Annotated in this window: 118 protein-coding genes, 1 tRNA gene and 1 pseudogene (1 of these 120 cut by a window edge); 51 read left to right on the top strand and 69 right to left on the bottom strand. The window is 62.3% G+C overall.

Annotated elements, in window-relative coordinates; translation table 11 throughout:
• Window positions 1-87, bottom strand: the beginning of a protein-coding gene (locus AC3WQS_RS00600; RefSeq protein ID WP_003939707.1) for an SDR family NAD(P)-dependent oxidoreductase. It extends 675 nt beyond the left edge of the window; only the first 87 of its 762 coding nucleotides appear in the window; it begins with the start codon at window positions 85-87; its stop codon lies beyond the left edge, outside the window.
• 78 nt (window positions 88-165) lie between these two features.
• Window positions 166-1,311, bottom strand: a complete 1,146-nt coding sequence (locus AC3WQS_RS00595) for an acyl-CoA dehydrogenase family protein (protein ID WP_007730036.1) — start codon at window positions 1,309-1,311, stop codon at window positions 166-168.
• A gap of 140 nt (window positions 1,312-1,451) precedes the next feature.
• Here AC3WQS_RS00595 and AC3WQS_RS00590 point away from each other — a divergent pair, with 140 nt between their 5' ends.
• Window positions 1,452-2,051: a TetR/AcrR family transcriptional regulator gene (locus tag AC3WQS_RS00590; protein ID WP_492712806.1), complete on the top strand. Its 600-nt coding sequence runs from the start codon at window positions 1,452-1,454 to the stop codon at window positions 2,049-2,051.
• Between the two features lie 35 nt (window positions 2,052-2,086).
• Window positions 2,087-2,665: a DUF7822 domain-containing protein gene (locus AC3WQS_RS00585; protein WP_080909892.1), complete on the top strand. Its 579-nt coding sequence runs from the start codon at window positions 2,087-2,089 to the stop codon at window positions 2,663-2,665.
• 7 nt (window positions 2,666-2,672) lie between these two features.
• Here the strand turns inward: AC3WQS_RS00585 and AC3WQS_RS00580 are convergent, their stop codons facing one another.
• Together AC3WQS_RS00580 and AC3WQS_RS00575 are read right to left on the bottom strand one after the other, a co-directional pair.
• Entirely contained in the window at window positions 2,673-3,914 is a 1,242-nt protein-coding gene (locus AC3WQS_RS00580) for an RNA polymerase sigma factor (protein ID WP_492712807.1), read from the bottom strand.
• Between the two features lie 6 nt (window positions 3,915-3,920).
• Entirely contained in the window at window positions 3,921-4,265 is a 345-nt protein-coding gene (locus AC3WQS_RS00575; protein ID WP_007730031.1) for a YciI family protein, read from the bottom strand.
• Between the two features lie 140 nt (window positions 4,266-4,405).
• Between AC3WQS_RS00575 and AC3WQS_RS00570 the strand changes: the two genes are divergently transcribed.
• Together AC3WQS_RS00570 and AC3WQS_RS00565 are read left to right on the top strand one after the other, a co-directional pair.
• Window positions 4,406-4,882 (top strand): DUF309 domain-containing protein, encoded by a 477-nt coding sequence (locus tag AC3WQS_RS00570; protein ID WP_042953026.1) that lies wholly within the window; start codon window positions 4,406-4,408, stop codon window positions 4,880-4,882.
• Window positions 4,882-5,520: an LON peptidase substrate-binding domain-containing protein gene (locus tag AC3WQS_RS00565; protein WP_492712808.1), complete on the top strand. Its 639-nt coding sequence runs from the start codon at window positions 4,882-4,884 to the stop codon at window positions 5,518-5,520. The genes AC3WQS_RS00570 and AC3WQS_RS00565 overlap by 1 nt, the downstream gene beginning before the upstream one ends.
• 6 nt (window positions 5,521-5,526) lie before the next feature.
• Here the strand turns inward: AC3WQS_RS00565 and AC3WQS_RS00560 are convergent, their stop codons facing one another.
• From AC3WQS_RS00560 to AC3WQS_RS00545, 4 genes are read right to left on the bottom strand one after another with little or no spacing between them, the layout of a single operon-like run.
• A complete protein-coding gene (locus AC3WQS_RS00560) occupies window positions 5,527-6,342 on the bottom strand; it encodes a mycofactocin-coupled SDR family oxidoreductase (RefSeq protein ID WP_492712809.1) in 816 nt (271 codons plus the stop codon).
• 58 nt (window positions 6,343-6,400) lie between these two features.
• Entirely contained in the window at window positions 6,401-7,027 is a 627-nt protein-coding gene (locus AC3WQS_RS00555) for a LutC/YkgG family protein (protein ID WP_438472480.1), read from the bottom strand.
• Window positions 7,024-8,544 carry a LutB/LldF family L-lactate oxidation iron-sulfur protein gene (locus tag AC3WQS_RS00550; protein WP_492712810.1) on the bottom strand — a complete coding sequence of 507 codons (1,521 nt, stop codon included), beginning with the start codon at window positions 8,542-8,544 and terminating at the stop codon, window positions 7,024-7,026. Before AC3WQS_RS00550 ends, AC3WQS_RS00555 begins: the two co-directional genes overlap by 4 nt.
• A complete protein-coding gene (locus AC3WQS_RS00545) occupies window positions 8,541-9,290 on the bottom strand; it encodes a (Fe-S)-binding protein (protein ID WP_019745490.1) in 750 nt (249 codons plus the stop codon). The genes AC3WQS_RS00550 and AC3WQS_RS00545 overlap by 4 nt, the downstream gene beginning before the upstream one ends.
• Before the next feature lie 99 nt (window positions 9,291-9,389).
• On the opposite strand from AC3WQS_RS00545, the gene AC3WQS_RS00540 reads away from it, so the two are divergent.
• Both AC3WQS_RS00540 and AC3WQS_RS00535 read left to right on the top strand, forming a co-directional pair.
• Window positions 9,390-10,100 (top strand): FadR/GntR family transcriptional regulator, encoded by a 711-nt coding sequence (locus tag AC3WQS_RS00540; protein WP_019745491.1) that lies wholly within the window; start codon window positions 9,390-9,392, stop codon window positions 10,098-10,100.
• Window positions 10,101-10,153: 53 nt separating this feature from the next.
• Window positions 10,154-10,227: transfer RNA gene (locus tag AC3WQS_RS00535), tRNA-Met, on the top strand.
• Window positions 10,228-10,324: 97 nt separating this feature from the next.
• On the opposite strand, the gene AC3WQS_RS00530 is transcribed toward AC3WQS_RS00535, so the two are convergent.
• The 8 genes from AC3WQS_RS00530 to AC3WQS_RS00495 are packed head-to-tail and all read right to left on the bottom strand — an operon-like array spanning window position 10,325 to window position 17,300.
• A complete protein-coding gene (locus AC3WQS_RS00530) occupies window positions 10,325-10,951 on the bottom strand; it encodes a TenA family protein (RefSeq protein ID WP_029256359.1) in 627 nt (208 codons plus the stop codon).
• On the bottom strand, window positions 10,948-11,700 hold the full coding sequence (locus AC3WQS_RS00525) for a glutamine amidotransferase (RefSeq protein WP_003939869.1): 753 nt from the start codon (window positions 11,698-11,700) through the stop codon (window positions 10,948-10,950). The genes AC3WQS_RS00530 and AC3WQS_RS00525 overlap by 4 nt, the downstream gene beginning before the upstream one ends.
• Entirely contained in the window at window positions 11,693-12,742 is a 1,050-nt protein-coding gene (locus tag AC3WQS_RS00520) for a phosphotriesterase family protein (protein ID WP_021345661.1), read from the bottom strand. Before AC3WQS_RS00520 ends, AC3WQS_RS00525 begins: the two co-directional genes overlap by 8 nt.
• Entirely contained in the window at window positions 12,739-13,782 is a 1,044-nt protein-coding gene (locus tag AC3WQS_RS00515) for an ABC transporter permease (protein WP_003939698.1), read from the bottom strand. The genes AC3WQS_RS00520 and AC3WQS_RS00515 overlap by 4 nt, the downstream gene beginning before the upstream one ends.
• A complete protein-coding gene (locus AC3WQS_RS00510) occupies window positions 13,779-14,549 on the bottom strand; it encodes an ATP-binding cassette domain-containing protein (RefSeq protein ID WP_003939830.1) in 771 nt (256 codons plus the stop codon). Before AC3WQS_RS00510 ends, AC3WQS_RS00515 begins: the two co-directional genes overlap by 4 nt.
• A gap of 2 nt (window positions 14,550-14,551) precedes the next feature.
• Entirely contained in the window at window positions 14,552-15,559 is a 1,008-nt protein-coding gene (locus tag AC3WQS_RS00505) for a substrate-binding domain-containing protein (RefSeq protein ID WP_019745494.1), read from the bottom strand.
• On the bottom strand, window positions 15,556-16,455 hold the full coding sequence (locus AC3WQS_RS00500) for a carbohydrate kinase family protein (RefSeq protein WP_029537090.1): 900 nt from the start codon (window positions 16,453-16,455) through the stop codon (window positions 15,556-15,558). The genes AC3WQS_RS00505 and AC3WQS_RS00500 overlap by 4 nt, the downstream gene beginning before the upstream one ends.
• Window positions 16,456-16,457: 2 nt before the next feature.
• Window positions 16,458-17,300 carry a BtpA/SgcQ family protein gene (locus tag AC3WQS_RS00495; protein WP_003940276.1) on the bottom strand — a complete coding sequence of 281 codons (843 nt, stop codon included), beginning with the start codon at window positions 17,298-17,300 and terminating at the stop codon, window positions 16,458-16,460.
• Between the two features lie 234 nt (window positions 17,301-17,534).
• Between AC3WQS_RS00495 and AC3WQS_RS00490 the strand changes: the two genes are divergently transcribed.
• The gene (locus AC3WQS_RS00490) at window positions 17,535-18,560 is read left to right on the top strand and encodes a LacI family DNA-binding transcriptional regulator (RefSeq protein WP_019745496.1); all 1,026 of its coding nucleotides are present in this window, start codon (window positions 17,535-17,537) and stop codon (window positions 18,558-18,560) included.
• On the opposite strand, the gene AC3WQS_RS00485 is transcribed toward AC3WQS_RS00490, so the two are convergent.
• From AC3WQS_RS00485 to AC3WQS_RS00470, 4 genes are all read right to left on the bottom strand, one after another.
• Window positions 18,521-19,603, bottom strand: a complete 1,083-nt coding sequence (locus tag AC3WQS_RS00485; RefSeq protein WP_492712811.1) for a M20/M25/M40 family metallo-hydrolase — start codon at window positions 19,601-19,603, stop codon at window positions 18,521-18,523. The genes AC3WQS_RS00490 and AC3WQS_RS00485 overlap by 40 nt on opposite strands.
• A gap of 26 nt (window positions 19,604-19,629) precedes the next feature.
• Entirely contained in the window at window positions 19,630-20,247 is a 618-nt protein-coding gene (locus AC3WQS_RS00480) for a sortase domain-containing protein (RefSeq protein ID WP_264613402.1), read from the bottom strand.
• The gene (locus AC3WQS_RS00475) at window positions 20,219-21,916 is read right to left on the bottom strand and encodes a hypothetical protein (protein ID WP_133727170.1); all 1,698 of its coding nucleotides are present in this window, start codon (window positions 21,914-21,916) and stop codon (window positions 20,219-20,221) included. The genes AC3WQS_RS00480 and AC3WQS_RS00475 overlap by 29 nt, the downstream gene beginning before the upstream one ends.
• A gap of 133 nt (window positions 21,917-22,049) precedes the next feature.
• Window positions 22,050-22,622, bottom strand: coding sequence for a peroxidase-related enzyme (locus AC3WQS_RS00470; RefSeq protein ID WP_428689483.1), 573 nt, complete (start codon window positions 22,620-22,622; stop codon window positions 22,050-22,052).
• Between the two features lie 154 nt (window positions 22,623-22,776).
• On the opposite strand from AC3WQS_RS00470, the gene AC3WQS_RS00465 reads away from it, so the two are divergent.
• The gene (locus AC3WQS_RS00465) at window positions 22,777-23,655 is read left to right on the top strand and encodes an AraC family transcriptional regulator (protein ID WP_492712813.1); all 879 of its coding nucleotides are present in this window, start codon (window positions 22,777-22,779) and stop codon (window positions 23,653-23,655) included.
• A gap of 63 nt (window positions 23,656-23,718) precedes the next feature.
• Here AC3WQS_RS00465 and AC3WQS_RS00460 read toward each other — a convergent pair whose 3' ends face one another.
• Window positions 23,719-24,366, bottom strand: a complete 648-nt coding sequence (locus tag AC3WQS_RS00460) for a CoA transferase subunit B (RefSeq protein ID WP_019745502.1) — start codon at window positions 24,364-24,366, stop codon at window positions 23,719-23,721.
• On the bottom strand, window positions 24,363-25,109 hold the full coding sequence (locus tag AC3WQS_RS00455) for a CoA transferase subunit A (RefSeq protein WP_007730016.1): 747 nt from the start codon (window positions 25,107-25,109) through the stop codon (window positions 24,363-24,365). The genes AC3WQS_RS00460 and AC3WQS_RS00455 overlap by 4 nt, the downstream gene beginning before the upstream one ends.
• A 171-nt stretch (window positions 25,110-25,280) precedes the next feature.
• Between AC3WQS_RS00455 and pcaH the strand changes: the two genes are divergently transcribed.
• The 6 genes and pseudogenes from pcaH (at window position 25,281) to AC3WQS_RS00425 (ending at window position 31,208) form a co-directional block, all read left to right on the top strand.
• On the top strand, window positions 25,281-26,000 hold the full coding sequence (pcaH, locus tag AC3WQS_RS00450) for a protocatechuate 3,4-dioxygenase subunit beta (RefSeq protein WP_046379373.1): 720 nt from the start codon (window positions 25,281-25,283) through the stop codon (window positions 25,998-26,000).
• On the top strand, window positions 25,993-26,634 hold the full coding sequence (gene pcaG / locus AC3WQS_RS00445; RefSeq protein ID WP_042953044.1) for a protocatechuate 3,4-dioxygenase subunit alpha: 642 nt from the start codon (window positions 25,993-25,995) through the stop codon (window positions 26,632-26,634). Before pcaH ends, pcaG begins: the two co-directional genes overlap by 8 nt.
• Before the next feature lie 11 nt (window positions 26,635-26,645).
• A complete protein-coding gene (pcaB, locus tag AC3WQS_RS00440; RefSeq protein WP_445386857.1) occupies window positions 26,646-27,974 on the top strand; it encodes a 3-carboxy-cis,cis-muconate cycloisomerase in 1,329 nt (442 codons plus the stop codon).
• Complete coding sequence (gene pcaDC / locus AC3WQS_RS00435; protein ID WP_134998892.1) at window positions 27,971-29,152, top strand: bifunctional 3-oxoadipate enol-lactonase/4-carboxymuconolactone decarboxylase PcaDC; 1,182 nt, start codon at window positions 27,971-27,973, stop codon at window positions 29,150-29,152. The genes pcaB and pcaDC overlap by 4 nt, the downstream gene beginning before the upstream one ends.
• Window positions 29,149-29,973: an IclR family transcriptional regulator domain-containing protein gene (locus AC3WQS_RS00430; RefSeq protein WP_007730008.1), complete on the top strand. Its 825-nt coding sequence runs from the start codon at window positions 29,149-29,151 to the stop codon at window positions 29,971-29,973. Before pcaDC ends, AC3WQS_RS00430 begins: the two co-directional genes overlap by 4 nt.
• Window positions 29,974-29,997: 24 nt before the next feature.
• A pseudogene (locus tag AC3WQS_RS00425) lies at window positions 29,998-31,208 on the top strand (acetyl-CoA C-acetyltransferase).
• Here the strand turns inward: AC3WQS_RS00425 and AC3WQS_RS00420 are convergent.
• Window positions 31,209-31,748: a MarR family winged helix-turn-helix transcriptional regulator gene (locus AC3WQS_RS00420; protein WP_257209801.1), complete on the bottom strand. Its 540-nt coding sequence runs from the start codon at window positions 31,746-31,748 to the stop codon at window positions 31,209-31,211.
• A gap of 72 nt (window positions 31,749-31,820) precedes the next feature.
• Between AC3WQS_RS00420 and AC3WQS_RS00415 the strand changes: the two genes are divergently transcribed.
• Window positions 31,821-32,546 carry an SDR family NAD(P)-dependent oxidoreductase gene (locus AC3WQS_RS00415; RefSeq protein ID WP_020909286.1) on the top strand — a complete coding sequence of 242 codons (726 nt, stop codon included), beginning with the start codon at window positions 31,821-31,823 and terminating at the stop codon, window positions 32,544-32,546.
• On the opposite strand, the gene AC3WQS_RS00410 is transcribed toward AC3WQS_RS00415, so the two are convergent.
• Both AC3WQS_RS00410 and AC3WQS_RS00405 read right to left on the bottom strand, forming a co-directional pair.
• Entirely contained in the window at window positions 32,547-33,266 is a 720-nt protein-coding gene (locus AC3WQS_RS00410) for a dienelactone hydrolase family protein (RefSeq protein ID WP_070385191.1), read from the bottom strand.
• A gap of 46 nt (window positions 33,267-33,312) precedes the next feature.
• On the bottom strand, window positions 33,313-34,317 hold the full coding sequence (locus AC3WQS_RS00405) for an ABC transporter substrate-binding protein (RefSeq protein ID WP_113682879.1): 1,005 nt from the start codon (window positions 34,315-34,317) through the stop codon (window positions 33,313-33,315).
• Window positions 34,318-34,705: 388 nt separating this feature from the next.
• Between AC3WQS_RS00405 and AC3WQS_RS00400 the strand changes: the two genes are divergently transcribed.
• Window positions 34,706-34,909: a cold-shock protein gene (locus tag AC3WQS_RS00400; RefSeq protein WP_003939930.1), complete on the top strand. Its 204-nt coding sequence runs from the start codon at window positions 34,706-34,708 to the stop codon at window positions 34,907-34,909.
• A gap of 69 nt (window positions 34,910-34,978) precedes the next feature.
• Here the strand turns inward: AC3WQS_RS00400 and AC3WQS_RS00395 are convergent, their stop codons facing one another.
• The 4 genes from AC3WQS_RS00395 to AC3WQS_RS00380 all read right to left on the bottom strand — a co-directional run bounded on the left by AC3WQS_RS00395 (window position 34,979) and on the right by AC3WQS_RS00380 (window position 38,706).
• Window positions 34,979-35,707, bottom strand: coding sequence for a Clp protease N-terminal domain-containing protein (locus AC3WQS_RS00395; RefSeq protein ID WP_031333815.1), 729 nt, complete (start codon window positions 35,705-35,707; stop codon window positions 34,979-34,981).
• 70 nt (window positions 35,708-35,777) lie between these two features.
• Window positions 35,778-36,563 (bottom strand): alpha/beta fold hydrolase, encoded by a 786-nt coding sequence (locus AC3WQS_RS00390; RefSeq protein WP_113682880.1) that lies wholly within the window; start codon window positions 36,561-36,563, stop codon window positions 35,778-35,780.
• Window positions 36,564-36,646: 83 nt separating this feature from the next.
• Window positions 36,647-37,639, bottom strand: a complete 993-nt coding sequence (locus AC3WQS_RS00385; protein WP_113682624.1) for an ABC transporter substrate-binding protein — start codon at window positions 37,637-37,639, stop codon at window positions 36,647-36,649.
• Between the two features lie 428 nt (window positions 37,640-38,067).
• Window positions 38,068-38,706 (bottom strand): DUF2461 domain-containing protein, encoded by a 639-nt coding sequence (locus AC3WQS_RS00380; RefSeq protein WP_003939783.1) that lies wholly within the window; start codon window positions 38,704-38,706, stop codon window positions 38,068-38,070.
• 80 nt (window positions 38,707-38,786) lie between these two features.
• Between AC3WQS_RS00380 and AC3WQS_RS00375 the strand changes: the two genes are divergently transcribed.
• Window positions 38,787-39,638 carry a mechanosensitive ion channel family protein gene (locus AC3WQS_RS00375; protein ID WP_492712635.1) on the top strand — a complete coding sequence of 284 codons (852 nt, stop codon included), beginning with the start codon at window positions 38,787-38,789 and terminating at the stop codon, window positions 39,636-39,638.
• A gap of 94 nt (window positions 39,639-39,732) precedes the next feature.
• Here AC3WQS_RS00375 and codB read toward each other — a convergent pair whose 3' ends face one another.
• A complete protein-coding gene (codB, locus tag AC3WQS_RS00370; protein ID WP_021345682.1) occupies window positions 39,733-41,064 on the bottom strand; it encodes a cytosine permease in 1,332 nt (443 codons plus the stop codon).
• Window positions 41,061-41,525 (bottom strand): nucleoside deaminase, encoded by a 465-nt coding sequence (locus AC3WQS_RS00365; RefSeq protein ID WP_003940577.1) that lies wholly within the window; start codon window positions 41,523-41,525, stop codon window positions 41,061-41,063. Before AC3WQS_RS00365 ends, codB begins: the two co-directional genes overlap by 4 nt.
• A 175-nt stretch (window positions 41,526-41,700) precedes the next feature.
• Between AC3WQS_RS00365 and AC3WQS_RS00360 the strand changes: the two genes are divergently transcribed.
• Both AC3WQS_RS00360 and AC3WQS_RS00355 read left to right on the top strand, forming a co-directional pair.
• The gene (locus AC3WQS_RS00360; protein WP_230091009.1) at window positions 41,701-43,221 is read left to right on the top strand and encodes a PucR family transcriptional regulator; all 1,521 of its coding nucleotides are present in this window, start codon (window positions 41,701-41,703) and stop codon (window positions 43,219-43,221) included.
• A 26-nt stretch (window positions 43,222-43,247) separates the two neighbouring features.
• Entirely contained in the window at window positions 43,248-43,892 is a 645-nt protein-coding gene (locus tag AC3WQS_RS00355) for a formylglycine-generating enzyme family protein (RefSeq protein ID WP_030243927.1), read from the top strand.
• Here the strand turns inward: AC3WQS_RS00355 and AC3WQS_RS00350 are convergent.
• Window positions 43,875-44,450 carry a P-loop NTPase family protein gene (locus AC3WQS_RS00350; RefSeq protein ID WP_492712634.1) on the bottom strand — a complete coding sequence of 192 codons (576 nt, stop codon included), beginning with the start codon at window positions 44,448-44,450 and terminating at the stop codon, window positions 43,875-43,877. The two genes, AC3WQS_RS00355 and AC3WQS_RS00350, sit on opposite strands and share 18 nt — an antisense overlap.
• A gap of 18 nt (window positions 44,451-44,468) precedes the next feature.
• On the bottom strand, window positions 44,469-45,578 hold the full coding sequence (locus AC3WQS_RS00345) for a DUF6670 family protein (RefSeq protein WP_080909878.1): 1,110 nt from the start codon (window positions 45,576-45,578) through the stop codon (window positions 44,469-44,471).
• Window positions 45,579-45,724: 146 nt separating this feature from the next.
• On the opposite strand from AC3WQS_RS00345, the gene AC3WQS_RS00340 reads away from it, so the two are divergent.
• The 3 genes from AC3WQS_RS00340 to AC3WQS_RS00330 are packed head-to-tail and all read left to right on the top strand — an operon-like array spanning window position 45,725 to window position 47,999.
• Complete coding sequence (locus tag AC3WQS_RS00340; protein ID WP_020970959.1) at window positions 45,725-46,567, top strand: alpha/beta hydrolase; 843 nt, start codon at window positions 45,725-45,727, stop codon at window positions 46,565-46,567.
• 2 nt (window positions 46,568-46,569) lie between these two features.
• A complete protein-coding gene (locus AC3WQS_RS00335) occupies window positions 46,570-47,136 on the top strand; it encodes a nucleotidyltransferase family protein (protein WP_019745523.1) in 567 nt (188 codons plus the stop codon).
• Window positions 47,137-47,195: 59 nt separating this feature from the next.
• Window positions 47,196-47,999: a transglutaminase-like domain-containing protein gene (locus tag AC3WQS_RS00330; RefSeq protein WP_020970960.1), complete on the top strand. Its 804-nt coding sequence runs from the start codon at window positions 47,196-47,198 to the stop codon at window positions 47,997-47,999.
• Window positions 48,000-48,007: 8 nt separating this feature from the next.
• On the opposite strand, the gene AC3WQS_RS00325 is transcribed toward AC3WQS_RS00330, so the two are convergent.
• From AC3WQS_RS00325 to AC3WQS_RS00305, 5 genes are all read right to left on the bottom strand, one after another.
• Window positions 48,008-48,979: an alpha/beta hydrolase gene (locus AC3WQS_RS00325; RefSeq protein WP_020970961.1), complete on the bottom strand. Its 972-nt coding sequence runs from the start codon at window positions 48,977-48,979 to the stop codon at window positions 48,008-48,010.
• Window positions 48,980-49,122: 143 nt separating this feature from the next.
• Window positions 49,123-49,560 (bottom strand): SRPBCC family protein, encoded by a 438-nt coding sequence (locus tag AC3WQS_RS00320; protein WP_428689493.1) that lies wholly within the window; start codon window positions 49,558-49,560, stop codon window positions 49,123-49,125.
• Window positions 49,561-49,570: 10 nt separating this feature from the next.
• The gene (locus AC3WQS_RS00315) at window positions 49,571-50,110 is read right to left on the bottom strand and encodes a LiaF domain-containing protein (protein WP_492712633.1); all 540 of its coding nucleotides are present in this window, start codon (window positions 50,108-50,110) and stop codon (window positions 49,571-49,573) included.
• Window positions 50,111-50,156: 46 nt separating this feature from the next.
• Window positions 50,157-50,687: a gluconokinase gene (locus tag AC3WQS_RS00310; RefSeq protein WP_020909302.1), complete on the bottom strand. Its 531-nt coding sequence runs from the start codon at window positions 50,685-50,687 to the stop codon at window positions 50,157-50,159.
• Window positions 50,688-50,699: 12 nt separating this feature from the next.
• Window positions 50,700-52,088 carry a GntP family permease gene (locus AC3WQS_RS00305; RefSeq protein WP_019745529.1) on the bottom strand — a complete coding sequence of 463 codons (1,389 nt, stop codon included), beginning with the start codon at window positions 52,086-52,088 and terminating at the stop codon, window positions 50,700-50,702.
• 133 nt (window positions 52,089-52,221) lie between these two features.
• Between AC3WQS_RS00305 and AC3WQS_RS00300 the strand changes: the two genes are divergently transcribed.
• Both AC3WQS_RS00300 and AC3WQS_RS00295 read left to right on the top strand, forming a co-directional pair.
• Window positions 52,222-52,950, top strand: coding sequence for a FadR/GntR family transcriptional regulator (locus AC3WQS_RS00300; RefSeq protein WP_042953057.1), 729 nt, complete (start codon window positions 52,222-52,224; stop codon window positions 52,948-52,950).
• 97 nt (window positions 52,951-53,047) lie between these two features.
• Window positions 53,048-54,055, top strand: coding sequence for an NAD(P)H-dependent glycerol-3-phosphate dehydrogenase (locus AC3WQS_RS00295; RefSeq protein ID WP_019745531.1), 1,008 nt, complete (start codon window positions 53,048-53,050; stop codon window positions 54,053-54,055).
• A 54-nt stretch (window positions 54,056-54,109) separates the two neighbouring features.
• On the opposite strand, the gene AC3WQS_RS00290 is transcribed toward AC3WQS_RS00295, so the two are convergent.
• From AC3WQS_RS00290 to AC3WQS_RS00275, 4 genes are all read right to left on the bottom strand, one after another.
• The gene (locus tag AC3WQS_RS00290; RefSeq protein WP_355330290.1) at window positions 54,110-54,946 is read right to left on the bottom strand and encodes an SDR family oxidoreductase; all 837 of its coding nucleotides are present in this window, start codon (window positions 54,944-54,946) and stop codon (window positions 54,110-54,112) included.
• A 173-nt stretch (window positions 54,947-55,119) separates the two neighbouring features.
• Window positions 55,120-55,839 carry a M50 family metallopeptidase gene (locus AC3WQS_RS00285; protein WP_003940327.1) on the bottom strand — a complete coding sequence of 240 codons (720 nt, stop codon included), beginning with the start codon at window positions 55,837-55,839 and terminating at the stop codon, window positions 55,120-55,122.
• Window positions 55,836-57,023 (bottom strand): ATP-binding protein, encoded by a 1,188-nt coding sequence (locus AC3WQS_RS00280; RefSeq protein WP_007729973.1) that lies wholly within the window; start codon window positions 57,021-57,023, stop codon window positions 55,836-55,838. Before AC3WQS_RS00280 ends, AC3WQS_RS00285 begins: the two co-directional genes overlap by 4 nt.
• A gap of 118 nt (window positions 57,024-57,141) precedes the next feature.
• Complete coding sequence (locus AC3WQS_RS00275) at window positions 57,142-58,203, bottom strand: NAD(P)/FAD-dependent oxidoreductase (RefSeq protein ID WP_408988634.1); 1,062 nt, start codon at window positions 58,201-58,203, stop codon at window positions 57,142-57,144.
• 122 nt (window positions 58,204-58,325) lie between these two features.
• Here AC3WQS_RS00275 and AC3WQS_RS00270 point away from each other — a divergent pair, with 122 nt between their 5' ends.
• Window positions 58,326-59,180, top strand: a complete 855-nt coding sequence (locus AC3WQS_RS00270; RefSeq protein WP_205906935.1) for a hypothetical protein — start codon at window positions 58,326-58,328, stop codon at window positions 59,178-59,180.
• Window positions 59,181-59,256: 76 nt separating this feature from the next.
• On the opposite strand, the gene AC3WQS_RS00265 is transcribed toward AC3WQS_RS00270, so the two are convergent.
• The 3 genes from AC3WQS_RS00265 to AC3WQS_RS00255 are packed head-to-tail and all read right to left on the bottom strand — an operon-like array spanning window position 59,257 to window position 60,797.
• On the bottom strand, window positions 59,257-59,697 hold the full coding sequence (locus AC3WQS_RS00265; protein ID WP_020909310.1) for a MaoC/PaaZ C-terminal domain-containing protein: 441 nt from the start codon (window positions 59,695-59,697) through the stop codon (window positions 59,257-59,259).
• Complete coding sequence (locus AC3WQS_RS00260; protein WP_019745537.1) at window positions 59,694-60,143, bottom strand: FAS1-like dehydratase domain-containing protein; 450 nt, start codon at window positions 60,141-60,143, stop codon at window positions 59,694-59,696. Before AC3WQS_RS00260 ends, AC3WQS_RS00265 begins: the two co-directional genes overlap by 4 nt.
• Before the next feature lie 9 nt (window positions 60,144-60,152).
• Window positions 60,153-60,797, bottom strand: a complete 645-nt coding sequence (locus AC3WQS_RS00255) for a TetR/AcrR family transcriptional regulator (RefSeq protein WP_020909311.1) — start codon at window positions 60,795-60,797, stop codon at window positions 60,153-60,155.
• A 112-nt stretch (window positions 60,798-60,909) separates the two neighbouring features.
• Between AC3WQS_RS00255 and AC3WQS_RS00250 the strand changes: the two genes are divergently transcribed.
• Entirely contained in the window at window positions 60,910-61,791 is an 882-nt protein-coding gene (locus AC3WQS_RS00250; protein WP_020909312.1) for an alpha/beta fold hydrolase, read from the top strand.
• Between the two features lie 156 nt (window positions 61,792-61,947).
• Window positions 61,948-62,187 (top strand): hypothetical protein, encoded by a 240-nt coding sequence (locus AC3WQS_RS00245; protein WP_041815312.1) that lies wholly within the window; start codon window positions 61,948-61,950, stop codon window positions 62,185-62,187.
• A 34-nt stretch (window positions 62,188-62,221) separates the two neighbouring features.
• Here AC3WQS_RS00245 and AC3WQS_RS00240 read toward each other — a convergent pair whose 3' ends face one another.
• Both AC3WQS_RS00240 and AC3WQS_RS00235 read right to left on the bottom strand, forming a co-directional pair.
• Window positions 62,222-62,521, bottom strand: a complete 300-nt coding sequence (locus AC3WQS_RS00240; protein ID WP_257207901.1) for a DUF4259 domain-containing protein — start codon at window positions 62,519-62,521, stop codon at window positions 62,222-62,224.
• A gap of 301 nt (window positions 62,522-62,822) precedes the next feature.
• Window positions 62,823-63,398, bottom strand: coding sequence for a TetR/AcrR family transcriptional regulator (locus tag AC3WQS_RS00235; protein WP_020909315.1), 576 nt, complete (start codon window positions 63,396-63,398; stop codon window positions 62,823-62,825).
• 123 nt (window positions 63,399-63,521) lie between these two features.
• On the opposite strand from AC3WQS_RS00235, the gene AC3WQS_RS00230 reads away from it, so the two are divergent.
• From AC3WQS_RS00230 to AC3WQS_RS00215, 4 genes are all read left to right on the top strand, one after another.
• Window positions 63,522-64,439 carry an alpha/beta fold hydrolase gene (locus AC3WQS_RS00230; protein ID WP_205906937.1) on the top strand — a complete coding sequence of 306 codons (918 nt, stop codon included), beginning with the start codon at window positions 63,522-63,524 and terminating at the stop codon, window positions 64,437-64,439.
• Window positions 64,436-65,437, top strand: coding sequence for an NADP-dependent oxidoreductase (locus AC3WQS_RS00225; RefSeq protein ID WP_020909317.1), 1,002 nt, complete (start codon window positions 64,436-64,438; stop codon window positions 65,435-65,437). Before AC3WQS_RS00230 ends, AC3WQS_RS00225 begins: the two co-directional genes overlap by 4 nt.
• Before the next feature lie 22 nt (window positions 65,438-65,459).
• Window positions 65,460-66,317 carry an alpha/beta fold hydrolase gene (locus tag AC3WQS_RS00220; RefSeq protein ID WP_492712632.1) on the top strand — a complete coding sequence of 286 codons (858 nt, stop codon included), beginning with the start codon at window positions 65,460-65,462 and terminating at the stop codon, window positions 66,315-66,317.
• Window positions 66,318-66,613: 296 nt separating this feature from the next.
• Window positions 66,614-68,569, top strand: a complete 1,956-nt coding sequence (locus tag AC3WQS_RS00215) for an ABC1 kinase family protein (protein ID WP_492712631.1) — start codon at window positions 66,614-66,616, stop codon at window positions 68,567-68,569.
• A 14-nt stretch (window positions 68,570-68,583) separates the two neighbouring features.
• On the opposite strand, the gene AC3WQS_RS00210 is transcribed toward AC3WQS_RS00215, so the two are convergent.
• The 4 genes from AC3WQS_RS00210 to AC3WQS_RS00195 all read right to left on the bottom strand — a co-directional run bounded on the left by AC3WQS_RS00210 (window position 68,584) and on the right by AC3WQS_RS00195 (window position 71,668).
• Entirely contained in the window at window positions 68,584-69,315 is a 732-nt protein-coding gene (locus AC3WQS_RS00210) for a hypothetical protein (protein WP_492712630.1), read from the bottom strand.
• A 38-nt stretch (window positions 69,316-69,353) separates the two neighbouring features.
• A complete protein-coding gene (locus AC3WQS_RS00205; protein WP_003939785.1) occupies window positions 69,354-69,638 on the bottom strand; it encodes a hypothetical protein in 285 nt (94 codons plus the stop codon).
• Between the two features lie 127 nt (window positions 69,639-69,765).
• Window positions 69,766-71,373, bottom strand: coding sequence for an AMP-binding protein (locus AC3WQS_RS00200; RefSeq protein ID WP_492712629.1), 1,608 nt, complete (start codon window positions 71,371-71,373; stop codon window positions 69,766-69,768).
• 103 nt (window positions 71,374-71,476) lie between these two features.
• Window positions 71,477-71,668, bottom strand: coding sequence for a hypothetical protein (locus AC3WQS_RS00195; protein ID WP_021331840.1), 192 nt, complete (start codon window positions 71,666-71,668; stop codon window positions 71,477-71,479).
• Between the two features lie 25 nt (window positions 71,669-71,693).
• Here AC3WQS_RS00195 and AC3WQS_RS00190 point away from each other — a divergent pair, with 25 nt between their 5' ends.
• Window positions 71,694-72,209 (top strand): CGNR zinc finger domain-containing protein, encoded by a 516-nt coding sequence (locus tag AC3WQS_RS00190; protein WP_003940315.1) that lies wholly within the window; start codon window positions 71,694-71,696, stop codon window positions 72,207-72,209.
• Between the two features lie 10 nt (window positions 72,210-72,219).
• Here AC3WQS_RS00190 and AC3WQS_RS00185 read toward each other — a convergent pair whose 3' ends face one another.
• The 3 genes from AC3WQS_RS00185 to AC3WQS_RS00175 form a co-directional block, all read right to left on the bottom strand.
• On the bottom strand, window positions 72,220-72,852 hold the full coding sequence (locus tag AC3WQS_RS00185) for a hypothetical protein (RefSeq protein ID WP_003940176.1): 633 nt from the start codon (window positions 72,850-72,852) through the stop codon (window positions 72,220-72,222).
• 87 nt (window positions 72,853-72,939) lie between these two features.
• Window positions 72,940-73,476, bottom strand: a complete 537-nt coding sequence (locus tag AC3WQS_RS00180; RefSeq protein WP_492712628.1) for a hypothetical protein — start codon at window positions 73,474-73,476, stop codon at window positions 72,940-72,942.
• A gap of 149 nt (window positions 73,477-73,625) precedes the next feature.
• Window positions 73,626-74,789, bottom strand: a complete 1,164-nt coding sequence (locus tag AC3WQS_RS00175) for an LLM class flavin-dependent oxidoreductase (protein WP_472795606.1) — start codon at window positions 74,787-74,789, stop codon at window positions 73,626-73,628.
• A gap of 157 nt (window positions 74,790-74,946) precedes the next feature.
• Between AC3WQS_RS00175 and AC3WQS_RS00170 the strand changes: the two genes are divergently transcribed.
• From AC3WQS_RS00170 to AC3WQS_RS00160, 3 genes are all read left to right on the top strand, one after another.
• Window positions 74,947-76,278, top strand: coding sequence for an MFS transporter (locus AC3WQS_RS00170; RefSeq protein WP_492712627.1), 1,332 nt, complete (start codon window positions 74,947-74,949; stop codon window positions 76,276-76,278).
• 141 nt (window positions 76,279-76,419) lie between these two features.
• Window positions 76,420-77,085, top strand: a complete 666-nt coding sequence (locus tag AC3WQS_RS00165; RefSeq protein ID WP_031330767.1) for a TetR/AcrR family transcriptional regulator — start codon at window positions 76,420-76,422, stop codon at window positions 77,083-77,085.
• Entirely contained in the window at window positions 77,082-78,737 is a 1,656-nt protein-coding gene (locus AC3WQS_RS00160) for an FAD-binding dehydrogenase (protein WP_019745556.1), read from the top strand. Before AC3WQS_RS00165 ends, AC3WQS_RS00160 begins: the two co-directional genes overlap by 4 nt.
• Window positions 78,738-78,745: 8 nt before the next feature.
• Here the strand turns inward: AC3WQS_RS00160 and AC3WQS_RS00155 are convergent, their stop codons facing one another.
• Together AC3WQS_RS00155 and AC3WQS_RS00150 are read right to left on the bottom strand one after the other, a co-directional pair.
• A complete protein-coding gene (locus AC3WQS_RS00155) occupies window positions 78,746-78,883 on the bottom strand; it encodes a hypothetical protein (protein ID WP_153211511.1) in 138 nt (45 codons plus the stop codon).
• Between the two features lie 47 nt (window positions 78,884-78,930).
• Window positions 78,931-81,297, bottom strand: coding sequence for an arylsulfatase (locus AC3WQS_RS00150; protein ID WP_492712626.1), 2,367 nt, complete (start codon window positions 81,295-81,297; stop codon window positions 78,931-78,933).
• 117 nt (window positions 81,298-81,414) lie between these two features.
• Between AC3WQS_RS00150 and AC3WQS_RS00145 the strand changes: the two genes are divergently transcribed.
• Both AC3WQS_RS00145 and AC3WQS_RS00140 read left to right on the top strand, forming a co-directional pair.
• The gene (locus tag AC3WQS_RS00145) at window positions 81,415-82,626 is read left to right on the top strand and encodes a DUF2254 family protein (RefSeq protein WP_492712625.1); all 1,212 of its coding nucleotides are present in this window, start codon (window positions 81,415-81,417) and stop codon (window positions 82,624-82,626) included.
• A gap of 94 nt (window positions 82,627-82,720) precedes the next feature.
• Window positions 82,721-84,553 carry an APC family permease gene (locus tag AC3WQS_RS00140; RefSeq protein ID WP_492712639.1) on the top strand — a complete coding sequence of 611 codons (1,833 nt, stop codon included), beginning with the start codon at window positions 82,721-82,723 and terminating at the stop codon, window positions 84,551-84,553.
• An 8-nt stretch (window positions 84,554-84,561) separates the two neighbouring features.
• On the opposite strand, the gene AC3WQS_RS00135 is transcribed toward AC3WQS_RS00140, so the two are convergent.
• Both AC3WQS_RS00135 and AC3WQS_RS00130 read right to left on the bottom strand, forming a co-directional pair.
• A complete protein-coding gene (locus AC3WQS_RS00135; protein ID WP_042924901.1) occupies window positions 84,562-85,635 on the bottom strand; it encodes a VIT1/CCC1 transporter family protein in 1,074 nt (357 codons plus the stop codon).
• A 24-nt stretch (window positions 85,636-85,659) separates the two neighbouring features.
• On the bottom strand, window positions 85,660-86,505 hold the full coding sequence (locus tag AC3WQS_RS00130; RefSeq protein WP_492712624.1) for an alpha/beta hydrolase: 846 nt from the start codon (window positions 86,503-86,505) through the stop codon (window positions 85,660-85,662).
• A 191-nt stretch (window positions 86,506-86,696) separates the two neighbouring features.
• Between AC3WQS_RS00130 and AC3WQS_RS00125 the strand changes: the two genes are divergently transcribed.
• The gene (locus AC3WQS_RS00125) at window positions 86,697-87,338 is read left to right on the top strand and encodes a DUF4232 domain-containing protein (protein ID WP_047889050.1); all 642 of its coding nucleotides are present in this window, start codon (window positions 86,697-86,699) and stop codon (window positions 87,336-87,338) included.
• A gap of 1 nt (window position 87,339) precedes the next feature.
• Here the strand turns inward: AC3WQS_RS00125 and AC3WQS_RS00120 are convergent, their stop codons facing one another.
• The 3 genes from AC3WQS_RS00120 to AC3WQS_RS00110 are packed head-to-tail and all read right to left on the bottom strand — an operon-like array spanning window position 87,340 to window position 89,689.
• Complete coding sequence (locus AC3WQS_RS00120; RefSeq protein WP_492712623.1) at window positions 87,340-88,410, bottom strand: ABC-2 membrane transporter-related protein; 1,071 nt, start codon at window positions 88,408-88,410, stop codon at window positions 87,340-87,342.
• A complete protein-coding gene (locus AC3WQS_RS00115) occupies window positions 88,407-89,276 on the bottom strand; it encodes an ABC transporter ATP-binding protein (RefSeq protein WP_492712622.1) in 870 nt (289 codons plus the stop codon). The genes AC3WQS_RS00120 and AC3WQS_RS00115 overlap by 4 nt, the downstream gene beginning before the upstream one ends.
• A complete protein-coding gene (locus tag AC3WQS_RS00110; protein ID WP_003939899.1) occupies window positions 89,273-89,689 on the bottom strand; it encodes a GntR family transcriptional regulator in 417 nt (138 codons plus the stop codon). Before AC3WQS_RS00110 ends, AC3WQS_RS00115 begins: the two co-directional genes overlap by 4 nt.
• A gap of 308 nt (window positions 89,690-89,997) precedes the next feature.
• Here AC3WQS_RS00110 and AC3WQS_RS00105 point away from each other — a divergent pair, with 308 nt between their 5' ends.
• From AC3WQS_RS00105 to AC3WQS_RS00090, 4 genes are read left to right on the top strand one after another with little or no spacing between them, the layout of a single operon-like run.
• Complete coding sequence (locus tag AC3WQS_RS00105) at window positions 89,998-90,957, top strand: ABC transporter substrate-binding protein (protein WP_092764868.1); 960 nt, start codon at window positions 89,998-90,000, stop codon at window positions 90,955-90,957.
• 7 nt (window positions 90,958-90,964) lie between these two features.
• Window positions 90,965-91,999 (top strand): FecCD family ABC transporter permease, encoded by a 1,035-nt coding sequence (locus AC3WQS_RS00100; protein ID WP_019745569.1) that lies wholly within the window; start codon window positions 90,965-90,967, stop codon window positions 91,997-91,999.
• Window positions 91,996-92,784, top strand: a complete 789-nt coding sequence (locus AC3WQS_RS00095) for an ABC transporter ATP-binding protein (protein ID WP_021345724.1) — start codon at window positions 91,996-91,998, stop codon at window positions 92,782-92,784. Before AC3WQS_RS00100 ends, AC3WQS_RS00095 begins: the two co-directional genes overlap by 4 nt.
• Window positions 92,784-94,106 carry a bifunctional adenosylcobinamide kinase/adenosylcobinamide-phosphate guanylyltransferase gene (locus AC3WQS_RS00090; RefSeq protein WP_492712621.1) on the top strand — a complete coding sequence of 441 codons (1,323 nt, stop codon included), beginning with the start codon at window positions 92,784-92,786 and terminating at the stop codon, window positions 94,104-94,106. The genes AC3WQS_RS00095 and AC3WQS_RS00090 overlap by 1 nt, the downstream gene beginning before the upstream one ends.
• Window positions 94,107-94,108: 2 nt before the next feature.
• Here the strand turns inward: AC3WQS_RS00090 and AC3WQS_RS00085 are convergent, their stop codons facing one another.
• Together AC3WQS_RS00085 and AC3WQS_RS00080 are read right to left on the bottom strand one after the other, a co-directional pair.
• Entirely contained in the window at window positions 94,109-94,894 is a 786-nt protein-coding gene (locus AC3WQS_RS00085) for an IclR family transcriptional regulator (RefSeq protein WP_019745572.1), read from the bottom strand.
• Window positions 94,891-96,429 (bottom strand): APC family permease, encoded by a 1,539-nt coding sequence (locus tag AC3WQS_RS00080; protein WP_492712620.1) that lies wholly within the window; start codon window positions 96,427-96,429, stop codon window positions 94,891-94,893. Before AC3WQS_RS00080 ends, AC3WQS_RS00085 begins: the two co-directional genes overlap by 4 nt.
• Before the next feature lie 348 nt (window positions 96,430-96,777).
• Here AC3WQS_RS00080 and AC3WQS_RS00075 point away from each other — a divergent pair, with 348 nt between their 5' ends.
• The 8 genes from AC3WQS_RS00075 to AC3WQS_RS00040 all read left to right on the top strand — a co-directional run bounded on the left by AC3WQS_RS00075 (window position 96,778) and on the right by AC3WQS_RS00040 (window position 103,278).
• On the top strand, window positions 96,778-97,368 hold the full coding sequence (locus AC3WQS_RS00075) for a MauE/DoxX family redox-associated membrane protein (RefSeq protein ID WP_416315852.1): 591 nt from the start codon (window positions 96,778-96,780) through the stop codon (window positions 97,366-97,368).
• A gap of 43 nt (window positions 97,369-97,411) precedes the next feature.
• A complete protein-coding gene (locus AC3WQS_RS00070; RefSeq protein ID WP_019745575.1) occupies window positions 97,412-98,020 on the top strand; it encodes a redoxin domain-containing protein in 609 nt (202 codons plus the stop codon).
• A gap of 45 nt (window positions 98,021-98,065) precedes the next feature.
• Complete coding sequence (locus AC3WQS_RS00065) at window positions 98,066-98,767, top strand: methylamine dehydrogenase light chain (protein ID WP_256922169.1); 702 nt, start codon at window positions 98,066-98,068, stop codon at window positions 98,765-98,767.
• Window positions 98,764-100,083: a hypothetical protein gene (locus AC3WQS_RS00060; RefSeq protein ID WP_228401393.1), complete on the top strand. Its 1,320-nt coding sequence runs from the start codon at window positions 98,764-98,766 to the stop codon at window positions 100,081-100,083. The genes AC3WQS_RS00065 and AC3WQS_RS00060 overlap by 4 nt, the downstream gene beginning before the upstream one ends.
• Window positions 100,080-101,669: a multicopper oxidase family protein gene (locus AC3WQS_RS00055; RefSeq protein ID WP_492712619.1), complete on the top strand. Its 1,590-nt coding sequence runs from the start codon at window positions 100,080-100,082 to the stop codon at window positions 101,667-101,669. Before AC3WQS_RS00060 ends, AC3WQS_RS00055 begins: the two co-directional genes overlap by 4 nt.
• Before the next feature lie 27 nt (window positions 101,670-101,696).
• Window positions 101,697-102,044 carry a cupredoxin domain-containing protein gene (locus tag AC3WQS_RS00050; RefSeq protein WP_492712618.1) on the top strand — a complete coding sequence of 116 codons (348 nt, stop codon included), beginning with the start codon at window positions 101,697-101,699 and terminating at the stop codon, window positions 102,042-102,044.
• Window positions 102,044-102,367, top strand: a complete 324-nt coding sequence (locus AC3WQS_RS00045; RefSeq protein WP_092764752.1) for a cupredoxin domain-containing protein — start codon at window positions 102,044-102,046, stop codon at window positions 102,365-102,367. The genes AC3WQS_RS00050 and AC3WQS_RS00045 overlap by 1 nt, the downstream gene beginning before the upstream one ends.
• Before the next feature lie 74 nt (window positions 102,368-102,441).
• Window positions 102,442-103,278 (top strand): methylamine utilization protein, encoded by an 837-nt coding sequence (locus AC3WQS_RS00040; RefSeq protein ID WP_080909860.1) that lies wholly within the window; start codon window positions 102,442-102,444, stop codon window positions 103,276-103,278.
• 95 nt (window positions 103,279-103,373) lie between these two features.
• Here the strand turns inward: AC3WQS_RS00040 and AC3WQS_RS00035 are convergent, their stop codons facing one another.
• The 6 genes from AC3WQS_RS00035 to AC3WQS_RS00010 are packed head-to-tail and all read right to left on the bottom strand — an operon-like array spanning window position 103,374 to window position 110,569.
• Window positions 103,374-104,063, bottom strand: a complete 690-nt coding sequence (locus tag AC3WQS_RS00035) for a SanA/YdcF family protein (RefSeq protein WP_019745580.1) — start codon at window positions 104,061-104,063, stop codon at window positions 103,374-103,376.
• A gap of 25 nt (window positions 104,064-104,088) precedes the next feature.
• Complete coding sequence (locus AC3WQS_RS00030; protein ID WP_264613429.1) at window positions 104,089-105,822, bottom strand: ABC transporter ATP-binding protein; 1,734 nt, start codon at window positions 105,820-105,822, stop codon at window positions 104,089-104,091.
• Window positions 105,819-107,633, bottom strand: coding sequence for an ABC transporter ATP-binding protein (locus tag AC3WQS_RS00025; protein ID WP_492712617.1), 1,815 nt, complete (start codon window positions 107,631-107,633; stop codon window positions 105,819-105,821). The genes AC3WQS_RS00030 and AC3WQS_RS00025 overlap by 4 nt, the downstream gene beginning before the upstream one ends.
• Entirely contained in the window at window positions 107,630-107,977 is a 348-nt protein-coding gene (locus AC3WQS_RS00020; RefSeq protein WP_047889044.1) for a plastocyanin/azurin family copper-binding protein, read from the bottom strand. Before AC3WQS_RS00020 ends, AC3WQS_RS00025 begins: the two co-directional genes overlap by 4 nt.
• Window positions 107,978-107,987: 10 nt before the next feature.
• The gene (locus AC3WQS_RS00015; protein ID WP_492712616.1) at window positions 107,988-109,550 is read right to left on the bottom strand and encodes a multicopper oxidase family protein; all 1,563 of its coding nucleotides are present in this window, start codon (window positions 109,548-109,550) and stop codon (window positions 107,988-107,990) included.
• Window positions 109,547-110,569: an ABC transporter substrate-binding protein gene (locus tag AC3WQS_RS00010; protein WP_021331816.1), complete on the bottom strand. Its 1,023-nt coding sequence runs from the start codon at window positions 110,567-110,569 to the stop codon at window positions 109,547-109,549. Before AC3WQS_RS00010 ends, AC3WQS_RS00015 begins: the two co-directional genes overlap by 4 nt.
• Window positions 110,570-110,715: 146 nt before the next feature.
• Between AC3WQS_RS00010 and AC3WQS_RS00005 the strand changes: the two genes are divergently transcribed.
• Complete coding sequence (locus AC3WQS_RS00005) at window positions 110,716-111,447, top strand: TetR/AcrR family transcriptional regulator (RefSeq protein WP_019745586.1); 732 nt, start codon at window positions 110,716-110,718, stop codon at window positions 111,445-111,447.
• Window positions 111,448-111,526: the final 79 nt, after the last annotated feature.

The following is a 111,526-nucleotide window of genomic DNA, read 5'->3' as shown; positions in this document are numbered from 1 at the left end:
TTTCGCAAACGCCACCCCGAGGCCCGACGACGCACCGGTCACGATGACCACTCGATCGGTCAGAGAGAACTTGTCGAGAACAGACATGCGCGGTGATGCTCCTGTGTCGTCGGGTTCGGGAAGTGACGTATGGACTGCAGTGACATATGGACTGCAGTTGCGAAATTACAGGCCGAGATCGCGGCCGATGAGTTCCTTCATGATCTCGTTGGATCCGGCCCAGATCTTGGTGACGCGGGCGTCCATCCACGCGCGAGCGGCGCGGTACTCGGTCATGAAGCCGTAGCCGCCGTGCAACTGAACACAGTGATCGAGGACCTCGTTCTGCACCTGCGCGGTCCACCACTTCGCCTTGGCGGCGTCGATGGCGGTCAGCTCGCCGGCAGCGTGTGCTGCGACGCAGTTGTCGACGTAAGCCTGGGTGACCTCGATGCGGGTCACGAGATCCGCGAGAAGGAATTTGTTCCACTGCAGCGAGCCGATCGGCTGACCGAAAGCCTTGCGGTCCTTGGCATATTGCAGCGTCTCTTCGAGGATCGGAGCAGCGTGCGCGATGTTGGACACCGCAGCGCCGACGCGCTCCTGCGGCAGCATTTCCATCATGTGGATAAACCCGCGGTCGATCTCACCGATGATGTTGGTGGACGGCACGCGAACGTTCTCGAAGAACAGTTCGGCGGTATCGGACTCGTGCTGGCCGACCTTGTCGAGCTTGCGTCCGCGCTCGAAACCTTCCATGCCGGTTTCGACGGCAAAGAGCGTGATGCCCTTGGACTTCTTCTCGGGACTGGTCCGCGCCGCCACGATCACGAGATCAGCGTTGTAGCCGTTGGTGATGAAGGTCTTGGAGCCGTTGATGATCCAGTCGTCGCCGTCCTTGACCGCAGTGGTCTTGAGCGAGGCGAGGTCGGATCCGCCGGAAGGCTCGGTCATGCCGATGGCCGTCAGCATCTCACCGGTGCAGAACTTGGGCAGCCAACGCTGCTTCTGCTCTTCGGTGGTGAGCTGAACGAGGTACGGAGCAACGACGTCGGCATGGATGCCGAAGCTCGAGGCAACAGCTGCACTGGCACGCGAGAGTTCTTCGGCCAGAACAGCGTTGAAGCGGTAGTCGCCGGCTTCGCTTCCGCCGTACGCCTCTGGAACCTCGAGTCCGAGGAAGCCGTTGCGCCCCGCTTCGAGCCAGATTTCACGATCGATGAAGCGCTGGTCGATCAGCTTCTCTGCGACCGGAAGGATGTTCCGGTTGACGAATTCGCGGGCAGATTCGCGAAATGCCTCGTGATCGGGTCCGTACAGAGTGCGACGCATGACGAGTTGCTTCCTTTCGGCGTGGCAATGCCACACGTAACGATGTTCCTAAGCATTCGCTTAGAATCTAAGCATCTGCTTATAGTGAATCGAGAGCGGGATATTGTCAACATCGAAATCCGTCACACCTGGAGGAAACCGTGAGCGATTCACCTGACGTGGTGATCAGCCCCTCCAAAGCTGCGGCCCGTATACGCGCGGCGGCCGTGGACGCTTTTGCGGCCGCGGGCTACGGCGGCACCACCACGCGTGACATCGCCGCACGACTCGACATGAGTCCCGCCGCCATGTACCCGCACTACCGCTCGAAAGAAGAGCTGCTTTTCGCGATCAGCTTCGAAGGTCACACCGAAGCGTTGAAGGTGGTCGAGGGCGCCGACAGACCGGGTGAAGAGCCGTCCGTTCGCCTCCAGGAACTGGTCAGCACCTTCGCCAGTTGGCAGGCCGGACACCACTCACTCGCTCGCGTTGTCCAATACGAACTCACTGCACTCACACCAGAGCACTACCGAACCGTCGTCGCGCTTCGCCGCAGCACGACGCGGGTGGTCCGGGAGGTTGTCGACGCCGGCGTCCAGTCGGGCGACTTCACGATCCCCGATGCCGAAGGCGTCACCCTCGCCTTGATGTCCCTGTGCGTCGACGTGTGCCGCTGGTTCCCGGCCGGCAATTACACGAATCCGGAAGACATTGGAAAACTGTACGGAGACCTGGCATTGAGGATGGTGGGCGCCGCCTGAATCAGGTGACACCGACCGCAGAAAGGACTCGGCCAGTGGCCAACCGCACCTATCTCTACTCGACCCCTGTTGCTCCGCATGAGAATCCGGCTGCCGCTCGCGCCCGAGGTCTCACCGGTATCTCCGAGTGGTCGTACGCGATACCGCTGGTCCCGAGGATCCTTGTGTCCGTGAATCCCTTCGCCCACCAGTCGGTCATCTGGGACGACACCCCAGACCTGATCGCGGTCACCGCGCCCTGCGGTCCTGGTATCGCCCGGCTCGAAGACTTCCTCGGCCGAATCGATCACCCCGAACTCGGCACGATGGCCGGCGATGCGCTGCGTTTCCTGCGCAGCCACACCGAGCCCGACCACTACTTCGTCCTCGAGTGCGGCGAGATCTTCGACATGGACGACGAACCGTTCGCCGAACAGGGCGCGGCCCTGATGACCGGTCTGGCGGACATCGACGCCGAGATGGAGGCAGCTTTGGCCACACTCGCACCCGCCAAGCCGCGCTTCTGGGAGCGGCTGTTCACGCCGACTCAGGAGAGCGTCGAGGAACCGCTACGCGAGCTCGGCCTCGGTTACTGGTCCGAGACCCTGTACTTCGATCTCGACGTCCCGCAATAACCACCGATCAGTCAGAGATCTCACCGAGTCGACGCTCCAAGTAGGCCCGCTCCGGTTCCGTACCAACCAAATTCAGCGCACGTCGGTATGCAGACATTGCCGCGTCGGTGCGCCCCAACCGGGCGAGCAGTTCGGCGCGCGCGAGGTGATACGGGTGGTAGTCGGCAAGTTTGGGCTCCGCTGCCAGTTCTTCCAAAGCTGCCAGCCCAACCTCCTCGCCGTCGCGCATCGCCAGCGCCACTGCCCTGTTGACTGCGACGACAGGCGAAGGCGTCAACGTGAGGAGCACTCCGTAGAGCGCGCAGATCTGCGGCCAGTCGGTGCTCTCCACATCCGCCGCCTCGTCATGCAATGCGGCGATGGCAGCCTGCACCCCGTACGGCCCCGGCGCTCCCCCGGTCAACGCGACCACGACGAGGTCGCTGCCTTCCTCGATCATCGGCTGGTCCCAGCACCCGCGATCCTGATCTTCGAGGAGGACGATCCCGCCACCGGCGTCGGTACGGGCATCCCGACGCGCGTGGACGAGGAGCATCAACGCAAGCAACCCGGCGATCTCGCGCTCATCGGGAAGCAATGCGCGCAGGATCCTCGCCAGCCTGACCGCCTCTACCGCCAGGTCGACGCGTTGCAGATCCGGCCCCGAACTGGCGGCATACCCCTCGGTGAACACCGAATAGATCACCTGTAGAACACCGGGCAGGCGTTCCGGGAGTTCTTCGGTGCTGGGAGTTCGGAAGGGAATCCGAGCCTGACGTATCTTCTTCTTCGCACGCACGATCCGCTGCGCCATCGTCGCCGAGGGCACGAGGAAGGCCCGAGCTACTTCGGGCGTCGTCAACCCGCCGAGGCAACGCAAGGTGAGTGCGATTCGGTCGTCCTCGGCGAGCGCCGGGTGCGAGCAGGTGAAGAACAGCTGCAACCGCTCGTCGGGAAGTTCCCCCTCGACGACGGGCGGCGCCGGGTCGGCACGGTCGGCGTCCACCTGCATCACGGCCAATCGCGCCGCGTAGGCCTGATCACGACGAAGCCTGTCGACGGCTTTACGACGCGCCGTGGTCAGCAGCCAGGCGCCGGGTTTGGCCGGCACTCCGTCCACCGGCCAGTGCACCAACGCGGCCTCGACGGCTTCGGAGGTAACTTCCTCGGCCAGATCCAGATCACCGAAACGGCGGACGAGCGAGGCCAAGAGTCGTCCACGTTCCTCCCGGAACACTGACTCGATGGAGTTCTCGGCCTGCTCGTCCACGGCGCATCAGTCCCCGAACCCGGCCAGTGGACGCACCTCGACGCTGCCGCCGTCGCGCGCGCCGGGGCACCGCGCGGCCCAGGCCAGCGCCGCATCCAGATCAGGAACGTCGATGACGTCGTAGCCGCCGAGGATCTCACGGGTTTCAGCGAAGGGTCCGTCGGTGACGGTCTTTTCTCCGGACTGCGAGACCCGAACCGTCGTCGTAGTCGTCAGGTCGGCGAGGGCATCGCCGGACACCCAGATACCGGCATCCTTCATTTCCTTGTCGTATTGCTGCCAGTCCTCGAACGTGCACTGGGGTTCGGTGTCTCCGCCGGGTGCGGTGTAGATGAGCAACATGTACTTCATGACTGACTCCTTGGTCTGTTGTTTCTCTTCCGGCTTTCTTGCCTTACAACATGACGACGAACGGTTCTCCCCGGAATCGACAGGCGACTCGAAAAAACTTTCGGCGGGTTCGTCCGAGGTGCTGCCGTTAGGCTGAGTGTATGACCGAACGCGACCGGGACGCCGCTGGAAAGCCCCTCAATTCGCGGCCCCGCGACGGACTCGGCCGTCCACTGCCACGTGACGCAGCGGGCGGCGTCCCGCGCATTCCCGACGATGTGCGCCTCCCTCCGGACGAGTCGATCACCGAGGCTCAGCGTCTTCTCGACCACGGGATGCCTTTTCACGCGCACGAAATTTTCGAAGGAACGTGGAAGGACGCTCCCGCCGAGGAGCGTGACCTGTGGCAGGGACTGGCTCAATTGGCCGTCGGGCTCACCCATCTACTTCGGGGCAACAACACCGGTGCCGTCTCACTTCTCGGCCAGGGTCACGACCGCATCAGGCACTACGAAGTGGAAAGCCCGCACGGCCTCGACATCCCCGGCCTGCTGATGTGGTCCGAGCACTTGCTCGCTGAAATCGATCGCCCCGGCGATTTCCCCGTCCCTCCGATTCCGAGGTTGAGAATCCCCTGATGCCCATCTTCCCCATGTTTCCGCTCGGCTCTGCATTGCTTCCGGGTGAGGTGTTGCCACTGAACATCTTCGAGCCCCGGTACCGCGCACTGGTAGAGAACGTTCTCGAAGCTGCCGACGGCCCACTGTTCGGAGTAGTGCTCATCGCTCGTGGCCACGAGGTCGGTGGCGGCGAATCACGCCACGACGTCGGCACTCTGGCTCGGATCGAGTCTCATGTCGCAATGGGTGCCGGACGGTATCAGTTGTATTGCCGGACCGAAGACCGTATCCGCGTCAATCGCTGGCTGCCGGACGATCCTTACCCACTCGCCGAGGTCGAATTGTGGCCTGACGAGAACAACGGAACACCTGTCACCGCTTACGAATACGACTCTTTGCTCGAGCGCATCGAGTTCATGTACGGAATGTTGGGAAAGCTTGCGCTGCGGGCCGGGGAACAGACTCCACGAATGCCTGCCCCACCGTCTGCATTGGATCCGTTGGGTTCGCGGCTGTACGCCCTGGCCCGCAGCATTCCGATGGGCGACGCCGACCGCCTGGCGATATTGACCGCGCCAGGCGCCGACGAACGTATCCGCACACTGTCCGAAGCAGTCGAAAACACCATCGAGGTGGCGCAGTTCAATCTGCTCTGAGTGCGATTACGCCATGGTCTGACCCATATCGATGACGATCTTCGTTCCGGTGACTGCGCGGGAGAGATCTGTCGCGAGGTAGACCACCGCATTGGAGATGTCCTCGACCGTCGTGCGCGGAACGGAGGTGAGGGGCCACTTGTAGGAATTCATGTACTCGGGATGCGTTGTGAGCACCTTGCCGACGTTGGGATCGTTGCCCATCTCGGTCTCCACTGCGCCGGGGTGAATGCTGTTGACTCTAATGTCGAAGCTACCCAATTCCGTTGCTGCAGTGCGGGCCAAGCCCACGAGGCCGTGCTTGGCCGCCGAGTAGTGCGCACAACCGGGCGCTTCGGCGACGCCGGCAGCGCTGCTGACAAGCACAATGGAACCACCGTTGCCGGCCTCGATCATCGCGGGAACCGCAGCAGTCATCGTGCGCCAGACACCATTGAGATTGATGTCCACCAGCGTCGACCACTGTTCTTCCGGCATCTCCCAGAAACGATTCCACGTAGCGATGCCCGCATTGGCGATCACGACGTCGAGGCGACCGAACTTGTCGACGCCCGACGCCACCGCCGCCCGCAGCGCCTCGAGGTCGCGTACATCCGCTACCGCGGTGACGATCTCGCGCCCCTCTGCTCGCACGAGACGGGCCGTTTCTTCGAGGTCGGCTTCAGTCGCGGCCGCGTAACCCACGTCTTCGGACACCGACGCGCACACGTCGACAGCGATGACGTCGGCACCTTCCTGCGCGAGTCGGATCGCGTGATTGCGTCCCTGACCCCGCGCTGCACCGGTGATGAAGACGACCTTGCCTGCCAAGAGTTGTGTCATGGCCGGGACGTTAGACGCTGATGTGGCCCGCTGCCCCTGAGTTCCCGCTCGGCGGGAATCAGCCATCCACGATCACGACGTGCAGATTTCGCGGACCGTGTACACCTTCGACGCGTTCGAGTTCGATGTCGGAGGTTGCCGACGGGCCGCTGATCATGGTGGTGGGACGCTGCGGCGTCAGCCGCGCAATCGCCTCCGGCACTCCCACTTCCACACTGCTGCGATACACGACGCAGATGTGTGTGTCCGGTACCAGCGTCAACGCACGACGTCCCTGCTCCGGACCGGCGTCGAGGAAGATGGTGCCGGTCTCGGCGCACGCTACCTTCGAGCCGGTGACAACGGCGTCGAGGTTCTCGAGTTCGGGAGCCGGTACGTCCGGGCTGTCCACCACCAGCGTTCCGTCGAATCCGGCTACCCATGATCGGTCGAGGCCGGCGGGGATTCCCAGAGTGTTCAGTCCGTGCTGTCTCAGTATTCCGGCGACGGCATCGGCGATTTCTGTTGCAGCGCAATGGTGAACGTGCGCCTTGTAGTCCTCGAGGCGGTCGACGAACAAATCGATGAGCTCCCCGTCTGGCATGGTTCTGCCAGTCCGGTAGTTTCGCGGTATCTCGCCTTCACCGGCGGGCGCCAAGGTGATGGCATCACGAATGCGTCCGAGCACCACGTCACGTGAATTCATCTGTCTGCCTTCCCGTCACGACGAGCCTCGTCCAATGCCTCGCGGCCTTCGTCGGAGTCCCACCAGGATCGGAAGGTCTGCTTGGGTGGAGCGGGAATGTCTCTGGCAGCTGTCCAACTGTTCAGTGGAGGGGGCAACGTGGAGATCTTCCCTTTCCTGCCGGCCACGACGCGTCCGAGCCCGGCAGCTTTCTGAGCCAGCGTCCACCTGCCCTCGGTCGACATCGCCAGAGATGCGGCTTTCATCGCCAAAGACTCTGCCGTGACACCGGATTGCTCGACCTTCTGGTGCCGCAATTCGACCAGCAGCGACGGGATGTCGATCTTGACCGGGCAGGCGTCGAAGCACGCACCGCACAGACTCGAGGCAAAAGGAAGAGTCGAATTCGGATCGTCTTTGCCATGCATGCCCGCGAGCTGCGGAGTCAGTACCGCGCCGATCGGTCCCGGATAGGTGGATCCGTAGGCGTGGCCACCGGTGCGCTCGTAGACAGGGCACACGTTCAGGCACGCCGAGCACCGTATGCAGCTCAGGGCTTCCCTCCCGATCTTGTCGGCAAGCGAGGCGGTCCGGCCGTTGTCGAGGAGGACCAGGTGAAATTCCTGTGGACCGTCGTCGGGCGTGACGCCGGTCCACAGGGAGGTGTACGGGTTCATTCGCTCCCCCGTCGACGACCGCGGCAACAGTTGAAGGAAGACCTCCAGATCCTGATAGGTCGGCAGAATCTTCTCGATGCCCATGACGGTGATCAGTGTTTTCGGCAGCGTCAGGCACATTCGCCCGTTGCCCTCCGACTCCACGACGGTCAGAGTGCCCGTGTCCGCGATGCCGAAATTAGCGCCGGAGACGGCGACGGGCGTCGTCATGAACTTGTGGCGCAGAAACTTTCGTGCAGCTGCGGCAAGTTCGGCCGGGTTCTCCCCGAGGTTCGGATCGACATCTGGCATCTCACGCAGGAATATCTCGCGAATCTCTGACCTGTTGCGATGGATCGCAGGAACCAGGATGTGCGACGGTTTGTCGTGGCCGAGCTGGACGATCAATTCCGCGAGATCGGTCTCGTAGGCGGTGATTCCCTTGGTTTCGAGATGCTCGTTGAGACCGATCTCCTGCGTTGCCATCGACTTGACCTTGATGACCTCGTCGGAGCCGGTGGCTTTGACAAGCTCGGTCACAATGGCGTTGGCCTCGTTGGCATCCGCTGCCCAATGCACCTGCCCACCGCGAGCGATTACTGCAGCTTCGAACTGTTCGAGCAGTTCCGGCAACCGCGCCATGACGTCGGCCTTGATCGCCGAACCCGCATCCCGCAGCTCCTCCCAATCGGGGAGCTCTCCAGTTACGTTGATGCGCTTGGCACGGATGGTATGCGTTGCCTTGCCGATATTGCGTCGCAGTTGCGCGTTGGCCAGCTCGTGATGTGCTGCGACAGGGAACTTCTCAGTACCTCGCAGGAACCCTGCACCTTCGGGTGACCTCGGCGGAAAGCTGGGCAGACCCAGCGTCACAGCGCTCATGCGTGCACCCGGCTTTCCACCGATGCCAGAATCTCCGCGAGGTGAATGGTCTTGGCGCCCATCTGCAGTCGTGACATCCCACCGCCGATGTGCATGAGACAGGACGAATCTCCGGCGCTGCAGAACTCTGCGCCGGTGTCGGCCACATGGCGAATCTTGTCAGCCAACATGGCCGTCGACGTCTCGGCGTTCTTGATGGCAAACGTGCCGCCGAAGCCGCAGCAGGAATCTGCTTCCGGGAGTTCGACCAGATCGATGTCGCGGACGTTGCGCAGCAACTGAAGTGGCTTGTCTCCCACTCTCAACATGCGCAGTGAGTGACAGGTCGGGTGATAGGTGACCCGGTGCGGGAAGTACGCGCCCACATCGGTGACACCGAGAACGTCCACGAGGAATTCCGAAAGCTCGTACGTCTTTGCCTTCACGGTCTGCACCTGCCCACACAGCGACGCGGTGCCGTAGCGCTCGGCGACGATCTCGTGTTGATGACGGATCGAACCGACGCACGATCCCGATGGTGCGACAACGGCGTCGATCGACGCATCACCGAAAGTATCGGCGTAGTTCGCGACCAGTGGCAGCGCGCCCGGCTGGTAGCCGGTGTTGACGTGCATCTGCCCACAGCAGGTCTGCCCGGACGGAAACACGACGTCGTGCCCGAGACGGGTGAGCAGGAGGGCGGTGGCCTTGACGGCGTCGGGAAACATCGTGTCCCCGATGCAGGTGGCGAACAGCGCTACTCGCATGTGGTTCCCCGCAATCTGTCGGTGTGGTCTGACCACAGTAATACATCCTCCGGACAGGCCACCCCGTAAACGGCGTCCACCCGGTTATGCTCTTGCCTCATGCCGACCGAGCCGAGCCCGCGAGCGTGGGAACAAGTACTGAGCCACCTCGAACGTCGGCTCGTTTCAGGCGAGGTGTCTCCTGGCCAGCGCCTGCCGGGAGAGAGAATTCTGGCAGCAGAGTTGGGCGTCGGACGGTCGTCGGTTCGAGAAGCGTTGCGGGTCATGGAAGCACTCGGCCTCCTCAAGGCGCAGACTGGCTCCGGCCCGACGTCCGGCGCGATGATCGTGGCCAAACCGACCGGCGGCATGACCATGCTGATGCGGATGCAGGTTGCAGCACAAGGATTTCCGGTCTCGGATGTGGTGAAGACACGACTCGTTCTCGAATCCGAGGTGATTCAGTCCCTGGCATCGCGGACCCCGACACCCGACCTCAGCACAGCCGTCGAACTGCTCGACTCGATGGATGACGTAGATCTCTCGGCCGAGGAATTCCTACTACTCGACGCGCAATTCCACGTAGCGCTCGCCGACGCGGCGGGCAATCAGGTGATCGCAGCCATGATGACCGGCCTACGAGAGTCCATCGAGGCCTACGTTCTCGCGGGCGTGCAGATCGACAGCTGGCCGAGCACCTGCATGCGACTGCGTCACGAACACCGAGGATTGGTCGATGCGGTCAACGCGGGTGACGGCGAACTCGCACGTCAGCGCATAGTCGGACACATCCGCGGTTACTACTCGGAAAGCGCTCACTCCAGCCGGTGACAGGGGGTGGTAATTGCACCTCCAGAAGTCGTGTACTGTTGGTTTCACACCGACGCGGGGTGGAGCAGCTCGGTAGCTCGCTGGGCTCATAACCCAGAGGTCGCAGGTTCAAATCCTGTCCCCGCTACAAAGAAGAGGCCCGTAGGTTGCGAAAGCGACCTACGGGCCCTTTGCTGTGCACCTTTATTAACCGCCGGGGGTTAATAAAGGCGCACAGCAGTAGCTCACACCGCCACGTTGTGAAAATCGATCTCTGCGGCCAGCATGCCGGAGAACCACCGATCCAGGTCCTCGTCGGTGACGGACTCGGGCATGGCGTCCACCTCGCACGCCAGCACCGCCACCTGAGACACGAACGGCGGAGCGACATGCATGTCCACCCAGTCCTGCAACGCTGGTTCGCGCTGTACGTTCACTGCCGCCGCCTCCCGGCACCACGACAGATACAGGGTTTCCGCGGCGTACATGCCCACCAGGGCCGCCGCCCTGCCCTCTTCGCCAGCGAGGGTCAAGGCATGCGTCGACAGCACAGACGACTCCTCGACCAGAGCCGCTGCGTCCCCCGCGTACGGGAAGCGGGAACGCAACTGCGCGAAATACTCGCGCTGTTCGCCCACCAGGTTCGACATCGACGTCACGTGGTCGAGCGCGTCGTCGAGCGTCGGGGATTCGGCGACCACCAACCCCAACACCTTGACGGCCGTCAGTACGAATGCCTCTTCGATCACGAGGTACCGGCGGAATCCCTCATCACTCAACGTCCCGCCGATGGTGTCCTCGATGAATGGAACCGCCCGCGCGGCAGCGAGATTACTCTGCTGCCGCGCGAGCAGGTCTGAGGAGCGACTCATTCGCCGGCGACCCAACTGATCAAGCCGTCGAACAGGTCGGTGTATCCAGGCCACTGCTCACAGAACTCCGGCGGAGCCCAGTGCGGCGAGCAGTCCGAGGTGAAGACGATCGACCGTCCGGCGCCGTATTCACCGGCAGCGACAAGCGGATCGCCGTTGATGGTGGCAGGAACCACGGCACCGTCCTTCGCGACGACGCGGTTGTATCCCAGGAGCGCCGGCCAGGAATCGCCGGCACCACCGAGAGCCGGGTGAGCAGCATCGACGACGGTGGGAACGATCCCGGCCGGTGTCTCGACGCGATCGTCTTCGGCCAGCATCGTCACGGGTAGTACCTCGGCGATCGCGGTCTGGCGGAAAGCTGCTCGCGCCTGGAACCCGGAGAACGAGAGGTAGCCACCGATCATCATCAGTGAGCCGCCGGCGTTCACCCAGTCACGAAGCGCGACAAGGCGATCCTCCCCGGCGCGGAACTGGTCGAAGACACCGGGAGCCAACTGCAGCGAGTTCGCTCCGATGTCGGAGAGAACGACGACGTCGAACTGGGACAACGCTTCTGCGGTACCGGGGAACTGCGTCGGCACCAGGTGTGCGGGCATGTGTGTCACGTCGTGGCCACGTGAGGTGAGCGCATCCCGAAGCGGACCGACTCCCTCGACGTAGGAATGGACACTGAACTCGTCGACGCCCTTGACGTGCGTCGACGTCGTCATCCAGCTCTCGCCGGCGATCAGTACTCGTTTACCCATGACTGCTTCTGTTTCCTTTCGCGGCCTGCTCGAAGAGCGACCTCGGGTTGTCTCGCATCAGTGCGGACACTTGCTGGGGATCTACGCCTGCGCGCACCAACCGGGCGGCGAAGACGAGTGGTACGTAGGAGAATCCGTTTCCGCCGTGCTTTCTGAGCATTGATTTGAGGAAGAGGTCGTGACTGAGCAGGAGCTGTGATACGTGACCGGAGGTGACCAATCCGGCTACCGCAGTAGCTGTTTCCGCCGGATGCGGCGAAAGACCCTCGCCGGGGAAATCGAAAGGCATCCCGATCATGTCGAACTCGAGAAAGACACCGCGGTCGGCGAGCGATCGTTGGTAGTCGGCGTCGTGTCCGGACGGGTCCATGTGGCACAGGACCACTGCTTGCGGATCGACGCCCATCTCGTCGACCACGATGTCGACGACGTGATGTCCGACGCGCTGCCATCCCGGAAGGTGGACGAACAGGGGCACGTCCACCTCGCGCTGGGCGATGCATGCCGCCCTCAACGCTTTCGCCTCGTTCTGAGTGAAGAGCGGGGAGACTCCGATCTCCCCGATCACGCCAGGTGCCAATTCCTTTGCCGGATCGAACTCCTCGACGAGCGAACCTGCCAGATCGTCGACACCGAGTTCGTGGACCTCGACCGGATGGGTCGTCTCCAGGTACCACCCTGAACCCATGATCACTCGCACGTCTGACTTTCGCGAGAACTCCGCCAACTTCTCCGGTGCCCGGCCCAGTCCCGGCGGTGTCAGATCGACGATCGTCCGACCACCGAGGCGGGCGAAGTCCACAAGGTCTTCCACCACGGCCGCTGCGTCGTCGACTCGACAATTGTCGAGACTGTAGTACGGATTGTCGTGAAGAAGCCAGGCATCCTCGGCGCGTACCGGACCGGCCAACCGCTGTGCCACAACCGGATCCGGGGCCTCGGTGTACGCACCGGTGACGTCGTTGTGCAGATGTTCGTGTGGGAGAACCAGTCCGAGTTCCGAGCTGTCCACAGTTCCCGTGACAGTACGAACCTTGCTCATGAGCGTGCAGGCCCCGAGGGTGCGGACTGCAGGTGTCGCCACAGCGCGCTCAGGGTGTGTCCCCGCATGTTGATCCAGATGGCCAGTAGCAGAACGACACCGGTGATGATCGGTGTCAAGAACGGGCTCACACCGAGCAGGGTCAGTCCGTTGGCGATGATTCCGGTCAGGACGGCGCCGATGACGGTACCGATCACGGTGCCGCGACCGCCGAAGAGGTTGGTGCCACCGAGAACCACCGCGGTGATCACCGTGAGCTCGAATCCCGTTGCGGAGTTGGCCGAACCCGAGCCCAGTCGAGCCGCGATCAGCAGTCCCGCGATACCGGCAGCCAAGCCGGTGAAGACGAGCGTCATCATGAGCACACGACGCGTGTTGACGCCGGACCGTCGCACGGATTCGACGTTGGATCCGATACCGGTGACGTAGCGCCCGAAGCGCATGCGGTTGAGCGCAATTGCTCCGATGACCACGACTACGAGAGCAATCCAGGCGCTGGCGGAGAACCCGAGGAACTCAGCAGTTCCGAGCTTCGCGAAGTAAGTGTCGGCCGGAACCGGAACGGAGAATCCTTCGGTCCGATACAGCGCGATACCGCGAATGACGGACATCGTCGCCAGAGTCACGATGAACGGCGGAATGCCCTGATAGGCAGCGAGCCATCCGTTGACCAGGCCCCAGGCCGCACCCATCACCGGGGCGGCGACGAAGACCAGGGACGAATCGACGCCGGCCTGGATAAGCTCGGCACTCATCGCCGCGACGAACGCGACGATCGCACCGACGGACAGGTCGATCTGACCTGCCGTGATCACGAAAGTCATCGCCACCGCGATGATCAGAACCGGAGCGATCTGGGTTGCCAGGTTCGACAGGTTCGTGAATGTCAGGAACGACGACGTGGTCGCCGAGAAGACGGCTGCGACAGCAACTGTCACCGCCAGCATCGCGAGGGTGGGCTTGTTGACGCTGTCCCACAAGGAGGGTTTCGCGGCGAGCTTGCGCTCGATCGGCGCCTGGGTCTTCTCGAGAGTGGTCATGCCGTGGCTCCCTGTGTTGCTGCCGATGTCCGTTGCGGCACCGGAGTTCGAGTGATGAGTCCGACGAGGGACTCGATGTTCAGGTCGCCGATCGGAACGTCGTCGACGCTCTGCCCCTCGTACATGACCGTGATTCGGTCACATACGCGGAACAGGTCCTGCAGGCGGTGTGTCACGAGAATGACGCCCACTCCGGCCGCTGCGACGTCCGTGATCAGCTTGAGCACCGACTCGACCTCGGCGACGGCAAGCGCTGCGGTGGGCTCGTCGAGGATCAATACGTCTGGCCGGAAGGAAACAGCGCGGGCGATCGCGACGGTTTGCCGCTGCCCGCCGGACAGTTGCCCGATCTCCTGGTAGGTCGACTTCACCTTGACATGAAGGTCGGCGAGAATGTGAGCCGCCTTCTCGTGCATGGCATGCCGGTCGAGGAATGGACCTTTTCGCGGTTCTCTACCGAGGAACAGGTTGCTCGCGACGTCGAGCGTGTCGCACAGCGCCAGGTCCTGGTAGACGATGCCGATCTTCTTCTGCTGCGCGTCGAGCGGCGTCGAGAAGCGCACTGGTTCACCGTTGACGCGCATTTCGCCGCCGTCGTGCTGGACGGCGCCCGCGAGGATCTTCATCAGGGTGGACTTGCCGGCGCCGTTGTCGCCGACAACTCCGAGTACTTCACCCTTCGCCAGGCGAAGGTCAACTCCTTGAAGGGACTTCACCGGTCCGTACGACTTGGTGATGCCCGAGAGTTCGATCAGTGGAGGTGCCATGATTACTTCTCCAAGTAGTACATGTAGTCGGCTACGTTCTCCGGGGTCACGATCTGGGTGGGGACGGGGATGTTCGCCGGAGCGCCGCGACCACAAGCCAGGTCGATTGCCGAATTCATTGCCTCGTGGCCGAATTCGAAGGTGTTCTGCTGGACCACGCCTTTAAGCCAACCGGCTTTGAGTCCGCCTACCGCCTGATCCGAAAGATCCCAACCGACTGCTTCGATGCGATCCTGCGCCTTCTGACTGTTGACCGCCGCAACGAGTCCGATCAACGCCGGCTCACCGGTTGCGTAGACGTACTTCATGTCGCCACCGCCGGTCAGCAGGTTCTCCGCTGCGGTCTGTGCGTTCTCCTGAATGTTACGTCCGTCCACGACGGTGCCGACGGTCATTCCGCGGCCGGTCACGGTCTCCGTGAAGCCCTTCTGTCGCTCCAACTGGACAGTGCTGTTGAGCGCGCCGACGATACCGACCGTTCCGGTGTTGTTCGCGACGTCGGCCAAGGTGTTTCCGATCTTGGCACCGCCCTCGGCATTGGCCGTACCGACCTGAGTCGACAGCGCCGGATCGTCGATGGTCGCGTCGACCGCGACGACGGGAATACCCGCGTTCTTGGCCTTGACCACCGACGGCTTGATTCCGTCCGTGTCGATTGCATCGACGATGATCGCGTCGACTCCGGCGGCGATCAGATTGTCGAAGGCGTTGGCCTGCGCCACGGAATCGTCGTTGCCACTGATGATCTGCAGGTCGACACCTGCCTTGTCCGCGACGTTCTTGGCGGCATTGTTGATCTGGTTGAAGTACAGCGCCTGAAGGTTGATGGTCACCAGACCGACCTTGAGCTTGCCGTTCGTCCCGTCACAGCTTTCGGCGACTCGGGTCGGCTGCGGGATGGACGAGCCACCCGATGCGTCCTTCGAGTCACTCGACGAAGCCGAGTCACAAGCGGTGAGCGTGAGCGCGACTGCAGCTCCCAGCGCCAGAGGCAATGCACGTTTCATCATCGAGTCTCCAAAAGGGTGTGAGGGGTCAATGTTGCTGTGAAGCTGTCCAATTCATCTCGGGTGGGGCATCCACGGGGTCCGGCAGTGGCGCAAGCCAAGGCAGCCGAGGCTCCCGCGAGTCGTGCAGCGTCCACCGGTGAGCGCCCGGCGTCGACAAAAGCGATGTACGTACCGCCGAAGCAATCACCGGCCCCGACGGCATCGACGACGTCGACCACTACTGCCGGTTCGCTCGTCACCTCGCCGCCCGGTGTGGCCAGTGTCCAACCTCGCGAGCCGTCGGTCACCAGCAGGTGTGTGTTATGTTCGGCGGCCAGTGCCTGCCACTGATCGAAACCGATCCCGAACTCGCCTTCCCACAGGGCACGCCCTACGACGACGTGGTCAGCGAGCGCGAATGCGCGCAGTGCCGCGGCTTTGTTTTCACAACCGTCCAGATCGATTACCAGACTTACGCTTCCCGGCAATCCCTCTGGCAGGAAGCCCGCACGGTATCCGTCGAGGAACAGCCGTCCACCACCGGCAGCAGCCAATCGGGTGATGACAACTCCGATTCGTTCGGCATCGTTCGGGTCGTCTTGACTGATGATGGAGCGATCGCCGTCCTGCGCGATGAGTACAACTGCCGTCGACAGGAACGCATCTCGCGGCGACCAACTGGTGTCGACGCCGTCAGCCTCGAGGGCTTCGAGAAACTCGGTGGATCGCGCGTCCGGGCCCACGGCACCGGCAAAGATCACCTGCGCGCCCATTCGGGCTGCGGATACCGCAGCATTTGCATTCATTCCACCGTCGATCTGACTGATGGCCGTTGCCTGCACGCGCTCTCCGAGCACCGGTACATGTGGAACATGCACCGTCACATCGTTGTTGGCGTATCCACAAAAGACAATCATGGTTACTTTCCTGCGGCCCGGGACAGTTCGCGGACCTTCTCGCCTGCGACTCGCCCCCACCAGCGTCCATTGTCCTTCACCGAGGATGCAACTATGGCGCCGTCGCATTCCTTCATCAGCGCTGCGACATTGGCAGCCGTGATGCCGGATCCGATGATCACGGGAAGAACGGTGTTGTCTCGGATCACGGAAACCTCGTCGACCGAAGCGGCGTCACCGGTGCGCGAACCGGTCGCGATCAGGACATCTGCGTCGAAGAACTCGGCGTCTTCGGTCTGTTCCGCGACGGTGCGGTCCGCAACAATGGCATGCGCACCATGCTTGACGTGCACGTCAGCGAAGATCCGGACCGGGTCGGCGCCGATGCGATGGCGGAAGCGCGTCGTCTTGGCCGCCTGACCCTCGATGAAGCCCTCATTGGCAATGTAGGCATTGGCCCACTGATTGACGCGCACAAAACTCGCGCCTGCCGCCCACGCCGCGGCCACTCCGCACTCGCCGGCGTTGGACAGGATGCTGACGCCGACGGCCTTGCCGAACTCGCCGACCACCGCTGCCGTGATGACTCCCATGCTGGCGGCGGTTTCGTATCCGTGTTCGCCGGGCTTGAGGAACGGTATGTCCCAGTGATTTTCGACGATCACACCGTCGAAACCGTTGTCGACGTACGCGTGCGCTTCCTCCACAGCGAAGCGAGCAATTTCCGAAACCGGCTGCCCGGTGTAGTGCGGACTGCCCGGCAGAGCAGGGAGGTGGATGGCCCCGATGAGAGAAGGCGTGCCGGTGAACATCTCTGCCAACGCCGAGGGCTTGGGCGGAAAGACTCCGAGCGGTGATGCGGTCACTTCAGCTACCCCATTCCATGCGCAAGATTTGCGCTGTATGTCCATGCACAAGATCTGCACACGATGTAATCGATTGCCTTGATGAATTAGCAGGTTATGTGATCAACACCGGGTTATGTCAAGGATTTCACAATTCGAATTTGTAAACGATTGCCTCAATCGCGTTACATGCGGGACACTGGACCGTGCGGTTCGATAACCTCGGACCCGAATCGAGCAGAAAACGGGGGACGCATGCGCAAGGCGACCATTCGCGATGTCGCGGAACTGGCCGGGGTCTCGACTGCCACCGTGTCGCGGGCACTGTCCGGATCCCGCCCTGTCTCGGACGAGCTTGCAGCGACGATCAAACGCGCCGCGGATTCTCTCGGATACTCGGGAAACATCATCGCCAGCTCACTGCGTCGCAATCGGACGGACACTGTCGGCATGGTGGTTCCCAGTATCGCGAATCCCTTCTTCACTTCGCTGGTGGTCAACGTCGAACACGTCCTGGCTCAGCGCGGCCTACAACTGTTCCTGTGCGATTCTCGTTCCGATCCCGACGTGGAAGCGCAGCGGCTCAAGTCGCTCGTCTCGCGGCAGGTGGACGGAATCATCATCAGCCCGTGCCACGGCGAATTGAGTGCCGAAGCAGTACGAGCCAGCGCAGCAACGCTTCCGGTCGTTCAACTGGACCGGTTTGCAATGGATACCCAGACGGACTGGGTCGGTGTCGACGACGACGCCGCTCAATCACTCGTGATGGAGCATCTGTCCGAGCGCGGCGCGCGATCGGCTGCCTTCATCAGTTCCGAGCTGACCAATTCGTCGACCGAACTTCGCCGGGCCGGATTCTTCCGCCATGCGGATCGAATGGGAATCGAAACTCGTGACGAGTGGACACAACTCGGCGAGTATTCGATCGAATGGGGACGCACGGCGTCCAACACCATCCTGACCGGCAAGACTCGCCCCGACGCCTTGGTCTGCGCCGACGACCTGATCGCGCTCGGTGTGCTGCAGACCTGCCACGCATTGGGCATCGACGTCCCCGGCGACGTTCTGGTCACCGGTTTCGACAACATCCCCTTCTCCGAACTGTGCAATCCGCCGTTGACCACCGTCGGACAGCCGCAGGAGAGAATCGCGGAAGAAGCTGTGCGACTTCTGGATCAGGCGATGAACAACTCTTCCGAGTCGACAGCCCACATTGCGCTTGCTCCTGAACTGATTGTCCGTCAGTCCACCGTCGGCCAAGCAGCAGCCACGGCACCGTAGGCAGCGATCGCATCGTCCAGTTCGGACACCTTGACGCTTTCGTTGGCCGCATGCATCAGCGAGGGAGTGCCAGGGCCCCAGATCACGACGGGAGCGCCGGGGGCGGCCGCTGCCAGCACCGAAGCGTCGGTGAAGTACGAAACCGGTTCGGTTGCAACAGGGATCGGCAAGGTGGCCAACCACGGATCCGACGCGTCGGTACGCACACCTCCCAGGTGAATCGACGTCTCCACCGAGTCGACTTCCGGTTGGGCGTGCCACCATGCAAGCAGGTCTGCGCCGTCTCCCACCGTGCGGTGATCGATCACCGCATGTGCATTGTCCGGCACGATGTTCGGAGCCGAACCGCCGCCGACCAAACCGAGGTTCCAGGTTTCGGCGCCCAGAAACGCGTCGGACGACAGCGGAAGCTCACGCCGAGCTCGATCGACGACGTCAAGCAGTTTGAGGACAGCGTTTGTTCCTCGCTGCGGCGTACTCCCGTGCGCGGCTTTTCCTTTGACGGACACTTCGAGCCACAGTGCGCCGCGGTGCCCCAGGTTGATGCGATTACCGGTCGCCTCGGGAACGATGACGGCCCCGACCTCGAGATTCGCCACGGCGTCGGCCGCACGAACGGCCCCGAGCGACCCGATTTCCTCGTCGCTCGTCAGCAGTAGTGCGACCGGGACTCCACGTTCGAAAGCGTCGACAACCGCGGCGGTAGCGGCAACAAGGCCGGCCTTCATATCCGATGTCCCTCTGCCGAGGAACAATTCACCGTCGACCTGTGCGGCGTACGGGTCGAACTCCCAGTCGGAGACAGTGCCCACTGGCACCGTGTCCACGTGGCAGGCGAACAGGAGTCTGGCTGCCGAGGGTGCAGCTTCGTTGGTGATCAAGGCCCAGGGATGATTGCCGGTCAGGTCTGACTCCACCTTCGCCTGTGGCGCACGTGAGAGAACCAACGAGACAATCGAATCCATCGCCCGCCGTTGAGGAGCGGCCTCCCCCGAGACCGTGTCGAGAGCTACCAGTTCCGAGAGAAGTCCGAGGGAATCCATGTACCTATTCTTGCACTGCCACGGATTCAGTGCGCTGCCAGCTGGGCGATGACGACGTAATTGTCGTCGGTCGACTCTCCTTCGACGACATCACAATTGGCGAGGATCAACCGCCCGGGAACTGATTCACGCAACTCGTGAGTTCCCAGCAGCGAACCTTTGTGCAGCGGCCCGACGGTTTCGACGTCGTACTCGAGTGTGCCGTTCGGTGTACCCAGGAGAATTCGATCTCCCGGCTCCACTACCCGGAGCGCCCGGAACGGTGCTTCGCGAGTGGTGAAGTTGTGGCCGACCACGACAACTGTTTGTGTGGTCGACGTTCCCGGCATTCCGCTCTCGCCCCACCACACCGGCAGTTCGTCGACAGGATTCAGTTGCTGCCCACTCTCGCCGCCGCGCATCAGTTTCTCCGAGTGCAACGGACTGCTCAGGTACGTGACCCCGGACGCAGACCTCAACTCGATCCGCTCGGGTTCTGCCGGATCGACGGTCACCGAAGCCGGTGCAGCCGCGATATGCGACTGCACCGGCGAGCGGTCGGGTAGCGATCCTTCGTTCTCGCCCGAACATCCGGATGCGAGGAGGGCGAGGATCGCTACCGCCGAGAGGCCGGCGCTACGCAGACGTGTTGCCCGGGCCGTCATGACGCTTGCGACGAACAACCACCGTCGTAGCTGCTGCGGCGGCAGCGCCCACGACTCCGACGCCGATCAGTACAGCCGGCAGGTTGGAACTGCTGCTGCCGCTGGTACTGCTGGTTGCAGTGTCACCGAGAGCAAGTTCGACGGGGGGCAGGCTTCCTGCAAGTGCCGGATCGCCGTCGGCATCGGTGACGTAGTAGTCGACGACGTCGAAGGCGCCCTTGTTGTTGTAGTAGCCGACCAGCTTGACGCCGGTCTTGTTCACTACAGCGGTGGTCTCGTCGACCTTCGTGACCCCGGAGCCGTCGTCGGTGTGCTCACCGATGATCACTTCACCGCCGACGCCTGTTCCGTTGTCGATCTCCTTCTCGCCCTTTGCCTTGAGCTCGTCGACGATCTTCTGCGCTGCATCCGCTTCGGCCTTTGCGGCGGCTGCAGCGGCCTGAGCTTCCTTGGCCTTTGCTGCTGCGGCGTCGGCTGCGGCCTTCGCGTCTTCGGCGGCGAGGTAGAGATCCTGCGCCTTCTTGCTCGCCGCTTCGGCAGCTTCGGCCTTCTTGGCGGCTTCGGCAGCCTTTTCGTCGGCAATGGCTCGCTTGTCGGTGGCAGCCTCGCCCGCAGCATCGGCTTCGGCCTGGGCCGTCTCCGCGGCCTTCTGCGCAGCGTCGGCGTCCTTTCGTGCGGAAGCCGCGGTAGCTGCCGCTTCATCTGCGGCCTTACGGGCGGCAGTGGCAGCTTCTACCTCGGTTGCGGCCGCGGACTCGGCTGCCTTGGCCGTGGTTTCGGCGGCGGTGGCCACTTTCTGAGTTTCCTTGACGGTGATCGCGAGCTGCTTGGCGTTCCATGCGGCCGCTATCGCCTGGGCCTTTGCGGCGATCGCCTTCGCGATGTCCCAGTTCTTGAAGGCTTCCTCGGCTTCCTTGTTCTTGTCCGCTACCAGTTTGGCGTTTGCATCCGCGGCAGCCTTCGCGTCATCGGCTTTGGCCTGCAGAGCATTAGCCTCGGCGCGCGCCTTTGCGGCCTCTTCGGTCTTGGGCCCCGAACCGGCGGCCTTCGCAGCCTCCTCGAGTTCAGCAGCCTTGGCTGCGGCGGCGTCTGCTTCTGCCTGAGCTGTTTTTGCTACCTCTTTCGCATCGGCTGCAGCGGACTCCGCAACCTTGGCTGCCTCTTCGGCTTCCTTGGCAGACTGTTCCGCGGCCCCTGCCTCCGCCTTGGCCTGGGTCGATTCGACCGCCGCCTTGGTTGCCTCGACGCTCGCCTGAGTCATTGCCTCGGTCGCCTTCACCGAAGTGTCTGTCGCTGCGGACGAGTCGACCCCTGCCGTCGCGGCTGCTTCGGCGGCCTTCGCTGCCGCGTCGGCTGCTGCTTTGGCTTTTGCTTCGGCTTCCGCCAGTGCTGCGGCGTCCGTACCTGCGGTTTCGGCACTGCCCGCGCCCGCGACCCCGGCTTCAACCTTCTCGGGTGTGGTCTCGGTGCTCGTCGCCGCGTCGGCGTCGGTGGTGGCAGCTGCCTCTTCCTCGGCGCAGGTCACCAGCGGATCGGTACTCGGAGTACACACGGTTTCGGGCTCTGCCGATGCAATTCCTGTGCCGCCCACCGCCAATCCGAGAGCTAGTACGGCACCGGCGGCCGCAGAGCGGACCCTCCGAGAATGGGCGATGGACTTCTCCGACATAGCGCTCAACCTTTCGGCCTTCTTTACGAAGACGGCAATTCCGGCGTGGACAGCCTTTACTTCGTCGGCTGAGTTCCAGACGTTACGACCGGTCGGTCCGAAAAATTGAAAGCTTATGTTCGAGTCGCAGGAATCAGGACCGCGGAACGCGCCCCATCAGGTAGAACTCCGGATTGGGCAGCATGCCGGAGAAGCTCGCCATGCGATTGCTCAGCCCGAAGAATGCAGTGATCGCGGCGATGTCCCACGCGTCCTCGTCGCCGAAGCCGTGCACACGGAGGGTGTCGAAGTCGACGTCGGCGATTTCGTGCGAGACGGAGTTCACCTTGGTGGCGAAGTCGAGCATCGCGCGCTGACGATCGGAGATCTCTGCGGTGCGATAGTTGACCGCAACCTGGTCGGCAACCAGCGGCTTCTTCTCGTAGATACGCAGAATCGCGCCGTGCGCGACAACGCAGTACGTACATTTGTTGGCCGCAGAGATCGTGGTGACGATCATTTCTCGATCGCCCTTGGTGAGTGCGGAATCTTCCTTGAGCATGATCGCGTCGTGGTATGCGAAGAATGCCCGGAACTCGGCTGGCCGCCGAGCGAACATCAGGAAGACGTTGGGCACGAACCCTGACTTCTCCTGGATCTCGAGAATCCTGGCGGCGATGTCCTCGGGCACCTCGGTCAATTCAGCCTGCGGAAAACGGGTGCTCACTGTGCCTCCTGGTCAACCATCGATGTTCGATTCAAGATAATGATGATTAACTGAGTTGTCCAGATGCATTTCCTGCCCTACTTTTTCGGGCACGGATAGTCGGGTACGGACCAAGTGATCTGCGTAGCGTGAAACCCGTGAACAGGAAGACACGATGATCGACGGACTGAACCGCGCGCTCGACTACATCGAAAGCAATCTGAGCGGCGAGATCGACACAGCCGAGATGGCAAGGCTGGCAACCACCTCGGAGTATCACTTTCGGCGGATGTTCTCGGCCCTGGCCGGCATTCCCGTATCCGAATACATCCGTCGACGTCGACTCACCCTGGCCGGTGCCGAGTTGTCCGTCAGCAGATCAGGAGTGTTGGAGACCGCCGTGAAGTACGGCTACTCGTCCGCGGAAGCCTTCACACGAGCGTTCACCGCATTTCACGGCGTGAGCCCCGGCGCGGTCAAACGCGCTCCCGCCGTTCTCAAATCACAACCGAAACTTGTCATTCACGTGACGTTGGAAGGAGCCACACCGATGGACTACATGCTTGTGGACAAACCTGCCCTGACGGTAGTCGGATTCAAGACCCGGGTTCCACTGGTTCACGAAGGTCCCAATTCTGCGATCGAAGATTTCACCCGCTCCGTGAACAAGGTCGCGCTGCGCGGTTTGCGCGAGCTGTCCGATCAGGAGCCGGCAGGAATCGTCAGTGTCGTCGACAATTTGGCGCATCCCAGAACCGAAGGTACAGAACTGGATTACTACCTGGGAGTGGTCACCGGCAAACCTTCACCCACGGGTTTCGATGTGCTGACGGTCGACGCACACACGTGGGCCGTGTTCACCGCCGACGGGTCGGCAATCGAATCTGTGCAGTACTTGTGGCGAGATATCTACACGGAATGGTTCCCGGCCAACCCTTTTCGCTCCGTGCCTGGTCCCGAGATCATGCGTACCGAATACAACGACGATTTCACCGTCGCACGGTTCGAGCTCTGGATTCCGGTCGAGAGCGAGCTGAAGAACGTCGGGGCGTAAAACAGCCGCCGGGTCGGATGGAAGTCACGACCCGGCGGCTGAGCCATCAGATGAAACATACTGTCAAAGAATCAGTTTCGCTCCGGTGGCAGCAACCACGTCGTCGACGCTGATGCCCGGCGCCGTCTCCACCAGGCGGAGACCGTCGTCAGTCACGTCGATCACGGCCATGTCGGTGATGATTCGCTGGACGCAGCCCTTACCGGTCAGTGGAAGCGAGCACTCCTCGACGATCTTGTGCTCACCCTTCTTCGAGACGTGCTCCATCATCACGATGACGCGCTTTGCGCCGTGGACCAGATCCATCGCGCCGCCCATGCCTTTGACCATGTGGCCGGGGATCATCCAGTTCGCGAGGTCTCCGGTGGCACTGACCTGCATGGCACCGAGCACGGCAACGTCGACCTGGCCGCCGCGGATCATGCCGAACGACGCTGAGGAGTCGAAGAACGACGCACCGGGGAGAACGGTGATGGTCTCCTTGCCCGCATTGATCAGCTCGGGATCGAGTTCGTCCTCGGTCGGGTACGGCCCCACGCCCAGAACGCCGTTCTCCGAGTGCAATACAACGGTGATGTCGGTCGGGAGGTAGTTCGGAACCAGCGTCGGCATACCGATGCCGAGGTTCACGTACTGCCCGTCCTCGAGTTCTCGCGCGACGCGGGCCGCCATCTCTTCGCGGGTGAGTTTGGTGGGTAGTACAGAAGTCATGCTCGTACCGTCCGATTCTCGATGCCGACCGTCACGGGGCCGACGTGGACAACACGCTGAACGTGAATGCCCGGCGTGTGGATCTCGGCAGGGTCGAGCTCACCCGGCTCGACGAGGTGCTCGACCTGCGCAATGGTGATGCGCCCCGACGTTGCTGCAGCCGGATTGAAGTTCTGGGTACTCGCGCGGTAGACGAGGTTGCCGTGCCGGTCACCTTTCCAGGCATGGACCAGTGCATAGTCGGCGACGATGCCGCGCTCCATCACGTAGGTGACGCCGTCGAAGTCACGAGTTTCCTTGGGCGGACTGGCAACTGCGATGCCGCCGTTGCCGTCGTAACGCAGTGGCAGGCCGCCGTCGGCGACCTGGGTGCCGACGCCGGCCGGGGTGAAGAACGCGGGGATGCCCGCGCCCCCGGCGCGCATGCGCTCGGCGAGCGTGCCCTGCGGCGTGAGTTCGACTTCCAGCTCACCGGAAAGGTACTGACGCGCGAACTCCTTGTTGGAGCCGACGTACGAGCTGACAGTACGACGGATACGCCCCTTCTCCAGAAGCACTCCGAGCCCGAACCCGTCGGTGCCGCAGTTGTTGCTCACCGTTTCGAGTGATGTCGCGCCCTGCTCTAGGAGCGCATCGATGAGGATTTCCGGCACTCCGACGAGCCCGAAACCTCCGACAGCGATCGTGACGCCGTCCGGCACGTCGGCGACGGCCTCGGCAGCAGTGGGAATGACTTTGTCCATCATGTCGATCACAGTAGCGCGGTGCGTACGTATTGTGAACCCCCGTGCGCATCACGAACATTTTTCGCCCCCGGCATTGCCTGGGTCACATCTACGAACTATTCTGTTCGCAGAGCGCAACACATGTACACATTGCGAACAACTTCACGTAACCGAACGACGAGGTTCCCTATGCTGCATCTACCGCCGAGGTACCAGCGGCCGACTGGCGTCAACGCCCCGGCCGATTTCGCGGACTACAAGACCACTTCTCTTCGCCACCCGAAGCAACCGCTGAAGCTGCTCCCCCAGCGCCTCACGGAGCTCACCGGGCCGGTATTCGGCGAAGATCGCGTCGGCGCCGGCGAAAACGACCTGACCATTGCCAACGGCGGCGAAGCACAGGGACAGCGCATCGTCGTTCACGGCCGTGTACTCGACGGCGACGGAAAGCCGGTCCCCCACACACTGCTCGAGGTGTGGCAGGCCAACGCCGGTGGACGCTACCGCCACACCGGCGACAACTGGCCCGCGCCGCTGGACCCGTTCTTCAACGGGCTCGGTCGCTGCGTGACCGACGCGAACGGCCACTACAGCTTCACCACGATCAAGCCGGGCGCCTACCCGTGGATGAACCACGACAACGCCTGGCGACCGGCCCACATCCATTTCTCGCTGTTCGGCACGGCATTCACGCAGCGCCTCGTGACGCAGATGTACTTCCCCGAAGATCCGATGTTCTTCCAGGACCCGATCTACAACTCAGTGCCCGAAGAAGCCCGTCACCGCATGGTCAGCGTCTTCGACTACGACGCCACAGTCCCCAACTGGGCTCTCGGGTTCCGCTTCGACATCGTCCTGCGCGGCCGTAATGCCTCCGTATTCGAGAACGAGGAAGACCACGATGACTGATCACACCGCGAAGCCCGCACCCACTTATCCGGTCGTCCCCGGCGACTTCACCACTGCCCCCTTCGGTGTCACGCCCTCCCAGACCGTCGGACCGTACTGGCACATCGGCCTCCCCTGGACGGACGGCCCCGACGCCGCTCCCGCCGATGCCCCCGGACGAATCACGCTGGCCATCACGGTGATCGACGGCGCCCGCACACCCGTCGCCGACGCGATGATCGAAACGTGGCAGGCCGATACGCTCGGACGCTTCAACCATCCGGACGATCCCCGCGGCGCAGTGGACCTCACTCCGGCGGGTTATCGCGGATTCGCCCGCAGCGCAGCAGATTCCACCGGTACCGCACTGGTCTACACCGTCAAGCCCGGAGCGCAGCCCACTGAAACGGATGCGGACGAGGCCCCACACGTGAACGTGTCGGTCTTCGCTCGAGGGATGCTCGACCGCCTGGTCACCCGCTTGTACTTCCCCGAGGACACCGACGCACACGTAACAGATCCGGTGCTGTCCTCACTGAGCGAAACCGAACGCGCGAAGTTGGTTGCAACCAAGGTCGACGGTGGGTACTCCTGGACGGTCTATGTTCAGGACGAGGACGCGAACGGCGTCGAGACGCCCTTCTTCGAGCTGTAAGAGGAGTACACATGCCCACTCGCGGCGCACTGTTCGACCCGGTGTTCGGGGCCACCCGAGTATCGGAGCACCTGTCCGACCAGGCGTGGGTCACCGCGCTGCTCGACGTGGAAGCCGCACTGAGTTGTGCGATGGCCACTGTCGGGTTGGCCGACGGGGAACATTGCGCCGCGGTGGCGACCGCCGCAGCTGAACTCTCACAACCGGGCGGCCTGGACATCGTGGCGCTCGGCCGCGCGTCGGCCACCGGCGGAAATCCCGTCATTCCGCTGGTGAAGATGCTGCGCGAAAGGGTGGGACAGGAAGGTGTGCCTGCCTCCGTGGTGCACCCGGGCGCCACCAGTCAGGACATCATGGACTGTGCGCTGATGCTGTTGACGCGACGCGCGGGCACAGTGGTTCTCGCCGACCTGACCCGCGCCGCCGATTCCGCCGCCCACCTCGCCCGCATCCATCGCTCTACTCCGATGGTCGCGAGAACCCTGGGACAACAAGCACTTCCGACCACCTTCGGGCTACTGGCATCGAGTTGGTTCACCGCGCTCGACGCCGCAGCGATTCGTCTCGAAATCGTGCTGTCCACGTTGCCGGTTCAATTCGGCGGAGCCGCAGGAACACTCGCTGCGTTGTATCCCGACGGGCTCAGGATCGCGGACGCGCTGGCCGACGAACTCGGTCTGGCCAGGCAGGTCACTCCCTGGCACACCGACCGCGTGACCATCGCAGAACTCGCGACCACACTCGGTATCGTCGCCGGCGCTGTTTCCAAGCCCGCCACCGACATCACCGTCATGGCGTCCACCGAGCTGTCCGAGGTTGCCGAGAGCGCTCCGGGCGGCTCATCGGCCATGCCGCACAAGCAGAATCCGGTTGCCTCGATCACCGCCCGCGCGGCAGCGCGACGCACTCCCGCACTGGTGGCCACAGCCCTGTCGAACATGGATCACGAATTCGCTCGCGCCGCAGGCCCCTGGCACGCCGAGTGGGAAACCGTCACCGATCTCCTGCGTCTGGCTGGCGGAGCAGCGCACCAGCTTTCCGTGAGCCTCACCGGCCTGCAAGTACACACCGAGTCGATGGCTCGTAATCTAGACATCACCGGTGGCCTGATTCTCGCCGAGCGTGTCACCAAGGCCCTGTCCGCACACACTGATCGAGCACGCGACATCGTCACCGCGGCAGCCACTTCCGGAACCAGGTTGGATCGTGATCCCGCCATCGCAGAGCACCTGAGCGAAACCGAGATCGCCGAACTACTCGACCCCGCACACTATCTGGGCCACGCCACCGATCTGGTCGACCGCGCCCTCGCCGAACGCCCCACAGGAGGATCTCGATGAGCGTCGCGCTCAACTTTCAACAGACCGGCAATCCCGATGCCCCGGCAGTGGTTCTCCTGGGTTCACTCGGATCCGATCTGTCCATGTGGCAGCCGCAGATTCACGCGCTGTCGAATCGCTACCGCGTCATCGCCGTCGACCATCGCGGCCACGGCAAGTCACCGGTGCCTGCGGGCCCCTACTCCATTGCCGATCTTGCCGGCGATGTCATCGCTCTCCTCGATTCGCTCGAACTCGAGTCCGTACATCTCGTCGGGCTCTCCCTCGGCGGCGCTGTCAGCCAATGGATCGCCGCGCACCACCCCACTCGCGTCGAGACGTTGACGTTGATGTGCACGTCCTCGCAGTTCGCCCCGGCTCAGCCGTGGATCGATCGTGCGCAGGCTGTCCGTGCGGACGGCATCGCGTCCATCGCGGCCGCCGTCGTCGGACGCTGGTTCACGCCGGGACTGGCCGAAAACGATCCGGAGCTTGTCGCCCGCCACGTCGCGATGGTCGAAGCCACACCCGACGAGGGTTATGCCGCCTGCTGCGAGGCGCTTTCGGTGTGGGACGGCCGTGCCGACCTGGCCCGCATCGTCGCTCCGACGCTCCTCGTCGCGGGCGAGCAGGATCCGTCGACACCTCCGGCGACGTTGAGCGCGATCGCCGACGGTATCGCCGATGCGGTACTGCACGTGGTCGATCCCGGCGCACACCTCGCCAACGTCGAACAGGCCGGGCGCGTCACCAAACTGCTTGCAACGCATATTGCCTCGCACACATCTGCGCTCGCCCAACGTAGCGCCGCGGTGTCGGCTGGCATGACCGTACGACGTCAGGTGCTCGGCGACGCCCACGTCGACCGTTCCATCGCCGGTGCCACCGAATTCACGGCCCCGTTCCAGGACTTCATCACTCGTACGGCGTGGGGCGACATCTGGTCACGCCCCGGCCTCGATCACCACACCCGTAGGCTCCTCACTCTCGCGATCCTCACTGCCGTCGGCAACGAACACGAACTCGACATGCACATTCGCGCTGCGCTGCGTGCCGGGATCGATCCCGACGAACTCGTGGAAGTATTTCTCCATACCGCGGTTTATGCGGGTGTGCCGAACAGCAACTTGGCTTTTGCGCTGGGAAAGCAAGCACTCGCAGACCTCTCGGCCGAACCTGAGGAGAACGAGACGACATGAGTGAGAACAGCAGCGAGCAAGCGCCGGGCCCGTCACCGGACTACGTGCAGTCGCTGGCACGTGGACTGTCCGTCATCAAGGCTTTCGACGGTGAGCACCCGCGTCGCACCCTCAGCGAGGTTGCCAGGCACACCGATCTCACGCGTGCGACCGCTCGCCGCTTCCTGCTCACGCTCGTCGAACTCGAATACGTACGTACTGACGGTTCGGTGTTCTGGTTGACGCCCCGTGTCCTCGAACTCGGCTACAGCTACCTCTCCAGTCTGTCCCTTCCCGAGATCGCCGGGCCGCATCTGGAAGCCTTGTCCGCCAAGGTCCGTGAATCCACGTCCGTGTCGATCCTCGACGGTGACGACGTCGTGTACGTGGCCCGTGTTCCGGTCAGCCGCATCATGACGGTTTCCATCACCATCGGCACGCGCTTTCCCGCGTACGCCACATCCATGGGTAGGGTTCTGCTCGCCGGCTTGCCGGACGACGCCCTAGACGCCTACCTCGCCCGAGTGTCCTTCGCCCGCCTGACCGGCAAGACCATCTCCACCGCCGACGGTCTGCGTGCCGAACTCGAGAAGATTCGCGCCGACGGATTCGCGATTGTCGATCAGGAACTCGAGGAGGGTCTGCGCTCGCTCGCCGCACCCATCCGGGACGCAACCGGTGATGTGGTCGCGGCTGTCAACATCTCCACCCAAGCCGCCCGCTACAGCGCCGAAGCTGTTCGCGGTGAACTGGTTCCGGCCGCAGTCGCCACCGCGGACGCCATCTCCGTCGATCTCGGACGTACTCAGTCGTCCAACAATCACTCGGCAGCCACTCGCTGACCGGGCATACCCAAGGAAGAACCAATGCCTGACGTTGTCATCTGTGAACCGCTCCGCACCCCTGTCGGCCGCTTCGGCGGTGTCTTCCGTGACGTAGCCCCGGAAGATCTCGCCTCGACGTTGATCGCCGAACTCGTCACGCGTACCGGCATTTCCGGCGCGGAGATCGACGACGTCATTCTCGGCCAGGCTTCGCCGAACGGTGAAGCTCCGGCGATCGGACGCATCGCGGCGCTCAACGCCGGTCTGGGCGTCGATGTTCCCGGCATGCAGGTGGATCGCCGGTGCGGGTCGGGATTGCAGGCAATCATCCAGGCCGTCATGCAGGTTCAGTCCGGTGGCAGTGATCTGGTCCTCGCGGGTGGTGCCGAGTCGATGAGCCAGGCTGAGTTCTACGCAACCGGAATGCGTTGGGGTGTCAAGGGTGAAGGTGTTGCGCTCAGCGATCGTCTCGCGCGCGCCCGCGTGACAGCCGGCGGACGCGACTTCCCGGTTCCCGGCGGAATGATCGAAACGGCAGAGAACCTGCGCGCCGAGTTCTCCATCAGTCGCGAAGATCAGGACGCACTCGCGGTGCAGTCGCATCAGCGTGCCGTTGCCGCACAGAAGAACGGCGTCTTCGCCGAGGAAATCGTTCCGGTATCCGTTCCGCAGCGCAAGGGCGAGGCCCTGCTCGTCGACACCGACGAGCATCCGCGGGCCGACACTTCGATGGAATCGCTTGCACGCCTTCGTCCCATGCGCGCAAAGATCGACCCGGACTCCACCGTGACGGCAGGTAATGCCAGCGGCCAGAACGACGGCGCAGCGCTGGCGATCGTCACCACCGCAGACAAAGCCCGCGCACTCGGACTGCGACCCCTCGCACGCCTGGCAAGTTGGAGCGTTGCCGGAGTTCCCCCGCGCACCATGGGCATCGGTCCCGTCCCGGCGTCGGAGAAGGCACTCGGCCGCCTCGGATTGACTTGGCGGACATGGATGTCATCGAACTCAACGAAGCCTTTGCGGCACAAGCACTTGCAGTCCTGCAGAGTTGGAAGCTCGAAGCCGACGACCCGCGCGTCAACCCCAACGGCTCCGGCATCTCCCTCGGCCATCCGGTCGGTGCCACGGGTGGACGAATCCTGGCCACCCTGTTGCGCGAGATGGACCGTCGCGAAGCGCGTTACGGCCTCGAGACGATGTGCATCGGCGGCGGGCAGGGCCTGGCTGCAGTGTTCGAGCGCCTGTCCTGATCAAGCCCCGACGTGCGCGACGCCAGGGTCACCGAGTTCGCCGCGTAGACCGTCGAGAAAGACACGCAGCAGTTCGGTGAGTTCGGCCTGCTGCTGCTCGGTGAGAATCGACGTCAGTTCGGCTTCACGGCCGAGGACTCGGTCCACCAATTGCTCCACCAGTTCGTGACCGGCGGCAGTGAGGGTCACGAGCACTATTCGTGACCCTTGCGCGGCGGAAGACCTCTCCACCAGACCCGCGTTCTCCGCGCGCGCGAGTCGCTGCGAGATCGCACCGGCCGTGACTCCGGTCTGCTCGGTGATCTGGCGAGTCGTCAACTGATACGGCTCGCCAGATCGCCGCAGGACACTGAGTAGGTCCAGCGTGGCTGTGTCCGCACCGGCCGAGGCGAGTACCCGTCGGCGATCCTCTCCGAGCAGCTTGGCACACATCCACAGCCTGGTCACAATGCCGATACCCTCTACGGGCGTGCCCGGCCTTTCGCGAAGCCAGGCCAACGCAACCGCGTCCACTGCGTCGTCCGGGTTGTAGTCGCCCACCACTGCACACCTCATTTAGCTCTAAATGATACGTTCTTCGTATAGGTCTAAACGTAGCTCACGGAGGTAGGCATGACACGCACAGTTCTGGTAACCGGCGGCGGAACAGGGATCGGGCGCGCAGTTGCAGCGGCGTTCGCCCGAGACGGAGACACAGTTTTTGTCACCGGCCGACGCACGGAACCACTCGAAAAGACCGCAGAGGAGTTGGGTTCCGATGTTCACGCCTTGACGTGTGACAACTCCGACCCGAAAGACCTGAAGCGGCTGCAGGATTCGCTTCCGGGAACCATCGACGTCGTGGTGCACTGCGCCGGTGGCAACACGGACTTCGATCGCGAAGCACCGTCAGATCTGGAATCCCTGGCCGCCGGGTGGCGTGCGAATCTGGACTCCAATCTCATCTCGGCAGTGCTGACTACAGCCGCAGTTCGCGATCGAATCCCCAGCGGCGGTGCCGTCATCACCATCGGATCGATTGCCGCCGACAAGGGCGCGGGCGCGTACGGCGCTGCCAAAGCCGCAGTTGCGACGTGGAATATCGATCTGGCCGCCGAGCTGGGGCCCGAAGGCATCACCGCGAACATCGTCTCCCCCGGCTACATCGCCGACACCGAGTTCTTCCGAGACTTTCTGACGGACGAGCGTCGCGCGATGCTGATCGAGTCCACCAGCACCAAGCGCGCCGGAACACCGGACGACATCGCATCAGCCGTCCACTTCTTGGCCTCACCGGGCGCCCGGCAGATCACCGGTCAGGTATTGGCAGTCAACGGCGGTGAGAGAACCAGTCGCTGATCATGCCAGGTGACGCTCGAAGAACGAGTCGATTCGCTTCCAGGCATCCTGCGCTGCAACAGGATCGGGACCGATTCCGAGGATGCGCTCCAACGGACGAAGCACCTTGGGTCCGGCCTCCGCGTCGTTGAGGAACGCGTGGCCGGCGGCGGGGTACTCCTTGACGTCGTTCTCGATACCGGCATTGCTGAGCGCCGTCTCCAGCTTCGCTGCCGCACCCCGGAGCGAGAAGTCCTTGCCTCCGAAACTCCCGACGATCGGGCACGCATCCACCACGGCCTCATCGAGTTTGCGTGGAAGCTGACCGTAGTTGACCGAGGCAGCATCGAAATCTCCGGCGCTGACCATCGCGAAGCCGCCGCCCATGCAGAATCCGATGACACCGATCTTTCCGGTGCAGTCCGGGGATTCCAAAAGCCAACTGCGAGCGACTTCGATGTCGGTGAACGCCTTGCCGTGTCCTCGAAGCATCGACGTCATGGTCGGCACGAGGCACCGCTTCGCCCCGCCCGCGCTGTAGAGGTCGACAGCGAGCGTCAGGAACCCCGCAGCGGCCAGTCGCTTGGCTTGCCGCTGCATCACCTCCTCGAGCCCGAAGGCCTCGTGAATCATCACTACCCCCGGCCACGGGCCGGGGGTAGTGGGTGTTTCGAGTATCGCTCGCAGCGGTTGTGATCCGCCGACTACTGCGGCGCGGCCCGTCAGATCTATGTCCACCATGTCTCGATGCTAGGCCGACGCTGCGTCCGTAGGCTCGGAAGCGAGGTCAGGGGAGCTGTTTTCCCTGGCCCGCCGCAAGCCCGGTCAAGACCTCGGCGAGCTGCGGCAAGGCGTACGGCGCGCTCAGTGGACCGAAATTGTCGACAAAGGCATTCGAGAGCAGAAGTTCGACCGGCGCATAGGCTCGCGCCTTCACCGCGGGGAGGTTCTGGAAAACTGCGAAGTTCTCCAACCCCGTCGTCGCTTCCTGATCAGAAGCGAGGCTGAGCAAGATGTCTGCGGGTGCGAGTACCTCCACCTGCTCCATCGACAGCGCAGTCATCTGCTCGGCGTTGTATCCGCGATAGTTGAGTCCGAGTTCGCGCAGCAGAACCCCGGGCGCACTGGCATCCCCCTGCACATACAACTGATCGCCGTACATCGAGCCGATCATGATCGTCTTGCCACCCAAGCCATTCAGCGAAGCGGCGGTGTCGGAGATCAGGGCGTCGGTCCGGGCGATCGCTGCAGCAGCGGCCTCGTCGACAAAAGCGGCCTGCCCGACCGTGGCGACGCCGTCACGCCACGAGGTGGTCCAGTCCAGCGCGATGACCGGCGCGATCTGGCTGAGCCTCTCGGCTGCCGGTTCGAGATAGGTCTTCATTCCGATGATGAGATCCGGTGAGTAGCGCGCGATGATTTCCGGGCTGATTTCGCCTGTGGTGTCGAAGCTTTCGAGATCGGCTATTCCAGCGGTGCTCTGCCAAGGCAGTGCACCGCGGTCCCACGCACCCGTATTGCCGTAGGCGACTGGGTGAACGCCGAGAGAGAGCAGAAATTCGAGATCCGTGAAGTCGCTGGCAACAACGATCCTTTCCGGCTTCCCCGAGATCGTGGTGGTGCCGAGCGCATTGATCACCTCGCGTTGTTCGCCGGCATCAGCGGCATCTGACGTAGTCGAACAACCCGCAAGGATGGCGGCCGCTGCCACCGCACCGACGCCGAAGAACCCACGGCGACTGAGCTGGTCCACCAGTTCAGACGTCGTAGATTCACAAATCGTTCCGTACATGTATGCACTCTCCTTCTCGGCTGCTGCGCGCGCCGAGGGCACAGCGAATGAGAGGTTAGCCCACCCTCATCTTCCATAGGGTTCCTACGTTTGCGATTCCGAGAGATCGGAGCGACAACTATGGACCGTTCTCGAGCGGACAAGTACATTCCCGCTGATCTATCACCGCAGGCAGTTGGGCGAGCCACCAGTCCCTGCCTTCGGCGATCGGGTCGCTCCAGCGTCGAAAATCAGTCGAAGATCAGTTGCCATTCCCTCCTCGAAAGCGTCCGAATTACCGTCTTTTGCACGTCGCCCACCGTTCGACTTGCGCGGCGTGGGAGGATAGACACATCGAGATCGGGACTTCGATGTGAGGGCCCGGATCGAGTTTGTAGGGAGTATCGGTATGGCACAGGGCATCGTGAAGTGGTTCAACGGCGAAAAGGGCTTTGGTTTCATCGCTCCCGACGACGGAACACCGGACGTGTTCGTTCATTACTCTGAAATCTCGGGCAACGGCTACAAGTCGCTCGACGAGAACCAGCGTGTGGAGTTCGAGGTTGGCCAGGGCCAGAAGGGTCCTCAGGCCACCAATGTGCGCGCTGTCTAATCAGTGACACAAGAAGAGGGCCGCACCCGCAAGGGTGCGGCCCTCTTCTGCATCAGATTCACATATGAATCACTGATCCTGAATGACGGCCAGCACTCCCACGATGTTCGACTCCGCCACCGACTTCGAGATTCCGAGATCAGTCAGAACACCTGATCCGTCTTCGAGTTCGAGCAGCGCGAGCAGGATGTGCTCGGTTCCGATGTAGTTGTGGCCCAGGCGAAGAGCCTCACGGAACGTCAGTTCCAGGACCTTGCGCGCGCGAGCGTCGTACGGAATAAGTTCTGGCAGTTCGGAAGTCGGAGCCGGGAGTACAACGGCCACTGCAGCTCGGACGGACCCGAGCTCCACCCCCTGCGCCACTATCGCCTTCGCAGCCAACCCGGCAGGCTCCTCGACAAGCCCCAGGAGCAGGTGCTCGGGCTGGATCTCTGCGTTACCGGCAGCGCGGGCTTCGTTCTGCGAGGCCATGACGACGTTCTTCGCCCGGGGAGTGAACCGGTTGAACCCTTCGTTCGGATCCATCGGCTTCTGATCACTCGGCGCCTTGGGAACAAAACGCTTCTGCGCAGCCTGCTTCGACACACCCATGCTCGCACCGATCTCCGTCCACGACGCTCCCGACCTGCGCGCCTGGTCGACGAAGTGGCCGATCAGGTGATCTGCAACTTCACCGAGATGATCAGCGGCGATCACGGCGTCGGACAGTTGGTCGAGCGCGTCGGTGTGCACCTTCTTGATCGCGTCGATGAGGTCGTCGAGTCGAACCTTGTTGGTCATTTCCACTGGTTTACTCATGCGTCAACCATAGGTTGACGCAATCGAAAACGTCAACCCTGGGTTGACGATCGTTTTCGCCGCCCAGCGATTAGCCGGAAAAGAACTCGCGCAGAGCCGGGACGATAGCGTCGTCGGCAACGCCGTGACCCTGACCGGGGATCTCCAAAGTCTTTGTCCCCGAGACTTTTGCAGCGATTCGCGTCGCCGAAGAAGGCGCCCACTGACCACTGTCACCGCCGTACATGACCAATGTAGGGACGGTAATGGAGGCAAGCCAGTCGAGCGACTGACAGCCGTGATCACACACGGCGACGTCGTAAGGCAAGGTGTGCGCAATGGCGCACATGTCGGGCCAATCGGCACTCCGCTTGATCTCGTCGACCATCTCCGGGGATGCACCGGTCAGATCCAGAAAACGCGTCACAGCACCTTCCCTGTCGCCGGCCGCGATCAACCGCTCCAGGTCACTTTGGGCAGTCTCGTCACGCTGGTCGTCGTCCATGTACGGCGCCTCGTAGACGGCGAGCTTACGCATCGGAACGGCCTGCGCAGCGGCTTCCAAAGCCAGCGCAGCACCCGACGACAATCCGTAGACCAGCGGCGTTTCACCGGCGGCAGCGACGACCGCTCGCAAGTCCTCCACCTCGGAGTCGATCGAGAACGCGCGACTGTCACCGCTGTCCCCGCGTCCGCGCCTGTCGTACGAGTACACCGTGAAGTCCGCCGCCAACGCAGCAGCGAGAGAATCGAACCATCCTCGATCGCAGAACGCTCCGGCAACCAGAACCACTGCTGGTCCGGCACCGGAGCGTTCGTATGCGATGGTCGTACCGTCGCGGGATTGCACTACCGCTGGGGATTGCTCTGTTTGCACGTCGATCTCCTCAGGTTTGGTCAATGCCTACCTGATTAGACCGCCCACGTTACCGAAACTCATCGGTCCGGCCGGCAGAGGCCTCAGCTGATCTTGTTGTACAGGGCATCCCAACCCTGTGCCACGTACGAAATCGTGTAGATCGAACCGTAGAACGTGGAGCCACCCAGACTGGTGACGTTGCCAGCCTGCACTGCCGGGAGTCGCTGCCACAGCTTGCTCGCCACCAATGCCTGGTACGCGGCACTTTCCTCGTTTTCGGTGATCATGAAGCCGTCGACGCCGGCCAGCACATCGAGGCCTTCGAGGCTGACGCCGCCTTCGGGATCAAGGCCCTCCGAGGTGGCAGTTTTGCCACCGATGTCGCCGAGCGTCATGTCGCTGGGCTTGTCGCCCTTCTCGGACGTACGGATGCTCGTGACGTACAGCGTGTTCGTGTCTGGCATGAACGAGACACTGGCAACGGTTTTGGACGCAATCTTCTCGGCATGACGACTGCGGATGTCGGAAATCAGATTGTCGTAGTCGAGCGTCAATCGATCGAGTGTGGCCGTTCGACCGAGCCAGCCCGACAGCCGCGAGAGGTTTGTACGCCAGTCGTCGGTGAACTCGGTCGTCAGAACCGGTGCGATGGTGGACATCTCGGCTACCGGCCACCACTCGCTCTCGTAGTTGAGGCACACGATCAGGTCGGGTTCGAGCGCCAAGATCTGTTCGCGGTTGGGGATCTCCGACAGGAACGGCACCGACGAATCGATAGGCACCCACGGTGTCGCCTGGGCGTACGTGTAGCCGACGAGCGGAAGTTCCAGAGCTACAGCAGGTTCCAGATCGAGCCGCGAGTCGATCGCGACAACCCTCTTCGGATTGACGGGAATGTCGTAGGTACCGAGAGGTGTCGTCACAGAACGCATTTCGGTTTCACCCGAACTGCTCCCGCTGTCACCGCAGGCCGCCAGGAACGCGCCCAGTCCGGCGATCCCGGCACCGAAGCCGAACTGCCGACGTGTGAGGTCCGAAACGAGGCGGTTGTCGGAGTAGCCCTCGGGAAGCAAGAGCGTGGATTGAGCGGGCATGCGTGTCGAACCTCCAGAAGAAATGAATCATCCACTGTTGCGAGCGGATAAGGATGCCCTAACAGCGTACGCAGGGAGGGTCGTCGCGATCGGCCCAGAAATAGTCGAATCAGGCCAATTCGCACCCCTTACTTGTCGAGTTTGCGCATCTCGACGAAGTAGACCGCACTGAACGCGAGGTAGGTGCCGACGATTCCGAGGACCGAGATGATCAGGACGAGAGCGAGAAACATAGCCATGATGGTCTCCACTGACACGGGTTGTTCACGATGTCGATCGAGAGAAAATGGCTTCGAACTGCGGCGCTGCGACTCGAAGCGGGGCCGAAACTTGCGGTTACCCACACCACGCTAGCCCCAGGCGTCTCGAGTTTCGATGAACTCGAGGTGAACACTCCTACGGCTACGTCACACTTTTCTGTCGGACGGTCAGTTCGGTCCGAGCACCTGTCCGGACCATTCGACCAAGGGCGTCAGTGCGCGCCACGCTGTGCGAACTTCCTTCAATGTCCTGGCGCTGTCCAGCCACGACGGGCTTGGGTAACTACGACCAGCAGTCAGCGACTTGTGACGCAGCAATTCGATCCGCGGGTGGTCGACCGTGTATCCGCGAGGCGCCGTCTTGAGCTTGTCGCCGCCGATCGTGAATCCGGCCTTCTCGACGGAGGCCAGGATCTTCTCGAGCTCCGGCCCTCGAACGTCGTCGTCGACAGCCGCACGATAACGCGCGATGGTCTCCGAACTGCTGGCGTAGAAACCACCGGCCACCATCAACCCTGCCGCGTCGATCTGCACGTAGTAGCCACAGCTCTCGGCGAGACCGACGAACGCTCCCTGGTGCGTCTTGTACGGGATCTTGTCCTTCGAGAATCGAACGTCACGATATGGCCGAAAGAGCTTGGCCGTGCCGAATTCGTCCTCCAACGCCGCGGTCAACGACGCCATCGGACGACGAACCACTTCGTCGTACGTCTCCTTGTGCGCTGCCCACCAGGTCTTGCTGTTGTCAGCCTCCAGGTCTTCGTAGAAGTCGAGTGCAGCAACGGGTATGCCAGTGAACGCAGCCATGGCGTAAGCCTAGCTGCCTGTACGGCTTTGGACCGCCTGCCCTGCGACGATGCCCGGATCGGCCGGAATCCGTAGAATGCATGGGGATGATTTCCGAAATACAAGCATGGGAACTGACCGACACCAACCGAGACTGGCTGATACACCGACCCGTCGAGATCGCGATCTACGTGGCGCTCGCAGTCGTTCTGCGCTTCGCACTGCACCGCGGGATCGATCGAATGTCGAAGCCTCCCAAGTCTCCGAACGCCAAGGTGAACGAGCGCCGATCGCAGCGAGCCCGGACCATCGGTTCGGTACTCAAATCGACGGTGTCCATCGTCATCCTCGTCTGGTGTGTGCTGCAGATCCTCGGCATTCTCGGGATCAACGTCGCGCCGTTCATCGCATCCGCCGGAGTCATCGGTCTTGCCATCGGTTTCGGTGCACAAAACCTGGTGCGTGACTTCCTCTCCGGCATCTTCATGTTGCTCGAGGATCAGTACGGTGTCGGCGACGTCGTCGATCTCGGCGACGCGGTCGGCACCGTCGAAACAGTGGGCCTGCGTGTCACCACGATTCGAGATGCCAACGGCACCTTGTGGTACTGCCGCAATGGCGAAATCCTGCGAGTGGGCAACATGAGTCAGGGTTACGCCACTGCAGTTCTCGATCTCCCGATCGCCCACAACGCGAACGTGCACAAAGCGTGCGAGGTGGCGACGCGAGCTGTCCTCGAGGCGGCGGAGTCCGAACCGATCAGGGCGGACATGATCGACAAACCGGAGATGCTGGGAGTCAATTCGGTTACTGCCGAGGCAATTACCATTCGAGTGACGGCGCAGGTCAAGCCTGGGCGCCAGTGGGCAGTCCAGCGCGCTTTTGCACGCTCGGCGCTGACTGCGTTCGAAGAGCAGGGAATCGAGGCACCTTACCTGCCTGTTCTGCGCTGACGGTTGAGACGGAATCGTCTGCCCTTTCCATCAATTACGCGAGCCCCCGGCGGGGTCGAAACCACCGGGGGCTCGCTGGTGCCTGAAGCACGATTCAGACGGTGGAGGTCGAGACCTCCCGATCTGCCGAGCTGTTGCCAAACACCCTGTGCAGGAACATCGTCAGAGCAATTGCTGCCACGATTCCGATCAGCGGCGGGATTCCCACCTCGAACTCACCGGAAAGCCATGCGAGGAACGCTGCGACGGCATAGACGGCGAGGTTTCGCCAGTGGACCGGCTGCGGGGTGTAACCCTCGGGAATGCCGCGCCGCCAGCGGCACAGGAAGTCCGCGATGATCACACCGCCCAATGGCGGGATGAACGTTCCGAGCAGGCTCAGATAGTCGACAAGATGGTTGTGCACACCGGTCAGAGCGAGCGCCGTGCCGATCACACACCCACCGATGACGAACGGGGTCTTGCGGGGCTTTCTGAACAATTCGGCGCCGGCCACCCCGAAGGCGTATGCGGTGTCGGCGTTGCTCTTCCAGAGGTTCCCGAACAGCAAGACCAGGCCCCAGCCGACAAGCCCGAGGTTGTAGAGAATCAGCACGAAGTCACCTTCGTGGAACGTGATGGCTCCGATGGCACCGAACAGGATCATCAATCCGTTTCCGAGGAGGAACCCGATAACGCAGGCCCACACCGCTTGTGATCCGGAACGGGCAAACCTGGTCCAGTTGGGCGCTTGCGTTCCCGCCGATACAAACGTGCCGACCACAGTGGTGATTGCGAGCGCGATCGTCATGGTCGTCTGCGGTTGAACCGAGACCAGGCCGGAGAACCCACCGACTTCCTCGAGGGACCGGAACACGACCCAGCAGGCCAACGCCAGGATCAAGGGCGTCGAGACGAGCGAGACCCAATACATTCCGCGGTAGCCGTAGCAGGCGGTGATGCACATCAAGATGCTCGCCGCGATCATCACCGACGCCCGCGCGAGATAGGAATCCCAGCCCAATGCCTGCGCGGTGAGATCGCCGATCGTGCCGATGATGACTCCGTACCAGCCGATCTGGGTACCGCCCAGCAGGATCGAAGCGAGCTTGGACCCGCGAGTGCCGAAACTGTAGCGCGCCATCACAACTGTCGTCAGCCCGGTTCGAGCTCCGACGAACCCCATCATGGCGACGTACACCCCCAAGATGGCGGATCCGGCGGCGATCACCACCATCAGTTTCCAGAACGAGAACGCGGTACCGAGCGCTGCTCCGGCCAACATCGTCGGTGTGAAGATGGTGAACCCCAACAACACCACCGCGAGCGAGAAGAACGGCTTTCGTGCATGAAGCGGAACCGGACTAACGGGATAGTCCGGATCGATCGGGTGGCCTGTGCTCTCCGAATCGCCTGCGACCGTGGCAGGTTCGACGGCGCTGCTCATACAACTTCGCCGATGTCTTCGAGCCACAGGCTCGGGCGCTCGGCCAGCATGCGGTCCATCAGTGCCACACACTCCGCGTCGTCGACGACGTCGACCTGAATTCCGCTGCTGCGCAACCATTCTTCCGACGCCTCGAAGGAACGATTTTCGCCGACTACGATTCGAGGGATCTCGTACAGGCGCGCCGTTCCGGCGCACATGAAGCACGGTGACAAAGTCGTGTAGAGGACACACTCGCGATACACTGAGGCCGGCAGTCGTCCGGCGCGCTCGATGCAGTCGGTCTCTCCATGACGGATGGCGCTGTTCATCTGGACCCGGCGGTTGCGTCCGACTGCGAGAACCTCGCCGCGGTGAATCAGCGCCGCGCCGATCGGCACGCCGCCCTCCTCCCAACCGATCTTCGCCTGTTCGATCGCAAGTCCGAGAAAATACTCATCGGTGTGTGCCGGGTGGTTCATGTGCGCTCCTGGAGTCTGACCAAAATCGTCGATTGTGGCTCGTGTCACAATCCGACCACGGTGGTAACAGCCCGACAAGGGACAACCTGTCAGTTCGGCAGAACTAGCTCTATGACGAAGTGCCCCCTCGGCGGACGATATAGAAATGCTCCCGACTCTGCGACAAGTTCTTGCGATGCCCTCGTTCAGGGCCGCCGCAATCGAGGTGCTCGCGGGCGACGTCGATACCGCGGTGGTCCGCTGGGTCCATTCGTCCGAGGTGTACGAGATGGGTGGGCTGCTGTCCGGAGGTGAGGTCCTCCTGACCACGGGCCTCGGTCTGCACGGGCGATCTCCCGAGCAGCTCACCGCCTACATCGACCAGTTGGCGGACGCGGGATGCGTCGCGCTCGCGATGGAGGTCGGCCGCTCGTTCCTCACGGCCCCTCCCGAACTCGTCGAAGCATCGCGCCGACGCGGGCTCGCGTTCTTGGCCCTGCACGCAGTAGTGCCCTTCGAGCGGATGGTCGAAGACTTTCACGACCTCATGCTCCGCCGCACTCTCGGTTCGGCTCAGGCGGGCGAGCCTGTCTGGCAAGAACTTCTGAGTCTCGTGGTGGCAGGCCAGGGTATGACCGCGCTGCTCGACAAGGTGTCACGACTCGCGGGGTGCGGCGTCGATCTCCTCGACGCGGATGGCAGAACCGTCGAGCGCAGCACAACCGGCGCAGAGCGGTCCGAGACCGAACGCACGATCCACGACGTACGCGGTCCGACGAACTCACTCGGTCGACTTGTCCTGTGCGGGCCCGCAACTACACGCCGAACCGCCGTCGCAAACTGCGCCGCCGTCGCGGTGGCTCTGGAACTCGGCCGTCACGGCGACCTCGGCCCAAGACAGTCACTCGCCCAATCGGTGATCACCGACGTGGTGGGCGGTGTGCTCACATCGCACGGCGACTTGTCCGAGCGACTGACAGCGGCCGGGTGGACGCCGTTGTCGGAGGGGCACCACGTCCTCGTCGCCGCTGTCGACATCGATCGGCAAACGCCGGTTCGAGAGCTCGCTGACCAAGTACGCGACGCCGTGCGGGCCGTGCTCGGCTCCTGTGTCGTCGGGACTGCGGCCAATCACGTCATCGTGCTCGCGCATGGGTGGGCGTCCGCATCCCCCGCTCGAGTGCGGACTGCTTTCACCGAAGCCGACGAGCTGCTACGCCGCGGGCCGGGCGGTTCCGCGGTACGCACGCTCGGAGTGGCGACGCCGGTCGAGGATCTGTCGGGCGTCGGGGCGGCGGTCGCGCAAGCTCGCGAAGTCGTCCAGATCGCACGGCGTTTCGGCACCCGGACCGGAGTGATCCTCGCCAGGGACGTCGGCGTCCAACGACTGCTCGCCGCCGGCACGACACCCGCTTCCTTGTCCTCGTTCGTCACGGAGCAACTCGGTTCGCTGATCGCTTACGACACAGCACATTCCGCCGACCTCGTCCGGACACTCGACGCGTACCTCGCACACCGGGGCGGCAAGGCGAGAACCGCGGATTTCCTCGGCATTCGGCGCCAGTCGCTCTATGCACGGCTCACTCGTATCGAGAAGCTGATGGGAGTTTCCCTCGACGATCCGGCGCAGGTGGTGTGTCTCGGGCTTGCACTGACCGCATGGCGCATGCGTACCGGCCTTGACCCACAAGCTGCGTTCGAGCGTCTCCCCGGGTGAGCGACAACCTCTGCGATGATGAACGAATGACCGGAGCAGCGGAATTGATGATCGAGATCCCTGCCGGCGAGGTGCATCTCAGAGACGATCGCAAAGGCACTGCGTGGACCTCGAAAGTCGAATCATTCCGCCTCGCTCGCCATCTCACCACCAGGGCACTGCTTCACGGAGATTCGGCGGACGATCCGAGCAAACCCGCGGTCGACCTCTCGTGGAAAGACGTCATCGCAACCTGCAACACACTGTCAGTCGCGGACGGTCTGTCGCCCGCGTATCACGACATCGACACCGAGTCTCCCCGGTGGGACCGGGCGGCAACCGGCTACCGACTCGCCACCGAGGCCGAGTGGCAGTACGCGTGCAAAGCCGGCACCTCCGGCTACCGCTACGGCGAAATCGACGAGATTGCCTGGTACAGCGACAATTCAGAAGGACGAGCACATGACGTCGGGATGAAGGCACCCAACAACTGGGGCCTGTACGACATGATCGGCAATGTCTGGGAATGGTGCTGGGATCTCTACGACCCCGAGGTTTACGGCACGTACCGGATCTTCCGCGGCGGCAGTTGGGCCGAAAGTGAGCGCGGTTGCGGCGCTACCGTACGGAGGCGAAGCCACCCGACGTTTGCTATCGATGACTTGGGATTTCGCCTAGCTCAGACGATCTGAGGGCAGACGGCCGAGGACTTCGAGCACAGCCTCGATCTCTTCTCGACTGCGCAGCCGAACTATCGGCAACGACGGCACATCGACAAGGACCGTGGCCATACGCCCGACGTTGCGTCCGTCGCTTCGCCAGGCCCAGCGCACCACATGATCCGGATCGAACAGAATGGTGTGCAGTGGCGGCTCCATGTTGCGATTCCACAACACCTCTCGCTGCAATCGCCGACGCACGGTTCGTGTGATCACCTGGCGCATCACCGTCCGCCGAGGCAGATCCAACCACAGCATCAGGTCCGCACGCTCGGCCAGAAGCTCACGCACCGCGCCGTACTGCCACTCGGTCACCCAGGCCGGCTCGCTGGAAAAGCGTCGTACTTCGGTTTCGAAACTCTCGAGCGGAACCCAGTCGGGCCCGTGGAACAGCGAGTCCAACTCGGTGTGTTCGATCCCGAGAAGCTGCCTGATTCGACCGGCGAGAGTCGTCTTTCCGGCGCCCGAGGTCCCCGCGACAAGGATCTTCTGCGGACGAGTCGTCAGCGAGGCGGGGTCTACGAAAGGCACCGATACACACTAGGTGCCTTACACTTCGCAGTCCACCCATTCGATGTAACCGGTGCCGTTGATCGACGCACCGTCGAAACTCCCCCGGTAGGTGTACGCGCCGACGTATCCCTTACCGTGGCCATAGCGCCACTCCGAGTCGATCTCGGCCTCGAACTCGACAATCGCCCTGCCGTAATCGCGTACCTGCCAACGCAGTACGCGCGGCACACGCATCTCACGTCCCTGCGGGTCGACATGCAATGTGTCAGCGTACTCGAGTACGTCGAACACCACATCGTCGAAGACTCTTGCGCTGCCGTCCACCGTCCGAATGTAGGCGAGCTTGCACGCCGTAACCCCTGAAGCTCGAACATCGGTGAGCAACAATTGATGCCGGTCGTCGAGCTGAACGATCTGGTAGGTGAAGAAATCGGCCGGGAGCTTCCAGGACTCGGGAAGGGCGCGGCGGGTCAACGATTGCGGTGTCATGCACCGCGCGTATTCGACGGTGCATGGAGCCGAAATGCTCACCGGGCCATCCGGACTCGAGATCGTTCCGGAACACTGCGCCAGCAGACTGACGTGGTCGTAGACGGGATTGCGCACGAACCACGACGCTTGATCTGTTGCCACGATCTCGAGATCGACGTCGAAAGAGTCGTATCGTCCGGTGACATGGAACTTCGGATAGCTGTTGTCGATGATCAGGTTGTCACCGAAGGCGATTCGCGAACCATCTTCTTCGAACGCACACTCATCGGCCGCGTCGTACGCCCGATAGAAGTGATGCCCCGGCGCTGCGGTAGAACTCAGCACGGTTGCGGTGTTTCGCGCGTCGGGTGCAGCGAGATAGTCGTTGTCGAACACCACCGTCCCGGTTGCACCGATCAACGTCATGGTGTTGAGGTAACGGAAAGGCCCTGGCAGTCGGGGAACGAAGATCCCGTAGTGCGTCCACGCGAACTTCCGCGAAGCCAGGTGCGGACGCATCATCTCGGGCCGATCGAACGGGCGTACCGATTCCGCCATTCGCTTGTCGATCAGCGGTAGCGCGCCGTCCAGCAAGGCCCGAACCGCGGGTCGCCACAATCGGCGCGAGCGGGTGGCTGGAACAGGGTCGGAACGATCAACGGTTTGTCCGGTCACGCCCCTAAGTTAATGTAACCAGCCGTAACAAACAAGTGTCGAAGTTTCCTCGACGACCTCACACCCTGAACACCCGCGCCCTGCCCACGGGGCGAATAGCATGTGAGAATCCGCGTACCGGAACCGGTCGCAGAGAGGGCGCAACAATGCAGCACGAAGAGTCGTCGTTCACCGGAGTAGCCGGCACCAAGATCGTCTACGACGTGTGGACACCGGACCGCGAACCCACCGGGGTTCTTGTCCTGTGCCACGGACTCGGCGAACACGCGAGGCGCTACGACCATGTTGCTGCGCGGCTCGGGGAACTCGGGCTCATCGTGTACGCACCCGACCATCGCGGACACGGACGCTCTGGCGGCAAGCGCGTTCACCTGAAGGAATTCTCCGACTTCACCGACGACGTCCACACGTTGTTCTCGATCGTGACGGCGGCACATCCCGGTAAGGACAAGTTCCTGCTCGGCCACAGCATGGGAGGCGCAATCGCACTTTCTTATGCCCTCGACCATCAGGCCGATCTCAAAGCACTCGCCCTGTCCGGACCTGCTGTGATCATCGCAACCGGCACTCCGAAGATCGTGATGCAGCTGGGCAAGATCGTCGGCAAGTACCTCCCCGACGTGCCTGTCGAGAACCTGGAAGCGGCTGCCGTATCGCGTGATCAGAAGGTTGTCGACAAGTACAACGCCGACCCGCTGGTTCACCACGGCAAGGTTCCTGCCGGAATTGCGCGCGGCATGATCACCGCCGCGGAAGGCTTCCCGGCGCGCCTGCCATCGCTCACCATTCCCGTACTGCTTCAACACGGCTCGGACGACCGATTGACGGACCCCGCCGGCAGCAAGCTCGTAGCAGAGTTGGCCGGTTCTTCGGACGTCACCTTGAAGGTGTACGACGGCTTGTATCACGAGATCTTCAATGAGCCTGAGCAGGAAGAGGTTCTGAACGATCTGATCGAGTGGCTGCGCCCGCGGGTCACCGGAGCATAATCATGTCGACGTGCGGGATCCTGCTGGCTGCCGGGGCCGGATCCCGCATGGGCAAACCGAAAGCTCTCGTTACGGGCACGGACGGCCAGCCTTGGCTTCGCCACGGGGTGGCGACACTGCAGTCCGCCGGACTCTCACCGGTCATCGTGGTTCTCGGCGCACAGGCCGAGGACGCCGTCGAACTGCTGCCCACCACCGATGTCATTGTGGTGAAATCGGATTGGGAACGGGGAATGAGCGCATCACTACGCTGCGGACTCGAGGCAGCCATGCAGATCGAGGGTGCCGAGGCGGCAGCGATCTCCCTGGTCGATGTCCCGGACCTGAACACCGACACCGTGACGCGAATCGCGGGTCAGGGCATCCCATCACGAAACATACTGCGAAGAGCTGTCTTTCACGGAAGGCCCGGCCATCCTGTCCTGATCGGACGCGACCATTGGCCGACGCTTGCAGAGTCACTCACCGGGGACGGCGGCGCCAACACCTATCTACGCGAACACGGCGTGGAGTTGGTGGAGTGCAGCGACCTCAGCAGCGGCGTCGACGTCGACTATCCCGAAGCCTGATCGCACTGTCACAATCCTCCCAGGTGGTGGGTGTCCGAATTCGGTGTAAAGATGATCCGATGAAACGTACCGTCGCCGCCCTGCTCGACATCGAGATCGACGAGGCGACCAACCTGGAGTTCAAGATCGCGGTGACGCGCGCGCCGGGTGTCGAACTGCTGGAAACGATGTCGTTCGTCCATGACGGCAATCCGATCGAACCCCGTGAGGTCATCGCCGAACACGGCACCCGGATTCACCTACTCGACTGCGCCCCAGGCAAACTGATCGTCAGCTACGACGCAACCGTCATCGGCCGCGCAGAACCGGCGTCGGTCGGCGACTACGACGTGTCGAAATATCTGCGCCCCAGTCGCTATGCCGAGGCCGACAAGTTCTTCGGTTTTGTCGCCGGGCAATTCGATCTCGCCACTCCCCCGGCCGAACTCCTCCTCGAAGTCACGCGCTGGGTGAGTACACATTTGAGTTATGTCCCGGGCACCAGCCGTGGCACCGACAGTGCGGTAGACACCTTGCTGGCCGGCGCCGGAGTGTGCCGCGACTACTCGCACCTGACCATCTCGCTGCTACGCGCGGTGGGGATTCCCGCTCGCCTGGTGGCCGTCTACGCGCCGGGCTGCGATCCGATGGATTTTCACGCCGTCGTCGAGGCCAGTATCGACAACGTGTGGCGCGTTGTCGACGCAACGCAATTGGCGCCGCGCAGCAATCTTGTGCGGATCTCGACCGGGCGAGACGCCGCGGATACCGCCTTCCTCGACAACCACGGCGGTTCGATCACGTTGCATGCCTCGGAAGTTCGCGCAGTCGTCGAGGGCGTTCTCGACAACGACGACTACGCAACACTCACGTCGATCGGCTGACAAACACCTCAGGCGCTGATCTGGTTCTGCGAGGCCATCGTTCGCTCGAGGAACTTGACCGTGAGATCAACGATCGCCTTACCCTCCCGAAGAGCTTTGCCGATCACCGGGAAAGCATGGATCTGCCCACTCCAGATGTGCGTTTCGACGGCTTGTCCTGCCTTGATCAGGTTTTCGGTCATGATCTCGACGTCCGGACGCATCAGTTCGTATTCGGCGGCCACCAGGAACGACGGCGGAATCAGACTGGCGTCGGCGTTGATCGGAGACTGCGCACCAGGAATCTCGTCCGGACCCTCCAGCCACCGGTCCTTGAGCTTTTCGACCTGTGACATCGGTAGGTAGGCATCGCGTTTCATGAAATCGGGATCGTGGTCCTCGAGGTTCACGTTGAGAAGAGGGGAATATCCCACCACGGCAGCGGGCCGCGTGATTCCGCGCAGTGCGGCAATTTCGGCGACCTTCATGGCCAGGTAACCGCCCGCCGAATCACCGGCAAGCACAATCTTGTTCGGGTCTTCCGCTGTCTCGAGCAACGCAGTGTACGCGGCCATCGCATCCTTGACGGAGGTGCCGATGGAACCTTCCGGCAGCTGACGGTAGCGCACGGAGATCACCGGCACTCCGGCCTTCGCCGAGAGCAAACCGCACAGTGCTCGGTGCGTTGCCAGACCGCAGAAGACGAATCCCCCGCCGTGGAAGTAGAGGATCGTGGCTCCGGCCAACTCGCCCTGCGCTTTGCGTGGATGCTGCACCTTCTCGCTTGGCACACCACCAAGCGTGAAAGGCTCGATGTCGAGGTTCTTCGGCTTCGGCAGTTTGTCCGCCATCGCGTCGAGTCGCTCGAGTTGGCGGATGCCGCGTTCGGTGGTCGGCCAGAGGGTGAACATCGGCTTCACGAACGTCCTGGTCAGACAGAAGATAACCCGCGCTCGGGGACTCACGTTCCAATGCCATACCGTCGAATCTCGCGTCCGCATAGCGTCCTCCCAGGTCAAGACGTTTTGTGCATGTGAGTTACACATACTTGTCGACTGCTGTTGTGAACGATAACTGACGCTGCGCCAAAACGACACGACGGGTAGGCATAAATTACTCGAGTGTGTGCAAGTTTGGCTCGCAATCACGGCCGGGAGAGATAAGCGGAGAGTCCGCGGTGCCCGCCACGCATCATCGCTTCATGATTCCACTCGAATACCGGCTTCGCGATCTTCGAGGCCAGACCGAGCGCTCCGGACACCGCTACTTGTTGCCGAAAGTCGGCGACGCAGCCAGATTCAGCGGGGCGTACCACCCAACTACTCCACCCGGTCATGGCCCCGGAGAGACGCACTTGCAGATGGCGGGCAACGGGGTCTTCGACCTCGCGTCGCCCGAAGACGAGCAGCGTCAGAGGGACAGCGCTGCGGATGGCCATGGAGCCCGAGTGCTCGTCGGTCGCCCGGACTCGGCGTATCTGAGGCCACCACTGCGAATACCGCTCGGCATCCGCGAGAACGGCGTAGACGCGGTCGGCAGAGGCCTGGAGCGTCCAGACGCTGTGGAAGTCGAAGTCGGTCACGGCGTCCGAGCTAGCCGGTGCGCACGGTGAGATCGCCGAACAACGAATACGAGACGACACGAATAACCGGTGCACCTGGGCCAGGATCCTGTCGACCCCCGTCGAATTCCCGATCTCCGAAAAGGTCGAAGCCACCCAACTCGACTGAAACACCCTCCGGAACCCGCAGCCTCGTGTCCCCGAAGATCGACACGATGGTGATCGTCGAGGAGGACGCTGTGATGGTTGCCGATCGCAGATCGAACTTGACGTCCCCGAACAACAGCAGAGCGAGTGTCTTTTTTGCCAAAGACCAACGGCCGGAGCGCTTCGTGTCACCGAAGACACCGACGATCGTTGCTTGCGGCGGCGACACCACAGCAGGTGGTGCCGCACTGAACGGCACGATCTGCTCGAGCTGCCCTCGATCTGCGGTGGGCGACCACACCACTGCCGCCTTGTCCGAGTACTCCTCGAGGGTCAAACGCCCCTCACCCACCGCGACTTCCAGACGCGCTTGGGCATCGACAAGCAATTGATCGACGTCGTGGCCTTCGTCAGCAGCAGTCACCCATGCACCGTAACCCGAACCTCGGGTGCTTACACGCCTGGCATGCTCAGTATTCGAACGTCTCCACCCGTCGCAGGATCTCCTCCGCAATCTTGGCGGGACTACCGCCCACGTCGACGACGATGGCCTGCTCGTCCGGGTCGACGGCCTCGAGCGTCGAGATCTGGGAGTCGAGGAGCGAGGCGGGCATGTAGTGATCGAGGCGGGCGGTCAATCGCTGGCCGATCTGATCCCGCGAACCGGCGAGGTGCACGAACACGACGTGCTCACCGCGAAGCACGTCGCGGTAGCTGCGCTTGAGTGCCGAACACGTGACGATGCCCGGCTGACCGGCGTCGGTATGGCTCTTGATCCAGACGGCGATCTTGTCGAGCCAGGGCCAGCGATCGTCGTCGTTCAACGGATGCCCGGTCGCCATCTTGTCGATGTTCGCCTGCGGGTGCAGATCGTCGCCTTCTTGAAGGTCCCAACCCATCGCTCCGGCGAGCATGCCGCCGACCGTCGACTTTCCCGAGCCCGAGACACCCATCAGGACGAGCACGGGATACTGCTTCTGCTGTGCCGCTTCGCTGTTCATGTGCTCGCCTACCTAGATGAATGCGCTCAACACGAGCACTCCGGCCAGGCCCGATACCGAGATGATGCATTCCATCACGGTCCAGGTCTTGAGGTTCTGTACCACGCTGACGCCCAGATACTCTTTCACCAACCAGAATCCGGCGTCGTTGACGTGCGAGAGGAAGAGCGAGCCTGCACCGATCGCCAAGACCATCAGCGAGACATGTGCGGACGAGAGGTCGGCCGCAACCGGAGCGAGGATGCCCGACGCCGTCACCGTTGCCACCGTTGCCGAACCCGTTGCGACGCGGATCAATACCGCTACCAGCCAGGCCAGGAACAGCACGGGAAGGCTGCTGCCCTTGATCGCGTCGGCGATCACTCCGGCGATACCGGTGTCGATCAGGACCTGCTTGAAACCGCCACCGGCGCCGACGATCAACAAGATGCCTGCGATGGGAGGTAGGGAACTCTCGAGCGACTTCGAGATGGCCTTGCGGTCCATTCCGCCGCCGCGACCCAGCAGCACCATTCCAACCAGAACCGCGAGACCCAAAGCCACAACGGGTGTTCCGAGGAAGTCGAGGACGGATTTGGGGAGTGCCTCGGAATCGGGTGCGATCACGTCGGCGAATGCCTTGCCCAGCATGAGAACAACCGGGAGGAGGATCGCTGCGAGAGTCGCCGCGAACGAAGGGCGCTGCTGCTTCTCTTCTTCACCTCGATCTTCGCCTGTGACAAAGAGATCCGGAACCTTCACGTCGACCCACCGCGCTGCGTACTTGCTGAAGACCGGTCCGGCGAGAACGACAGTGGGGATCGCGACGAGGACACCGAGCGCGAGCGTGAGGCCGAGGTTTGCGTTCAATGCCGAGACTGCAACCAGCGGCCCTGGGTGCGGGGGAACCAACCCGTGCATGGCCGAGAGGCCGGCGAGGGTGGGGATCGCGATGCGCATCAGGGACAATCCGGATCGCCGCGCGACGAGGATGATGACCGGCATCAACAGAACGAGACCGATCTCGAAGAACATCGGCAGACCGATGACAGCGCCGACCAGAGCCATGGTCCACGGGAGTGCCTTGGTGCTGGAGCGGCCGACCAGTGTGTCGACGATTCGGTCGGCACCACCGGAATCGGCCAGGAGTTTGCCGAACATCGCGCCGAAACCGATCAGGATTCCGACGCTTCCCATGGTCGATCCGAAACCGGTGGCGAATGCTGCAACCGACTCTGCCGAACCGAGGCCGGCCGCCAGACCGACACCTACCGCGCCGATGGACAGCGCGAGGAAGGGATGCAGGTCGAGCCAGGTGATCAGCGCGATGATGACCGCGACGCCGGCGACTGCAGCGATGATCAATCGTGCGTCGCTACCAGCGGGGACGACCTCGGCCGCCAGCAATGCTGTGGTGTTCATAGGGACTCCCAGTCCGATGAGTGATTGAGGTCACTGTTCCTTAATTAACCTACAATTTCAAGAGCAGACACTAATTTGTAGTATTTATTCGCCTTGCACCGGGCTTACTCCATACGCATGGGACGATCTACGTATGCCTTCTGTCCCGTTTCAGCAGTTACACGACTCGATGCTGGAACAGCTCGGCCAAGACATAGTCGGTGGTGTGCTCCCCCCGGGAACCACGATCTCCGCCGACGAGGTGGCAACGCGCTACGACGTGTCGCGAACCGTCATCCGCGAAGTTGTCCGCGTTCTCGAATCGCTCGGATTGGCTTCGGTTCGTCGACGCGTCGGAATCACCATCCTGGGCTCCGAACACTGGAACTCGCTCGACCCCAATGTCATCCGCTGGCAACTGGCCGGTCCTGATCGGTTCGAGCAGCTTTCGATCCTGAGTGAACTCCGTTCCGGTATCGAGCCCCTGGCGGCGCGACTGGCCGCAACTCGCGCAACACCCGACCAGTGCGGCGCTCTGACCGCAGCCGTCATCGGCATGTCAGCTACCTCTCGCGCTGCCGATACCGGTGCCTATCTCGGCCATGACTCCGACTTCCACCGCACCCTGCTCGCCGCCTCCGGTAACCCGATGCTGCGGGCGATGTCGCAGATCGTCGTCGAGATACTCGAAGGCCGCACACGCCACTCCTTGATGCCCCACGAAGCCGACCCCGAAGCGATTCACCTGCACGGAGTGGTCGCATCAGCCATTCAGTCCGGCGACGCCGACGCTGCAGAAACCGCGATGCGCTCGATCGTCGCGGAATCCGCAGAAGCGGTCGAAACAATGCGCGAAAGCCCCGAACCGCCGCCTCATCTGTAAGTCGAGCCACAGACTCGCCGGAATTGGCCCGCAACTGCTCCGCAAGTGGAACGCTTGGCGCCATGACAGCACTCGCTACCCAGAACAGCGCACTCTGATGGCCCGCCCGGTACGCGTCGTCGTCCTCGGTGCCGGATCGTGGGGAACCACGGTGGCCGGCCTCGCTGCCCGCAACACTCCCACCCTGCTGTGGGCACGAAATTCCGAAGCGGCCGACGAGATCAATTCGCAACGGACCAACTCCAAATACCTTGGTGAGCGCAAACTTCCCAAGGGCCTCAAGGCAACCTCGGATCTGGTCGAAGCCGCTCGTGAAGCGGACGTACTCGTATGCGGGGTGCCTTCGCACGCCGTTCGCGCCACCCTCGCCGAGATCGCCAACGAGGTTCGGGCGTGGGTCCCGGTGTTGTCACTGTCCAAGGGCCTCGAGCCCGGCACCCGGCAGCGTCCCACCGAAGTGATCGCCGAGTGCCTGCCCGGCCATCCCGTCGGACTGCTCGCGGGCCCCAACATCGCCAAGGAGATCGTCGACGGCATGGCCGCGGCATCGGTCGTGGCCACCCAGGACGATCGCGTCGCCGCCGCGCTGCAACCCCTGTTCGCGTCGTCGGTCTTCCGTGTCTACCGCAACACCGACGTGCTCGGCTGTGAACTCGGCGGCATCCTCAAGAACATCGTTGCCATCGCCTCGGGCATGGCCGACGGCCTGGGAGTCGGGGACAACACTCGTGCGATGGTGCTCGCGCGCGGTCTCGCCGAAATGACCCGACTCGGTGAAGCGATGGGCGCCAACCCGCGCACCTTTGCCGGCTTGACGGGCGTCGGCGATTTGATCGCCACCTGCATGGCTCCGACTTCTCGCAACCGTCGCGTCGGCGAAGCTCTGGCGCAGGGATTGACCGTCGAGGAGGCGGTCGCCAAGCTCGGCCAGGTCGCCGAGGGAGTAAAAACTGCCCCTACCGTCATGGATCTGGCTCGCGAATACGGAGTCGACATGCCGATTGCCGCGGAGGTCGAGGCCGTCATCGGTGGTCGCCAAAGTGCCAGCGACGCATATCGCGGACTTCAGAAGGTTGCCCCGGGCGGCGAGCACGAGGTGGCGTGAGGAAGATCTACAGGTATCTAGCGATTTGGCTAGATACCTGTAGATCGCCCGAGATCACGGAATTGGAGCGTCGACGAAAATGTCGATAGCCAACGGTGACTGACCGCCGTACTGCGAGAAGTCCGAAATCCCCGCCTCGCGCAGGACATCGACGTCGAGCACCGTCCGACCGGTATCCGTGCCGGCGGGACGTCCGAGAATCTCGACAGCCGCATCAGCCATGATCTCGGGTGAACGCGAGTGATCGATACTTTCGTCTCCCCCGAGCAGGTTTCCGACGGCAGCCGTGGCGATCATGGTCTCCGGCCACAGACAATTACTCGAAATCGGTGCACCTGAATACTCCGCGGCGATACCCAAGGCCGCCAATGTCATTCCGTATTTGGCCAGCATGTAGCCCGGATGAGCACCCAACCAGTGCGGCGAAAAGTTGAGCGGTGGCGACAGCGTCAATACGTGCGCGTTGGCCGAAACCCGAAGGTACGGAAGGCACGCTCGGGTGAGCGCGAAAGTGCCACGGACGTTGACCTGCTGCATCAGATCGAATCGCTTCATCGCGAGGTCTTCGGTTTTCGAAATGTCGAGGACGCTCGCGTTGTTGACCACGATGTCGATACCACCGAAGTGCTCTACCGCTGCATCGACGGCGTGCGCGATGTCGTCGTCGTTCCTCACGTCACCGACGACGGGAACGGCATGACCCCCAAGCTCGTTCAACTCGTCCACAGCCGTGTGGATTGTTCCGGGCAACCGGGGGTCAGGCGTATCGGTCTTGGCGAGCAACACGACGTTTCCGCCGCGGCGCGCTATCGCACGGGCGATGGCAAGTCCGATGCCACGGCTTCCCCCGGACATGATCGCGGTTCGTCCGCGGAAGTTCTTGTCGTCCAAAACGAATCCTTGTCATCGTCGACGGTCTTCGTCGCTGCGGGTGTGGCCGCGGGAAGTCCCGGCGCGACCACTCGTCGACTTCCATGATATGAGCGCCTTCACGCGATGACTACGTCCGCGGAGCATCAATAATCGTTGATCCATTGTCCCGTCAGGACAACTGATCAATGCGGTCAGCCACCCACCGGGCGCAGGATCCACCATCCGCCGAGCACGAGCACCGCGACGTTCACGAGCAGAAACAAACCGACCCAGACGATCGCGGGTATCGGTGAGAGCCTGGCCAATTGGTCGGCGTCCGAGTCCGGTGCCCCGCCTCGCCGCATTCGCTGCCGTTGAAGTTCCACGACCGGGCGCGGTCCGGCAAAGAGCAGGAAGAGCGTCAAGAAGTAGGCAGCAGCCACCTGCTGCTCCTGGGTCCCCCACCAGACGAGTCCGAACAACACGGCTCCCACCACGGCAAGTGAGAAGACTCCGTAGAGGTTTCGGATCAGAACCATCATCACCGCGATCACGAATACGCCGATCCACAGCACCGAGACCGCACGCTGCGCGCCCAACAACCCGGCCGCGCCGAGTCCGAGAATCGACGGTCCGACGTACCCCGCGAACGTCATCAGAATGACGCCGAAGCCGGTCGGTTTGCCCGACGAAATCGCGACACCCGACGTATCCGAATGCAGGCGAAGACCTTTCAGCCGTCGACCGACCAGGACGGCGACGATCAGATGAGCGCCCTCGTGTGCGATGGTGACGACGTTGCGGGCGATCCGCCACAGGTGTGGTTCGAGAACAATGATCACGGCGATCAACGCGGCCAGTTGAACCACCCACGCCGGCGGATTGGGACTGAGCGCCGCCACCCGATCCCACGCGGTTTCGAGCGCGTTCACTCCGCTTGTCCGCGCAGGTATCGGCCGAAGTGCGGAACCGTGAATCCGATGGACCCACGTTCTGCCGAATAAATCAGTCCCTTCTTGATCAGTCCATCGCGTGCCGGCGACAGGGAAGCCGGCTTGCGCCCCAACTCGACGGCGATCTTCGCGGTTGCGACGGGTCCGTCGTCACCGGCGAGATCGGCCATGGCGCGCATGTACTCACGCTCCGCGGGCGTTGCTCGCTCGTACCGTGATCCGAAGAAGCCGACAGCGAGTTCTTCCTCAGCCGTCGGCGCGCCGACGCGCACGTCTTCTGCCGTGATCGGACTCGACGCCGCCACATCCCACGTGGCCTTTCCGTAGGCCTGAACGAAGTACGGGTACCCGTCAGCCGCTTCGTACAGAGCGTCGAGCGCAGATTCGGTGAACTCGACGTCCTCACGCTCGGCAGGCGCAATCAGTGCCTGATCTGCAGCTTCCCGCTCGAGCCGATCGATCCGGTGGTAGCTGAACAGGCGCTCCGAGTAGCTTTTCGACGCCGACAGCACAGCAGGCAGATGCGGAAGCCCCGCCCCGACGACGATCAACGGTGCCGCGTCCTGACTCAACTCGTGGCAGGCCCCGCAGATCGCCGAGACATCCGCGGCACCGAGGTCCTGCATCTCGTCGATGAAGATGGCGATCCCGACGCCGACATCCCTGGCCAGCGACGACGCGTCGAGCAGCAACTCGACGAGGTCGATCTCGATGTCGCCGCTGTCTGCCCGACCCTTGATCGCGGGTGCATCGATGCCTGGTTGCCAGCGCTCGCGCATTCCCTTGTCCGCAGTGGCGCGTAGGGCAAACGATTTGAGGACTCCGAGGAACTGCTCGACCCGCTCGGGATCGCGATGGGAGACCGCGATCTCTCGGACTGCCATGTGCAGCGCCGACGAGAGTGGGCGTCGTAAATCCTGATCGGGGCGCGCCTCGATCTTGCCGGTCCCCCAACTTCGGGAGATCGCGGCCGAACGCAACTGATTGAGCAGGACGGTCTTGCCGACGCCACGCAAGCCGGTGAGGACAACACTTCGTTCCGGGCGGCCACGCGCAATTCGCTCGAGAACGACGTCGAAGGCGTCGATCTGCTTGTCGCGCCCGGCGAGTTCCGGCGGGCGTTGACCGGCACCGGGGGCATACGGATTGCGCACGGGGTCCATGCCCATCGACGGTACAAGCCGAGTAGACGAATATCCCGCTCTCTAGCGCGTGTCCTAGAGAGAACTAGGAACCGCAATATCGGCTCGACCTTGTCGAACCGGGCTCCGGCATCGTCGTCTAACCGTCCAGGCTCGACGCTCGGGCGAAGTCCCCGGCCACGTGGGCTCCAATTGCTCCGGCCAGAATGATCGCCGGATGCGTCGCGGCCAGATAGAGCCCCGACACGCCTTCGGCGAAGCCCAGCAGCGGGCGGCCACCACGCGGGATGGGACGGTCAGCGACTACCGCCTCGATCAGTTCCACTTGGTCACCGTCCACGAGCTGACTGCGGATCGCGTGCAGCGTCGGCCCCGCAAGCTCACGAGCATCTCCGGAGAACCCGGCCGGAACATCTTCAGCCGCAATCAGTGTCGTGTCGTCCAATTGCCGGATCTCGAAATCCGGAGAGGACAGTATTCCGTTCACCAATGGGTGGGGCGTCGAGAATCTGATGAGGCAACACGGGGAGGCGTCGACCTCGACGTCGACTCCCGCCGACGCCGCGAGTCCAGGGATCGCGGTACCCGCAGCGAGCACGGTGGCCGATCCGTAGACGGGACCGTCGGCAGTCATTACTCCGTACACTCTCATGCCCTCCGTGAGCACCCCGCGCGCACTGACATCGGAATACACTGTGGCACCGCACTCTTCGGCACCTCGCAGGAGCGATCGAGCGAACGCAACCGGGTCAACGCCACCGTCATCAGGCGCGTACGCTGCGACCGAGGGGGCCGTCCGCAATCCCGGCTCACGAGCAAGGATTTCCTCTTTACCGATGAGGTCGACGGGATGGCCGAGTGCTCGATGAGCATCTACGAACGCTCGAGTCTCCGCTTCCGTCTCTTCCCAGGTGATCGCGCCTCTGCGGCGCAAACCGATTGGCTCGACGAGTTCGCGCTCCAGGCGGTCGAATTCGACTGCAGCGCCTTGCCGGAACGGATCTGAGTAAGTTTCTGCGGCACTCTTCGAGAGGCCGACCCAGGCAAAGGAGTTGCCGGTCACCCCTCCTGCCACCGAGCCGTGGTCCAGCACCGTGACTCGGAGACCAATGCGCGCCAGGTGATACGCGATCGACGCGCCGACGACACCGGCACCAATCACCAGGATCGGACTGTCGTTTCGGCCATTCGGATGCGTCACCAGTGGACCATATCTGCGAGCCGCGACCTGGATCCACTCAATTTGGATGCGAGGACGTCGGCGTTAGCGGAGGACTAGGCCTGTTCCCGCTCGGCGCACATCGGGAACGATACGGTGTGCTCATGCTCTGGCGTTGGTTCGCAGTCGTGATCGTCATCCTCGCTGTTGCCGGCATTTGGCACGTGACCATCCCCGATCGACCAGTTGCCGTAATAGTCGACGCCGAGACGCTGGGGTGCGCGACCCCGTATCCGATCGGCCCGCTCCAGACGACATCAACGGCGACGGTTCCAGACGATTTCGTACCCGTCGCCGCAGTCACGTGCGACCCGTATGTCAGCGACAACGTGGCAGCCGACCGAACCGTCAGCTTCTCTGCTCATCGTTGGGAGGGCGATTTCAGTCGGGCGGTGGAAATGCTGAACCGCTCGTCCGCGCACAAGACTTGGTTCCCCGAAGGCTGCGGTGACGACTACAGCCTGGCTGTCCTGGACCAATTCTGGTTGGTCGACGATCGAGGCCGAGCAACTCGGCCGGGGTATCCCTCCGATTCGTGTGGACTACCGAAACCCGGTGGCCTGGCCGCCATCAAGGAACTGACACCGGTCGGCAGTACCGAACACCGAATAGCGTTGTCCGACGACCAGATCTACGAACTGTCGCATTGCCGGCCGGCCTACCGACCAGCCACAACAGGTACCGCGGCGCTGGCATCGCTGTCGGCGGGCAGCGTTTTCTGCCGATTCTCCGCCACCGAATTCGTAGGCACATCGTCTACGACGGAAACCTTCGACGGACTTCCACCCGCTCCCGACTGTGACGCGGTGGCCACCGAGGTGGCATCGACGATCTACGTGGACCGTCCTACGAACGAGGAACGATTACTCACCGTCGAACTCGACGGCTGTCGGCGCGTCATCGCCGACGGATACGCACCGATGCAAGCGTCGGACGAGCTGTTGGTGTCTTTCCGGTAGTGCTGCGCCACAATGCAGTTGATCTCCCGCCCGGATGCGTAGGTCCCGATGTGACCAGTGACAGCCCGCAATCCTGTCAGGCGCCCGGGAACTGAAGGTGCGCTTGAGTCTTTCCCAGAACCGTCTGGCCCTTGTGCATGACGGTGACATCGATACGCACAGTCCGCGTTGTGGAGTCGATCCGCGCGATCTTCGCAGCGATGGAGAGATCAGCACCATCGACGGCATCGACTACGACGGGCCGAGTAAAGCGGGTTTCATACGAGATCACACCGCTCGGGTCACCAACCCAGTCGACGATGACCTGCAAAGCAATTCCGGCAGTGAGCATTCCGTGCGCCAGAACTCCCGGTAGCCCAGCCGCAGCAGCGATTGCGTCGTTGAAATGGATCGGGTTCATGTCGCCGGAGGCACCGGCGTAGCGAACTAGGTCATCACGAGTGAGGACCAGATCAACCTTCGCGACGATGTCACCAAGGACGAGGTTTTCGAAAACCGGCACGGCGGGTACGGTCATGCGCCTTCTCCTCGCGCCAGCAGGGTCGAGGTGACCGTTGCGACCAAAGCGTCGGTCACGTCGTGAATCTCGGAAACTGTCGACAGGATCGCACTGCCTGCTCGCACTGTCACCCCTGTAATCGTCAGTGTCGTAGACAGGTCATCGCCGGCGACTATCGGACGCTGATGCTCGATCTTCTCGGAAGTATGGACCACACGAGTCGGATCGAGCCCAGTATCCGGTGTGCGCAGCAGTGCCATGATCGCTCGTTGCTGGACAACGGTTGTGAATGTTGTCGGCGCGATGACATCGACGAACCCGGCCTCCCTGGCGACACCGACATCATGGTGCAAGGGATTGCTCGAACGCACCGCCAGAGCGAACTCGCGAATCTTCTCGCGCCCGACAAGGTACGAAGACGAGGGAAACACCCGGCCGGCGAGCGCTGGGTTCACAGGAGACATCCCGGAATACTAACGGCGGCCGACTTCGGGTTCATTCGTGGCCTGAGGTCTCGTCGGCCCGAGAATGCGATCGAGGAGACGCTCAACCAACTGGGCCGCCAATTCTGCTGTGGCGTAGCCGGGAAGCATCCCCTGGGCGAGCCCGGCGACAGCCGCCAGAATGAGCTCGGCGTCGAGGTCGGGATCCATTGACGGCGCAACCGCGTCCCGATTGGTCACTCGTTGAAGCTGGCCGGAAATGAGCGCTGTCAACTCTCTTGGGGCAGTGAGGGTTTCCTCGGCGGCGATTCCTTGTCCGGTCAGTGCGGCAGCGTGGAAGGCACCGAGAACAATCGCTTCCTCCCGACGTTGTCGATCGAGTGGGAGCATGCCGATAAGGAACGCTGAAATAACCTCGCGGGGTGTCGCTTCCGCGCCAAGAACAGACAACTCCTGCATCAAGCGAGCACCCGCATCCTGACGCACAGCTTGATGCGTCGCGAGAAGGAATTCCCGCTTCGTGCCGAAGTAGTACTGCACAAGTCGCACCGAAATCCCAGCCTCGGCAGCAACGGACTGAAATGTCACCGCCGCGAGCCCACCGTCGACAATCACTCGCCGCACCGCATCGGTGATCTCCCGTTGCCTCACTTCATGGTCGACCAGTCGCGGCATGAGGCTGTCCTTCCCCTTTCGAATGGATGACTTTGACTCGTTAATGATACGCACGTACCGCATTAGTGATACGGTCATACCATCAAAATTGAATGCAGCGAGAGGGAGGCTCATGCCGAAGATCGGACGATTCAAGAACGAAGCATCAAAGCAGGCGTACGAGAGCATCTACCGAGAACTGGAGGGCACCTGGCCGGTTCCGTCGACACAACTCGACGTGCCGACATCGTTCGGAACCACCCATGTCCGTAGGTCGGGGACCGACACGGAGACGCCGATCGTCCTGCTGCACGCAGTCGGCGCCAATTGTCTGCAATGGCACATCGTCATCGAGGACCTGTGCCGGGACCGAGTCGTTTATGCGCTGGACACGATCGGTACTGCAGGCCGCAGTGTGCAGACCGCTCCATTGACCGGGGAATCCGACTTCGCCACCTGGGTGGGCGAGGTATTGAACGAACTCGGGGTCGATCGCGTCCACCTGGTCGGCTACTCGCATGGTGCGTGGCACGCCGTTCTCGTAGCACTGCACGCCCCTGAACGACTGGCGAGTGTGACCCTAATCGAACCGGGTGGAGTCTTCGACAAGCCCTCGTGGCGTGTGCTGCTGAAGATGATCCGCGCCGGTATGCGCCGCACCGACAAAAATATTCGCAAGCTCAACGATTGGCTGTCCCCCGGGTACGTCATCGGCGATCGCGAGTTCGCTTTGGTTACAGAGGCATTGAACTACCGGCCCGGTGTCGGGTGGGCACGAATGCTCAAAGATGCAGAAGTGCAGTCGATCTCGGTTCCCATGCTCGTAATCTCCGGCGCCGAGACGGTGGTCTCCAGCCCCGAGCAGGTGGCCGCGAGGTTAGCTGATCTTGTACCTGAAGCCGAAGTGGAGATTTATGCCGGAACCGGCCACGGAATCCTGGGACACATACCTGATCGGGTAATTCCCCGACTCATGAAGTTCGTCCGCAATCATGACGACGCGAAGCGGACGTGATCTCGCGGACCAGCCGCCGACAAGGTAGTGATGAAGCCGGTCAATCAGCTGGCCAAGGCGGTACAACTGACAGATGAGAACATTCCTCTCCGACCGCCGCGGTCAGGTAATGGTGGCCGTTGCCGCCGCCGTTTTGGTCGTGGCGGGAGGTCTGTGGTGGACGAAGACCATCTCCTCGCGCAGATACTCGGTGGCAGTGCTTCCGACTACGAGTCCGATCTGACGATCACAGATGCGGACGTACCTGGGCTCGCAGTGACGGCCCGAGGTCGAACCCCCAGCGCTGCCCGAGCATTGGCGACCGACGCCGCCGAAGCTCTCTGTTCGATGTTCGAAGAAGCCAACGCAATGACTTCCGGAGGGTTCACGTTCACCGTCGTTCCACCGGGGAACTGACGGATCTATGGTCAGTAGCGCGGCCGCACCAGGTTTATGCCGGTTCCCGCTCGGCTGCGAGGGCAACCGCCTGTTCGAAGGTATGGACGAGCACTGCACGTCGAGCGACCTTGTGATCCTCGTCCGGTTCGAGTTCGTCAATGTAGCCATCCCACACGCGCAGATATCGATCGCGCCAGTCGATCAGCACTTGCGTCGATGGAAAGGTCACACCGACTCGTTTCGTCTGGGCAATATCGGTGAGGATCTCGAGCCACGCCGGCACCATCTCCCCGCCCCATTCATCCGGCTCCAGACTCGAATCGTCTTCGAACTCGGCAGTGATGTCGTCCACGATTCGACCGGTCAGGGCCCCCAGCCCATCCGCGACGGTGTCACTGTCAAAGTTTCCCGGACCCCAGACTCCCACAAGCCCTCCCATATCGATTGCGGATAAATTCAGGTCGACAGTCGCGTTCCCGTCGCAGCAGGCCGTGAGCGTGCTCACAGGGCACGGCCTGTCTGCGAACTGATGCTCGCGAGACAAAAACAGGGTTGACCACCGTCATGTCCCCTGTGAGTATTCTCCGGACCGGCTCTGCAGACCGACCGACGCGACTTACGCCCGACTGAACGGTGCGAAGTCTCGCCACACGTCATGCCTGGAGCAAGAGGCTGGCATTCACGAGACCAGAAGAGAGAATTTCGTCGGAGAGTCCCGGATCCGACACTGACCGCGACAGTTGAAGTGCCCCAATAAGTATGGACATCACCCCGATAGCAACTGATCGCGCAGCAACGCGCCCCTTGATTCGAGTTCGATCGGCGACGACACTGATCATTGCCTCCAAACCATCTGTATATGATTGCTGCACAATGCTATTCGAGCGACTGATCTCACCGAGTAGCGCAGCCGATGGGCATCCGACTTCTGGTTGATCACGATGACTCGCCGACAGATAGCTCTCGATGAAAGTCCGCAATGCCTGACCGTCGTCGGGTAGTCCCCGAAGAGTGTCGAGTTGCGTCGCCAACTGATCAGCCAGCACCACCGCGACGAGTTCGTCCTTGGACGAGAAGTGCGCATAGAACGCACCGTTGGTCAGTCCGGCATCGGACATCAAGGCGCTCACGCCAGACCCGTCGATCCCATCCTTTTTGAGGCGTCGCCCCGCCGCGTCCACCACGCGAGCGCGGGTCTGCGCTTTGTGTTCAGTGTCGTATCTCGCCATGTCAGGATCCCTCCATGCCCTTGCCTCACCCGATTGTATCCGATAGCCTTACGATCATAATAGTATGATCATAATATAAAGGCTTCTCTCGCGGGCCACGCTCACCACTTCGGAAGGACAGACATGGCGACACACCACGACGCACCGTCCAACACGCCCACCTGGAAAACCGTCCGGACGAAAACCGTGCACGCGAACGGCGTGAACTATGCATACCGCGAACTCGGCACCCCGGGAGGCGTGCCCGTGGTGTTCCTGCACCACTTCGCCGCCGTCCTCGACGACTGGGATCCGCGCATCATCGACGGAATCGCCGAGAATCACCACGTCATCGCGTTCGACAACCGAGGCGTAGGAGCAACCGACACCGCGGTACCTGCAGACCTCGAAAAGATGGGCCAGGATGCGGCTGCGTTCATTCGCGCCCTCGGCCATGGCACCGTCGACCTGATCGGGTTCTCCCTCGGCGGTGCAGTCGCCCAGATGATCGCCCTGCACGACCCGACTCTGGTCCGGCGAATGGTGCTGGCCGGCACCGGACCTCGCGGTGCCGGCGGGGTCGACCAGATGGGCAAGATCGTCGGGTTCGCCTACCTCAAAGCCGCCCTCGCTCGTAAAGACGCCCGACACTTCTTGTTCTTCCCACGCACCGACGAGGGAAAAAGCGCCGCCGATGACTATTTCGCGCGACTCGCCGAACGAACAGTCGATCGTGACACGCGCATTTCGATGCAGGCACGAGTCGCCCAACTCAAAGCAATCGTGGGCGGTGGCAAGGCGGCACCCGACGACCTGGCTCGCATTACCCAACCCGTCTTCGTAGCGAACGGCGACAACGATCTGATGGTCGCGAGTGATCACTCCGCTGACCTCGCGCGGCGCATCCCGAATTCGAAGCTGACGATTTATCCGCGTTCAGGGCACGGCGGGATATTCCAACACCACCAGGATTTCGTCCCGGCAGTTCTCGACTTCCTTGCCGCCGGAGGCAGTACTCCCGTCCCGACACCATCTACAAGCGCTACAGGAGATCAGCCATGAGAGCACTCACATTCACCGGATACAAACGACCTCTGCAGGAAACGACGGCGCCGGAACCCGCTGTCGGCGATCATGACGTGCTTGTGAAGGTGCAGGCGGCCGGCTTGAACCAGCTCGACGAGAAGATTCGCACGGGTGAGTTCAAACAGTTGCTGCACTATTCGTTTCCGCTCACGCTCGGACACGACATGGCAGGCACAGTCATTCAGATCGGTGCCCTCGTTCGTCAATTCTCAATCGGCGACGAGGTCTACGCCCGTCCCCGGGACGGGCGCATCGGAACCTTCGCCGAGCGCATCTCGGTGCACGAGGACGACGTGGCGTTGCGGCCGACATCGATCAACATTGTCGAAGCTGGTTCGCTACCGCTCGTCGCACTCACTGCATGGCAGGCACTCGTCGAGAGAGCCAATGTTCAACCGGGACAGAAGGTTCTCATCCACGCCGGTGCCGGCGGGGTCGGGTCGATCGCCATTCAGCTCGCAAAACACCTCGGGGCGACGGTCGCCACGACCGCGAGCAGTTCCAACTCGGACTTCGTTCGTGGACTCGGCGCCGATGTCGTCATCGACTACCGCAACCAGGATTTCGAGCAACTGCTCGACGGTTACGACGTGGTTCTCGACAGCCTGGGTGGCGACAACCTCGAGAAGTCTCTTCGCGTGCTCAGGCGGGGTGGACTGGCAATCGGCATTGCAGGCCCCCCGGACTCAGCCTTCGCCCGCTCCGCCGGCTTGAATCCCATCATGCGTCTTGCGATAGCGGCGCTGAGTCGCAAGATCCGCAAACAGGCCGCAAAGGCAGGGGTGAGCTACGAATTTCTGTTCATGCGCGCAAGCGGTGACCAACTTCGCCGCATCGCCACACTCGTCGACGACGGCGTCATCCGGCCGATCGTCGGGAGAATTCACCCATTCGACGAAGCACCGGAAGCGCTTGCAGCACTAGCCAAGGGCGGTATCCGCGGCAAAGCCGTCATCACCCTGCCCGCACACTGACCCACCCCCGGAGATCATTCGAATGAGCACCTCGAACCACCCCGTCGGCGCCACCTACGCGTCAGCGCCGACGAAGACCGTCACGTCAGGCGGAACGACGTACGCCTACCGCGAACTTGGACCAAAAGGGGGCATCCCCGTCGTCTTCCTCGTTCACCTCGCCGCCAACCTCGACAACTGGGACCTCCGCATCATCGACGCGATCGCCCGGAACCGTCACGTCATCACGTTCGACAATGTCGGCGTCGGCGCATCATCCGGGAAGGTTCCCGACACGATCGAAGCGATGGCAGCGGACGCCTACACCTTCATTTCGGCATTCGATTTCGACACCGTCGATCTCTTCACGTTCTCGATGGGGGGCTTCATCGCCCAGGATCTAGTTCTCGCGCACCCCGGCCTGGTCCGCAAGCTCGTGCTTACCGGCACCGGCCCACGTGGAGGCAAAGACATCGACAAGGTTGCCGGACTGACATATCGGGATATTCTGCGCGCGACGTTGGTCAGAGCGGACCCGAAGGAATTTCTGTTCTTCAACCGCAACGCCGCGGGTAAGACCGCCGCGAAAGAATTCATACAGCGCTTGCACGAACGCACCGTCGACCGCGACAAGACCGTCGGAATCGGGATATTGCGAACACAACTCGACGCCATCAAGAAATACGGCCGTTCCGCCCCTTCCGATCTGTCACGAATCACCGCCACGACGCTCATCGTCAACGGCGACCACGATCGAATGGTCCCCACCCCACTTTCGGAAGATATACGACGACGCATCCCCGGCTCCGAACTGATCATCTACCCCGACTCCGGGCACGGCGGAATCTTCCAGTACCACAACATATTCACCCCGATAGTAGTCGACTTCCTCGGACACTGACCGCCGAGATTCGTACGTCGGTTCTCGAGAGCCCGGACACCCCGCCACACGGGAGGCACCGTCGCGGTCATGAATGAGACAAGGCATGCACAAGTACCTGTGATTGTTTCCTCACGGCGGCCTCGATATCTTCTTCTGGACAGCCGATCAGGACGAGTCGCCATCGGAGCGAATGAACACCGAAGTGCCCAAGCATGTTCGACGCTTGGACACTGTCGGGCTTGTTACCCGTCAGTCGGGGTGGGCTCGGGGTTTTCCTGGATGTATCGCAGATTGCGAACCCGTACGCTATCGCAATGGACTTGATGGTCTGGATCGTCACGACGCCATTTCTTGCAGCAGCACTGGCGGGCGTGATGCGACGAACGCTGGGGACGAGAGTCGGATGGCCGCGAACCCTTGCGGTCGCGGTGATAGCACTCTCGGTGGGGGTTCCACTGTCGGGATACGTTGCAACACTTGCAGGAATTGCCGGCCCGGACGATCAACTTCTGGTGAGCGTGGGAACAGCACTCATCTTCTTCGGAGTTGTCGCGCTATGGGTGTTCGCAGCATGCCTGGCCGCATTGGTTTTCCTCGAAGTCGTCGTTCCTACAGGATCCCTACCAGGTCCGTCGGAAGCATTGCGGCGCAGCCGAAAATCGTGGCGCCGAACGAAGCGGTACGTCCAGATCACGGGCATCGTCGTGCGAGCGGGAGGCGGGTCAGCTCTCCGTGCTGGGCCGTCAGCGCCTCAGTTCGGGGACGCACTGGTGGAAGTAATCAACCGGTGCGGTGTCACTTTCGTCAAGTTGGGACAGATCCTCGGCACGCGAGACGACCTCATACCACCCGAGTTGGCTCGCACCCTTTCTTCTCTGCAAAGTTCGGCACGCCCGGCTGATCCCGACCGTATCGCGGAGCTACTGGCATCGGAACTCGGCGACGCACCAGAGTCGGTGTTCGCGCGGTTCGATGTGGAGCCGTTCGCCGCCGCCTCTGTCGCACAGGTACATTCCGCGCGCACCGTTGAAGGCGTCGACGTTGTGGTGAAGGTTCAACGCCCCGAGGCGAGCACACAAGTGAGCGTGGATTGCGATATCTTCCTTCGCGTGTCATCCCGCGCGGAGACCCGTTTTCCCTGGGCACGCGATATCGGCGTTCACCGACTCGCCGGCGGTCTCGTCACGTCACTGCTCGAGGAACTCGACTATCGCACCGAAGCAGCGAATACCGGCGCGATTGCTTCCACCATGTCGAACCGCCCGGATATCGTCGTTCCGCATATCTACCCCAACCTCAGTAGCGGACGGGTGCTCGTGATGGAACGTCTTCACGGCACACCGCTCTCCGACGGTGATTCGGCGCTCACCGGCATCGACCGCGACACCCGCAGCAGCGTCGCCAACGAACTTCTTGCGTCGTTGCTCGACGGGATCTTTGTCCACGGGGTGTTTCACGCGGACCTGCACCCCGGCAACATCATGATCCTCGATGACGGCCGGGTCGGGCTCCTCGACTTCGGCGCAGTAGGGGTTCTGGACGGCGAGACACGGGTCTTGTTCGCCGTGCTCCTCAACGCTGCCCTCGCAGGTGATCCGGTGGCGACAGTCGACGCGATGCTGATGGCATTCGACGTACCGCCCGAAGTTGATCGCGGAGCGCTACGTCACCAGGTGGGCCGAGAGATCACCCTGCTCAGTGTCCAACCCAATGTTTCCATGGCATCGTTCGCGCGAATGTTCACCGTGCTTCGAGAACACCGAATCGGAGTGCCGGGAGACGTCGCCGCCGCTTTCCGTTCGCTCGCGTCTTTGGAGCGCGCCCTCCGGCTCCTGGATCCTCAGATCGACCTCGTCGCTGCTGTTCGGGCCGAAGTACCCCGACTGTTGACCCAGGTCGCCAGCCCGACTGCAGCCGCGCAGGCAATCCTGTCGACGACGGCGGTCACAACCGCGGTGGTCAGGCGCCTGCCTGGTCAGCTCGACCAGATCGCGACCTCGATCGCGTCGGGAAGCTTCACACTTCGCACTCGCTCGGTCGCACACCCCGACGACAGGCGATGGCTACGACGGTCGGCGAACAACGCCCTGGGTATGGCGGCGGGAGTGACCGCGCTGATTGTCGCGGCGATCCTGCTGTTCGTACCTGGCGGACCACAACTCACACCTCAGCTGTCGGGCTATGCACTCGTGAGTGCGGTACTGGGCTTCGTCGGCGTCGTTCTGTGCATGCGGACCGTGTTCCGTTTGTTCACACTCGACAACAGGTAACCGAGAACCGATTTTCATCGCTTGATCTCGATGTCGTCGAAGTCGAGCGCCAGGAGCGTCGGCCGCGAGAGAACGCGGCCGCCTGGGCCCCTCGGGAGCACCCGTCGTCGAGTGGGAAAGGTGAGACCGTCGAACTCGCGATGCTGGTCGCAGTAGAGAGCAGCTTTCGCCCAGCTGCCTACCGGTTCGGCGACGAAGTCGTGACGGCGGATGAGGCCACCGTTGTCGACATAGAAGGTCTGCTGCCGGCAATGGGTCTCGATCGCCGGCGCGAATGTTGCCTGAAGTCGTCGCCATTGCTGCCCGGATTCCTGCCAAGGTTCGGCTTCGGTGACAGTGATGTCGTCGCGGGCGAGCAGCAGCGGTGCCGTCAGATAGTTCCAAAAGGCGTAGCCGGCGAAGTAAGCGGTGTCGAGTGCGTCCCAGTGGAGGTTGCGCCGGACTCCACTCAACCCGAAAAACGTTGAACGTGGGTCGGTTCGACTCCCGAGTTCTTCGCCGTCACGAGTTTCGATCCGCACGACGCCCTTGTCGAACACAGCGCACTCGCCGACACGCGGAAAGTCTTGGAGGACAGTGCGTTGCTCGGCGACTTCAACCTCGACCGTGAACTTCGCCAACTTGTTGCCTGGGAAGCGCTGGGGCAGCAGACCGCCCAAACGTCCCCGCGCCGTGATCGCTGAAACGGACTGCCAATGTTCGACTCCGCCATGTGCGGTGAGGACTTCATCGAGTAGTTCGTTCATATGTCGACGCTCTCCGTCCCCTGACGGAACTGTGGAAATCAGCGATCAGACGGACGCGTAGTTGTTGTTGCGTTCCTCCCGCGGTACCACTGCCACCCCGCGGTGATGATGACAGCGCCGGCAAGGGACCCGAGGATGCCGCTCGGGCGCAACGATAATCCGTCGCCTGCAATCAAACTCACGAGCAATCCGCCGACCAGCGAACCACCGATTCCCGCGATGAACGCGAAGGTCCAGTCCACTCGTGCGGTCGTTTTCCCCAGAATCAGCTGGGCTCCCGCTCCGATGACGATCCCGAACAGGAGTATTCCGATGATGAGCATGAGACAAGGCCCTTTCGTGGAGTGACGACGCAAGGCGCGAACGACTTACTCTGCACCATCTTTCCGGTATGTCTCTTATGTCGTGGTGAAATCCGTGTGAAAGATCGTCGTCGCCCATTCCACGCCGCTAGGTCGATGCCAGTGTCGTCGCCCAGCGGTAGTCCGCCTTACCGGCGGGGGTTCGCTTGACTTCATCGACAAGCACGATCGTGCGCGGCACCTTGTATCCGGCCAACGTCTTGCGGCAATGTTCCTGTACCGCTTCGAGAGTCAGCTCGTCGGATCCGGGGTAGGTCGCGATCACCGCTGCGACCTGCTGCCCCATGCGCGCATCGGGGGCTGGGACAACGAGCGCGTCGGAGATCGCCGGATGTGCGTGAAGGGCAGCCTCGACCTCTTCGGCGAAGACCTTCTCGCCACCGGTGTTGATGCACTGCGAGCCACGGCCGAGGAAGACAATGGTGCCGTCTGCTTCCACCTTGCCCATGTCGCCGAGCACCGAAAGGCGGGTGCCGTCGGCGCGGGTCGGGAACGTGCGGGCGGTCTTCTCTTCGTCCTTGTAGTACCCGAGCGGGACGTTTCCGATGCGCGCGATGTAGCCCACGTCGTCGGAGCCCGCTGGAATCTCTTCGAGGCGCTCGTCGACCAGAATCATGTTCGGCGAGGGCGGCATTCGCAGATTGCCCGCCTCGTCGATGGAGAAGGCGCCGTCGTTACCGGACTCGGAGGCTCCGAAGTTGTCCCGCAGCAGCAGGTCCGGCTTCACCGCCAGCATGCGATCCCGCACACTGGTGGACCAGATCGCGCCACCCGAGGTGATCGAGAACAGGGTGCTGAAATCGACCTCGTCTTTGCGTCGTTCCATCTCGTCGACCAACGGCAGTCCCATGCCGTCGCCGACGATCAAGATCACCTGTACCGAATCCTTCTCGATCGCTTCGACGACCTTCTCCGCGTCGAACTCGCGTCGTAGAACAACTCGCGCACCGAGGGTGAGGAAGGTGAACAGCGAGTACAACGCGGCGCCATGCATCAGCGGGGCAGCAATGAGGAACGAGAGTTCCGGAAATTCCTTTGCAGCACTGGCAATCTCGGCGAGGTCGTGCCGCGCTCCCTCACCGTACGGATTGCCGCCGGAGAGCGGCTTACGGAAGAAGTCGTCATGACGCCACATGACGCCCTTCGGGTATCCGGTGGTCCCGCCGGTGTAGAGGAGGTACACGTCGTCGCCAGAACGAGCGTCGAACTCCCCCACCGGCGACTGTTCACGAGCGTCGTCGAACGAAACCACAGAAACTTCATGCGCTTTTGCTGCGGCGACCAGTTCGGCGTCGATCTCGCCGATCACGATCACCGTCTTCACCTTCGGGCATGCACCGAAGAGGGAAGCAAGGACACGCTGATGCTCGGGGAGTTCCACGACCACTGCGACCGAGTCGGAGTTGGTGAAGATGTACTCGAGCTCCGCGGGTGTGTACCGGTAGTTCACGTTGATCGGGACCGCACGGATCTTGATCAACCCGAGGATCGACGTGACGTGTTCGACGCTGTTCTTCAGGAACAGGGCTACATGATCGCCGCTCGAGATGCCAGCTTGCGCGAACAGGTTGGCCGTTCGGTTAGCCTCCGCATCCAACTGAGAGTAGGAGAAGTTCTCTCCCTCGTAAGTCAATGCAACGCGATCAGGGACTGAGCCGGCAACGGTCTCGAATATGTCAGCAAGATTGAACTGCATTGTCTTTCCTTTCAGAGTCCGCGCCGCGACATCGAGGCAGATAACCCTGAATCTAGAACACGTTCCATGTCGCCGGAGGTAAAACGGAACGATTAGCTGATCATTACCTGGACCTGACCTTTATCGGTGCGGCGACGGCCGAGGCTGCCCCACCCGACATCCACTCGGCGAGCAAGGTCTGCCACGACCCGCAATGGCAGCGCAGGTAGGTGACCGTCCCCTCGCTGGTTCGGTGCCGGGATTCGACCTCCCAGCGATGGATGCAACCGATCGGCGTGATCTCTGTTTTCTTCATGCAACGAGCATGATGTAATGGCATTGTGCATCTCAACCCTTACGGCGAATATGCGGTGACGCTGGCCGCCGACCTGGCCAATCGAAACCCCGAGACCCTGGCCGAACTCGTCGAACGCTGCGTCGATGCAGGCATCATTCTCGATTTCCCCATCGCCGAGAAGGACCTCGACGAGACCCTCGACCTTCTGATCGAGTGGTCGAAAATCGTCGACGTCACGGAGGAGGCAGCCCGCGCCGAACTGGTGAACGTCATGCTCGAGCAAGCGTCGGCGTATCCGCGCATGACCAACCACGCGAACGACGGCTGGCATCTGCACTACCGCGATCCCCAACAGTCGCTCGCCGAGGTCCTCAAGGCACTCTTCTCGGTAGGCACGGCGCTACACCTCGTCGGCCGCGGCATGCACCGATTAGGTCGATGCACCCTGGACGAGTGCACCAACATCTACGCGGACACCTCCCGCAACGGCAATCAGCGGTACTGCTCCCCCACGTGCGCGAACCGCGACGCGGTGCGGCGTCATCGTGCACGCAAGTGAGTTGCACCTACTACGACGTGGGACCCACTACCTCGAAATCCGAGCCACCTTGGTACTCGAACTGAAAGCTACCGCCGCTGCTTCCCGAGCTGATCCGATTCCACGCGTCGATCAAGTCCTGAACCGTGTTGTATCCCAGATCCTCCAAAGATCCTGAGAGACTTCCGGTTCCCGCGCCCTCGAACCAGCCGCCGACCACAACTGCCTGCGGAATCGCGATAGTGGGGTTGGTCGGATCGAGCAGTCGAACGCATGCTCCCGCAACGGCGTAAACCCCGGCCGGCAGATTACCGACGGTCCGCGTGATCGTCTGCCCAGGCGAAACGGCAAACAGATCGAGGATGTTACTGACGGTCGGGTACACCAACACGCCAGGCTGGAGCAGCTTTGCCGGATCGCGAATCACGTCGGGGACATCCCTGGCATTGAGGATCGCCACCGTGCAGTTGATGAAGCTGAACCGCGGGTTCGGGTTGGTGATGGTGAAGGTGATCGCATTGTCCGCTGCGCTCACCGATACCGGAGGCGGAAGAATCGCCGGTGCTGCCGACGCCGTCGCCGGAGTCATGACAACCAGTCCCACGACGGCGGCCGACGCCGCGACAATGCTTCCGAGAGCGCGTTTGAATCCACGACTTCGCATTTCCGAACCTCCAGGCAAGTCGGTCAGATCACCAGATGCATGAAGAATAGACCGTTCAGTCGGAAAATTGGGGAGACAGACAGTGAGCTACCCGAAAAGTCCTTCGAGGCCGCCGCTACCGAACAGGTCGCTCAGGCTTCCGGTATTGATGCCGCTGAACGGTCCACCGATGACAACGAGGCTCGGCACGCCAGTAACGGGCTTACCCAACGTCTCGAGATCGAGAAGATCGGAGCAGGCACCGAGCACGGCGTAGGTTCCGTCCGGAACATCGGTCACGGTATCGGTGACCGTCTGCCCCTTGCCCACGTCGAACAGCGAGGCCGGATCGGTGATCTTGGGGTACACCACAAGGTTCGGATCAAGCAGTTTCAGCGGATCATCAAGCACAGCAGCAGAATCCGCGGCGTTGACGACAAACGCCTGGCACAACGGGGCAATTCCCGTGTTGTTGTTCGTGATCGTCAGTGCCAGATCGTTTCCGGTCACCTTGTACGAGACGACCGGCGGGACCACCTCGGCCGACGCAGTCGCAGGATTGACCATCGCGACGCCTGCCGCGGTTGCAGCGGCGACTGCCACGGTTCCCACTACGCGACGTACTCCACTCGTGCCCAGCTTCATCGAGGATCCTTTCGTACTGCGCCTTGAGTTCGGCAACAGTGCGCAGCCTAGATCGGATCTAGCGCCCGAAATGGCCCAATTGCCCGCCGGGAGGGCATGCCCGAAAGATCGGGACAAACGTCCCCTTCTCGAAGAGCTAGCTTTTCGACTCAGTTCCCACTGGAGACGAAGGGCGTTCGCACCGGTCCGCCGACCGAACCGTGCGGTGCTACCAATCCACGCTTTTCGAGGATCGGACGCACACCCTCACCGAACTGATACGCCTCTTCGAGATGCGGATAGCCCGACAATACGAAGTGATCCAGTCCGATCGCCGCGTACTCGGCAATCCGATCAGCCACTTCTTGGTGCGAACCGACCAATGCGGTACCTGCTCCCCCTCGCACCAATCCGACGCCGGTCCACAGGTTCGGCGCAATCTCCAGCGACCTCGCTCCGACGCCCTCCTTGTAAGCCGAACCGCCGCCGTGCAATTCGAGCATCCGACGCTGACCTTCGGAGCCGGATCGCGCAAGACTCGCCTGAGCCTGCTCGACGGTCGCCGGATCGAGCGCACTGAGCAGCCGATCCGCTTCTGCCCATGCCTGTTCCGAGGTGTCCCGGCTGATGACGTGCAAACGGATTCCGTAGTCGAGGTGACGACCTTGGACTTCCGCGAGGTCGCGGATCCAGGCGATCTTGGCGGCAACAGCGGACGGCGTCTCACCCCAGGTGAGGTAGGTATCCGCGTAGCGCGATGCGACGGTGCCGGCCGCCGGCGAAGATCCGCCGAAGAAGATGGGCGGTACCGGATCCGGAATACGCTGCAGCGTAGCTTTTTCCACGTTGACGTACTCGCCGGAGAAATCAACCGGACCGTTACCGGACCACAACTGGCGGATCACGCCGAGGAACTCGCCGCATCGTGCGTACCGTTGGTTCTTGTCGAGGAAGTCACCGAACGTGCGCTGCTCGTGGTCCTCCCCGCCGGTCACGACGTTGAGCAGCAGACGACCGCCCGACTGCCATTGGAAGGTTGCGGCCATCTGAGCGGCAAGCGTGGGGCTGAGCAATCCCGGGCGCAGAGCAACCAGAAACTTGAGTGTCTCGGTGGTCTCGAGCATCATCGCCGTCGTCAGCCATGCGTCTTCGCACCACGCGCCGGTGGGCGTGAGGACGGCTTCGAAGCCGTTCGTCTCGGCGGCCGCGCCGATCTGATTGAGGTATTTCAGCGTCGCCGGACGATCACCGGACATCGAGCTGCCGTGCCCACCCGCCATCAGATTCCGGGAATCACCGTAAGTAGGCAAGAACCAGTGGAAGCGCAGTGACACGGTGATTCCTTTCGTCGACGTACAGGCAGAACTCTTCTGTCATTACAACCACAGTCCACCTCGAAGAACAGGGTTGAAATCACCCTGATCGCTAGGGGTGCCCACTTTCGGCGCCGGCGATACCTTCGTGAATTTGCACCGCGACCCGGGGGCTCCGATGACCACGTTTGCCGAAGTCGAGCACAATTCACCGTTCTCGAACGAGACCCACGACGAGCGGCGATCCAGATTGAGAACCGTCGTCGCCGCGAGCCTGCTCGGCACGACGGTCGAGTGGTACGACTTCTTCCTCTACGCAACGGCCGCGAGTCTGGTCTTCAACCAACTGTTCTTCCCGAACCAGAGTTCGTTCGTCGGGACCATGCTCTCTTTCGCGACCTTCGCAGTCGGCTTTCTCGTTCGCCCCATCGGTGGAGTGGTGTTCGGTCACATCGGCGATCGCATCGGGCGCAAGAAGACGCTTGCTCTCACGATGTTCATCATAGGTATCGCGACGGCGCTGATGGGCGTTCTTCCGACCGCCGCTCAGATCGGAGTCGTTGCACCGATTCTGCTTCTGCTGCTTCGTATCCTGCAGGGATTCGCTCTCGGTGGCGAGTGGGCCGGAGCTGTTCTCTTGGCAGTCGAACACAGTCCGGAGAAGAAGCGTGGACTGTTCGGCAGCATCCCGCAGATCGGATTGGCTCTCGGGTTGGCATTGGGCACAGGAATGTTCGCGCTGCTTCAAACAGTCTTCGACGACGACCAGTTTCTCCGTTTCGGCTGGCGCATCGCCTTCGTCCTGAGCCTGGTGCTCGTGATCGTGGGGTTGGTGGTCCGCTTGAAGGTGGACGAGACGCCCGCCTTTCAGGCCGTTCGCGACCTCGAACAGCGCTCGTCCGCCCCGCTCAGGGAAGTCTTTCAAGGAAAAGCCGCGCGAAACACCGTACTGGGCATGTTGTCTCGCTGGGGCGAGGGCGCCGCGTTCAACACCTGGGGCGTCTTCGCGATCACCTATGCAACCAAGACTCTGCATTTCGAAAAGGTTCCCGTACTTCTTGTGGTCACCGTGGCCGCAGTAGTGATGGCGATCTTGCTGCCGTTTTCCGGTTTACTCACTGATCGGTTCGGCCCGCAACGGGTCTACATCGTGGGCATCGCCGCGTACGGCCTCGCGATCTTCCCCGCCTTCGCACTGTTCGGTACCGAGAATCTCCTGCTTTTCGGAGTCGCGATGGTCGTGGTCTTCGGAGTGATTCATGCCTTGTTCTACGGCGCTCAGGGAACGCTGTATGCGAGCCTCTACCCCACAGAAATCCGGTACACCGGGTTGTCGGTCGTCTACCAGTTCTCGGGTATCTACGCCTCCGGCGTCACACCTCTGATTCTGACGGCACTGATTGGCGCCAGTGGCGGTTCACCGTGGCTGGCATGTGGATATCTCGTGGCCACCTCGGCGATCAGCGTCGTCGCCACTGCGGCGATCAGGAAGCGTGATCTGCACTTGTAGCTGTCGTCATACAAATATCTTCCTATCTTGCATATTTGCTAGATATAGATAGAAAGACCTGCCAAGAAGATCCAATCGAGATACGTCTTCGCATCGGATACATCGGTGTATCGTTTAGGTTCCACCCCGACGGAGGCGCCGATGACGACTGGAACGGACAACTCGCCGGCCAAGCGTGTCACCAAACGCCGTGGTCAAACCAGGCAGCGCCTGCTCGACGCGGCTGCGGACGCCTTCTCTGAATCGGGGTTCGGGCACGCCACGGTCGAGCAGATCTGCGAACGCGGCGGTTACTCCCGAGGCGCGTTCTACTCCAACTTCGATTCACTCGACGAACTGTTCTTCGCGATGTGGGAGCAACGATCTGCAGCAATGCTCGCTGATCTGCGGTTGGCGACGGAGTCGATCACCGCCGGTAACACCGTCGACATCCATGCCGCTGTCGCCCGGATCGTGGCGGTGGTTCCGGTCGACCCGCAGTGGTACCGAATCAACGCGGAATTCACCGCCCACGCGCTCCGCAACCCGGCACTTCGCAAAGCCCTTGCCGACCGTGAAGACGCGATCCTTCGCACCCTGTTGCCCATTGTGGAGGCCGCACTCAGCGACGTCGGGCGAACAATCGTCGGCGACCCGACTGCGTTGGGACGGGCATTGGTCGCAGTGCACGACGGCACCAGCGTGCAGTGTCTCGTCGACACCGACACCAACGCCGCCTTCGCACTGCGCCGCGATATCTTCACTCGAATCCTGCTGTCCTACAGCGAAATAATCCAGAACAACCAATCGAAAGAGGAGCTGTCGTGAGCGAACAAGCTGACGTCATCGTTGTCGGGGCAGGGCTGGCGGGACTGGTCGCCACCTACGAACTGACACGCGCCGGCCGCAAAGTCCTTGTCGTGGAACAGGAGAACGCAGCCAACCTCGGCGCACAGGCATTCTGGTCGCTCGGCGGACTCTTCCTCGTGAACAGCCCCGAGCAACGCCGACTCGGTATCAAGGACTCTCTCGAGTTGGCAATGCAGGACTGGATGGGCACTGCCGGATTCGACCGTGAGCGCGAAGATCACTGGCCTCGCCAGTGGGCCAAGGCGTACGTCGAGTTCGCGGCCGGCGACAAGCGTCAGTACCTGCACGACCTGGGGCTTCGCCTGATGCCGAATGTCGGCTGGGCCGAACGTGGCCGCGGAATGGCTCTTGGACACGGCAATTCGGTACCGCGATTCCACCTCACCTGGGGAACCGGCCCCGGCGTGGTCGATGTCTTCCTGACCAAGGTGATCGCCGCCCAGAAGCGCGGACTGGTCACGTTCAAGCACCGCCACCAAGTCGATCAACTCGTCGTCACCGATGGTGCGGTCACTGGTGTACGCGGAACCGTCCTCGAACCTTCCAGTGATCTGCGCGGCGTGAAGAGTTCGCGCACCCCCATCGGCGAATTCGAGTTCGCCGCACAGGCCGTCGTGGTCACCTCCGGTGGAATCGGCGGCAACTACGAACTGGTGAAGAAGAACTGGCCCGAGCGACTCGGCAAGGCACCGAAGCACATGCTGACGGGAGTACCTGCACACGTCGACGGACGCATGCTCGAAATCACCGAATCCGCGGGCGGAAACATCGTGAACCGCGACCGCATGTGGCACTACACCGAAGGCATCCAGAACTGGAATCCCATCTGGCCCAACCACGGAATCCGAATCATCCCCGGACCGTCCTCGATGTGGTTCGACGCCACCGGCAAGCGTCTGCCCGTCCCCAACTTCCCCGGCTTCGACACGATGGGAACTTTCAAGTACATCCTCGACAGCGGCCACGAGTACACGTGGTTCATCCTCGACCAGAAGATCATCGAGAAGGAGTTCGCACTCTCGGGATCGGAACAGAACCCGGACTTCACCAACCGCGACTTCAAGCTCCTCCTCGAACGAATCAAGAAGGGCGCGCCGGGACCGGTCGAGGCATTCAAGCAGAAGGGCGCAGACTTCGTGGTGCGCAACAACCTTCGTGATCTGGTCGACGGCATGAACGCCCTCACCGACGAACCGCTCCTCGACTACGAGGACATCGAGCGCGAGATGATCGCCCGCGACCGCGAAGTCGACAACAAGTACAGCAAGGACTTCCAGGTCACCGCCATCCACGGTGCTCGTAATCTGTTGGCAGACAAGATCGTGCGCGTCGTTGCACCGCACAAGATCCTGGACCCCAAGAACGGCCCACTGATCGCGGTCCGGTTGCACCTGCTCACCCGCAAGACCCTCGGCGGCTTGGAAACCAACCTGGATTCACAGGTCATCAAGGCCGACGGCAGTGTCTTCGACGGCCTGTACGCAGCCGGTGAGGTCGCGGGCTTCGGCGGCGGCGGAGTCCACGGTTACAGCGCGCTCGAAGGGACCTTCCTCGGTGGCTGCATCTTCTCCGGCCGCGCAGCCGGACGAGCACTGGCGCGCGACCTGTAGCCCCGAAATCAGGCGAGCGAATGCGTGACCAGTATGTGGTGGGCGCGCATTCGCCGTGCCTCGTGCACGGATTGATGGTGGTGATGGTGCGTCGGCCCGCGCGCGTGGCGGACCAGATCGTGAACAGTACGGATGACGGTCGGCATTGCGACCCTCCCTCAGGAGATTGTGACTGCTGCTCTTGTCAGTGGAATCACTGTCTGGACAACGCCACTCGCGCCACCTCCTCCGGGTCGATCAGGTGGGTATGGTCATCGTCGCCGACGTCGATCTGCACTACCTCGATACGGCCGTTGAATGTGGTTGCGCCACTGTAGTCGACACTGACAGGCATGCCGTAATCGTCACCGATGTCGGTGGTCTCGTCCGCGGAGAAGACCATCGGTTGGGTCTGCTCGACGCGACCCGAGCCCACTTCGCGACCGTCGTGGTAGATCGTGACACCGCCGCCCCTCGCGAGACCACCGCCGTCGTAGGCGAACTCAACTCTGATCTGATGTGATCCTGCCGGAATGTCAACGTCGGACCCGACGACGAACTCGGTCATGCCGAGCAGGTTGTAGACGAATTTGGCGCGACCTTCCCGCGCGTAAAGTACCCAGCCGCCGAACCTGCCGCCCTGCGCGATCATCACACCGTTGGCAGTAATGCCATCCGCGATGTCGACTGCTGCTGTGACACTGAAAGATCGGTTCTTGATACTCAGCACGCTGTGCTCGCTCAGTCGTTTCATTCCGGGAAACAGAACCTGTCGGTTCCCGGACACCAACTGCGGACGCCCCGCGATGTGAGGGTTGAACCTCTCGAATCTTCGGTCGTCGATCGGAAGCACGTTGTACTTGACTGCTTCGATCAACCACAAGCGTTGCAGTGCAGCGAGTTTCTCCGGCAACTCGGCCGCCAAATCCTTGGACTGCGTCCAATCCTGCGACCCGTCGTAGAGCTCCCACACGTCGTCGACGAGAGCGGGGAGTGCCTCCGCGAACAGCCACGGAGTGCTGTGTCTGGTGACCGCACTCCAACCCTTGTAATAGATACCGCGATTGCCGGCCATCTCGAAGTACTGCAGATCGTGACGTTCGGCGGCTTCGGCGTCGTCGAAGGTGTAGACCATGCTGGTCCCCTCGATCGGTGATTGTTGGACGCCGTTGACGAAGGTCGGTTCCGGCAGTTTCGCGACCTCGAGGATCGTTGGTGCGACGTCGATGACGTGGGTGAATTGCGACCGCGTCTCACCCTTGGTCCGAATCCCCGCCGGCCAGTGCACGATCGTTCCGTTGCGAGTGCCACCCCAATGCGAGGCAACCTGTTTCGTCCACTGGTACGGCGTGCACATTGCCCATGCCCACCCCACGGAGTAGTGGTTGTACGCGTCCTTGGTACCGAACTTGTCTTTCACTTCCGCCATGAACTCGGGTGTTTCGATGGCGGCGAGTCCGTTGAAGTTGGCCATCTCGTTGAAGGCTCCGTTGATCGTCCCCTCTGCGGACGCTCCGTTGTCGCCGATGATGTAGTACACGAGGGTGTTGTCGAGGGCTCCGAGTTCCTCGATCGCATCGACAAGCCGGCCGACATGGAAATCGGTGTGTTCGAGAAACCCTGCATAAACTTCCATTTGGCGTTCGAGGACAGGCTTCATCTCCTCACTCATGTCCTCCCACGCCGGAATGGCCTCGGGGCGCGGGGTGAGGACCGCATCCGCGGGGACGACTCCCCGCTGCTTCTGCTGCTCGAGAATCGATTCGCGTTGCGTATCCCAACCTCCTGCGAACCGGCCCTCGTACTTGTCTGCCCACTCCTTCGGAACATGGTGCGGTGCATGTGTGGCGCCGGGTGCAAAGTAGACGAAGAACGGCTTGTCCGGAGCCAAGGACTTCTGCATCCGAACCCAGTCGATGGCGTGGTCGGCAAGGTCCTCGGTGAGGTGATAACCCTCCTCCGGTGTCTTGTCCGCCTCCACGGGCGCGACACCCTCGTACAGCGCCGGGTAGTACTGGTTGTTCTCCCCGCCGATGAATCCGTAGAAGTGCTCGAATCCGCCTTCTCCCGTCGGCCACGATGTGAACGGCCCCACCGGGGATGTCTGCCACGGCGGTACCTCGTGACACTTGCCGAACTGCGCCGTCGAGTATCCGTTCAGTTTCAACGTCATCGGTAGTGCGGCTTTGGTATTCGGGCGCAGACCGGAAAGTCCAGGAGCCGAGGTCGCGGTTTCGGTGACCGAGCCCATACCTACCGAATGGTGGTTGCGCCCACTCAGCAGTGCGGCGCGGGTCGGTGCACACAGCGCAGTCGTGTGAAACCGCGTGTACGTGAGCCCATTACTTTGCAATCGCTCAGCAGTCGGTGTGTCCGCTGGTCCGCCGAAGGCACTGCTCGCGCCATATCCCACGTCGTCCAACAGGACCACCAGAACATTGGGTGCCCCGGCCGGCGGCAGTAGCGGAGTGATCGGCGGAAACTCCGTGTCCGGATCCTTCGCGTCGTACGTCACCAGACCAAGATGTTGTCGATCCGGAATCGGTAGTACAGCGCGGCTCTGGCCTGTCGGATCCGTCATGACGTCTCGCCTTCTGTCTCTCACATGGCTCTTTCAAGCGTTTCAGGATCACGACGGCGTCGACATCATCCGTTTCGGGTGAAGGCGCACCATTGCCGCAGCGTGGAGGCTTGAAGGGTGGATCAGCCCGGACGTTTCGCTCCCACCCCGATCGGGCATGCCTTCCTCGTCCCCCGGCGCCGTGTGCGCGCCGGCCTGACCCAGATCCTGTGCGTCGTCGTAGGACTGGCTGCCGGACTGGCGATGCCATATTTACGTAGCGGCCCAATGATTCCCGCCCGTCAGGTCAGCGAGATGCTCGTTGCACTCGGACTGGGGTTACTGGGTGTAGTTGCAGTGATCTTCTCGCTACTGTTCCTTGTCGTCCAGTGGGCCGCGACCACCTTCACCCCTCGCTTGTTGTTGTTCCGCGACGACCCCATCGTGTGGCGGACGTTTGCCTTCGCCATAGGCCAGTCGGTTTTCGACATCACGGCAGCGCTCGCCATCAGCAACGAAACAGATGTGTCCGTGGTCGTGCCAAGTCTCGCAGTGCTGGCACTCTTGGCCACGCTGACGCTGATCAGGCTGCTCCAGCTGCGCGCATTCTCGGCCATCCAGTTGGCTCCTGTACTGACCTCGATCTCGAGTCGTGGCCGAGCAGTCTTCGCCGCCGTGTACCCCACCACCGATCTGGAGTTGCCTCCTCTACCAACACTTCCGGTGATCACGACTATCGAGTGGCATCGACCGCCAGCCGTTCTGCAACAGATCCTCGTCGAAGATCTCCTGCAGAGCGCTCGGAACTGCCGATCCATGGTGGTCCTCCGAGTGTCGCCGGGTAGCACGCTGCGAGACGGACTGCCGCTCGCCGACGTCTACGGCGGACCCATGCCCGCCAACACGATCCTTGACGCCTTGGTCAGTGGGAGTGAGCGGACCTTCACCCAGGACCCCCTACTCGCGATTCGATTGTTGGCTGACATCGCGCTCAGAGCGCTCTCACCCGCTATCAACGATCCTGCGACGGCCGTGCAGGCTCTGGACGAGATCGAAGACCTCCTCTCTCTGGTGGCCTCCGTGCGCGCAGGTTCGATCCGGGTCGTCGACGAGCGTGGTGATCTGCGTGTGGTGATTCCGCTACCCGACTTCACGACCTTCGTCAGAACCGGACTGGACGACGTCATAGCCTCGGCATCGAACTCACCACTCGTTCTGGGCCGACTTCGCGACCTACTTTCGCACGTCGCCGCCCAATCGGAGTCTCGGAACCGCGATATTCTCGCCATGCGCGCCCGCTGGATTGATCAGCTGTCACAAGGCTTCCCGCGACTCGAACCGCCGTTGTGAACCCGCACAGATTTGTTGGTGATCGCGTCAAGGCATCGTCAAGATCGGTCTCAGCTCAACGGGAAGTATCGATACTGACTCGGTGAGACATGCAGTGATACTCGGACACCGTGGAGTCATATCGTCGACCACCCGCGCCGGCGGCGAACCTGAGAAGCAAAAGCTCTCCGTCGCAACCGGACTGGCGGGTTTGTCGCTCGACGCAATGGCCTCGGTGTCGTACGGTCCAGAGGCCATCGTGTTGGTGTTGGCCCTCGCCGGCGGCGCGGGGATCGGCTTCACCGTGCCGGTGACGATCGCCATCGCCGTGCTGCTTGTGGTCCTGGTGGCGTCGTATCGCCAGGTGATCGCCGCATTTCCCGAAGGCGGTGGCGCATACGCCGTCGCAAAGAAGCATCTGAGTCCTCGCGCAAGCCTGACTGCCGCCGCATCGTTGATCGTCGACTACACCCTCAACGTCGCGGTGTCGATCGCAGCCGGTGTCGCGGCTCTGACCTCCGCCTTCCCTGCGCTTCTTCCCTACACGGTCTGGATCGCACTGGCGATACTCGGCGGCATCACGGCACTGAATCTGCGGGGCATCGCAGATTCCGCGCGGGTATTCATGTTGCCCACCGTGGTTTTTGTCGTCAGCATCTTCACGGTGATCGGTGCCGGACTACTTCGGGAAAACCCTGCCGTCGCCACGGCTCCCTTCCTCGCCGACAACGCACACACGATCGGCATTCTCCTTCTGCTCAAGGCCTTTTCGAGTGGTTGCGCCGCATTGACCGGAGTCGAAGCCATCGCCAATGCGGTACCCAGTTTCAAGAAGCCTCGCGTGCGTAGCGCTCAGCGTGCCGAAGTAGCTCTGGGAATCCTGTTGGGCACCATGCTGATCGGCCTTGCCGTGTTGATCGAGAAGTTCTCACTCGCACCGGTCCCTGGAACAACGGTCCTGTCGCAACTCACTTCCGCTGCCCTCGGAAATGGTGTGGGCTACTACGTCGTCCAATTCTCCACCGTGATTCTGTTGGCGTTGGCCGCGAACACCTCGTACGGCGGACTTCCCAACCTGATGCGAATCCTCGCCGACGACAACGTGCTCCCGCACCGCTTCAGCCGGAAGTCGGCGCGCGACGTCTTCACGTACGGCGTCTTGTCGCTCGGTGGCGTCGGCGCTCTCCTGCTCATCGGATCGGGCGGAAACATGAACACCTTGGTGCCGCTGTTCGCCATCGGTGTGTTCATCGGATTTACGCTCGCGCAGTTCGGCATGGTGCGCCACTGGCTCGCCGAACAGACGCCGGGCTGGAAGTGGCGCCTAGCGCTCAACGGTTTCGGGGCTGCGTTGACTTCGATCGCAGCAGTGGTGACTACCGCCATGAAGTTCACCGAGGGCGCCTGGTTGATCGCTCTCACGCTCCCTGCGCTCGTCCTCGGCATGGAACGCATCCGCGGTGCGTACACACATATCGGTACGCGGTTAACCGTTCAGGGTGAGAACGATTCTCTGTCTATCGGATACAAACCAGCAGTCCTAGTACCCGTGTCCGAAATTACGTCGCTCTCCACCCGCGCGATGGCCGCGGCAACGGCAATGTCTTCGCAGCCCATCGCAATTCGAGTCTGCCTTGCCCACGAATCGACGACGGACTTCACCCGCCGATGGCAAGCCCGACACCCGAATTCGCGTTTGATCGTCATCGAGGACACCGAGAATTCCGTGGGGAACACCCTCGCTCGATACATCCGCACACACTTCCCCCACCGGGAAACCTTTGTTGTCGTCGCCACCATCGACCCGGCGACCAGATGGCATCGGATACTCCCGAGCCAACGGACCGATGAGATCGCTCATGCACTGCGCAAACACACCGAGGCCGTGGTGTGCCAAATTCCGGTCCGGATCGATCCGGCTCACCGCGATCCCGCCCTACGCGCGTGAGCCGACGCTCAGAGCGAGGTCCCGAACAACATGCCGAGCAGATACGTCGCGCCGGCAGCGCCGTAGCCGATCGCAAGTTGGCGTAGGGCCCTCTTGAACGGCGGCCCGCCCGACAGCAACCCGACCACAACGCCCGTCGTCAGCAACGCGATCCCCACGAGTACGGACGCGACGATCAGAGCCGTCATGCCTTCCAGGCCGAACAGATACGGCAACACCGGAATGATTGCGCCCGAGGCGAAGAAGCAGAAACTTGCCGCCGCTGCGCCCAATCCGGTTCCGACGGCTTCATGGTCGTCGACAACGTCCGCGGCGCCGAAGGTGCTGTTCGCGAGGACCTCGGCGGCGCGCTGGTCCGCTTCCTCGGCGGACATGCCACGGGCCCGGTAGACCAGCGCCAATTCGTTGGCGTCGACGTCGAGCAGTCCGACGGCTTCGCTGGCCGCGGGACCAGGATTGGACGCTTCCAACAACTCTCGCTGCGAGCGGACTGAAACGTACTCGCCGGCTCCCATCGACAGGGCGCCGGCCAGAAGCCCGGCCATGCCGGTGATCAGAACGATCTGGTTGGAGACGCCGCTACCGCTGATGCCTAGTACAAGAGCGAGATTGCTGACCAGGCCGTCGTTGGCCCCGAAAACGGCGGCACGAAATGTCCCCGAAAGTCTGTTGCGGCCCCGGGTGGCCAAGGCCCGCACCACTTCTTCGTGGATCTTCTCGTCCGCGCCCATCGATGCGGTCGCGTCGGCGTCGTTCGGATAGGGGGATCGTGTCTCCGCGCGCTGGGCAAGAGCGAGCACGAAGACGGAGCCGAAGCGTCTGGCCAGAAAGCCCAGTATCCGAGTGCGGATATCGCCGCGCAGTGGTTTGCCGACGTGATCGCCGAGAAGCGCTCGCCAGTGCGCCTCATGTCGACCCTCCGCGTCGGCCAGTGCGAGAAGGATTTCGCGCTCCTCGCCGCTGCGCCTACCCGCGAGGTCTCGGTAGACGGCGGCCTCGGCTTGTTCGTCGGCGAGGTATCGTCTCCAGCGCTTGACATCTCGCGGGTCTGGATCGGGTCGTGCGGCCGGAACTGTGGACATCGTGTTCCCCTTCCGGTGAGGCGGTCACGCTTCGAGTACGCGATCCATCCACGTCGTCAGATCATTGATGACGTCGTCGCGGTTGGTCTCGTTGAAGATCTCGTGCCTGGCGCCCGGATAGGTGTAATAGGTGACGTCTTCGATCCCCGCCGAGTTGTACCGTTCGACTGCGACGTCGGTACGGCTCAGCGCGGCGTTGAGAGGATCCGAGGTGCCGACGAAGACCAGGATCGGAAGGTCTTGCCGCACACCCTCGACGTCGACGAACCTCGGTCCCGCTGCGATAAGTCCGCCCATGCCTGCGTCGTCCAGGCTGAAACCGCACAGCGGATCGTTGATGTACAAATCCACCTGCGCTTCGTCACGGCTGAGCCAGTCGTGCGGAGTACGGGCCGGTTCGAATTCGGCGTTGAACTGGGCGAGGACGTCCGGGCCGTCGTTGACGAGGCTCTCGATCAGTTGATCGACCGCGGTGGTCCCCGACAGTGCGACGGCGTCGATCAGGTGCGAATGATCGAGGATGTACTGCTGCGAAGCGAACGAACCGAGGCTGTGGCTGAGCAGTACGACGGGCAGGCCGGGGTGTTTGTCGCGGACGATGCCCGTGAGGGTCACCATGTCTGCCACCAAGCGGTTCCAGCCGTCGTCGCCGATGTTGCCTGGGCCGGCGTGCATGCTCTCACCGTGGCCGCGGTGGTCCGCCGCGTAGACGTGGAAACCGCGAGCATTCAGGGCTTCGGCGACGTATGCGTAGCGTTTTGCGTGCTCACCCATACCGTGCGCGAGTTGAACAACCCCTCGAGGTTCCTGCTCGGTGGGCCATTCGTGGACATGAATGACCACTCCGTCGTCGCTGGTGAAGGTGAACATGCGCTACTCCCGGTGGTCGCGATCCGGACAGGTTATCTCTCATGCTAGATCCGCAGCGGCAATCCATCCGGGAAGTAGGTCCTGATCACCGGCGAGCCTGATTCGTCTCTGCACATCCGGCCTCGGATTCGGATATACCGGACACGGATGTTCCGGAGCCAGTTGTCGACCAGCTTGAGGAGTACAGAGCGATGAATCCCAACCGCATGCGCAACGTCGGCTTGTTGGCGGCTCCACTTGCTGCTCTCGCACTTCTCAGCGGTTGCGGCTCGGATGAAACGGGAACGGCCGAGAGTTCACCGGCACCCGCCTCAACCACGACCGCCTCTGCGCCGACGACCCAGACCGGTACTGCCGCACCTTCGACGACGCATACCGATCACACCCAAACCACAACCTCGACGGCACCCAATCCCGAAGGCTGCGCGATCGGGGAACTGAACGTCACCCTCGGCGAGTCGAGTGGCGCCGCCGGTTCTGTGGAGCTTCCGGTGGTCTTCACCAACACGGGCGGCCGCACGTGCACGCTCGACGGTTTCCCCGGCGTCTCCTATGTCACGGGAGCGTCCGGAAGCGAAGTGGGTGCTGCAGCCGGCCGCTCCGGATCCGGTTCACTCGTCTCCCTTGCCCCTGGCTCTGCCGCAACGTCTTTGGTGCGCGCCACGAACGTCGAGAACTACCCGGCAGATCAGTGCGGCGTGACCGACGTTGCGGGACTGAGGGTTTACCCGCCCAACAGCTACGACTCGGTCTTCCTTGCCTACCCCACCAAGGGTTGCTCGATGACCGGCGCGAACATCAACCAGCTGACGGTCGCGCCGGTCGCCCGCTGAATCACGGTTTGAGGCGTCGTAGGCCCCAGAGCGCCGGCAGGAGGAACAAGCCCGAAAGGATCAGGACGAGTGCAGCTTCCGTGAACTGGAAACGCCAGAACCGATCAGCTGGGTGGTAGCGAACTTCGTAGTGGTCGACGCCGTGTTCCCGCAAACAGATCTCCATCTCTCTGTTCTGCTGCGCTGAGAGCACATCCATGCGGAGGCTGTACTCGGCGCCGGTCTCCTCCGGGCGCTGGTCGTACGGGTTCTCGCCGCCTGATCCACCCCACGTGCACTCGTCGTATTTGATGTCGACCCAGTTACCTCGGAGGTCGACATATCCCTGCGCGAGTTCCCAATTGACCGCGGGAATACTGGTATCGCTCGAATAGTAGGAACTGAATCCGGCGACGGGTGACGTTCGGACACTCGGCTCGGCGTAATCGGGTCGTGCAACCAACTGAAATGCTGCCAGGATCGCAACAACACCGACCATCGTGATCGCCATTGCGCCGATCGAACTACGCACCAGCAAAGCCAGAGCTGCTCCGAGCATGAGTGCCATGAATGTGTATGCACCCAAGACCAGTCCGCTGGATTGAAAGAGCGGATACGACAGGTTCGATATCTCGACGAAAGTCGAACGCCCGGCAACAAATGCATACCGGGAGTTGTCCGGGAGAGATCGAGCCCATTGCAGTGCAAATCCGAGCAATGCCGAAGCCACAGAAATCGGCAGGAAGACGATCAACACCCGGGTCCAGAACCAACGAGTCCGACTGACCGATTGAGTAAGCCCCAATACGTGCGTTCCCTGTTCGATATCCCGCGAAAACACGGTGACACCGATCAACACGCCGAGGAACACCGGCAGAGCAGTAGCAACCACTGTCGTCAGGGTGAGAGCCGTCTCTGCCGTGCAGATAGCGGTGATGTCATCCATGCAACTGAGAGGCGATCCGAAGAGTTGGGCTTGTCCGCCGCTCTTGATGATCGCACCACTCGACAAGACAATGACTGCTAATGCCGCGAGGAATCCCAACGACACAACGAGCGATGTCCGGTGGTGCCGCCACGTAACCCAGATCATGCCGCCACCATCGTTTCTGCGCTCAGGTGCCCGAGCACCACGTCGTCGAGAGTTGCGTCGTCGATCACCCAGCCGGCCCGAGGGCTCGGACGGACTCCCTCCACCACATGAGAATTCGACCGCATCCCCTTGTCGGTATGAATGACCGCACCGGCACCGACCACGTCCGAAGGATCGCCGTCCCCGATCAATACGTAATGGGCAGCGATCAATTCATCCAACGGACCGGACAATCTCGCGTCACCGCCGCCCAGCAGAAGAAGTCGATCCGAGACGTCTGCCAATTCGGAAACGATGTGTGAAGACAACAGAACCGTGGTGCCGTACTCGGCAACGTCCTCGAGCAGAGTGGTCGCGACGGACCGCCGTGCCACCGGATCGAGATCTGCCAGAGGCTCGTCGAGTAGAAGCAACTGCGGTCTGCGTCCGAGCGCCAAAGCCAGTGCAACCCTGGTTCGTTGACCTGGTGACAGAGTCTTCGCCTTTGCATCGAGAGCAATCCCAGCGCGCTCCACCAGATCCAGAGCGTACTTCGCATCCCACTCGTCGTTGGTGTATGCGCCGAATCGAAGAAGTTCTGCAACAGTGAATTTGGGATACAGCGGCTTGTGCTGAGCGAGGTACGACAGGCCTGGGCAGATGCCGTCCTGATCCGGCGTGCTGCCCAGGACGGAGATCGAACCGTGGTCAGGCATCGTCAACCCGACCGCCAAGGACATCAGTGTGGACTTGCCCGCTCCGTTCACCCCGACCAGGGCAGTGATGCTTCCTGTCGCGATCTCGAATGTGCAGGCGTCGAGCACCTTCTTCTTGCCGAAGCGCTTGTCCACGTCCTGCATCGTCAGTGCCGATTCTTGCGCAGTCATGATGTCTCCCCCTGCTTTCCGGACGGATCCGTTTCGATGAACGTCTTCTCGAGCTCCAAACTCACCAATGCTTCGATGTCCGTGCGCTCGAGTCCGGCGGCCACGGCATCTGCCACCCAACGCGCCAACTCACGACGTAGCGCAGAGCTTTCCGCCATACCGGGTTTGGCCAGGGACTTGACGACGAACGTGCCCAATCCAGGCCGCGGAGCAACAAGTCCGTCGCGCTCGAGTTCCTTGTAGGCCTTCAGGACTGTGTTCGGGTTGATCGCGAGCGCTCCCACGACGTCCTTGGCTGTGGGCAGCCGATCCCCGACTTGGAGATCACCGAGCCTGAGCGCCTGCTTCACCTGAAGGACCAATTGCACGTATGTGGGAATGCCGGATCGGCGGTCGATACGGAAGTCGATCATCCGAACCCTTTCACTAGTTCATTAGTGGAATAGATATTTACCTTGCCTTGACCTCCCGGGTCAAGCCAGACGACCCCTGTAAAGTGCAGATGCCCCGGTTCACCGGGGTGCCACGCTGCTCGTGTGAAGTTCGGTGAAACCCCGGCACTGTCGACGCAACTGTGAATTCGCCCGTCACTACTCGAGGCGAACGAGTCAGGTCACCGGCCTCGTGGCGACACGATGGTTCTCGGACGAAGGACCGCTCGTGGCGCTTCGCCTCGCGGCCGCGCTGCTCGCGACCCTTCACCACTAGCGGAGGGGTGGCTGTGAGTACTCGGCCGACACGTAGATTCAGATCTGTACTTGCAGCACTGACGGTGAGCACCGCACTGCTTGCCGGTGCCTGCAGTAGCTCGACGTCCGATGCACCCGCAACCACAGCCGCCTCGGACGGCTCGTTCCCGGTGACTGTTGTTTCCGGTCCCACGGATTCCGGCACGGACATCACCATCGAGTCACGTCCGCAGTCGATCGTGTCGCTCAGTCCCAGCGCCACCGAGACCCTGTGGGCCGTCGGCGCGGGCGATCAGGTGAGGGCCGTCGACAATCAGTCCGACTACCCGGCCGGTATCCCGGTCACCGATCTCTCGGGCTTTCAACCGAACGTCGAAGCCATCCTCGGCTACGCACCGGATCTGGTGATCGCATCGGATGACATGAATGATCTTGTCTCCGGGCTGCAAAAGGCGAAGGTGCCGACACTCCTACTACCGGCAGCCACAAGCATCGACGACGTCTACGCCCAGATCGAGCGCGTCGCGAAGGCCACCGGCCACGAGGACAAGGGCACCGAAGTTGTCGATACCATGCGCTCGGACATCGACGCCGCTGTCGCCAGTGTTCCTGCGCGCCAACAGCCGCTGACGTACTTCCACGAACTCGACTCCTCGCTCTACACCGTCACGAGTTCGAGCTTCGTCGGGCAGATCTACTCGTTGTTCGGAATGAAGAGCATCGCCGACGCCGCGGGGCAGGGCGACTATCCGCAGCTGTCCGCCGAATTCGTGGTGCAGGCCAATCCCGATCTCATCTTTCTCGCAGACTCCCAATGCTGCGGAGTGACTGCAGAATCCGTCGCCGCTCGGCCCGGGTGGAGCGGCATGAAAGCGGTTACCGGCAACCAGATCCATGTGCTCGACGAAGACCTTTCCAGCCGGTGGGGACCCCGTGTCGCCGATCAGGTGAAGGCCGTCGCGGCCATCGTTGCCCAAGTTCCCGCGGCCTGAGCACTCGATGATCAAAGCCGGTATCTCCCAACATCGGACCGCCGTTCTGCTCGGCGCCGCGCTGATTCTGTGCGCTGCCTTGCTGATCGGTGTTCTGGTGGGGCCGGCCGGTTTGACGCCTGATCGAACCATTCTCGAACTTCTGGACGGAATACCCGGCATCCACCTCGATTCCGGTCTCACCGCGACACAGCAGGCGATTCTCTGGCAGATCCGGCTTCCGCGAGTAGTCCTGGGCGCGTTGGTCGGAGCAATGTTGGCCGTTGCCGGTGCCGCCTACCAGGGCGTGTTCCGAAATCCCTTGGCAGATCCGTATCTCCTCGGCGTTTCCAGCGGAGCCGGACTGGGCGCAACCCTCGCCATCGTTTCGGGTGGAGCGCTGGGCATGTTCGGAATTCCCATGGCCGCCTTCGTCGGTGGTGTGCTGGCCGTGTTCGCAACTTATTCGCTCGGCCGAAGCATAGGCGGGCCGCAGAACGCGGTAGTCATCATCCTCGCCGGTGTCGCAGTCGCGGCGTTCACGAATGCAGCGCAGACTTTTGTCCAGCAGCGGTTCGACGATTCACTCCGCGAGGTCTATTCCTGGCTGCTCGGCGGATTGTCCACCGACGGTTGGTCGGAAGTTCTGGTTGTCCTGCCGTACGTCGCGCTGGCATCTGCCGTCATTCTGGTACACCGACGCGTACTCGACGTGATGGCCGTAGGTGACGTCGAAGCCGCCAGCCTCGGCGTCGACCCGGCCAGATCACGCCTGGTACTGGTGCTCGCCGCAACTCTGGGAACGGCGGCGGTCGTGAGTGCAAGTGGACTGATCGGCTTTGTCGGAATCGTTGTTCCCCATGCGGTTCGACTGGTCGTCGGCCCGTCGCATCGACTGCTTCTGCCCCTGTCACTCATGCTCGGAGCGGCGTTTCTCGTCCTCACCGACGTTGCCGCCCGCACGGTCATGGCACCGGCCGAACTCCCGATCGGCGTTGTAACCGCGATGATCGGCGCTCCGTTCTTCCTTCTGGTTCTGCGCCGCAGCCGGGTCTCGGCATGACCGACAGCGCAGTGCGGTGCCGCGACCTCCGAGTCAACCTCGGCGGCAAAGACGTCGTCGACGGCATCGATCTCGATGTGACACCCGGCGATTGGGTTGCCGTGGTCGGGCCGAACGGCGCCGGCAAGACAACCTTGATGCATGCCCTCGCTGGATTGATTCCGTCTACCGGTGAGCTCTCGGTCGGGGGACTGAGTCCTCGCAATTCCAGCCGCAAGGCGATGTCCGCCGTAGTCGCGTTGATGCCTCAGCGTCCGGTAGTACCCGAGGGCTCAACGGTTAAGGAACTGGTTGCGCTCGGCCGCACTCCCTATCTACGACGCTTCGGAACCGAAACCGCTACTGATCGTTCGGTGATCTCTTCGGTGATCGAGAGGCTCGACCTCGCCGAGTTCGCAGATCGACGAGCCACCGAACTTTCCGGCGGCGAATTGCAGCGCGTGGTCCTGGCTCGGGCACTGGCCCAAGAACCGCAGGTACTGCTCCTGGACGAACCCACCAGCGCGCTCGACATCGGTCACCAGCAGCAGGTTCTCGACTTGGTGGAGGAACTGCGTGAGGCCGACAACATCACGGTCATCGCCGCGATGCACGACCTCACTCTCGCGGGTCAGTACGGTCGACGAATCGTGCTGCTGGACAAGGGCAGCGTGGTTGCCGACGGCACACCCTCAGCGGTGCTGGAGGCAGACCTCCTCGGCCGCGTGTACGGCGCCCGGGTCGAAATCCTGGACCGGCCCAGCGGTCCCATAGTTGTTCCGATTCGGCAGGAAGGCACCCGCTGATGGAATTGGTGATGCTCGGCACCGGCGCTGCCGACGGTTGGCCGAACCCGTTCTGCACTTGCCCTTCCTGCCTGTCCGCCCTGTCGAGTGAAACCATCCGCGGGCACACTGCTGCCCTGGTGGACAACAGAATCCTGTTGGACTGTGGACCCGAAGTACCGCGTGCCGCGTCGCGATTCGGTTGCACGCTGGCACACGTGGAACACATCCTGTTGACGCACTCTCATCCCGATCACCTCGGCCCGATGGCATTGCTGTTCCGGTCCTGGGCCTCGCGCACCGAACCACTACAGGTTCTCGGACCACCCGACGCGCTCGCTCTCTGCCGAGACTGGGTGGGCCCGGATGACCCGGTGACCTTCACACCGCTCGAGACCGGCCAGTCGATCATGTTGGGCACCTATCGTGTTCGCGCACTCGAAGCCGCGCACGAAGTACCCACCCTTCTCTACGACATCACCGACGCATCCGGAACCCGAATCTTCTGGGCCACCGACACCGGGCCTCTGCCCGAATCCACTGTCGACGCACTTGCCGACGCGCGTTTCGACGCCGTCTTTCTCGAAGAGACCTTCGGCCACAAAACTGATCACGGCACCGGGCACCATGATCTGCCGAGTTTCGCGGAGACGGTGACCCGACTACGCAATTGCACCGCGATCACCGATCGAACCGATGTGGTCGCCGTACACCTCGGGCACCACAACCCAGTCGAAAACGAACTCTCGGAAGCACTTCGCTTGTCCGGGGCGCGAGCGGTTCCGGATGGAGCTGTGCTCGAGATCGGGGTAGGACAGAGCCATCGAACTCTGGTCACCGGTGGCGCCCGCTCGGGCAAGTCCACTTACGCGGAGGGCCTGCTTGCCGGCTACCGGAACGTCACGTACATCGCCACCGGGGATCCGCAGGACGACGATCCCGACTGGATCGAACGAATTGCGTCGCATCGCGCGCGGAGGCCGTCGACGTGGACGACGGTAGAGACCTCCGAAGTCGCCGAGATTCTCGCGGCCGCAACAACACCGATACTGCTCGATTGCCTCGGCACGTGGTTGACCGCACGTCTGGACCGACATCAGGCGTGGGCGACAAAAGATCTCAGCGCCGTCCACGCAGATATCGACCGGTTGGCCGACGCCTGGACCGCCTGTCCGGTTCCGATTGTCGCCGTCACGAACGAAGTGGGAAGCGGCGTCGTCCCGGACACGAAGTCCGGGAGGCTGTTCCGCGATCTACTCGGTCTGGTGAACAGCCGCATCTCCAGTGAATCGGAGTCCGTGGTCCTGATGACCGCCGGGCTCCCCCTGAGTCTGCGCGTGTGACGTCAGAGCAATCCGGTGAGCTGACGCGCACAATCGAGTAGGAAACCGACCAACTCTCGATCCTCGTCCGTCACTCGCCCGCTCGCTCCCTGAACACATAACCCGCCGGCCACCTGGTCTGCGTGATCTCGAACCGGTACTGCCACTGCGGATCGACCCAGGCGGCATTCCTGGTTCTCGAATGCAAAACCCTGCAGGCGAACAGACCTCAACTGCTCATACAACGCATCGAAATCACCGAGGGTGAACTCCGTGACCCGGCGAAGTTCCAAACCCGAAAGCAACCGCTCGTCGTGCGCCAACAGAACCTTCCCCAGCGCATTCGCGTGAAGGTTCTTGGCCAGTGCCGCTATTCCGATGATCTCGTGATCCGGATCCTTGTCGACGAACCGCAAGCGCCCACCGGCGAATGACGCGACGTGCAATCCGAACCTCGTGTGTGTCCGCATGTCCTCGACGCGCTCGTGCAGCGTCGGCGCCGGACCACTCGACGACGCCGCATGCGAGAGCTCGGCAGTCCGACGTCCCAACGCGAACCCTGACAGGTCCGGCACCCGCACGAGAAAGCCCTCCGCCACCAGCAGATTCAGCATCCGGTACGCCGTGGCCGATGGAACGCCTGCAAAAGTGGCGATCTCCTTCGCGGTTGTTCCCGGTCCCAGATGAGCCACCGCCTCGAGCATCCCCAGCGCCTTCTGAACCGCACGCGGTTGTTGTCCACTGAAGTGGGTCTCTTCGCCGATCTGTTTTCCTGATCGTGGACCAGCGGTTGCACGGTCCGCGGTCACCGCCCATGCTCCGGCGAGTCACCCTCGGCGGTCCCACGATCCGGAACGAGTCGCCTTCGCCCGTCACCGTCGATCAGCAGAGTGCCAGCACCGGGCAACAGGTCCGCCGTCTCGACGCTGTCGAAAGCGCCAACCATCAGAAGGCTTTCAGGTCTGGCTCTACGGAGCAATGCGCTCCACACTGTCCCCGACACCGCAACAGCAAGAGCAGCGATCGGCAGTGCCCACATCCCGTGAACCGCACCGTCGAGAACGATGTAGACCAGTAGACCAGCACCGGCGGTACTCACGGACAGGGTGCATATCCGGGTCAGCGACGTATGTTCCCCGATTCGGCGCAAGAACTTCCACGAAGCAAAGGCCACCAGCGTGTAAGCGCAGACCAACGCGGTCTCCACCACGCCGTCGAAGGATCCCGAATCGTCGCGAACCGTATCCGAATAGATGAACACGCCTGCCGCACTTACCGCGACGAACGCAAGTACCGCAACGTACGGGGTGCGGAACCGTCTGTGCACGCGAGCGAGCGGCGCAGGCAGTACCCGTTCGATCCCCATCGAATACAACAACCGCGAACCCGCCTGCGCACAACCGAGAGTGGATGCGAACCAGGAACATGTCATTCCGATCTTGACTGCCAGAACCACCTCCGCGCTGGCCCCCGATGCCGTTCCCTCGAAGTACGCTCCGACGATCGTCGCGCCGTGGCCGGTCATCGCCGCCCAGGCCGCAAAAACGAAGAGGACCCCGCAGATGATCGGCGAAATGAGAACCGTGCGTGTGACGCCGATGAGTGGTCGCTTCGCTTCCGGACCGAAGAAGGCCGAACTTTCGAAGCCCGCCATGCTGAGCACCGTCAGCATCGCGAGAAACGGAACTGCACTCAGCGACGGATTCGGCAGGGCAACAGCAGTTGTCGTGTCACTGTGCGTCGCCAGCATGACCACGACGATGAGAATCAACGAGCACGCTTCGACGACCAGGATCGCTCGGGTGGCGAACCGGACGCCGCGCACTGCAATCCACGCTACGGCCAGGGCAATCGCCACCGTCGTGATCACTGTCGCGGCAGTTCCTCGCACGTCGGGGCCGACAATGGCGATGGTATCGAGCAGACTCGGAACCGCCTGCGAGAAAACCGAAACCGAGATTCCGAGATACCCGAGTACCAGTGCGGCGCCCGCCGTCAGTGTCGCCCGGATACCGGAGCCTTGGAAGACGAAGCTGTACAACGATCCTGCTGCGGCCAGTCTCCGCGTGAATTGAGTGATGCAGAACGCAACGAGAAACACCGCCGAAGTTGTCGCAGCAATCGCAGCCAACCCGACGTAGCCGGGACTGTAGGTGATCATCCACAGGGCGATGAACACCATTCCCGTTGCCGGAGCGATCGTGGAGAGTGATTGCCCCAACAGGTCGATCGGGGTCAAACGTCCTCGTCCGAGACCACGGAGCGGGGAGAACACGGGCTCACTGTGTTGATCCGCATTCTGCGCTCGCGTGATCGCTGCACGCAGTGCCGCACTCACGGCCATGTGTCACCGTCCGTCGCGTCCAGGCCCGAACCTACGAGCGAATTGTCAGAATTCGGTCAAGTTAGTCCGCTTATGTTTCCGCGCAGTTTCCACGATGGCGCGCACCGAACTTTCAAGTGAGAATCCGACTCTGTTTCCCACCCAGCGTCATGCCGGATCAAGGGCGGCCGACGGTATCCGGCCCCTCCGGGAGCACCTTGACCTGCGAGTTCTCCGATTCTCACACGACAACTGCTCTCTCAGTTGCACCTCGTCCAGGCGTAGCGCGGTCGACGCGGGTTCGCAGCATCGCCCGTACAGGATGTGTCCCACACACCACCGGCACTACCCGAGAGGAACGGAGGAAGCATGGACTTGGTCAGCGCCACCACTTCGGCGATCATCGGATTTGTTCTCCTGCTCGCCGGCATTCCCAAGCTGAACGACCACGACGGGGTCCTTCGTTCGGTGCGCGGATACAAAGTGTTGCCGGTGCGACTCGAAGTACCGATCGCTCGCATCCTTCCCGTCGCGGAAACCGTCGTAGGCATCCTTCTGGTTCTCGGCGTGGTCCATCGCCTCGCCGCCTTGGTTGCTGCCATCATGTTCGCGTCGTTCTTCACGAGCCTCACGATCAACCTCCTGCGTGGGCGACGCGATCTGGACTGCGGATGTTTTGCATTCGGAGTCGGCGAGATTCCGCGTATCGGATGGTTCCACGCCGTTCGCGCCGGAACACTCGCGGTGATCGCTGTGGCACTGTCGGTCACCGCCGGACAGGCTGAGATCGGCGTCCAGGTCGTGGCGGCGACCTTCGGATTCCTCCTCGTTCTGGCTGGAGTTGCTCTCGCACAAATTCGTTCGGTGGTCCACCTCGGACGACGCCCGGTCGACGACTACCTGTCGAGCGCCTCCATCCGCCTCCGAACCGCCGAAACCGCGTCCCGGTACGGCTCGTGACTCACATCCCCACCACTGAAAACTCGAAGGCAGGACTACCACGATGACCACTTTCCTCCTTGTCGCGACAGTGATCCTGGTGATCGCCGTAGCCGTACTGTTCTTGATGGTTCTTGCTCTGGCTCGTGAAATCGGCCGCGTACAAGTACGTCTCGGACCTCTCGGTGCCCGGATGATGGATACCGGCCCCAAGGTCGAACAGGCCGGCCCGTCGTTTGCCGGTCTCATCGATCAGGAAGGACGGACCGTCGGAGTCGGTGGTCACCGCGACAAACCTCAACTCCTGCTGTTCACAGCACCGAGTTGCTCGACATGCAAGAGCCTTCTTCCCGGCGTAAGGGCAATGGCCCGAGCCGAATCGGATCTCGACGTGATCATCATCTCCGACGGAACACCCGAAGAGCATCGCGAGTTCCTGGCCGGCAGCGGGATCGGTTCCGAGCTCAGTTACATCGACGCTCGAGACGTCGGTATCGCGTACCAGGTGGGCACCACTCCGTACGGCGTGATTCTCGACGAGCACGGCAAGATCCGAGGAAAGGGCCTGTGCAATCACATGGCTCAGGTGGAAAGCCTGCTCAATGCGCTCGAATCCGGCACCCCCTCACTCCAGCACCTTCATGCCCAGGCGAAATCCGGCAGCGCGGCCTGATCTTCCTGCACAGTTCGATCCTCTTCACGAATCAGGAGAAAATCGTTGGACGACAATGAATTCCCGCAGCACAACATCACGGAGAATCGATATCCCGTCGACGAGGCGACAGTTCAGGCCCAGGCCGAATGGATGGCGGGCCAGGGCGGTTCGCTCACCAGTCGAACCGGACGTAAACTCTCCGAACGAGTTTCGCGGCGATCCATGATCAGTCGGATCGGCAAGTGGACCATGGGTGTGTCAGGAGTGGCACTGATCAGCACACTTCCTGTGACACGTAGTGCCTTCGCCCAAGAGCCCGAGGTTCCTGCGCCGGCACCTGGCCCCGAACCTCTTGTCCCTGTCTACGACGGTAAAGATCCGGCCGAGTGCGAGTACTGGCGCTGGTGCAACATGGACGGAACGTCCTGTGCCGCATGCAACGGCGGCGGTGTCACCACCTGCGCCCCCGGCAGCAAGCCCGGCGCAGAGTTCTGGGTCGGATGCTGCACCAACCCTGATACCGGCAAGACCTATCTGATCGCCTACTACGACTGCTGCGGTGCACCTTCGTGTTCCAACGCATTCTGCGGCGAACCGGACATGCAGGCCGTGATGTACAACCCGGTCTCCGGAAGCTACGACCAGGAAATCATCTGGTGTGTCTCCGACGAGTCTCAGGCATACACCTGCACGATGGCGCCCATCATCGGTGAGGACTGCCAGACTCGACCGGCCGAGCGCCCCAAGGTCGGTGCCGGATCATGAGCAGTTCGCGAACCCGAAAACTGGCGCGCCCCGCCGTTGCCGTCATCCCACTCACAGTCGTACTCGCGCTGGCCGGTTGCAGTTCGTCCGACAACGACGAACCTTCCAGCGCAGGCGATGTCACCTATCCGACAGTTCCGTTCACTGCTCCGGGCGAGGGGATCTCCCTCGGTCACGACGACCAGGAAATCGGCGATACCATTCCCGAGCCGTTGCACGTCGGTTCGATCACCCCGATCGCAGCTGACCGCTTGCTGGGCGTCGAAGGTGGATTCGGCCAGCTCGAGCTGAGCGTCAACGTCATCGATCCGAAAACCGGTGTGGCCGAGAGCCGAATCACCGTCGGCCCGGGTATCTGGGACCCGGTCATTCACGGATTCGTCGGGGATTCCGCCGAAGATCCTGCGGTGCTCGCTGCCGAGGTGTGGCGCCCCCGAGGTTCCCGCGGCGCAGCAGATTTCACGGTCAGCACCTACTCCGGAAACCTGCTGGAACCAGCCGAGGTCATGCTTCCGGACGTCGCACGCGTACATTCCCGTCCCGGCTCGAACGCCGTGACGTCCGACGGCAAGTTCTTCGTCACGTGGGACGACGGTTTGTACGGAATCAGAGTGGTCGACCTCGAGAAGAAGGAAGCGACCGGTGCACTCCAGATAGTCGGCTGCGGTCCGTTCACGTGGATGGTCGATCACGAGCTGTACAGCGTCTGCGAGGACACCCGGGAACTGCTGCACGTCACGATCGGTGACGACGGTGTTCCGAAGGAAACCGCCCGAAGCAAGGTCCTACCCGAGGATTTTGTCTCCACCCGCAAGGTCACGTGGGCATCGGAAGCACAAAAAGCCTTGCTGGTCAGTGAGAACGGCGATGTGTACGTCTTCGACTTCTCCAACGGACTGCCTCAGGAAGGTGTCAAGCCGATCGGAAACGCCGGGCAGGACTCCGGTCGATTCTCGGAGAACGTCATCAACGCCGACGCAACCCGGCTCGCAATCGCGTACACGGACACGGCTATTCATCCGGACTCTGCTCGGGGAGGCTCACTGGTCAAGATCGACTTGTCCGATGCAACGACCTTCGCCCCGGTGAAGAGCTTGACGCTGGCAGACCTCGGCTTGACAGACATCAAGAGCATGACCTTTTCCGTCGACGGCGCCACGTTCTACGTGCTCGGTACCGGACCTGAGGTCGAAGGCTCCGCTCCGCAGAAGATCGTGGGTTACAACGCGAGCACCGGCGAGCAGGTCAGTTCCGTCGATGTCTCGGGCAACGTCGGGGATGTCAGCGGGTTGATCACACCAGAAGTACTCCGATGAGTCGTCCCGGATCCGGTGTGGCGATGGGCCGGCGCCGCTTCCTGAGTTTGGGAGCACTCGGCGCCGGAGCACTCGGGCTCGGCGCGATGGGGACGATTGCCGGATGCAGTTCCACTGCAGCATCTCCGACGCCCACAACCGATCTCGACTACATTCTGCCCACCGACCCCGAAGTTGCCGCCGCAGAATCGGCGCGAGCCTGGAACGGGACGACCGCTGCGTTTGCCCTTGCCGCCGGATTCTCGACGGTAGATCTTGGCGGACGCCTCGTGGACACGTGGACGTACGGAGGCGCTGCGGTGGCTCCGGAACTTCGACTGAAGTCCGGTGACCGGGTGAACGTCAGCGTCCAGAACGGCCTCGATGCCGAAACAACACTGCACTGGCACGGAATTCGAATCCGCAACGACATGGACGGCGCGGCACCCACCACGCAGGCCCCCATCGGCGCCGGTTCGAGTTTCGAGTACAACTTCATCGCACCGGATCCGGGAACGTACTGGTACCACTCGCACAGCGGATTACAAGCCGATCGGGGGCTCTTCGGCGCCATGATCGTCGAGGACCCGAACGACATCACCGGGGCCGACGCCGATGCCGTTCTGGTGCTCGACGACTGGCTCGACGGATTGGGTACCACACCGGATTCCGTCCTGATGGCCCTGAACCCGGCAATTTCGGGCGGGCACGGCGGACACGGCGGTGGGGCAACGACTCCGGCGGAACACTCGGAAGCCGACATGTCTTTCGCGCAACAGTTGGTGAGCGGTGGACACGGTTCTTCCGAACCACTCGGCGGGATGACTCAACACATCGCGTATCCACTGCACTTGATCAACGGGCGGCCACCCAACGATCCTGCTGTCGTCACTGCAGCGCCCGGTTCGACCCTTCGACTGCGAATCATCAACGCAGCCGCCGAAACTCCGTACCGGTTTGCGGTGGCCGGTCACGAGATGACAATCGTCGCTACCGATGGCTACGACGTGGAACCAACTCCCGCCGACACCATCATCGTCGGAATGGCCCAACGCTACGACGTACTGGTGACGGTGAAGTCGGGAACATGGCCGGTGGTGGCGAAGGTCGAGGGCCGAGATGGTTATGCGTCGACCGTCCTACGCAGCACCGACGCGTTGGCGCTGGCGAATCCGGATGTGGGCGGAAACCTCTCGGAACTGGCCGGCCGACTGGTCACCGAAAGCGAACTCCGGCCCACGGAATCCGCACGGCTCGAGACGAAGTCGCCTGATCGCGACTACCACATCGAATTGATCCAGGCCGGCGATCGGTACGTCTGGGGAATGGCGGGAGCCGATGCGGGCAAGCTCGTCATCAAACAGGGCGAACGGGTCCGGATCACGATGAAGAACACGTCCACGATGTGGCACCCCATGCACACCCACGGCCACACGTTTGCGGTACCGGATTACGGCGGACTTCGCCGAGACACCGTCAACGTCCTACCCGGCACCGAGCTTGCCATCGAGTTCGACGCCGACAATCCCGGCGAGTGGATGTTCCACTGCCACAACGCCTACCACTTCGAGGCCGGCATGACGGCAAATCTGCGTTACGTCCGCTGACAAGTCGAAGAATGGAGAGAACACCTCATGAAGAAACTCGTTCCCGCTTTCCTGTCCGCGTGCGCTGCCCTGAGCCTCACCGCCTGCAGTAGTGATGCCGGTGCGTCGTCGGACGAACCTGCAGTCGTGATCGAGGTGAAGAACATGGCGTACACACCGGCATCGGTCACCATCGAGAAGGGACAGACCGTCGAATGGAAGTTCGACGACAGCGGACTCCCCCACGACGTGGTCGGCAACGGTGATCTCGACGGGAAGCTGAAGAGCGAGTTGCTCACCGAGGGAACCTTCTCGTACACGTTCGACGACGCCGGCACCTTCACCTACCACTGCACGCCCCATCCGATGATGGTGGGCACCGTGATCGTTCAATAGTGAGGAGGTGGATCGTCGGCTTCGGCCTCGCTGTCGCGGCGACGTTTGTCCCAGCTTGCGGCACAGAAGATCCCGTCCCCGACGTGGTGGTCGAGATCAGCAATGTTCAGTTCAGCCCGATGGACGTCACCGTGGAACACGGCGGCACCGTCGAGTGGCGCTTCGACGACGGTGGACTCCTGCATCATGTGGAATCACCCGGCCTGTTCGACAGCGGTATCACCGGCGACGGAACATTCCGGCACACGTTCGAGAGCGTCGGCGTCTACGAGTATTCGTGCTCCGTCCACCCGTACATGATCGGCGTCATCACAGTGCTGTGAACTCTGGCTCATCACTTTTCGCTGCGACTTCGGCTCAACACTTTTCCTGAACCACAAACACTTCGGAGGATCTGATGACTACTGTTCTCTCACACGGCCCACTGCAGACCGATGTCCCTGACATCCGGCCGACCCTTCAAGGCTCGGTCGGCACCGCGACCCGTGTCAGCCTCGTCGCTGCGGGCGCTGCTGCGGGTGCCGGCCTCACACTCGTGGCCACGCCATCTGCGACAACAGCTTTGACCACAGCTGTTATCGGCGCCGGACTGGTTACGTCGCTGGCTGCGAACTGGTCGACCTGCGGAATGTCCGTCGCCGGAGTTGTTGCCGCGCCGAAGCAGGTCGATCGGAAGGGATCCTCGACTCCCGTCCGCCGACTCGGCTGGCACGCTCTGGGTTCGGTCACGACGGGAGCCGCCACCGGGGCATTGATCGGCACTCTCGGTGCGGCGATGTCCGGGTACATCCCGATCAGCTGGGCACTGGGCATCTGGGCCGTCGTCGCGGTTGCGTACGGGCTGCACGAGTTGGGTGCAGTGAGGATGCCGACTCCGATGCGGCGCCAACAGCTTCCGCGCCATCTGCGCCGCACAATGGCGCCCTGGAAGGTCTCGCTGATCTTCGGCGCGATCATCGGTCCGGGATTTCTGATCTTCATCCGCTCGAGTGCGTACTACCTCCTGGCACTCGGCGTCATGGCTTCGGGTTCACCGGCTCTCGGGGCGGCGCTGTTCACGGTCGTATCCCTTGGCCGCTGCATGCCCAGCCTCGCGGCAATCGTGCACACCAAGCGTGGTGGCTCGATGCCGGGATTCCTCTCGATCATGTGCGTCGTGGACCGTCGCGTGCAGAGCGTCACCGGCGCGGCATTGATCGCACTGGGAGCATTCGCCGCCGCAGCACTGATCTGACTGTCGAGCTAGCACCCTTCACCTCGAGTGAACACACGCTCCGACTCTCCGGAGCGTGTGTTCACTCGACAGAAACCGTGCGCACTCACCCCGCGTCAGGGAATCGACAGCGCCACCTGGACCGAGTCCTCCGACGGCGACGTCACCTTTGCGTCCCGACTCCACAGCATGTCCAGCGCTGCCTTGGGCTTGGCAAGAACCCACTCCCGCGCGGCGTTCTTGATCAGCGTCGGAGTTGCGCACCCGCAATCGCTGTTCACACCGTCTGCGTCGATGCCGACGTCTCGGCACAACGCAACAGCGCGGGGCACGTGATACCCCTGAGTGACGATCAACGCCTTGGTTACCCCATACGTATGTATGGCCCGAAAGCAGGTGTCATAGGTGTCGAGGCCGTACGGATCCCCCACGATGCGACGCTCATCTATTCCCTGCTCCACCAGGTAGTTCGTCATCGCCGCGATCTCGTCACCCGAGCCGCCGTTCGCGTCGCCGGAGACCAGGACCGCTTTAGCCTTTCCCGCTTCCACCAGTTCGACTGCTGCGTCCAGCCGCCCTTTCAGGAAAGCCATCGGCTTACCGTCCTTGATCTGCGCGCCCAGCACGATCACAACCGGAGCGTCGGGAGCATCGGCGGCGTCTGACGTATGTCCGGCCGACGCCACGGAGATCCACACGATCGAGCCCGCGTAGACAACTGCTCCGAGCACCGCAATGCCTGCGACCCAACGAGGCCACCTGCGCTTGCGCGGCGGTTTCACTGGATCTGCAGCAGCTTCGTCCATTCGTCGATCAAACCACACGGTTTGCTCATGGCTCGAGTGCTCGGTCGATCCTCCATCCCTCCGCGCCACTGCGCTCGGCCCACAGACCCGAGTACTTTCCACCTCGCGCGATCAGGTCTTCGTGGGAACCGACCTCCTCCACCCCTCCGGCTTCGAGGTAGACGATGCGATCTGCTCCCTGAATAGTCGACAGGCGATGAGCGATGATCACCACCGTTCGACCACGGGCCAATCGGTGAATTGCCTCGGTGATGGCGACTTCGTTCTCTCCGTCGAGGGCGGAAGTCGCTTCATCGAGAAGAACAATCGGAGTGTCCTTGAGGAATGCCCGCGCAATCGAGACCCGCTGACGTTCACCGCCGGACAGCAGTGATCCGCCTTCACCTACCCTGGTCTCCTCACCGCTCGGCAAACGGTCGATCACTTCGCCTAGCCTGGAATCCACCACTGCTTGACGGACCTCCGAGTCGGTGGCATCCGGTCTCGCCAACCGAACGTTCTCCAGGATGGTTCCGTCGAACAGGTAAACCTGCTGTGAGACAGTCGATATCCGAGACATCAATGCTCTCGTTCCGATGTCGCGAACATCGGCTCCCCCGATGGATACCGCACCTTCGTCGACGTCCCAGAATCTGGAGATCAGCCGAACCAGAGTTGTCTTTCCGGAACCGGAAGGACCGACCAGAGCAGTGACCGAGCAGTCCGGGAATTCGAGGCTCACGTTACGAATCACGCGATCCGGGCCGTAGCCGAAGGAGACCGAATCGAACCGAATATCATACGAGGTAGGCTCTTTCGGCACCTCAGGCTCCGCCAGCACCGGTACATCGATCATCTCTCGGACAGATCCGAGCGACACCCGGGCCAGTGAGATACCTTCACCGAATCCTGCGAGCATTTGCATCGGCTCCACGAACCTCACGGCCAACACGAGAACAACGATCACGCTTGCTGTGTCGATGGACCCGGTGGTGACCAGCAGTGCCGCCAGAACCAGGACGGTGAGAAAGGCAACCTGAACGACGATCATGAAGCGCAGCAGATACTTGTCGACCGATCCGATTTCCTGCAGGTGTGCGTCCCGGTTGGACACAAGAGCTTCGTCCAACCGAGTCCAGCCTTCGCCACTCTTACCAGCCGAACGTAGAACTTGCTGCGCCTGTGCATATTCGACGACGCGCGATGCCAACTCGGATTCGCTCTTGCCGATCGCCTCGTATTCGGGAACAACCGCCCGTTGCACGTTGCGGTAAGCCCGAATCCCCAGTGGAACGAAGACGACCATCGCGAGAGACAGTCGCCAGTCCACAAACAAGACAGCGATCGCCACTGTCGCTGGAGTCACCGTGACGGTGACGAGTTGCGCGATGATCATTCCCGGGATGCTCATCAAGATAGCCGTGCCCTCGGTGACCAGGCGAGTGAACGCTCCACGGTTTGCCTTGCTGAACCACCCGAGCGGAACCTGCACCAAGTGCTCACCGAGGCGATGCATGATTCCACCGGCAAAACCCTCGATTCCGATGCGGTACGCCCGATTCTCGGCGATCCACCGTACGGCGCCACAGGCCACCGCCACGAGAGCAGCCGTGACAACCCACGGCACTGCGGCGTCGTAATCGCCGCGAACCACCGCTTTCAGGATCGGAATCATCAGTGCAAAGACGACACCCTCGAGTATCCCGGCGAGCGTGAAACCTGCTATCTGACCTCGCATCCCATTGTCGCGCCCGAGGATTTCGTCCAGGTCTCGAATCATTGCGGCGCCTTTCGCGGAGAGATGTCTTCGACGAGGGGGTTCTGGAGCGCCCACATCCGCGCGTAGGTTCCGCCGAGCGCCGACAACTGTTCGTGCGTACCCTTTTCCACGATCCGTCCGGCGTCGAGAACGAGTATCTGATCTGCGTATCGGACGGTGTGCAGTCGATGAGCGATCACCATCAGGGTGCCGCCGTCTGCACTGATCTCGCCCAGTGCGCGTTGAACGGCCGATTCACTGTGGGGATCGGCCTGCGAAGTCGCCTCGTCCAGGATGACGATCGGCGGGTTCTGAAGGATGGCGCGGGCGATGGTCAGGCGCTGCTTCTCCCCACCCGACAACTCACTGCCCGAACCACCACCGATCTCGGTGTCATACCCGTCCGGCAGTCGCATGATCACGTCGTGAATCTGCGCCCGCCTCGCCGCTGTCTCCACTTCCAGATCCGTTGCATCCGGTCGACCGAGCCGAATATTCTCGCGCACGCTGTCCCGCAAGAGCACAACATCCTGGAAGACGATGGCCATCGATTTCAAGACTTCACGACTGGACTGATCTCGTAAATCGCTTCCGCCCAGTCGAATAGACCCGTCCGTGACGTCCCAGAACCGCGGAAGTAGACGCGCCAAAGTGGTCTTTCCGGAGCCGGAGGGGCCAACGATCGCGGTCACGGTGCCCGGTTGCATCTCGAAGGAGATGTTCTCGAGGACGCGCTGCCCAGTGGTGTATTCGAAGCCGACGCTGTCGAATTCGACCAAAGTGCTGCGAGCAGGCACTGCATCCTGAGGTTCGGCCAGCTCTGGTTCGCCGAGGATGCTCTCGACGTGAGTCGCTCCCAGTTGGCCTTCGCGGTAGAGGTTGGCCATCGTTCCCATGTGCAGAACCGACGACGGAACACCGATTCCGACGACCAGAAAGGCAACAAGAGCTACCGGGGTAATCCAACCCCCGGACAACATTGCGGTTCCCGTCGCCGTGATGACCACGATGAGTACCGCCGGTGAGAGGAGGATCGACATCGCGACCACCGGCCTTCCCATCCCCGACATCCATCGCACGCACACCGCAACCATCGAATCGACAGCGCTCGAGTAGCGCGCGAATGCGCGACTCCCACTCCCGTACGTCTTGACGACCTCGATACCGTCGCCCAGTTCTACTGTCGCAGAGGTCAATGTCGACATTGCAAGATTCCAGGAGTCGACGTTCGTTCGATAGGCTCTGCGCATCGACGGCGCGGCAAGAGCGAGACACACTCCGATGTAGCCGACCAGGACCAGGCTGAACTTCCAGTCCATCGCCACCAGATAGATCAGGGCCACTATCGGCGACAGGATCGCGGGTACCACGTCGGCGGGAAGGTGAGCGACGAGAAGATGCATCCGCTTCACGTCGTCGGTCATCGCCTGCTTCACTTCACCGGTGCCACCATTTGCAAACCACCCCAGAGGAACTCGGGACAGATGCCGAGCGATACGCGAGCGGATCGAGTATTTGAAATGCGCGTCGGCGGTGTGGCACACGGTCAGCGCTGCGTTGTAGACGACAAAACCGAGAATTGTGCCCGCTGCACCGATTGCGGCCCACAGCCAGACCAGGTTCAACGACGAGTCGGTCAGGAGCACCCGCGCGATCTCGACCACCGAAACGTAGGGCAGGAATCGTAGCGGCACCGACAGCGCCGACAAACCCGCACCCAGGAGCAGGCGATTTCTCACGGGAGCGATCATGCGACCCAAAGCGTCTCGGTCGACCAGACCAGGCGAGTCTTCGAAGGCCACAGTCTCCTTCACTGTCATCGAGTTACTCACTCTTCGACGATGATCGTGCCGGTCATGTTCGGATGTGGTGTGCACGTGTAGGTGAACGTTCCGGCTTTGTCGAAGGTCTGACTGTAGGTTCCGCTTCCTTGGAGATCGCTCTTGATCCCCAGCTCGGCGAACACGACATCGTGCGGCATTCCCTGGTCCTCGAAAATCCACGTGACCGTCTGTCCTGTGTGCACAGTGACGGAGTTCGGTGAGTACGCAAGGTTCTTCACCGAGATCTCGACCGGCGCGTGCTCGGTGGAACCCTGTGATTCACCTCCGCACGACGTCAGCGTGAACACCGCTGCAACAGCGATCAATGTGGTCAACCCGGCGCGAACTGACATTCTGCTCTCCTCATCGAACGTAGTGGAGGTCGGCAGTCATCCCGGCCTCGAAGTGGTACGCGTTGTGACAGTGGAACATCCACCGTCCTGGATTGTCGGCGTCGAAGTCGATCGCCAATTGCGCACGCGGAAGTACGATCACGGTGTCTCGGCGAAGCCCGCCGTACGAGGGAACCGAGAAGGTGTGCCCGTGGGTGTGCATCGGATGCCACATATCGGTGTTGTTGTTCATGACGATTCGTATTCGCTCGCCCTGCTTCATGATCAACCGACCCACATCGGTGCCCGCCATTCCCCAGACGTATCGATCCCCGGCCTGGATGAGATCAACCGAATACTCACGATCCGGCACCCGCTGTTCCCACGCGCCCGACGGTCGAAGCGTCGGTTCCAGAACGAGTCGGCCGCCGGACCCTGACAGCACTGCAGGGGAAGTCAGGTCGACGCTCGCTACCGAATCCGGTGTCCGAAGCAGGCACGCGGCGCCACCTGGCTTCCCTTCCACCTTCACGGCGATAGGCCACGAACCGGACTGCACCGTCACCAATACGTCGTATCGCTGCGCGGGTGCGATCAGAATCTCGTCTCCGGCTGTGTAGGCGATGTCCTGCCCGTCAGCACTGACAACGGTCAACTCGTGCCCGGCGACCGAGAAACGGTACGGAGTCTCCGCCCCGGCATTGATCACCCGCAATCGAAGCCGTGTTCCGGCCGCTGCACTGACGACGAAGGGATCTTCCACAGGCCGTCCGTTGATCAGGTGCAGTGGATACGTGATGTGCGTTGCCATTCCACCGAGCGCCTCGGAATTGCCGTGACCGCTGGCGAGAAGTTCTGCGGCAGAATCAATCTCTGCATCATCGACTTCCGGTGGAGCTCCGCCGTGCCCGTGGTGTCCTCCCTGCACGTCCGGTGACAATGCGCGAAGCACTGCATCCGGGGTTGTTCCCAGCCCGTCGAGCCAGTCGTCGATCACGATGACGACGTCCTCGTCGGCTCCGGTCCGGTCGTTCGGGTCCTCGACCACGAGTGCACCGAATAGCCCTCGATCGGCCTGCAATCCTGAATGGGAGTGGTACCAATATGTTCCGTGATCCGGGGCCACGAAGTCGTAGGTGAACTCGGCACCTGGTCGGATTCGTTCCTGGGTGACCGGTGGGACACCGTCCATGTCGTTGCGGATCGCAATGCCGTGCCAGTGCACCGAGGTCTCCGTCGGAAGGTCGTTCTGCAACCGAACGTTGAGTCGGTCTCCCTTGGAGATTCGAATCTCCGGACCCACCGCTTCTGCACCGTACGACCATGTGTCCACCCCTCTGGCGCCCAGACTCACCCGAGCCGGTGCAGCTGTCAGATTCCGTTGGACTGTGTGCCCGCTACGAATTCTCGCCTGTTCGGCAGCACGTACTTCGTCGTCGAACGGTGAAATCTCAGAACTGGTTTCGTTCGCCGAGCCACGGCTGCACGCACTCAGTGCCACAGAACCCAAAGCCACAGAACCCACAGCCGCAGAGCCGAGAGTCACCGCTCCCCATCGCAGAGCCAGGCGCCGACTCAACGCACTCGAACTCATGCCGTCAGCGCCGTGAATTCCTGATAGCGCGTCGCGGCAACAGCTTCGGTTCCGGTGCCGGTCAGATTGCCGGCAGCCATGGCATCCATGTCCTCGATCATCCAGAAAGTGGCGAAGGGATGAGTGGCGAGCCACATGTCTCCGTTGACCTTGGCCACTCGGTTCTCCTGCACCGCTGAAAGACTCGAGAACCCGGGAACACCGGCAACCTTGCCGAACTCGTACACGCCCTCGTCGAACACGGCTACGATCCGAGCATCCTGCGCCGGGATCGCCTCGTCGGACAGGGGCGCATACGGCAGTCCTCCAGCGGTATTCGCTCGCTGGGATTCCGGACGCCCGAAGCCGCTCTCCGCCAACAGCAACGACGGCGGCGCCTGCTCGGTGGTGGTGGCAAGGATTCCAGAACTGCTCATCAACACTGACACGGTGTTCGCTTCACCACCGGACCGAGCAGAGACGTCAGCGATCTTGCCTTCCAAAGCGACAGTCAACTTGTCGGCAACCGACTGACGATCAAAAGCGCGTCCGAAGAAGGCAAGATTCTCACGCCACGGAGTTGTGACGGCCGGGACCGGCACTGTGGGGACGGTCGACGCGAGGGAGTCGTAGTAGCTCCGATCGCCCATCGACGTGAAGATGACCAGTCCAGGATCCTGGGCGAGGACCTGCTCGATCGGGGGTGCACCGAGCGGCGGCACCGTGACCACCTCGGTACCCGCTGACGCCAAGATGTCCTGGCCGATCTCCGATCCCCACGACGTGAAGACCACGTCAGGGGTGATGCCGACGGCAAGGAGACCGAGTGCGGCGTATTCGTCGAGGGAAACAATTCGCCCGAGGTCGCCTGAAACCGACGTCTCACCGAATTCGTGGGACACAACACGCGTTCCCTCGGCAGGTTCCGTCGTCGGTCCCGCCTCACTCGAGCTACAGGCGGCCGCAGTCAGGGCAACGACACTGACCAGCAGCGAAGCACCCAGCCTCGATAGGTAACCGGGTCGCGTTTTCAACTTCATGGTGTCCTTCAGCTTCGGAAAATCGGGGGGCCGCTACAAATCCGAGCACTGCTCGGATTTGGCAAGTAAACCTCACCTAAGTTCATCCGTCAATCGGTTGCGTCGACTACGCGACCCGATCCGACGCCGCTAAGCTCGGTCGGACCATGACTGCGCCATCACCTGACAAGAAGTCCGCCGCGAAATCACAGCGCCGCCGGAGTTACAACACCGGGATCACTGCGGACGCCGTGCTGACCGTGGCGCTCGGGCTCAGTCGCGAGCACGGAGTCGAGGGCTGGTCGCTGCGGCAGCTGCTCAGCGAACTCGATACGTCGTTCTCCGTCGTCTATCGACTCGTCGGAGATCGGGACGCACTCTCGGCTGCGGTGGTCGACAGTGCAGTGTCGGCCGTGAACGTGCCATCCGCACAAGAAGATTGGCGTCAATGGCTGACGCATCTGCTCTTGCAGATGCGAGAGGCCTTGATCGAGTGTCCAGGCGCGGCACAGTGGCTGCTGATGAACGGAGTTGCCACCCAGCGCAGCCGGGAACTCATGGAGGCCGGATTGGCTTCACTGACCGCCGCCGGGTTCGGGGAAGAAGCCGCTCAGGCTTACACCGTCGCCTTCACTTCGACAACCACACTGATTGCCATGAACGACGCCAGGCGCATTCCCAGCGGACAGCCTTCACCCGATCACAGCGCGATGCTGGAACGCCTGAGCAACGACGGACCCTCAGATCCCCGTTCATCGATGGAGACACTGATCGGGAAATTTGCCGGTCCACCGGATGCTGCGGAAGCAACACGGGCAGAACACTATCGCTACACACTCGACCGTGTCCTCGACGGTCTAGAGGCGCGGCTGGACGCAATCAAAGAGTCACAGAAATGACCGCGGGGGGGGGGGGGGGGGGGGGGGGGGGGGGGGGGGGGGGGGGGGGGGGGGGGGGGGGGGGGGGGGGGGGGGGGGG

The sequence above is a fragment of the Rhodococcus sp. FW305-130 genome, from assembly GCF_058788335.1.
The sequence above is the reverse complement of the archived record's forward strand: the minus strand, read 5'-3'. Positions and strand labels throughout refer to the sequence as shown.

Coding starts and splice junctions, on each gene's coding strand:
- AC3WQS_RS00270 (WP_205906935.1), top strand. CDS start 58,326: ATGCTCTGGCGTTGGTTCGCAGTCGTGATCGTCATCCTCGCTGTTGCC.
- AC3WQS_RS00215 (WP_492712631.1), top strand. CDS start 66,614: ATGGACTTGATGGTCTGGATCGTCACGACGCCATTTCTTGCAGCAGCA.
- AC3WQS_RS00010 (WP_021331816.1), bottom strand. CDS start 110,569: ATGAAGTTGAAAACGCGACCCGGTTACCTATCGAGGCTGGGTGCTTCG.
- AC3WQS_RS00335 (WP_019745523.1), top strand. CDS start 46,570: ATGTCGACGTGCGGGATCCTGCTGGCTGCCGGGGCCGGATCCCGCATG.
- AC3WQS_RS00360 (WP_230091009.1), top strand. CDS start 41,701: ATGCCCTCGTTCAGGGCCGCCGCAATCGAGGTGCTCGCGGGCGACGTC.
- AC3WQS_RS00115 (WP_492712622.1), bottom strand. CDS start 89,276: ATGACTGCGCAAGAATCGGCACTGACGATGCAGGACGTGGACAAGCGC.
- AC3WQS_RS00570 (WP_042953026.1), top strand. CDS start 4,406: ATGACCGAACGCGACCGGGACGCCGCTGGAAAGCCCCTCAATTCGCGG.
- AC3WQS_RS00070 (WP_019745575.1), top strand. CDS start 97,412: ATGACCACTTTCCTCCTTGTCGCGACAGTGATCCTGGTGATCGCCGTA.
- AC3WQS_RS00280 (WP_007729973.1), bottom strand. CDS start 57,023: ATGGACCCCGTGCGCAATCCGTATGCCCCCGGTGCCGGTCAACGCCCG.
- AC3WQS_RS00170 (WP_492712627.1), top strand. CDS start 74,947: ATGACCACGTTTGCCGAAGTCGAGCACAATTCACCGTTCTCGAACGAG.
- AC3WQS_RS00410 (WP_070385191.1), bottom strand. CDS start 33,266: ATGGTGGACATAGATCTGACGGGCCGCGCCGCAGTAGTCGGCGGATCA.
- AC3WQS_RS00375 (WP_492712635.1), top strand. CDS start 38,787: ATGGGGATGATTTCCGAAATACAAGCATGGGAACTGACCGACACCAAC.
- AC3WQS_RS00150 (WP_492712626.1), bottom strand. CDS start 81,297: ATGACGGATCCGACAGGCCAGAGCCGCGCTGTACTACCGATTCCGGAT.
- AC3WQS_RS00365 (WP_003940577.1), bottom strand. CDS start 41,525: ATGAACCACCCGGCACACACCGATGAGTATTTTCTCGGACTTGCGATC.
- AC3WQS_RS00465 (WP_492712813.1), top strand. CDS start 22,777: ATGATCGACGGACTGAACCGCGCGCTCGACTACATCGAAAGCAATCTG.
- AC3WQS_RS00505 (WP_019745494.1), bottom strand. CDS start 15,559: ATGATGAAACGTGCATTGCCTCTGGCGCTGGGAGCTGCAGTCGCGCTC.
- AC3WQS_RS00250 (WP_020909312.1), top strand. CDS start 60,910: ATGCCGAAGATCGGACGATTCAAGAACGAAGCATCAAAGCAGGCGTAC.
- AC3WQS_RS00120 (WP_492712623.1), bottom strand. CDS start 88,410: ATGATCTGGGTTACGTGGCGGCACCACCGGACATCGCTCGTTGTGTCG.
- AC3WQS_RS00155 (WP_153211511.1), bottom strand. CDS start 78,883: ATGCCGACCGTCATCCGTACTGTTCACGATCTGGTCCGCCACGCGCGC.
- AC3WQS_RS00030 (WP_264613429.1), bottom strand. CDS start 105,822: ATGATTCGAGACCTGGACGAAATCCTCGGGCGCGACAATGGGATGCGA.
- AC3WQS_RS00480 (WP_264613402.1), bottom strand. CDS start 20,247: ATGACGGCCCGGGCAACACGTCTGCGTAGCGCCGGCCTCTCGGCGGTA.
- AC3WQS_RS00090 (WP_492712621.1), top strand. CDS start 92,784: ATGGAATTGGTGATGCTCGGCACCGGCGCTGCCGACGGTTGGCCGAAC.
- AC3WQS_RS00135 (WP_042924901.1), bottom strand. CDS start 85,635: ATGTCCACAGTTCCGGCCGCACGACCCGATCCAGACCCGCGAGATGTC.
- AC3WQS_RS00225 (WP_020909317.1), top strand. CDS start 64,436: ATGAGAGCACTCACATTCACCGGATACAAACGACCTCTGCAGGAAACG.
- AC3WQS_RS00510 (WP_003939830.1), bottom strand. CDS start 14,549: ATGGCACCTCCACTGATCGAACTCTCGGGCATCACCAAGTCGTACGGA.
- AC3WQS_RS00035 (WP_019745580.1), bottom strand. CDS start 104,063: ATGGACGAAGCTGCTGCAGATCCAGTGAAACCGCCGCGCAAGCGCAGG.
- AC3WQS_RS00355 (WP_030243927.1), top strand. CDS start 43,248: ATGACCGGAGCAGCGGAATTGATGATCGAGATCCCTGCCGGCGAGGTG.
- AC3WQS_RS00385 (WP_113682624.1), bottom strand. CDS start 37,639: ATGCCCGCTCAATCCACGCTCTTGCTTCCCGAGGGCTACTCCGACAAC.
- AC3WQS_RS00530 (WP_029256359.1), bottom strand. CDS start 10,951: ATGAGTCGCTCCTCAGACCTGCTCGCGCGGCAGCAGAGTAATCTCGCT.
- AC3WQS_RS00310 (WP_020909302.1), bottom strand. CDS start 50,687: ATGAACAGCGAAGCGGCACAGCAGAAGCAGTATCCCGTGCTCGTCCTG.
- codB (WP_021345682.1), bottom strand. CDS start 41,064: ATGAGCAGCGCCGTCGAACCTGCCACGGTCGCAGGCGATTCGGAGAGC.
- AC3WQS_RS00490 (WP_019745496.1), top strand. CDS start 17,535: ATGCGCAAGGCGACCATTCGCGATGTCGCGGAACTGGCCGGGGTCTCG.
- AC3WQS_RS00500 (WP_029537090.1), bottom strand. CDS start 16,455: ATGATTGTCTTTTGTGGATACGCCAACAACGATGTGACGGTGCATGTT.
- AC3WQS_RS00380 (WP_003939783.1), bottom strand. CDS start 38,706: ATGGCTGCGTTCACTGGCATACCCGTTGCTGCACTCGACTTCTACGAA.
- AC3WQS_RS00080 (WP_492712620.1), bottom strand. CDS start 96,429: ATGGCCGTGAGTGCGGCACTGCGTGCAGCGATCACGCGAGCGCAGAAT.
- AC3WQS_RS00455 (WP_007730016.1), bottom strand. CDS start 25,109: ATGGACAAAGTCATTCCCACTGCTGCCGAGGCCGTCGCCGACGTGCCG.
- AC3WQS_RS00255 (WP_020909311.1), bottom strand. CDS start 60,797: ATGCCGCGACTGGTCGACCATGAAGTGAGGCAACGGGAGATCACCGAT.
- AC3WQS_RS00265 (WP_020909310.1), bottom strand. CDS start 59,697: ATGACCGTACCCGCCGTGCCGGTTTTCGAAAACCTCGTCCTTGGTGAC.
- AC3WQS_RS00540 (WP_019745491.1), top strand. CDS start 9,390: ATGCCGACCGAGCCGAGCCCGCGAGCGTGGGAACAAGTACTGAGCCAC.
- AC3WQS_RS00395 (WP_031333815.1), bottom strand. CDS start 35,707: ATGAGTAAACCAGTGGAAATGACCAACAAGGTTCGACTCGACGACCTC.
- AC3WQS_RS00205 (WP_003939785.1), bottom strand. CDS start 69,638: ATGCTCATCATCGGAATACTCCTGTTCGGGATCGTCATCGGAGCGGGA.
- AC3WQS_RS00055 (WP_492712619.1), top strand. CDS start 100,080: ATGAGTCGTCCCGGATCCGGTGTGGCGATGGGCCGGCGCCGCTTCCTG.
- AC3WQS_RS00195 (WP_021331840.1), bottom strand. CDS start 71,668: ATGAAGAAAACAGAGATCACGCCGATCGGTTGCATCCATCGCTGGGAG.
- AC3WQS_RS00200 (WP_492712629.1), bottom strand. CDS start 71,373: ATGCAGTTCAATCTTGCTGACATATTCGAGACCGTTGCCGGCTCAGTC.
- AC3WQS_RS00405 (WP_113682879.1), bottom strand. CDS start 34,317: ATGTACGGAACGATTTGTGAATCTACGACGTCTGAACTGGTGGACCAG.
- AC3WQS_RS00430 (WP_007730008.1), top strand. CDS start 29,149: ATGAGTGAGAACAGCAGCGAGCAAGCGCCGGGCCCGTCACCGGACTAC.
- AC3WQS_RS00460 (WP_019745502.1), bottom strand. CDS start 24,366: ATGACTTCTGTACTACCCACCAAACTCACCCGCGAAGAGATGGCGGCC.
- AC3WQS_RS00340 (WP_020970959.1), top strand. CDS start 45,725: ATGCAGCACGAAGAGTCGTCGTTCACCGGAGTAGCCGGCACCAAGATC.
- AC3WQS_RS00525 (WP_003939869.1), bottom strand. CDS start 11,700: ATGGGTAAACGAGTACTGATCGCCGGCGAGAGCTGGATGACGACGTCG.
- AC3WQS_RS00300 (WP_042953057.1), top strand. CDS start 52,222: ATGCCTTCTGTCCCGTTTCAGCAGTTACACGACTCGATGCTGGAACAG.
- AC3WQS_RS00125 (WP_047889050.1), top strand. CDS start 86,697: ATGAATCCCAACCGCATGCGCAACGTCGGCTTGTTGGCGGCTCCACTT.
- AC3WQS_RS00185 (WP_003940176.1), bottom strand. CDS start 72,852: ATGCGAAGTCGTGGATTCAAACGCGCTCTCGGAAGCATTGTCGCGGCG.
- pcaB (WP_445386857.1), top strand. CDS start 26,646: ATGCCCACTCGCGGCGCACTGTTCGACCCGGTGTTCGGGGCCACCCGA.
- AC3WQS_RS00545 (WP_019745490.1), bottom strand. CDS start 9,290: ATGCGAGTAGCGCTGTTCGCCACCTGCATCGGGGACACGATGTTTCCC.
- AC3WQS_RS00230 (WP_205906937.1), top strand. CDS start 63,522: ATGGCGACACACCACGACGCACCGTCCAACACGCCCACCTGGAAAACC.
- pcaG (WP_042953044.1), top strand. CDS start 25,993: ATGACTGATCACACCGCGAAGCCCGCACCCACTTATCCGGTCGTCCCC.
- AC3WQS_RS00180 (WP_492712628.1), bottom strand. CDS start 73,476: ATGAAGCTGGGCACGAGTGGAGTACGTCGCGTAGTGGGAACCGTGGCA.
- AC3WQS_RS00095 (WP_021345724.1), top strand. CDS start 91,996: ATGACCGACAGCGCAGTGCGGTGCCGCGACCTCCGAGTCAACCTCGGC.
- AC3WQS_RS00040 (WP_080909860.1), top strand. CDS start 102,442: ATGACTACTGTTCTCTCACACGGCCCACTGCAGACCGATGTCCCTGAC.
- AC3WQS_RS00165 (WP_031330767.1), top strand. CDS start 76,420: ATGACGACTGGAACGGACAACTCGCCGGCCAAGCGTGTCACCAAACGC.
- AC3WQS_RS00005 (WP_019745586.1), top strand. CDS start 110,716: ATGACTGCGCCATCACCTGACAAGAAGTCCGCCGCGAAATCACAGCGC.
- AC3WQS_RS00575 (WP_007730031.1), bottom strand. CDS start 4,265: ATGAAGTACATGTTGCTCATCTACACCGCACCCGGCGGAGACACCGAA.
- AC3WQS_RS00020 (WP_047889044.1), bottom strand. CDS start 107,977: ATGTCAGTTCGCGCCGGGTTGACCACATTGATCGCTGTTGCAGCGGTG.
- AC3WQS_RS00220 (WP_492712632.1), top strand. CDS start 65,460: ATGAGCACCTCGAACCACCCCGTCGGCGCCACCTACGCGTCAGCGCCG.
- AC3WQS_RS00110 (WP_003939899.1), bottom strand. CDS start 89,689: ATGATCGACTTCCGTATCGACCGCCGATCCGGCATTCCCACATACGTG.
- AC3WQS_RS00295 (WP_019745531.1), top strand. CDS start 53,048: ATGGCCCGCCCGGTACGCGTCGTCGTCCTCGGTGCCGGATCGTGGGGA.
- AC3WQS_RS00330 (WP_020970960.1), top strand. CDS start 47,196: ATGAAACGTACCGTCGCCGCCCTGCTCGACATCGAGATCGACGAGGCG.
- AC3WQS_RS00325 (WP_020970961.1), bottom strand. CDS start 48,979: ATGCGGACGCGAGATTCGACGGTATGGCATTGGAACGTGAGTCCCCGA.
- AC3WQS_RS00050 (WP_492712618.1), top strand. CDS start 101,697: ATGAAGAAACTCGTTCCCGCTTTCCTGTCCGCGTGCGCTGCCCTGAGC.
- AC3WQS_RS00560 (WP_492712809.1), bottom strand. CDS start 6,342: ATGACACAACTCTTGGCAGGCAAGGTCGTCTTCATCACCGGTGCAGCG.
- AC3WQS_RS00235 (WP_020909315.1), bottom strand. CDS start 63,398: ATGGCGAGATACGACACTGAACACAAAGCGCAGACCCGCGCTCGCGTG.
- pcaH (WP_046379373.1), top strand. CDS start 25,281: ATGCTGCATCTACCGCCGAGGTACCAGCGGCCGACTGGCGTCAACGCC.
- AC3WQS_RS00075 (WP_416315852.1), top strand. CDS start 96,778: ATGGACTTGGTCAGCGCCACCACTTCGGCGATCATCGGATTTGTTCTC.
- AC3WQS_RS00130 (WP_492712624.1), bottom strand. CDS start 86,505: ATGTTCACCTTCACCAGCGACGACGGAGTGGTCATTCATGTCCACGAA.
- AC3WQS_RS00100 (WP_019745569.1), top strand. CDS start 90,965: ATGATCAAAGCCGGTATCTCCCAACATCGGACCGCCGTTCTGCTCGGC.
- AC3WQS_RS00515 (WP_003939698.1), bottom strand. CDS start 13,782: ATGACCACTCTCGAGAAGACCCAGGCGCCGATCGAGCGCAAGCTCGCC.
- AC3WQS_RS00415 (WP_020909286.1), top strand. CDS start 31,821: ATGACACGCACAGTTCTGGTAACCGGCGGCGGAACAGGGATCGGGCGC.
- AC3WQS_RS00520 (WP_021345661.1), bottom strand. CDS start 12,742: ATGAGCAAGGTTCGTACTGTCACGGGAACTGTGGACAGCTCGGAACTC.
- AC3WQS_RS00595 (WP_007730036.1), bottom strand. CDS start 1,311: ATGCGTCGCACTCTGTACGGACCCGATCACGAGGCATTTCGCGAATCT.
- AC3WQS_RS00550 (WP_492712810.1), bottom strand. CDS start 8,544: ATGAGCGCTGTGACGCTGGGTCTGCCCAGCTTTCCGCCGAGGTCACCC.
- AC3WQS_RS00060 (WP_228401393.1), top strand. CDS start 98,764: ATGAGCAGTTCGCGAACCCGAAAACTGGCGCGCCCCGCCGTTGCCGTC.
- AC3WQS_RS00305 (WP_019745529.1), bottom strand. CDS start 52,088: ATGAACACCACAGCATTGCTGGCGGCCGAGGTCGTCCCCGCTGGTAGC.
- AC3WQS_RS00260 (WP_019745537.1), bottom strand. CDS start 60,143: ATGTCTCCTGTGAACCCAGCGCTCGCCGGCCGGGTGTTTCCCTCGTCT.
- AC3WQS_RS00015 (WP_492712616.1), bottom strand. CDS start 109,550: ATGAGTTCGAGTGCGTTGAGTCGGCGCCTGGCTCTGCGATGGGGAGCG.
- AC3WQS_RS00400 (WP_003939930.1), top strand. CDS start 34,706: ATGGCACAGGGCATCGTGAAGTGGTTCAACGGCGAAAAGGGCTTTGGT.
- AC3WQS_RS00475 (WP_133727170.1), bottom strand. CDS start 21,916: ATGTCGGAGAAGTCCATCGCCCATTCTCGGAGGGTCCGCTCTGCGGCC.
- AC3WQS_RS00210 (WP_492712630.1), bottom strand. CDS start 69,315: ATGAACGAACTACTCGATGAAGTCCTCACCGCACATGGCGGAGTCGAA.
- AC3WQS_RS00485 (WP_492712811.1), bottom strand. CDS start 19,603: ATGGATTCCCTCGGACTTCTCTCGGAACTGGTAGCTCTCGACACGGTC.
- AC3WQS_RS00565 (WP_492712808.1), top strand. CDS start 4,882: ATGCCCATCTTCCCCATGTTTCCGCTCGGCTCTGCATTGCTTCCGGGT.
- AC3WQS_RS00555 (WP_438472480.1), bottom strand. CDS start 7,027: ATGAATTCACGTGACGTGGTGCTCGGACGCATTCGTGATGCCATCACC.
- pcaDC (WP_134998892.1), top strand. CDS start 27,971: ATGAGCGTCGCGCTCAACTTTCAACAGACCGGCAATCCCGATGCCCCG.